The following is a 112,900-nucleotide window of genomic DNA, read 5'->3' as shown; positions in this document are numbered from 1 at the left end:
GTACCGGTGCGACGTGTTGACGATCAGCGCCCGCGCTCGCTGCGCCTCGAAGATGGCGAGCGCGATGGGCAGCGTCCCCTGGTCGAAGAAGGTGTGCGGCGCCTCCACGATGAGCGGCGCTGCTGCTCCTGTGCGCAGCACCACCGCGGCCGCGCCCCGACGGCGCGAGTCGTCCTCGGACAGCACCCAGAGGTCGCGCCCGGGGACCGCCCGCAGCGCGAACCCGGGTGGGGCCGCCGGAGGTGGCTGCCGGCTCTGGGCGGCGACCCCCGCCGCTGCGATCCACATGATGTAAGCGGCCTCTTCCGCGTCGTTGGGGGGCTCTGCGATGAGGTGGCGCCCACCCTTGCGCAACGGGGCAATCTGCTCGTCAACCGCTTCCCTCTCCCCCCCGTCGGCCGCCTGGACCTCAACCACGGTCGGCTCCTCCGTCGGCACCCCCACGGTCCCCACCGCAGAGGCGGCCGGACTCGGCGCCGGGCCCAGAGCGCTCCCGACACTCCGACACACCCCCTGCGAGCACCCGGCGATCGTGAACAGCACCACATAGCCTGCGCTCTTCATGGTCGTCCTCGCCGCCGAAACCTCGACGACGTCTGTACTTTTCTCACGGCACCGCCCGCGAATCCACAATGACGCATTGCGTAGCATCGCTTCGCCTGCTCTTTCGCGGCGGGGGCGGTTTGCGCTAGTAGCACTGCATGCCTCGCCCCTTCGATCCTGTGGAGGCGCCGCCGCTTCCGGAGCAAGCCGGCCGTACGTTTCCGCGCCTCGTCGAGCTGATGCAGCGGCTCCTTGCGCCCGATGGATGCCCGTGGGATCGCGAGCAGAGCTTCGCGACGCTGCGGCGCTACGTGCTCGAGGAGGCCTGCGAGGTCATCGATGCCATCGATGGCGGCGACCGCAAGGAGCTGTGCGCCGAGCTCGGGGATCTCCTGCTCCAGGTCGTCTTCCAGGCCGAGCTCGCCCGGACCGAGGGGGCGTTCGGCCCCGACGATGTGGTCGCCGCGATCTGCGAGAAGCTCGTGCGGCGCCACCCCCACGTGTTCGCGGACGAGAGCGCCGAGAACGCGGACGAGGTGCTTCAGAACTGGGAGCGCATCAAGGCGGCGGAGCGGGCCCGGCAGGGCAAGGATCGCGGGGTGCTCGGCGGCGTTCCCCGCAGCTTGCCGGCGCTGACCCGGGCGCAGCGGGTCGGCGAGAAGGTCGCGCGCGTCGGCTTCGACTGGCCCGACGCGCGGGGCTCGCGCGCGAAGGTCGAGGAGGAGCTCGGAGAGCTGGATCGGGCCTTCGAAAGCGGCGACCCCGCCGCCATCGAGGAGGAGCTCGGCGACGTGCTCTTCGCGCTCGGGAACCTGGCGCGCCACGCCGGCGTCGACGCGGAGGGGGCGCTGCGCCGCACGATCGACAAGTTCACCCGGCGCTTCGAGCACGTCGAGCGGCGGGTCATCGAGCGGCACGGCGGCTGGCCCGCCAAGGCGTCGGACGACACCCTGACGCTGGAAGAGCTCGACGGCTACTGGGACGAGGCCAAGCGCGGCGAGCAGCGGACCTGAGCGCGGCGTCGAGCTCAACCTCGGTCGGGCGGGGGCGAGCTCAACCCCGGTCGGGCGGCAGCGCAACCCCGGTCGGGCGGCGGCCATGGGCGTCGAGCCCAACCCCGGTCGGGCGGCGGCGGCCGCCGCCGGTCGGGCGGCGGCCGTTGGCGTCGAGCTCAACCCCGGTCGGGCGGCGGTCGCGCGCGGTCGGGCGGCGGTCGCGCGGTCGGGCGGCGTTCGCACGGCGGCCGCACAAACACGCTCCCACAAGCCGTCGAGCTCAACCCCGTCGGCGCGGAGCCTGCGCGAGCAGGCTCTCGGGCGCGCCCGGGCTCAGTCACGCACCGCGGTCAGCACGAAGCGCTCCCGCACGCGCGCCTCGTTCGACTCGTGACGGACGTGGATCTCGTAACGGCCCGGCTGGGCGACGGCCACGCTGAGCGGCGCGTCGCCGCGGTAGCGCGTGAGCCGATGCGAGCAGCGCTCCTGCTGGCAGTGCTCCTCCAGCGCCCCGCCCTCGCCGTCGGGCAGCCGCACACGCACGTGCTCCGGGACCTCGAGGTGAACCACCGCCGGCTCCTCGGCGTGGCGGTGCGTCCACAGATCGAGGTGCATCCACGCGTGACCGTCGTCCGGCAACGCGACGGCGCGCTCCTCGGAGCGCTCGATCGCGGGAGAGCTCACGCCGCCCCCGCCGCCCGCCAGAACGACGGCGGCCGCCAGCGCGGCGAGCGCCGGCGCGGCGATGATCGCTCCCCATCGCCAGGGGCTCCGCGCCCGCTGCGATCGCTTGCCGCCCTCCGCCCCCGGGCGCTCCGGCCGCTCGGGGAGCTTGCCGAGCGCGCGCTCGACGAGCGCCTCGGAAGGGCCCATCGCGCGCAGCGCCCGCATGCTCGCCGCGAGATCCTGCGGAATCGGAGGCACATCGTGGTCCTGTCCGCTCACGTCGACCCCTCTCGCGCCGCGACGACGAGTTGCGCCGCCACGCGCTCGTATGCATCGCGCAGCCGCGCGCGCCCTCGGGCGTGGCGGCTCTTCGCCGTCCCCTTGGGGATTCCGAGGAGCTCGGCCACACTGTCATAACCGAGCTCCTCGATGTCGCACAGCACCACCACGGTGCGGAATTCCTCGGGCAGCTCCTGAAGGCACGCGAGGAGCACCTCCGTGTCCTGGCTCAGGATCGCGGCCGCCTCCGGGCTCGAAGCATCGGCGCGAGGCAGGATGCCGAGCGCGTCGGTGCAGACGTCGACGAGCCGCTCGAGCAGGCCGCGGCGCCGCGCCTCGGTCCGGTAGGCCTCCAGGTACTCGTGCCGAGCGATCCCGCAGAGCCACACCCCGAGATCCGCGCGCCCCTCGAACGACGCCGCGTTCAGGTACGCCTTGAGCAACGCATTCTGGAACAGATCGTCCGCCTGATCCCGGGCGCCGCAGAGGGAAATGCAAAATCGGTAGAGGCGCGGGAGCACCGGGCGCACGGCCGACTCGAACTGCGCGCGCGATTCGCCGAGGAGGGGTCGCGATTCGGTCATGAGGGCCGTTCGAGCGCCTGGAGCGTCGAGGCCCGGAACTCTAGCGTGGAATGGACGGCGGGGAAGAGCCCGCCGCTCGCGCCACGGCGGGGCGAGCAGCGGCGCCTCGAGCAGGGGAGCGCTGTACATCGACGCCCCCTAGGACGGAACGGGCCCCCGCGCAGGTTCCTGCACATCGCATGAAATCGTCACCCCCGTCGGGAACCTGGGGGCGAGTGGTCCCGTCCTGGGGCGTGTTCTGACGAACAGCGGGCCCACAGGGTGCCCGCGTCTCCGAGGCCCGACCACCCCATGTCCAACCCGATGATTTCTTCAGGCGCGCCGGCGCAGGCGCCCGCGTCCGCCTCGTGGAAGAACGACCTCGTCTCAGGCTTCCTCGTCTTCCTGATCGCCCTGCCGCTCTGCCTCGGCATCGCCATGGCGAGCGGGTTCCCGCCCATCGCCGGCGTGCTCACCGCCGTCGTCGGCGGGATGGTCGCCACCTGGCTCGGAAGCGCGCCGCTGACCATCAAGGGACCGGCGGCGGGCCTCATCGTCATCGCCCTGGGCGCCGTGCAGGAGCTCGGCGGCGGCGACAACGCGGTCGGCTACCGCCGCGCGCTCGCGTGCATCGCTGTCGCCGCGCTGACACAGATCGCCTTCGCGCTGGCGCGCGCCGGCAAGCTCGGCGACTTCTTCCCCGTCTCGGTGGTGCACGGCATGCTGGCGGCCATCGGGATCATCATCTGCTCGAAACAGATCCACACGCTCGTCGGCGTCACGCCCGCGGCGAAAGAGCCGTTCCACCTGATCCTGGAGATCCCGCGCAGCCTGTCCCGGCTGAACCCCGAGATCGCCCTGATCGGCGTCCTCTCGCTGATCATCCTCTTCGGCTATCCGGCGATCGCCAAGAGCTCGCGCTTTCTGCAGAAGATCCCTGCGCCGATGCTGGTGCTGGCGCTGTCCGTGCCGCTCGCGTACCTCTTCGATCTCGAGCACGAGCACACCTACACGCTCGCGGCGACCCACACGACGTACGCGATCGGGCCGAATTTTCTGGTCAACCTGCCGGGCAACCTCCTCCAGGCGATCGTCTTCCCCGACTTCAGCCACGTCGGCACGCCCGCGTCGATCAAATACATCGTGATGTTCTCGCTGGTGGGCAGCATCGAGTCGCTGCTCTCGGCGAAGGCCGTCGATTCGCTCGATCCCGCGAAGCGCCGCTCCGATCTCGACCGGGACCTGCTCGCCACGGGCGTCGGCAACCTCATCGCGGGCCTGCTCGGCGGGCTGCCGATGATCTCCGAGATCGTCCGCAGCTCCGCCAACATCGGCTACGGCGCGAAGAGCCGCCTGTCGAACTTCTTCCACGGCACCTTCCTCCTGCTCTTCGTCGCCTTCGCGCCGGGGCTGATCCACCGGATCCCCCTCGCCGCGCTCGCCGCCATGCTCACGTTCACGGGCACCCGCCTCGCGTCCCCCAAGGAGTTCGTGAGGACGCTCCGCATCGGCAGGGAGCAGCTCATCATCTTCGGCACCACGGCCGCGTTCTGCATCGCCTCCGATCTGCTCGTCGGGGTCGCGGCCGGCGTCGTCGTGAAGATGCTCATCCACGTGATCAACGGCGCGCCGCTGCGCGTCCTCTTCCGGCCGGACGTGGAGGAGCGCGCCGAGGGAGGGCGCGTCGTGCTGCGCGTCAAGCACGCAGCGGTCTTCAGCAACTATCTCAGCATCCAGCGGAAGCTCGCGAGCCACGCGAGCGCCTCCAGCATCGAGATCGACTTCGCCGAGGCCCGCCTCGTCGATCACACGGTCATGTCCAACCTGCACGAGCTGGAGGCCGTGATGAAGCGAGACGGGCGGACATTGACCCTCTCGGGCCTCGGCGATCACTTTCAGCTGTCGTCCCATCCGCTCTCGGCGAGGAAGAGGACCATCATCAGCCCCGTCGCCCAGCGCTGAGCCGAGGCGATGCACGGCCGCCGCGGCCGCGCATCGCGGGTGACGCCCCAGGAACCACCTTATCTCCGGGATCGCCATGGACAGCGAGCTCTCTCAGGATCTCCGCGCGAGCGCCGCGCGACAGGCGCGCCTCTGCGACGTGGTCGAGCACGCCGGGCACTTCCTGCCAGCGCAGGGGCCCATCGGCGTGTTCGTCCACCACAACACGCTGCACGCCTTCCAGCACCTGCCGTTCCACGACGCGCTCGCCGCGGCGAGCGCCATCTTCGAGGCCGAGCCGTACCTCTCGGAGACGGATTATCGCGCGCACATCGCCTCGGGGCGGATCGACGGCGAGGACCTCGAGGCGGCGCTCGCCGCGCGCTTCGCCGCGCTCCCGGACGAGCGGCGAGGCCCGCTGTCCCGGCACGAGATCGAGCGGATCGCGCTGCGCTATCCGATCGAGGCGGAGACCGCGGCGGGCCTCGCGTGGCGCATCGCCGAGGCGGGAGAGACGCGGCGGCTCCGGGCCGACGTCCCCGCCGAGCGGCGCTGGCGCATCCTGGAGAGCACGGAGCGCTGGCTCGAGGCGCGCTCCGAGGCCGCGGCGCGCCTCCGCGACCAGGGCGGCCTCGATCCGGAGTCGCGCGCCGCGCTCGCGCTCTGGGACGCGTGCCGCGCCGTGCAGCTGCCGCCCGCCCCGCCCGCGGAGCCGCCGCTCGTCGACCGCGTCGGCGAAGGCCGGTCGCACCGCGATCTGCTGCTCGCGCTGGCCGGCGAGGATCCGGCCGAGCTCGTCGATCCGCTCCTGATCCGGCTCCTCGCCGCTTACCTCGACGAGGGCGTCGCGCACTGGGCGATGCCCGATCGAGCGCAGGGGCTGTGGCGCTGCTTCCGCGACATGGCGCTCGAGGGCGCGCGGCTCGCTGCCCCGGCCTTCCGGGGGCTCGACGAGGAGCTCCGCCAGCTCGACGCGGCAGGGCTCCCGCCGCCCGCGATCGCGGTCCGCGCCCTCGACGAGCTCGGGGTGCCCGAGGATCGCTGGGAGGGATACGTGACCCGCGTGCTGCTCGAGCTCCCGGGCTGGGCCGGCATGATCCACCGCCTCGAGCACACCCCGAGCGATCGGCCCGCGGGATCGCCGCCCGCGTCGCTGGTCGAGTACCTCGCCGTCCGCCTGACCCTCGCCCGGTACGCGCTGCGCGACGTCGCGCGCCGGCGGCTCGGGTACGCGGGGCCCCTCGCCGGGCTCGTCGAGCACGCCCGGCGCACCGCGCGGCCGCCGGCGCCGCCGCCCTGCTCGCCCGACCACGATCGGCCGTTCCGCCTGTTTCAGCTCGCGCAGCTCGCCGGCCTGTCGGCCGCCGAGATCGCGCCGCTGCCCGTGGCGGATCGCGTCTGGGCGCTGTCGGCGCTCGAGGCGTTCGACGCGATCGCGCGGCGCCGCGTCCTGCACGAGGCCTACGAGCATCACCACCGGGTCGAGGCGCTGCACGGGATCGCCGTGAGCCTGCGCCGCCCGGAGGAGGAGCGCGCGGTGAAGGAGCCCCGCTTCCAGGTCGCCTTCTGCATCGACGATCGCTGCGAGGGGCTCCGGCGCCATTTCGAGGAGCTCTCTCCGCGGCACGAGACCCTCGGCGTGGCCGGGTTCTTCGGCGTGCCGATCCGCTACCGCGGGCTCGACGACGCCGGCCACGCGAGCCTCTGCCCGGTCGGGGTGGAGCCGGCGCACGAGATCGTCGAGCGGCCGCACGAGGAGGAGGCGGGCCGCCGCCGGCAGGCCCGCCGCAGGCGCTGGGCGCGGCTCCTGCACACGCTCGGGCGCGGCTCGCGCACCCTGGCGCGCGGCGTGCTCCTCACGCCGACCCTCGGCCTGCTCTCCACGATCCCGCTCGTCGGACGCATCCTGTTCCCTCGGGCGACGGCGCGGCTGCGCCGCGCGCTCGAGCGGCGCCTGCTCCCGGCCGTGCCGACGCGGCTCCTCAGCCCGCACGACGAGGGCTCCGCGGCGGCCGGCGCCGCCGCGGCCGGCGCGGGGCGGCCGTTCACCGCCGCCGAGAAGGCGGCCCGGGTGGCCGTCACGCTGGAGAACATGGGGCTCACCCGCGGCTTCGCGCCGATCGTGGCGGTGCTCGGCCACGGATCGACCAGCGTGAACAACCCGCACCAGTCGGCGTACGACTGCGGCGCCTGCGGCGGCCGTCACGGCGGCCCGAACGCGCGGCTGTTCGCGTCCATGGCGAACGACCCCGAGGTCCGCGCCCTGCTCCGCGGCCGGGGGATCGACATCCCGGACGGGACCTTCTTCGTCGGCGGCATGAACAACACGACGACGGACGAGATCGTCCTCTACGACCAGCACCTCGCGCCGGCGTCGCACCGCGCCGAGCTCGCGGCGCTCTCCGGCGCCCTGGACGCGGCGCGCGCGCTGCACGCGCACGAGCGCTGCCGTCGCTTCGCGTCGGCGCCGGCCGAGGGCGGCCCCGCGCGGGCGCTCGCGCACGTCGAGTCGCGCGCCGCCGACCTCAGCGAGGCCCGGCCCGAGCTCGGGCACGTGACCAACGCCGTCTGCGTGGTCGGCCGCCGCGCGCTCACCCGCGGGCTGTTCCTGGATCGCAGGGCGTTCCTCGTCTCGTACGACCCGACCCAGGACCCGAGCGGCGCGATCCTCGAGCGCATCCTGCTCGCGGTCGGCCCGGTCGGAGCGGGGATCAACCTCGAGTACTACTTCTCCTGCGTCGACAACCGCCGTTATGGCGCCGGCACCAAGCTGCCGCACAACCTGGTCTCGCTGCTCGGGGTCATGGAGGGATCGCTGAGCGACCTGCGCACCGGGCTGCCGAAGCAGATGATCGAGATCCACGAGCCGGTGCGCCTGCTCGTCGTCGTGGAGGCGAGCACGGAGACGGCCGCCGCGCTCTGCGCGCGGCAGCCGGCCCTCCGCGAGCTCATCTGCAACGGCTGGATCCAGCTCGCCTGCGTCGATCCGGACACGCGCCGGATCGCCCATTTCACGGGGGACGGCTTCGCGCCGTTCTCGCCCCCGGACGACCCTTTGCCCGAGGTCCAGCGCTCCGCCGACTGGTACGCCGGGCGGTCCGGCTTCGTCCCGCCTGCGCTCATCCGCGCCGCGTCCACGCGGCCACGCGAGGTCGCCCACCATGCTGTCTGACGTGCTGCTCGGCGAGCTCGCCGCGCTCGCTGTGCTCTCCCCGGCGGCGGCCTTCGCCGCGCTCGGGGCCTACCTGCTGCTCCTCCGCACGCCGAGCGAGCGCGTCGTCTCGCGCGCCGTGCTGTCCGCGCTCTCGGTCTCGCTCGCGGCGTCGCTGGCGATCTGGGGCTCGGCCGTCGCGGCGCCCTACGCGTTCGTCCCGGTGAAGCTCGGCCACTGGTTCGCGACCAGGAGCTACGCGTTCGAGCTCGTCCTGCTCGTCGATCGGCTGTCGGCGACGATGATGGTGCTCGTCTCGCTGATCGCGCTCACGGTCGGCCGGTTCTCGGTGGCGTACCTGCACCGCGAGCCGGGGTTCGCGCGGTTCTTCCTGCTCCTTGCGCTGTTCTCGACGGGCATGCTCGGGCTCGTGTCGGCGGGCACCGTCGATCTGCTCTTCGCCGGCTGGGAGCTCGTCGGCGCGACGAGCGTGCTGCTCGTGGCCTTCTTCCACGAGCGCGAGGCGCCGCCGCGGGCCGCGGTGCGCGTCTACATCACCTACCGGCTCTGCGACGTCGGGCTGCTCGGGGGCGCGGTGCTCATGCACGATCTCGCCCACTCCTCGCAGTGGGGCGAGGTGTTCGGCGGCGCCCCCTGGCCCGGGGCCGCGGCGTCGCTCGGCCCCGGCGCGGCCACGGCGCTCGCGCTGTGCTTGTTCCTCGCCGCCATGGGCAAGAGCGCGCAGTTCCCGCTGGGGAGCTGGCTGCCGCGGGCCATGGAGGGGCCGACGCCGTCGAGCGCGCTCTTCTACGGCGCGATCTCGGTGCACGCGGGGGTGTACCTGATGCTGCGCGTGGCCCCGCTGCTCCAGCGCTCGCCGGCCGCGAGCGCGGTGATCGCCTGCGTCGGGGCGGCGACGGCCGTCTACGGCACGACGGTGGGGCGCGTGCAGGCCGACGTGAAGAGCGCCCTGGCGCACGCGACGATGACGCAGGTGGGGCTCATGTTCGTGGAGATCGGGCTCGGGCTCTACTGGCTCGCGCTCGTCCACCTGTTTGCGCACGCGTGCCTGCGCTGCCTCCAGATGCTGCGCGCCCCGTCGGCGCTCCGCGACGCGCAGGAGATCCGGGCCGCGCACGCCGGCGAGCCGCTGCCGCCCCTCGGGCTCGCCGCCCGCGCGCTGCCGGCGGCGCTCGTGCGGCGCGCGTACTGGCTCGCGCTCGATCGCTTCCACCTCGAGGCGCTGCAGGAGCGGCTCGTCGCCGCGCCGCTGATGCGCGTCGGGCGCGTGCTCGACCGGCTCGAGCGGCGGTGGGTGGCGGCGCTGAGCGGCTGGCCCGAGCGCGCCGCCGTCGAGCCGGGGGAGCCGGACGCGCACGCGCCCGACGCGCCCGAGCGCGCGATGGCCTTCGAGCCCGCCGCGAGCGACCGGAAGGGGGCGCGGACGTGAGCGCCTTTCCGCTCCTCGGGGCGCTCGTCCTCACGCCGGCGGTCGCGGCGATCTTCGCCTCCCGGGCGCGCAGCGACGAGGGCGCGCGCCGCGCGGCCGTCGTCGGCGCGGCGCTCACCCTGCTCCTCTCGCTCGCGCCGCTCGCGCTCTCGCGGGCCGGCGTCGCGCTCGCCGCCGGGGGGCCCGCCCTGCCGCTCGTCGGCGCGCGCCTCCGGCTCGGCGTCGACGGCTACACCATCGCCCTGCTCCCGCTGCTCGGCTTCGTCCTGCTCGCCCTGGTCGCCGCGGGCCCGCGCGCCGCGGTCGACCGGCCGGCCGCCACCGCGCTGCTCGCCACCGGGAGCGCCATCCTCGGCGTCTTCTGCGCGCTCGACCTCGCGGTGCTCGCGGCGGCGTGGATCGCCGCGCTCGTGCCGATCGAGCGCCTGATCGCCAGGAAGGGCGGCGCCCTGGACCCGCTCCTCCGGCGCACCTGCCGCATCTTCCTGCTCGGCGGCACGGCGCCGCTCGCCCTCGCGATCGGCGCGATGGCCGCGCTCGCCGCGCGCCGCGGCGCAGCCCTGCCGTTCGACATCGAGGAGATCGCCCTCGCCGGCGTCCCCGAGGCGTGGCAGTCGCCGCTCTTCGCGCTCGTCGGGATCGCCGTGCTGATGCGCATGGCCGCCGTGCCGTTCCACGGCTGGCTGCCCGTGCTGCTCGAGCGCGGGCCGCTCGGCGTCACCGTCCTGCTCGCCGAGATGCAGGTCGGCGTCTGCGTGCTCCTGCGCGTCGGGGCGGCGCTCCTGCCCGCGGGCTGCGCCGAGGGCATGCCCATCCTCGCCGTCCTCGGCCTGGTCAGCGCCCTGCACGGCGCCGTGCTCGCGCTCGTCCAGACCGATCTGCGCCGGATGCTCGGCTACCTCGTGGCGAGCCAGAAGGGGCTCGTGCTCCTCGGGCTCGCCTCGCTGAGCCGGGAGAGCGTGAGCGGCGCGCTCCTCCAGAGCGTCGCCTCGTCGATCGCGCTCACCGGGCTCGGGATGGTCATCGGAGCGCTGGAGGCGCGCGCCGGCACGGCCGACACGCGGGCGCTCGGCGGCCTCGTGGCCCGGACGCCGCGCATGGCCGCCTTCTTCTTCCTGCTCGCGTGCGCGGCGATCGGGATGCCGGGGGCGCTCTCGTTCGTGAGCGAGGACCTGCTGCTGCACGGCATTTTGCACGTCCACCCCGTGCTCTCGGTGCTGGCGCTGACGGCGGCGGCGCTCAACGGGATCACGCTGTTCCGCGCGTTCCAGCGCGCCTTCCTCGGCCCGCTGCGGCGCCACCTGCAGGGCGCCTCGGTGGAGGCGCTCCTGTTCCGCGAGCGGGCGTTCTTGCTGGCGACGGTGGCGCTCACCGTGGTGCTCGGCGTCGCGCCGGGGCGGCTGCTCGCGCTGCACGAGCCGATGGTCGACAAGGTCCTCCACGGCGTCGCCCACGCCGCGGCGGCGCGCGCCTCGGCGGCGGCGAGCCGCCGCGCCGTCGCCGATTCTGGCCTGGGCTCCTCGTCCGCGGGGGCGGGCCTCGCGGGCGCGCAGCGCGCGCCGGCGCCGGGCGTGGCTCAGAGCAGGTAGCGCTCCCCCGAGTCGGGCAGGACGGTCACGATCGTGCCGTGCACCTTGCGCGCGATCTCCACGGCGGCGTGGACGTTGGCGCCCGAGCTCGGCCCGACGAGGAGGCCCTCCTCGCGGGCGAGCCGCCGCCCCATGCGGGACGCGGCCGCCTCGGTCACGGTGAGGATCTCGTCGATCAGCGAGCGCTCGAGGATCGCCGGCACGAAGCCGGGGCCGAGGCCCTGGATGCCGTGGGCGCCGGGGCCTCGGCCCGAGAGCACGGCGCTCTTCGCCGGCTCGACGGCGCAGATGCGGACCGCGCTGCCGAGCCGATCCCGGAGCACGCGCCCGCAGCCGGTCAGGGTGCCGCCGGTGCCCACGCCGGCGACGAACGCCGCGATGTCGCCGCCGGTCTGCTCGAGGATCTCGAGGCCCGTGGCGCGCGCGTGCGCGCCGGGGTTCGCCGGGTTCTGGAACTGCTGGCTCATCCAGGCGCCGGGGGTCGCCTGGCAGATCTCGACCGCGCGGGCGACGGCGCCGGCCATGCCCTGGCCCTCGGGCGTGAGGACGATCTCGGCGCCGTACGCGCGGAGGATGTGCCGGCGCTCGACGCTCATGTCCTCGGGCATGACCACCACGCAGCGGTAGCCGCGCACGGCGGCGATCATCGCGAGGCTGATCCCGGTGTTGCCGCTCGTCGCCTCGACGATGGTCGACCCCTCCCCGAGGACCCCCTCGCGCTCGGCGCAGAGCACCATGCCGAGCGCGGCCCTGTCCTTGACGCTGCCGCCCGGGTTCATCGACTCGAGCTTGCCGTAGATGACGCCGCCCCCCTCGGGCGAGATCCGGGCGAGGCGGACGAGCGGCGTGCCGCCGATGAGCGACAGCGCGTCCGGCACGACCGGGCCGACGCGCACGGGGGCAGCGGGCGAGGGCGCCGAGCGCTCGCCGGGAGCGTCGGGCGGGCTCGGCGGGCCGCCGCCCGGGGCTCGAGGGGACGACATGACGCCAGTGTACACGTGAACAGGGCATCCTCGAGGATGCCCGGGCCCTGACGCGCGCCGTGACCCAGAAATCCCGCCAGGGATCGCTGGCGCACGCGGCGCTAGATCGAGATCTCCGACAGCACCCCGTAGTGATCCGAGGCGGCGACGCCGTCCTCGAGCTCCTCGAAGACGACCCGCGACGCGAGCGGCTTGCCGCGCCCCTGCTCGTCCGGCCCGCGGACGAAGATGTAGTCGATGCGGCGCGGGTACTCGTTGGTGATGGCCGCGAACGGGTTCCGCACGGGATCGAAGGTGAAGCCCGGGCCCTTGCCCGTCTGACCGAAGGTGTCGGCGAAGTACACGCTCTTCTGGTTCAGGCTCTGCAGCCCCTTCATGAACCGGATCTCCGCGGCCTCGGGCTGCGCGTTGAAGTCGCCGACCACGATGGGCGGCAGGCCCGCCATCGGCGCCTCGCGCATGACGATCTCGGCCACGGCCGCGACCTGCGCCTCGCGCACGACGCCGTGGTGGAACTTCCAGTTCAGGTGGGTGACGAAGAACGGGATCACGCCGCGCGGCGACGCGAGCTCGGCGAGCAGGATCGAGCGCTTCTCGTCGGTCTCGCCCGTGGGCAGGGGGAACGCCTGGCTCCGCCCGATCGGCCAGCGCGACAGCACCGCGTTGCCGAAGAGCACGCCGCCGCCGAGGTCGTGCGCCGCGCCGAACGCGATCTCGTAGCCGAGCCCCTCGGCGATGTCGTCGACCAGCGACCGGCCCTCGTACGACATCACCTCCTGGAGCCCGACCACGTCGGCATCGAGCTCGCGAAGCCCCTTCCGGATGAGGGCGAGGCGCGCCTCCCAGGGGTCGTGGCGGTTCCAGATGTTCAGGGTGAGCACCCGCAGGGAGCTCCGGCCAGCCGCGCCGGAGCCGCCGTGCGCCGCGCCGCCGGCCCCGGAGCCTTCTAGAGGACGATCCATGCCGACGGGCTACGCCAGCTGCGCGTCCGAATCCAGCCGTGATACGAAGGGGCCCGGCGCAAGCCGCTCCCCTTCCGGCGCGGAAGGGCGATCTTGACCGGGAGAACCCTGAATGATCGCGTGTGCTTCTCGAAGGGGGCGGCCTGGAACGGCCTCCTCCCGATCTCGAACCCCGCTCCGCCTGGCCGGGGGCCTGCTCCTGCTCGCGCTGCTCGCCGGTTGCGAGAGCAAGATGGACCCGAAGGAGTGCGACAAGCTCCGCGGCGACGCCTTCGAGATGGTGAACAAGGCGCAGCACTGCAACACGGACACCGACTGCCGCCAGAGCGAGTGGCCGGGCTGCGCGAAGCCCATCAGCAATGCGACCTTCGACAAGATCAAGCCCATCGCGGACAGCTACAAGACGGGCAAGTGCGAGGAGCCGAAGGTCGACTGCAAGAGCCCGCCGCAGTCCTACTGCAAGCAGGGGCTCTGCGTGCACCGCGAGCTCGGCACGACCGAGGGGGCGGGCAACACGCCCACCGACCAGATCCAGATCCAGTGATCGCGGCCGCCCCGCCGGGCGGCGAGCCCCGCGCGGCGCGCCGCGGCGGCGCTGCCCGGCGGCGGCGCGCAGGCCGCCGTGCCGCGCCGCCGGGCGCGAACCGGCGCGCCGCCTCGGTACGCGCTTGACGCGCGCACCCGCAGGGGCCACGGACGCGCCGTGAGCGAAGGCTTCTATCGCGGCAAGCGCGTCGTCGTGACCGGCGCCGGCGGGTTCATCGGCAGCCACCTCGTCGAGGCGCTGGTCCGGGAGGGCGCGCGCGTGCGGGCGCTCGTCCGGTACACGTCGGGCTCGCGGCGCGGGCACCTCGACCGGCTCCCCGAGGATGCCCTCGCGCAGGTGGAGGTCGTCCCCGGCAACGTCGAGGACGCGGGCGCGGTCCGGTCGCTCGTGCGCGGCGCCGACGTCGTGTTCCACCTCGCGGCCCTGATCGGGATCCCGTACTCGTACGTGGCCCCGCAGCAGTACGTGGCGACGAACGTGCAGGGCACGCTGAACATCCTCGAGGCGGCGCGCGAGCACGGCGCGCGCGTGGTCCACACCTCGACGAGCGAGACCTACGGCACCGCGCGCTACACGCCCATCGACGAGGCCCACCCCCTGACCGGCCAGTCCCCGTACTCGGCCACAAAGATCGGCGCCGACAAGCTCGCCGAGAGCTACCACCTCTCCTTCGGCCTCGAGGTCGCGACCATCCGGCCGTTCAACACCTACGGCCCGCGGCAGTCGTCGCGCGCGATCATCCCGAGCGTCATGCAGCAGCTCGCCGCCGGGAGCGCCGCGATCCGCATCGGGAGCACCGCGCCCGTGCGGGACCTCAACTTCGTGACCGACACCGTCGCGGGCTTCCTCCTCGTCGGCTCGAGCGCGCGGGCCGTGGGGCAGACGCTCAACGTGGGGAGCGGGCGCGCCATCTCCATCGGCGATCTCGTCCGGCTCATCTTCGAGGTGACCGGCAAGCGCGCGGAGCTCGTGACGGACGAGGCCCGGGTGCGCCCCGACGCGAGCGAGGTCATGGTGCTGCTCGCCGACTTCCGCCGCGCCGCGGAGCTCGTCGGCTACGTGCCCCGCGTGCCGCTCGAGGAGGGGCTCGCGCGCACGTACGCCTATATCGAGCGCCACCTCGCCGATTACCGGCCCCGCGAGTACGCGATCTGACGCACGACGCCGCGCCGGCCGGGCGGGCGCCCCGCGCGCCGGCCGCGCGGCGCCGGCGGGATGGATGGAACGCCATGTGGAAGATACCTCTCAGCGATCTCTCGTTCGGGCCTGAAGAAGCGGAGGCCGCGCGGCAGGTCGTCGCGTCGGGCTGGCTGACGATGGGGGAGCGGACGGCGCAGTTCGAGCAGAAGCTCGGCGAGGCGCTCGGCACCCCGCGGGTGCTCGCCGTGACGAACTGCACCGCCGCGCTGCACCTCGCGTACACGGCGCTCTCCGTGGGCCCCGGCGACGAGGTGATCTGCCCGAGCCTCACGTTCGTGGCGACCGCCAACGCCGCGCTCCTGTGCGGCGCGAACGTCGTGCTCGCCGACATCGTCGGCGACGGCGACCTCGGGGTCGACCCCGCCGACATCGCCCGCAAGATCACCCCGAGGACCCGGGCGATCGCGGTCGTCCACTACGCTGGCTACCCCTGCGACATGGACGCGATCTCCGCGATCGCGGCCGAGCGGGGGATCGCCGTGGTCGAGGACGCGGCGCACGCGCCGCTCGCGAGCTACCGCGGCAGGGCGCTCGGGACGCTGGGCGACGTGGGCTGCCTGAGCTTCTTCTCGAACAAGAACCTCGCGGTCGGCGAGGGGGGCGCCGTGATCGCGAAGGACGACGCGCTCCTCGCGCGCATGCGGCTCCTCCGCGCGCACGGGATGACGACGCTGACCCTCGACCGGCACAAGGGGCACGCCTTCACGTACGACGTCATGGCCGCGGGCATGAACTACCGCATCGACGAGATCCGCAGCGCCATCGGCGTCGTGCAGCTCGGGCGGCTCGCGGCGGGCAACGCGCGGCGGCGGGAGCTCGCGGCGCGCTACCACGAGCGCCTCGCCGGCGTGCCGGGCGTCGGGCTCCCGTACCGTGACTTCTACGCGCGAGGGCTCGGGGAGAGCGCGCACCACCTCATGCCGGTGCTCCTGCCCGAGGGCGCCTCGCGCGAGGCCGTGATGGAGGCGATGAAGGCGCGCGGCGTCCAGACGAGCGTGCACTACACGCCGATCCACCGCTTCTCGCACCACGGCGCCTCGGACCGGGTGCGCAAGGAGGGGCTCGCGCGCACGGACGCGATCGCCGGCCGCGAGCTCACGCTCCCGCTGCACCCGCGCATGCAGGACGCCGACGTCGACGCCGTGTGCGAGGCGCTCGCCGCGTCAGTCCGGTAGGTACCGCTGCCGGTGCTTCTCGAACTCCTCCTGCGCCTCGGCGAAGTCGTCGCTCCTGCCGATGTCGAGCCAGTGGCCCCGGAAGGGGAAGGTGGCCACCTGCTCGCCGGCGTCGAGCAGCGCGTGCATGAGGTTGTCGAACCCGAACGGCCGGCCCTCCGGGATGAAGCGGAGCACGTCCCGGCTCATCGCGTAGATGCCCATGCTGACCCAGAACGTGTACGTGGGCTTCTCGCGGAAGCCGACGACGCGCCCCTCCGGGCCGACGTCGAGCACGCCCAGGTCGATCTTCGAGGCGCGCTCGCAGACCGCGACGGTGAGCGGCGATCCGGCCGACTCGCCCGTGCGGTGGAGCGCCGCGAAGTCGAGATCGCTGAGGATGTCGCCGTTCATCACGAGGAAGCGCTCCGGCAGGTCCCGCTCGATGACCCGGAGCGGGCCCACGGTCCCGAGCGGCGTCTCCTCGCGCTGGTAGGCGATGCGCAGCCCGTACCGGCTCCCCTCGCCGACGACCGCCTCGATGAGGGCGGCCTGGTGGCCGACGCACATCACCACGTCGGTCACCCCGGCGCGCGCGAGCTGCCGGAGGAGGATCTCGACGATGGTGTGATCGCCGATCGGCATCAGCGGCTTCGGGATCAGGGCGGTGTAGGGGCGGAGCCGGGAGCCTTTGCCGCCGGCGAGCACGACTGCCTTCATGCGGTGACGTATACCCACGCGCTGCTCGGACGGGGGACCATTCCGCAGAATTTCGCGCTCATCCGGCCCGCCGCTCCCTCTCCGATTGACTCTCTTCCAGCTGCTCTTTAGTGATGGAGAGCGTCCCGCGGCAGGCCAGCCCCTGCGCGGCGCGGTTCAACCTTCACAGGCGGCTTGGGCAGCAATCATGACGATGATACCCCCGTCCCGTACCCCCGGAAGGAAGCGCCGGAAGCTCGGATATCGCGGCAGCGGCACCTTCGCCATGTGCAGCGCCGGCCCGCACCCGGGCGGCCCGCTGTTCCGGCAGCTCTGCACGCTCGCCGATCGCTTCTCCGCGTGCGAGGACGACCCGGCCGCGGCGCAGATCGGGAGCGTGCTCTCGCTGCTCGCCTTCTACGCGACAAAGCCGAACGACCGGGATTTCCGGCTGTCGTTCGGCTCCTTCGTCATGGATCTCGCCCTCGCCGACGAGGAGCGCGCGCGGGCTCGAGCTCAGGGGGACGGGCCCATCCCTTACCGCCGCCCGCTCCTGGCTCGTTGACCTAGGCCGCCGATGAGCGCTCGAGAGCTACCCACACGCCCAGCGGGGCGCAGCAAGCGGACGGCATCGGCCTCGGTCGTGCTGATCGTGAGCGCGAGCGAGCAGCTCGCGGAGCGCTGCCGCCGCCTGGTCTTCGTCGAGGGCGCCGACCTGCTCGCGTGCGATCTCGTGTCGCTGCGCGGGAGCGCGGCCTGGCTGCACCCGCTGGCCATCGTGATGACCCAGGACGTGCGGGCGTTCGATCCCGAGGGGTTCATGGAGCTGTCGCGGCGCATCGGCGCCGAGCTCGTGGTGCTGCCGTCCGAGACCGTCTCGGACACGCAGCTCACCGCGATGATCACCGCGGCGCTGGACATCGCTCAGCGGCGCCGGACCGACTGAAGGCCTGCCGGCGCGCCGGGCGGGCGCGTCACTCGCGCGGCGGGAGGATGTCGCCGGACTTGCTCGCCAGCAAGCACCCCTCGTCGAGGCCCAGCTTGCACGCCTTCGTGAACAGCTCGACCGCCTTCTGGGCGTCGCGCTCCACGCCCTCGCCCTGCGCGTGGAGGTGCCCGAGCTCGACGCAGGCGAGGGCGTTGCCCCGCTCGCAGACGCGCTGGAACAGCGTGGCCGCGCGCCCGGGATCGGCGCTGGCGCCCTGGCCGCGGAGGTAGGCCCTGCCGGCCGCGAGGCAGCCGAGGTTCGCGCCCGCGTGGCACGCGCGCGCGTGCCAGTAGAGCGCCGCCTCGTCCGCGCCGCTCGCCCCGTCGCCGCCGTCCGCGCGCGCGAGCCGGTCGTGGTACGCGTCGCCGAGCCGCAGGCAGCCGCGCGCGCTCCCCTCCGTGCACGCCTCCCTGAACAGCCCCACGGCCCGCTCCACGTCGATCGAGACGATGTCTCCGCCCAGGTACATCGATCCGAGCGTCACGCAGTCCTCGACCTGGTGGTCGGCGCAGCCGTTCGTACAGCCGACGAGATCGTCCCGCTCGCAGGGCAGCCGGAGCGGCGGCGGGGGCGCTTCGGCCGGCGCGGCGGCGGGCGGCGGCGCCGCGGGGGCAGGCCCGGCGGGCCCCGCGGCGTGGCGCGGCGTGGTCGCGGCCGCGCCGCCGCAGCCGCAGACGAGGAGCGCGCCGAGGAGCGTCAGGGCGAGTTCGCGCACGTGCATGCTCGAACTCATGACACAACGCTCGCCCTCTCCCAACGCTGCCCGCCGACGCGTTCGTCCCGGACGCGCCGACGGGGGCGGGCGCTCCGGGCTGGTCCCCGGCCGGGCCTCGGTGTAGACGGAGCCGATGCCGCTCATGAGCCCTCCTCCGCTGCGAACGCTTGACGAGCCCAACCTCGAGGCGCTTGTGGAGCTGATGTTCCTTGCGGCGTTCGCCGACGGCGAGTTCAGCCAGGAGGAGAAGGTGCATTTCTCCCGGAGCGTCGAGTCGCTCACGGACCGCCGGATCCCCCAGAGCACGATGGACGAGCTCATCCGCACCGTGGTGGAGCAGCTCCAGAAGGAGGGGCGGGCCGCCCGGCTCGCGTCGCTCAAGGAGCGGCTCGCCACCCCGCAGGCGCGGAAGGTCGCCTTCTCCCTGGCCGCCCAGGTCGTGGTCGCCGACGGGATCGTCAGGAACAGCGAGCGCGAGCTCCTCCTCGACGTCGCCGCGGCGCTCGAGCTCGATCAGACCGAGGCGGCGGACGTCGTGCGGAGGCTCGCCGCCTCCTGAGCGCCCGGCCGCCGGCGGCGCCCGCCCCTGGGGTCGGCTCCGCCGGGGGCCGCTGCCGGGGCGAGGCGAGCGCCACGGGGTGAACGGGGGCCGCCGTTTTCGGTTACGATGGCGTCCGCCGTGAACTGGTCCTCCACTGGCAGTTTCCTGATCCCGTTTCCGGTGCCGGGCTCAGCGCTGACCTCCACCCGGGGCACCTACGTGATCGGAGCGCTCATCGGCGACGGTCAGTATGGCTCGGTCTACGAGTGCAGCGGGCCGTTCGACCAGGTCTACGCCCTGAAGATGCTGCGGCCGGCGAACAAGCCCTACCAGGTCGTCAAGGAGGAGTGGTCGCGCGAGATGCTCCGCCTGGAGAGCTTCCGGCACCCGAACATCGTCTACATCCACGATGCGTTCGAGGTGAACTACCTCTTTTACCTGGCGCTCGAGCGGTGCGACACGAGCCTCCGGGCGCTGCTCGGCACCCCGTTCCAGCCGCCGCTGCTCCTGGAGCTCGCGCGCCAGCTCCTCATGACGTTGCAGTACCTGCACGACAACGGCGTCGTGCACGCCGACCTGCACGCGGGCAACGTGCTCATCTCCCAGCTCGACCACAAGCCGCTCGTCAAGCTCACCGACTTCGGCGTGGCCCACCAGCTCGACGGCGTCACCCGCTGGTTCCGCCCGCAGGTCGCGAACCCGAAGATCCTCGTGCCCGAGCTCGTCACGGCGGGCTACACGACGACGCAGAGCGACCTCTACCAGCTCGGGCTGCTCATGTACCAGATGCACACCGGGCAGCCGGCCATCGACGTGAACGCCCCCTACGAGGAGATCACGCGGCAGATCGCCGAGGGCGCCCCGCGGCAGAAGGCCGAGGCGCTCGGCACGCCGCTGAGCCAGGTGATCGCCAAGCTGCTGCGCCGCCGCGACGCTTACCGCTACTTCTCCGCGCGCGACGTCTGGGACGACCTGCGGCAGGTCCGCTGGGCGTAGCGCGATCTCCGCTGCGCCCGCCGCGCGTTCCGGGCTACACCTCGCCGCATGGTCGCCTCCGCCACGCCACGCGTCGTCTCGCTCACGCCCGCGGTGTTCCACCTGCCGGACGCGGTGAACCAGGTCTCGCGCACCTACGGGGAGAGCCCGATCGTCCCGCGCGGACCCCGGCTCCGGCCGCTGCTCGACCGCGCCCGGCGCGGCATCGTCGAGGCCCTCGGCGCGCCCAGCTACGAGGCGATCCTCCTCACGGGCTCGGGCTCCACGTCGATGGCCGCCGTGCTCGGCTCCTGCCTGCGGCGCGACGAGCGGCTCCTCGTCGTCCGGAACGGCGCCTACGGCGACCGGATCTTCGAGTTCGCCGGGACGCTCGGCCAGCCGGTCGTGGACATGTGCCTGCCCTACGGCGAGCGCCCGGATCTGGCGAAGATCGAGGCCGTCCTCGCGGCGGACCAGGCCGACGCGGTGGCCATGGTCTACGGCGGCACGTCGACGTGCACGCTCAACCCCGTGCCCGAGGTCGGTGAGCTCGCCCGGAAATACGGCAAGAAGCTGCTCGTCGACGGCATCAGCGCGCTCTTCGTCGAGCCCTTGGCCCTCGAGGGCTCGGGCATCGCCGCGGTGATGGGCTCCTGCAACAAGGGCCTCCACAGCCACCCGAACCTGACCCTGGCGCTCGTCCGCAAGGACCTGCTCGCCGAGATGGAGCAGATCCCCGCGCGCGTCCCGAGCCTGGAGCTCCACAAGACGTGGCGCGCCCAGCAGGGCGGCGCGCACCCCTACACGATCGATCCGATGAGCCTGTGCCAGGTGATCGCGGCGCTCGATCACCTCGCCGCCACCGGCGGCGTCGCCGGGCGGCACGCCGTCTACCAGGCGCGCTGCGCGATCCTGCGGCCGGGCTACGAGCGGCTCGGGCTGACGATCGCGCGTTGGGAGAACATGCCGCTCCAGTCGATCGGGACGGCGCTGCACCTCCCGGCGCGGAGGACCTACGATGAAATGGCGGGTCGGCTCGCCAGCGAGCCGGTCGACGGCCACGTGTTCGAGATCTACGCGGCCCAGGGGAAGCTCTCGAACCAGCTGTTCAGGATCTTCCACATGGGCGAGTACCCGCTCGAGGTCTACGAGATCTTTCTCAAGGCCCTCGCCCGCGTCCTCTGAGCGCGGCGCCCGCGGCTCGCGTCGCGCCGCGCCGGCGGCTCACGTCGCGCCGCGCCGGCGGCTCACTTCGCCTCTGTCTTCTCGGCTGGCGCGGCGGCGGGCTTGTCGCCCTTGGCCGCGTCCGGCTTGGCCGCCTTGTCGGCCGCCGGCTTGGCCGCGGGCTTCGTCTTTCCGGCCTTGTCGTCGGCGGGGGCGGCCGCGTCGTTGGCGGCGTCGCCGACGCCGAGCAGCTCGATGTCGAAGACCAGCGTCGACTTGCCCGGGATCTTCGGCGGGCTGCCCGACTCGCCATAAGCGAGGTGCGAGGGGATCGTGAGCTTGCGCTTGCCGCCCACCTTCATCCCGACCACGCCCAGGTCCCAGCCCTTGATGACCTCGGTGTTGCCGATCGTGAACTCGAACGGCTCCCGGCCCACGGACGAGTCGAACTCGGCCTTGGTCTTCAGCAGGCGCCCCGTGTAGTGGACGCGGACCCTGTCGCCGTCCTTCGCCTCCTGGCCGGTGCCCACGACGATGTCTTCCTTGATGAGGTCGGCCGGCTCCGGCTCGGAGGGCTGCACCTTCGGCACGGCGCTGCCCGGGGGCAGCTCCGGCTCGGGGACCTTGTCCTCGCAGCCCGCGACCGGGCCGAGGAGGACAGCGCAGGAGAGGGCGAGGACGATTTGGAAAGCCTTCATGGCGCCACGTCTTACGCACCCCGCGCGGCCCGATCAACGGTCTCCCGCGGCGTCCGGGGCGCCGGGCGGGCCGGGTTTCCCGTTGCAGCGCTCGGGCCCGCGCGGTTAGGGTGCGCCCACCTTGGCTCGCGCGTTCTCCGTCGCTGCCCTGGCGATCGCCGAGGGAGGCGCCAACGCCGTCGGCGCCGTGCGCTTCACCTGCGCGGAGGCGGAGCTCGAGGTCGAGCTGGTCCGCGTCGCCGGCTACGCCGAGGGGTTCGCCCTGGGCGCCGTGGCGGCGCCGGTCCGCTTCGGGGTCCCTTACACCGCGATCCGCGGCCTCTTCCGGCGCGGCAAGGCGCTCTGCGTGGCGCTCGATCCGTCCGCGTGCTCGCCGCACAACTGCTTCGTCCTCGCGCGCTTCGAGGGCGATCTCCCCGGCGTGCCCGGGGTGATCTCGCCGACGGCGATGGAGGCCATGGAGAGCGCCTACCGCGCGCGCGTCCACGCCGGCGTCGCGAGCTGGGTCGCGCCGGCGCCGCTCGGCGTGCTCGCGGCCGCCCTGTCGCCCGACTACCTCGCGAGCGGCCCGCTCGGCACCGCGTCGCTCGCGCTCCTCGTGGCGCTCGCGACGTGGCTCGCGCTGCGCTTCGCCGCGCGGCTCGCGACCTGGGGGGGGCCGCCCTCGGACCGCCTGCGCGACGCGCTCGTGGAGGAGCTGTCGCGCCGCATGGGCTTCGCGTCGGAGCGGCTCGCGGCGTCGACCCCGGGCGAGCCGGCTCCGCCGGTGTTCGCGCCCCGACCCACGCCCCTCGCCGCGCGGCCGGGGCGCGAGCGCGGCGGCGAAGACGGGCTCGACGCCCTCCCGCTCCGGGCGCGCGTGCTCGTGCCCGCGGCGCTCGCCGTGGTCGGCATCGTGGCGACGATGGCGTTCGTGCAGCGGTTCGCGGCGCCCCGGGACCTGCCGCCGGCCGAGCGGCAGGCGGCGCGCGGCGTCGGGCCGGCGGCCCGCGGCGCCGCCGCCGCGCTCCTCGCGGGCGAGGCCCGGGAGCGCGCCGAGCCGTCGTTCCCGCACTGCCTCTGCGAGCGCGCCGACTCGCCGCTCTGGCAGCAGGGCGTGCCCATCCTCAGCGTCCTCGGCTCGACCGGGCCCGACGACGGCGCCGGGGTGATCGCGCCGATCCTGAAGCGCGACCGCGCGGAGGACGACGAGCCCGCCGCGGAATCCGGCGAGAGCGGCGCGGAGCCGGGCGCTGCCGCGGAGCCGGGCGAGGCCGCCGCGGACCAGGGCGACGCCGGCGCGGTGGCCAGCGACGCCGGCGGCGGGAGGGCGCGGCGGCCGGCGCGCGGTCGCTACGATTTCGAGCTCGCGGTCGTCAACAACAGCGGCGCTCCCGTGCGCGACTTCCGCGTGCTGCTCACGTTCGCGCGGCGCAACGTCCGCGGCGAGCGCGCCGGGATCACCGAGCGCGGGCTGTTCTGGGAGGGCGCGCTCGCGCCGGGGCGCGCGGTGAAGTGGCACGTCGAGGCGCCCGGGACGGAGGTCAAGATCGAGCCCGGGGTGACGGGCATGCTCGACGGCGAGACCGGGGTTGCGTCGCCGGACGCGTTCTTTCAGCTGACGCGCGCGCGTTATCGGGTGGTGCGCATCCACGCGGCGATGATGCTCGCCTGGCTCCGCGACCCGCGCGCCCGCGACGCGCTCGTGTCGCTCCTGCCCGCCGCGTCCGGAGAGGAGGAGAAGCTCGAGCGGATCCGGCGTGCGACGGCCGACGTGATCCCGTGCTCGGTCGCGGTGAAGGAGGGCCGGCTGCGCGCGTGCCTCTTCAACGGCGGCGTGGCTCCGCTGCGCGGCGTCACGCTGCGCGAGGTCGCGGCGGGCGAGGGCGGGGCGCCGCGCGCGTGGCCCATCGCGGCGACCCTGCCGGTCCACGAGGGGGTGGAGGTGACGCTGCCCCTCGAGGGGAGCGCGGCGCCCGAGGAGCTCGAGGTGGTGCCGCAGGGGCGATGAGACGATGATGGGGGGATGAAGAGAGGCTCCCGGGCCGCGCTCGCCCCGGTCGCGGCGCTCGCCGCCGCGCTGGCGCTGGTCGCCGGGGGCGGCGAGGCGGCCGCGTGGTCGCCGCTCGATCTCGAGGTCGTCCCCCGCTGGAGCGAGCTGCCGGTCCGCTACCACATCAACCACAAGACGATCCCTGCGCCGCTCTCGGGCTTCGCCGCCGCCGGCATCGAGGCCGGGTTCGCGGCCTGGTCGAGCCCTGCGTGCACGGCGTGGGCGACCGAGCTGCTCGGCGACACGGACGCCGGCTACGACTTCGACGACGGCAGGAACGTGTTCCTCTGGATCAGCGACAGCTGGCCTGCCGCGCTCGGCCAGGCCGACTCGGTCATCGCCGTCACGATGCCGGTCTGGGATCCCGACAGCGTCATCGACGACGCCGACATGGTGTTCAACAACGTGGGCTTCTGCTGGGACGACGGCGGCAGGGGCGACTGCGTCGATGTTCAGTCGATCGCCACCCACGAAGAAGGGCACTTCCTCGGGCTCGGGCACTCGAACGTGCGCGGCGCGACGATGCTGGGGACGTACCGGGGCGGCACGTCGGCGCGCACCCTCGAGGGCGACGACATCGAGGGGGTCTGCGCGCTCTACCCGATCGGCGGGACGACCGTCGCGAGCTCGGGCGGTGGCGCGGGCTGGGGCGGTGGCGCTGGCTGGGGCGGCGGCGCGGGCTGGGGCGGCGCGGCGCCGGATGCCGGGGATGGGCCGAAGAGCGGCGGCGCGAACGACGCCGAGGAACGCGACGCCGGCTGCTCGTGCGCGGGTGGCGGCCGGGTGCCGGGCGCTCCGGGAGCGCTGCCGCTCGCCGCGCTCGTCGCGCTGCTGTCGCGCCGGCGCCGGTGCGCGGGGCCGATGCCGCGCGGACGGCAGCTGGGGCCGCGCGAACGGTGGCCGGCGCCGCACGAGCCGCGGCAGGGGCCCGGGCAAGAGAGCGAGCGCCCGGCGTGGTCGCGCGGACGGGCCCGCTTTACAACCCAGCGCAGCCGGGGCAAACGTCCCGCCATGCCCGAGCCGAGCACCGCAGCATTCGACGCGGAGGTCGCGCGTGCCCTCCGCTCCCTCGAGGCCGACAGCGCCGTTCCTGCCCTCGATCCGCTCGGCGATCCGGCCGGCGCGGCGCGCGCGCTCTCGGCGGAGGGCGACGGCGCGCCGCTGCTCCTCCGCGCGGCGCCCGAGCTCGGCGCGCCGCAGCGCGACAAGGACGCGCGCTTCGGCCCGGCGCCGCGCGATCCCGTCTGGCTCCGGATCGAGCGCGGCGCGAGCGCCCTCCGGCTCGCGCCGCTGCGGCTCGCGGGCGCCGGGCGGCCGCGGTCCGGCGCCGCCGGGACAGGGGGGGCGGCCGGGGCAGGGGAGGGCGCGGCCGAGCCGCGCGACGCGGTGCGGGTCGAGGTGACCTCGGCGCAAGGGCCGTGCTGCACCGCCCCCTCGTGCACCCGCGAGCGGACCCACGTCGCCGCCTGGCTCGTGCTCGCCCCGCCCCCGCGCTCGCCGGCGCCCCCGCGCGCCGCGGCGGCGCAGCGCCTGCTCGTGGCCGAGGCGCAGGACCTCGATCCCGGCCGGGCGGAGGCGCTCGTCGAGTCGGTGGCGGCGCCGCTCGCGGCCGCGCTGTGCGTCCCGCTGGTCACGGCGCGCGGGACCGAGCCGCCCGGCGCGATCGAACCGCGACCCCTCCCGGAGCCAGCGCCGGCGCCCGCGCTGACGGCCGCCGCGCTGGCGCGGTTCGCGATCCGGACCGAGGGGGAGCTCCTCGTCCTGCGGGATCACGCGAGCCAGGGGCCGCGCGGGTCCGCGACCCGCAACGCGCTCATCGGCGCCGCGCTGCTCGTCGCCGCGCTCGCCCTGTGGATCCAGGTCATGCGGAGCGCCTCCGCCGGCGACAGCGGCATCGCGATCGGCGTCGGCAGCGCCGCCGCGCTGCTCTCGCTGGCGGGCTACGCCTTCCTCGGCGTCGCCCGGTTCTCGTCCCGGTATGCGGCGCGCTCCGCCCCGGTGGCGTCGTTCGGGCCGGGCCGCTTCGTCGTCGCCCCCTGGGTGAGCCGCACCGGCGCGATCGATCTGCGCCCCGAGGGCAGGCTCGGGGCCGCCATCTCCGCCGGGGAGGTCCACGCCGTCGGCGTGCAGCCCCGCGGCGACCGCTTCGCGGTCGAGATCGACACCGACCACGGCCCCATCGACGCCCTCCTCACCGACCGCGAGGACGTCGCGCGCTACTGGCGCGACGCCATGGATCGCGCCGTCGCCTCGGTCCGCCACCCCGGCGGCCCTTCCGCCAAGCAGCGCCTCCGCGCGCGCTCCCAGGCCCAGCAGCCCGCCGCGGCGAGCTGAGCCCTCACCTCCCCGAAAAAAGTTGTCCGCCGCGGCGCCCCTCGAACGTCGCAGGGGCGAAGTACCCGGGAAGGAGAACGATCATGAACGAATTTATGTACTTGTTCCGCGGTAGCGACGCCTCTGGCTCTCCGGCCGAGATGCAGCAGCACATGCAGCGGTGGACCGCGTGGGCGAAGGAGCTCACCGAGAAGGGGCACCTCAAGCGTCCCGGCAGCCCCCTCGAGCCCACCGGCAAGGTCGTCCAGGGCAAGCAGAAGGCGGTCGTCGACGGGCCCTTCGCCGAGGCGAAGGATGTGGTCGGCGGTTACATGCTCATCGAGGCCGAGGATCTCGCGCACGCGGTCGAGCTCTCGAAGGGCTGCCCGATCCTCGAGCGCGGTGGGAGCGTCGAGGTGCGCCCGATCTGGAAGCTGAGCCATTAGTGGATCCGGTCGACCCCGTCTTCCGGCGCGAGGCTGGGCGCATGCTCGCCACGCTGACGCGCCTCTTCGGGGTCCACAACCTCGCGCTGGCGGAGGACGTCGTGCAGGACGCCCTCTGCCGCGCGCTGGAGGTGTGGAAGTTCCAGGGGGTGCCCGAGAACCCGGCCGCCTGGCTCATGGCGGCGGCGAAGCACCGCGCGCTGGACGTCCTCCGGCGCGAGCGGACCGCGCGCACCTTCGCGCCCGAGATCGGGCGGCTGATCGAGGGGGAGCAGGCGCTCGACCCCGCGGTCGACGAGCTCTTCGGGGCGGCCGCGATCCGGGACGACCAGCTGCGCATGATGTTCTCGTGCTGCCACCCCCGGCTGCCGGAGGAGGCGCAGATCGCGCTCGTGCTCCACGTCCTCTGCGGCTTCGGCGTGAGCGAGGTCGCGGGCGCGTTCCTCGCCACCGAGGCGGCCATCGAGAAGCGCATCTCCCGGGCGAAGAAGGTGCTCGCCGGCTCGACGCGCCTGTTCGAGCTCACGGACGACGCGTTCTCTGCCCGGCTCTCGGCGGTCCGCCGCGCGCTCTACCTCCTGTTCAACGAGGGCTACCACGGCGCCTGCGCGAAGGAGGCCGTCCGGGTCGAGCTCTGCAGGGAGGCGATGCGCCTCACCGCGCTCCTCCTCGATCACCCCCCTTCGTCGGCGCCCGCCACGCACGCGCTCGCTGCGCTGATGTGCCTCCACGCGGCGCGCCTGCCTGCGCGCGTCGACGCCTCCGGCGACCTCACCTCGCTCCTCCACCAGGATCGATCGCGGTGGGATCGGCAGCTCCTGGCCGAAGGGCAACGGCTCCTCGACCTGTCGGCCGAGGGGCCGGAGCTGACCGAGTACCACGTCGAGGCCGGGATCGCGGCGGTCCACGCGCGCGCGGCCCGGCCGGAGGACACGGACTGGGGGGCGATCGTGTCGCTCTACGACACGCTGATGGCGATCCGGCCTTCGCCGGTCGTCGCCCTCAACCGCGCCATCGCCGTCGCGCAGCACGAGGGGCCGGAGCGCGGGCTCGAGGAGATCGGCGCCATCGAGGGCCGCGATCGCCTCGCCGCGTATCCGTTCTATTTCGCGGCGCTCGGCGAGCTGGAGCTCCGCCGCGGCAGGCGCGAGATCGCGAGCCAGCACCTGCGGGAAGCGCTCGCGCTCGCCCGCAACGCCATGGAGCGCCGGTTCTTCGAGCGACGCCTGGGGGCGTGCGGCGACGGGGCTCCCTGACGCATCCCTCCAGCGCGGCGTTCCTCGGCACCGGCCCGTGGCACATGCTGGCGAATGCCAAAATGTGTCAGACGGTCCGATCGGGCGGAGGCTGAATCGGCATCTTTGGGTGAATTCGCAAGGATATGTCGAGATGGCGCGGACGGCGCGCGGATTGCTCGGGGAGGGAGCAAGGCGTTGGCTTCGACATGAAAGGACTTGCCCGTGCCCATCCATTTCCCCTCTCTCGTCCCTTGTAGCTCCTGCGGCTGCCACGCGCGTGCCAGCGAGAGCGAGTGTCCGCACTGCGGCGCAACCATGCGCGAGCCGGACGGCGCTGTCCCGCGCACGAAGATCGCCGTGCTCATGGGCCTGACGGCCGCGTTGTTCCAGCCGCTTGCCTGCGCCGGCGAGGTCGTGGACGAGCGAGATCAAGGCAGCTCCAGCAGCTCGGGCTTCGGCGGCGACATCGCGGTCGCGGGGGCGTACGGCGGCGGCCCCTCGGTCGGCTCCGCCGGGGGCGCGAACCCCACGGGCGGGACAGGGGGCTTCGGCGGCGACATCGCGGTCGCGGGGGCGTACGGCGGCGGCCCCTCGGTCGGCTCCGCCGGGGGCGCGTACCCGACGGGTGGGCCAGGGGGCTTCGGCGGCGACATCGGCGTCGGGGGAGCGGACGGCGGCGGATCCTCGGTCGGCGAGGCCGGGGGCGCGGACCCGACGGGCGGGACAGGAGGCGCCGGCGGCGATGTCGGCGTCGGGGGAGCGGACGGCGGCGGATCCTCGGTCGGCGGGGGCGGATCGGGAGGGTGAACCGATGATCGAGCCGACCGAGATCCCCGTCCGCGCGCTCATGCCTGCGGACTTGATGGAAGCGAAGCCGATCTACGCGGTCTGGGAGCTCACGATGAAGTGCGACCAGCCGTGCCAGCACTGCGGCTCGCGCGCCGGCGCCGCGCGCGACGCGGAGCTCTCGACCGAGGAGGTGCTCGAGGTCGCCGCGAGCCTGGCGCGGATGGGCTGCCGCGAGGTCGCGCTCATCGGAGGCGAGGCGTACCTGCGCGAGGATCTCGCGGAGATCATCTCGTTCCTCGCGCGCAGCGGCATGCGCGTCATCATGCAGACGGGCGGGCGAGCGTTCACGGCCGAGCGGGCGAAGGCGCTCCGCGCCGCAGGGCTCACCGGGCTCGGGGTCTCGGTCGACGGGCCGGCGCACATCCATGACGAGCTGCGCGGCAACGTGGGCAGCCACGCGGCCGCCATCCGCGCGCTCGACAACGCCCGCGCCGCCGGGCTGATCACGACCGCCAACACCCAGATCAACCGCCTCAACGCGCACCTCTTGCGCGAGACGTGCGCCGAGCTGCGCTCGCACGGGATCCAGACGTGGCAGGTGCAGATCACCGTGCCGATGGGGCGCGCGGCGGACCATCCGGAGTGGATCCTGGAGCCGTGGCGCGTCGTCGAGGTCATCGACACCCTCGCCGCCATCCAGCGGGAGGCGCTCGAGACGCACGTGTCGGGCGTGCCGTTCAACGTGTTCGCGAACAACAACATCGGTTACTTCGGCCCGCACGAGCAGCTCCTGCGGTCGAGGCCCGGCGGCGGCGACACGCACTGGCGCGGCTGTCGCGGCGGCATCAACGCGATCGGCATCGAGTCCGACGGCACCGTGAAGGCGTGTCCGTCGGTCCCGACCGTGCCCTATGCCGGGGGCAACGTGCGCGAGCGCGGCCTGGAGCACATCTGGGAGGGCTCGGCGGAGGTCCGGTTCGCGCGCGATCGCGACGCGAGCGAGCTCTGGGGTCACTGCGCGACGTGCTACTACGCGGACGAGTGCCGCGCGGGGTGCTCGTGGACCGCGCACTGCACGCTCGGCAGGCGCGGCAACAATCCGTTCTGCTATCACCGCGTGACGCAGCTCAAGAGGCGGGGCATCCGCGAGCGGCTCGTCATGAAGCAGCGGGCGCCGCACGTGCCGTACGACCACGGCGTCTTCGAGCTGGTCGAGGAGGCCTGGGACGCGCCGCCCCCGCCGCCGCCCGAGTCGGTGGTGCCGAGGAACGCGCGCCGGCGGCTGGCGGTTATTTAAGGCCGTAGAGATTTGTACGGCGTCGTGGGAATGGCGCCGGGCGGGCTCAACCTGGGTCGGCGCCGGGCGCGGCTTCCCGAGCGACCGCAACCCGGGTCGGCTCCGCGGGCCCGCAACCCCGGTCGGCTCCGGGCGGGCTCAACCCCGGTCGGCTCCGAGCGGCCGCAACCCGGGTCGGCTCCGCGGGCCCGCAACCCCGGTCGGCTCCGGGCGGGCTCAACCCCGGTCGGCTCCGGGCGGCCGCAACCCGGGTCGGCTCCGCGCGCCCTCAACCCCGGTCGGCTCCGCGCGCCTAAGGGCGGCTTCCCGGCGCCTTCAATCCGGGTCGGCCCTGGGCGGGTCGACGCCGGACGCCCTCAACCCCGGTCGGCTCCGGACTCATCCATCCCTTGCCAATCTCCCGCTTCCATGCAATGAACACGTTCAGTGAACGAGTTCGCTCAAAAGCCTGGCCGCCGCGAAGCCCAGAAAGACGCCACGCGCGCCCGGATCCTCGAGACCGCGCGCGACCACTTCGAGCGCCACGGCTTCGAGGCGGCGAACGTCCGCGCCATCGCCGCGGACGCGGGCGTTGCCGCGGGCACGGTCCTCCTCCACTTCGCCGACAAGCGCGACCTGCTCCACGCCGCCCTCTTCGACGACCTCGCCGCCACCGCGGCCGAGGCCGTCCGCGACGAGGCGCCCGGCACCCTCGAGCAGCGGCTCCACCGCCTCGGGGCCGCGTTCTTCGCGTACTACGCCCGCCGCCCGGCGCTGTCGAAGACCCTGCTCCGCGAGGCGCTGTTCGCCGACCCGCCGTGGCAAGCGCGCTTCACCGAGCAGATCGCCGCCGTGCACGGCCGCGTCGTCGAGCTCTTCAACGCCGCCCGCGCGCAGGGCGAGGTCGCCGACGACGCCGACCCCGCGCTCTTCGGCGTCGCCTTCTTCTCCTTCTATTACTTCGCGCTGATCGCGTGGGTCCAGGGCGCGCACCCGTCGCCCGTCGCCCTCCTCGATCGGCTCGTCGCTCAGCACCTCTGCGGCCTCCGCCCCGCAGCCAACGTCAGGAGGGCTCGATGACGTCATCCATCATCTTTCGCAGTCCAGAGGCGCGCGCGCGCATCGCCACGTGGTTCGAACGCTTCCGCGAAAAGGCCCCGGTCCCGACCCGCGCGCGCGAGGTCTCGACCCGCTTCGGCGCGACGCACGTCCTCGTCGCCGGCCCCGAGCACGCCCCGCCGCTCGTCTGCGTGCACGGCGCGATGGCGAGCTCCGCGCACCTCTTGCCCGAGCTCGGCCCGCTCCTCACGCGCTTCCGCGTCTACGCTGTCGACGTGATCGGCCAGTCCGTCAAGAGCGCCGACGTCCGCGTGCCGGTCGAAGGCCCCGCCTACGCCGAGTGGCTCACCGACGTCCTCGACGCGCTCGGGCTCCCGCGCGCCCACCTCCTCGGCGTGAGCTGGGGAGGCTTCGTCGCCCTGCGCATGGCCGAGGTCGCGCCCGCCCGCATCGACCGGCTCGTCCTGATCGTGCCCGGCGGCGTCGTGTCCGGCCCGGTGTGGCAGGGCCTCACGCGCGTGGCCATCCCCATGGCCCTCTACCGCGCGTTCCCTTCCGAGGACCGGCTCGCGCGCCTCGTCTCCGGGCTGTTCACCACGCAGGACACCATGTGGGGCCCCTACTTCGGCGACGCGGTGCGGAGCTACCGGCTCGACATGCGGATCCCGCCGCTCGCCACGCCGGAGGCCCTCGCCGGCTTCACGCGGCCCGCGCTCGTGTTCGGCGCCGACGACGACGTGAGCTTCCCCGGCGCGAAGCTGCTCGCGCGCGCGAAGGTGCTCCTGCCGCGCGCCGAGACCGAGCTGCTCGAGGGGTGCCGGCACTCGCCGCCGACCGACGACGCCTTCCGCGCGCGGCTCGGCGGCCGCATCGCGCGCTTCCTCGAGCCCGACGCCGCGGCGCCCCTCGCCTCGCCTGGGCTCGCCTCTCCGGTCGCGTAACCCCTCCGCCGCGCGCCCCTTCCGCCGCGCGCCCCTCGGCGCTCCTCTGCGGCGCCTCAGTGCCCCGACACGTCGTCGACCTGCGCGAAGGCCTCGACGAGGCGCTCGCGGGCCCGCGCCGACAGCGGCGGCGCCTCGATCGACCGCACGTTCTCCAGCAGGTGCTCCACGCTGCTGGTCCCCGACAGGATCACGTGCGCGCCGGGCTCGTCCCTGCAGAAGCGGTACGCCGCGTCCGGGAGCGACGCGACGCCCTCCCCAGCGAGCAGGCGATCCAGCCCTTCATCGGCGAGCGCTCGCGCCACCTTGCCCCGCGCCGCAAGGTCGGCGAGCAGCTCCCTCAGCCGCTCGGGCCGGCTCAGCGCGCGCCGGACCGCGAACATGATCAGCGTCCCGATGTCCTTCGCCCGCGTCAGCGGGAAGACCCGCTCCCGCGCCGACTGGTTCAGGAGGTTGAACCCGACCATCACCACGTCCCAGAGGTCGTCGCGGAGCGCCTGCGCCAGCATCGCGTGCGTCGGATCGGCGGCGAACGCCTCCGTGATGCCGAGGAAGCGGATCTTGCCCTGCTCGCGCAGGCGCAGCAGCACGGGGACGATCCGCTCCCGCAGGTCGGCGTACCGGTCCGGGAGCACGCCGTGCAGGTGGTAGACATCGACGTGATCCGTGCCGAGCCGCTCGAGGCTCGCGTGCAGCGACGACACCACGTCTTCCGGCCGGAGGGGCGCGTCGAGGCGCGTCGTCTTCTTCGTCGAGAGCACCACGCGATCGCGCGGCACCTCGCGGAGCGCCTTGCCGATGAGCTCCTCGGTCCCGTACGCCTCCGCCGTGTCGATGAAGCTCACGCCGCGCTCGATGGCCGCGCGGACGAGCCGGAGCGACTCGGCCTCGGCGACGCGCCCCGACCCGAGCCGGCTGTCGCCGCCCGCGCCCAGGCCGAACACGCCGACCTCCAGGCCGGTCCGCCCCAGGATGATGCGATTCACGTGGTCCTCTCTCTCTGTGCGATGAACGGTGATCTCCCCGGCGCCAGGCGCCCGCCGGCCGGGGCTCACTCCTTCGGGGCGACCTTCCACGACGTGAAGCGCCGCTCGACGCGCATGAGCAGGTGATTGAACGTCAGCCCGAGCGTCGTGATCGTCAGGATGCCGACATACATGCTCGGGATCTGGAAGTTGTATTGCGCGTAGATGATCAGGTATCCGAGCCCCGCCTTGGCCCCGATCATCTCCGCCGCGACGAGCACGAGCAGCGAGTAGGCGCCCGCCAGGCGGATGCCCACGAAGATCGTCGGGATCGCCGCCGGCAGGATGACCTTGCGGAACAGCTGGATCGGAGACAGCCCCATCGTCCGCGCCGATTTGACGAGCAGCGGATCGACCCCGCGCACCCCGCTGATCGTGTTGAGCAAGATCGGCCAGGTGCACGAATAGATGACGAGCGCGATCTTCGAGGCCTCGCCGATCCCGAGCAGCAGGAGGAACACGGGCAACAGCGCGAGCGCCGCGGTGTTGCGCAGCACCTCGAGCAGCGGGTTGATCGCGTCCGCCACGGCCTTGTACCACCCGATCGCGAGCCCGAGCGGCACGCCCACCAGGATCGCCAGCGAGAAGCCGGTGAGGGAGCGCGACAGGCTCGCCTTGATGTGGCTCAGGAGCTGCCCGTTCTGGAGGAGCTGCCAGCCGGTCGCCAGCACCTCGGACAGCGGCGGCAAGAACGCCGCCTCCACGAGCCCGACCCGCGGCGCCGTCTCCCATAGCGCGGCGACGAGGAGCAGGATCCCGGAGCGCGCGACGGCGCGGCCGAGCCACCTCCCCACCTCGGTCACGAGCTGCGCCTGCTGCGGCTCCTCGGGCAGCGCGATCGATTGCGGGACGCTAGCCATTGACCGCCACCACGCCCGCAACGGCGCGCCCCTCCGCCGCGCGCTTCTGCTTCTTGAGCCGCTCGTGCTCCTCGGCCTTGAGCACCTCCTCGCGCAGGAGCGTCCAGATCTCGTGCCGCAGCCTGCCGAACTCCGGCGTCGACCGCGCGTCCTCGTAGCCCCGGACCTCCTCGGGGATCTCGATGATCCGCTTCACGCGGCCGGGCCGGGACGTCATGATCGCGACCCGCTGCCCCAGGTACACCGCCTCGTCGATGCTGTGCGTGATGAAGAGGATCGTCTTGCGCGACCTCTCCCAGATCCGGAGCAGCTCCTCCTGCAGCGACTCGCGCGTCTGCGCGTCCAGCGCCGCGAACGGCTCGTCCATCATCAGCACCTCAGGGTCGTACGCGAGGCTCCTGGCGATGGCCACGCGCTGCTTCATGCCGCCCGACAGCTCGTGCGGATACCGGTCCTCGAAGCCGGAGAGGCTGACGAGCTCCAGGTAGCGCTGGGCGATCTCCTTGCGCTGGCTCTCCGGGACGCCCTTGGCCTCGAGGCCGAACTCGACGTTCCCGCGCGCCGTCCGCCACGGGAAGAGCGCGTATTGCTGGAACACGATGCCCCGGTCGAGGGCCGGGCCCGTGATCGGCTTGCCGTCGAGCAGGAGCTTCCCGCTGGACGGCTTCGACAGCCCGCCGAGGAGATCGATGAGCGTCGATTTGCCGCACCCGCTCGGCCCGACGAGGACCAGGAGCTCGCCCGCCCTCACGTCGAGGCAGAGGTCCTCGATGGCCGTGAACCGCGCGTCCTCCTTCGATCCGGCGGGCCCCTTGACGGCGAACGTCTTGCTCACGCTCTGGAACTGAATCTTGCTCATGGCTCCTCCTGCTGCCCATCCTCGATGAGGGCCCGACGCCTTCACGGACCGCCCTTCCAAAACGGGTTGAAATCGTTCGTGTACACGCCGCCGCCCACCGGCGCCGAGGGCGCCCTGGAGCATCCGATCGCGACGAGCGCGAGGAGCAGCGCTGCGAGCGCACGCCAGGCGCTCTCGAAGGGGGTTCTGCGGCCGCGCGGGGTGGGACGACGGCGTCCAAACGTGATCCGAAAGTCAAGCCCAACCAGCATGGAACGACCGCAACTCCCGCGACGTGGCGCGCCGTCACCCTGGGATGTGCTCCTCCAGGCGTGCCGCTGGGCGCCCTCATCGACCGTGCCGGAGACGCAGAGCACGCGACGTACCAACCGCCCGCCGCCTCACGAGACGCAAATCCGCTATAGCAGAGAGCCGCCTGCTGCTGGCGCAGCAGGCGCTGCGCCAGGGGTGTTGCTGCAGCAGCAGTGCAGCCGCCCGGAGCGGATCGGCCGGCGCGGGGGCGTAGCCCGAGGACGGAAGCGATCTCGACGACCGGCGAGCGTTCAGGGTAATTTTTCCGTGTACATGACCGTCTCCACTGCGTTGCCAGAAGAAGTCGAGGACGAACGTCTTGCACGCGGGCGCGCGCGCCTCCTCCAGCGAGCGCCGCTTGCGATCGTCCAGTACGGCGCGGATCTCACGATCGAGGACTGGAACGGGGCGGCCGAGCGCCTGTTCGGCCCTGCGCGGCGCGACGCGCTCGGCCGGCGCGTCGACGAGCTGCTGCCGGCGTCCGGCGACCCTGAGGCGTGGCGGCGGCTGCTGGCGGAGGACGGCGCGGCGTCGCGGGTCTTTCGGCACGTCACCAGGGATGGCGTCGCGGTGCACGTCGAGTGGCGGCATGAGTGCCTCCTCGATGAGCGCGGGGGGGTCGTCGGCGTCGGGGTGTTCGGGCACGACGTGACGGAGCGGGTCGAGCAGCTCCGCCGCCACGAGCAGAAGGAGGTGGTCCTGCGGACCGTCGCGCAGACGCTGCCGATCATCATCTGGGCGATCGATCGCGAGGGGATCTTCACGTTCCACGAGGGCAGCGGGATCGCGAACGCGGGGCTCCAGGAGGGCGAGCACATCGGCAAGAACGTGTTCGATCTCTACGCCGGCAGCGACGGCATCGACATGCTCCGGCGGGCGCTCGCCGGCGAGGGGAGCCATTCGCTCAACTCGACGCACGGGGTGTTCTGGGAGAACTGGGAGATCCCGGTCCGCGACGAGCGCGGAGAGGTGTACGCGGTCGTCGGCCTCACCCTCGATATCAGCCAAGCGAAGAACACGGAGCAGGAGCTCCGGACCAAGCTGGAGCTCATCGAGCGGCAACAGCAGGTCATCCGCGACCTGTCGACGCCCATCATCCAGGTGTGGGACGGCATCCTGACGCTGCCGATGATCGGGGTGCTCGACAGCCAGCGGACCGCGGAGGTGATGGACACGCTCCTCGAGGCGATCTCGCGGATGGGCGCGCGGTACGCCATCCTCGATCTCACCGGCGTCGACATGGTGGACACGAAGACGGCGAGCTACCTCCTCGACCTGGTCGGCGCGATCCGGCTCCTCGGCGCCGAGGGCATCGTCACGGGCATCCGCTCGAACGTCGCCCAGACCATCGTGAGCCTCGGCCTCGATCTGAAGAACATCACGACCCTCGGGAACCTCCGCGCCGCGCTCCAGCACTGCATCCGCCAGATGAGCAAGGAGCGCGCGGCCGGCGCGACGCAGACCGCGCCCGAGCGCCGATAACTGCGCTCCCAATCGCGGACCGTCTCTCGTCTCTCGTCTCTCGTCTCTCGTCTTCCGTGCGCGTCCTTCGTGCGCGTGCGCGTGCGCGATTCCCCGGATCAGCGCACACGCGCACGAAGAACCGCTCTAGCTAGCGCGCCGTCTTCTCCTTCTTCGCCGCGCCTTCGCCCAGCGCCTTCGCCAGCGTCTCCACGAAGACCCGGACCGCCGCCCGCGCGGGCGCCGCGTACACCGCGAAGATGGCGCGCGTCGACGCGCCGTACTCCGGCAGCACGCGCCGCAGCGCGCCGCTCTCGAGGTGCTCCTCGACGACGTAATCAGGCAGGTTGGCCACCCCGATCCCCGCGACCGCGGCGTCGCGCAGCGTCAGCGTGTCGCTGGAGCGGAGCGTGCCGCTCACCTGGATGACGCGCTCCCCCTCGGGACCCACCAGCGTCCACCGCGGCACCGGATCCATGTTGTGCGTGATGCAGTCGTGATCGGCCAGGTCCTCCAGGCGCCGCGGCGTCCCGTGGCGCCGCAGGTAGCGCGGGCTCGCGCAGAGCACGCGCCGATCGTCGGCGAGCCGCCGCGCGACCAGCGACGCCGGCGAGATCCCCGCAGCCTGGCGCACCGCCACGTCGACGCGCTCGGCCACCAGATCGACGATGCGATCGGTGATGTCGAGATCGATCCGGAGCTCCGGGTACTTCGCGCGGCAGGCCAGCACGGCGGGCGCGACGCGGATCGTGCCCAGGATCGTGGGCGCCGAGATGCGCAGGGTCCCCCGCGGCGTCCCGTCGAGATCCGCGACCGCCCGCTGCGCCTCCTCGACGTCCGCGAGGATCCGGCCGGCGCGCTCGGCGTAGAGGTCCCCCGCCTCCGTGAGGCTCACGCGGCGGGTGGTCCGCCGGAGGAGCTGCACCCGCAGGCGCTCCTCCAGCCGCGCGACCTGCTTGCTGACCGACGACGACGTGAGCCCGAGCGCCCTCGCCGCCGCCGAGAAGCTCTGCAGCCGCGCGACCTCCAGGAACGCCCTCATCTCGCCCAGATCACCGACCGCCGGCTCCATCTGATTCGTTCCTTCCGCGACGCAATCCTCGTCGGCAGACCAGGATTATCACGAGCATGCGCCGGATCTAGCTTTCCTGGAGCGCGAGGCGGCTGCCTCGCCGCGAAGGCGAGGCGGCTGCCTCGCCGCCAAGGAGGATCCCATGCTTACGCAGGCTCGCGGGCACACCGGAGTCGCGCTGCTGCTCTTCATCCTGACCTCGGTCTTGGCCGCGGATCAGCTGGCCGCGCCGCCCCCGGCCCAGGGCGGGCCGACCACGCTGCGGGCGCTGTACGGCCTCGAACCGGTCGACCGGCTCCACCGGGCGCGCACGGCGCTCGTGCTCGTCGACCTCCAGGAAGAGTTCTTCTCGGGCGGCCTCACGCTGCCGGACGCCCGGGCGGCGCTCGAGAAGGCGACACGCCTGCTCGCCTGGGCCCGGGAGAACGGGATCACGGTCGCGCACGTGCGGAACGTCGCCCCGAAGGGCGCACGGCTCTTCGCCGAAGGCAGCCCGCGCGCCGACTTCGTCCCCGCGGCGCGGCCGCGCGCCGGAGAGCTCGTGATCACGAAGTCGATGGCCGGGGGCTTCACGAAGACCGAGCTCGACGCCGAGCTCCGCCGCCGCGGTATCGACACCATCGTCGTGAGCGGCCTCATGACCCACCTCGCCGTCGACTCGACGGCGCGGGACGGGCTCGTGCTCGGCTACCGCGTCCTGCTCCCGAGCGACGCCTCGGCGAGCCGCGATCTACCCGCCGTCCAGGGCGCGCGAGGCGCTCGCCTCGTCGACCACCGCACCTTGCACGAGGTCTCGCTCGCGGCGCTGGCCGATCGCTTCGCCGACGTGCTGCCGACCGAGGCCGTCCTCGCGCTGCCGCTCCACGACGCCACGAGGTGAGCGCGCCGGCCCGCCCCTCGACGCCGGCTCACGCCACGCGATCGATCACCCCCTGAATACCCTCCTGCTTGGAACAGTGCGCGCAGCAGTAGAACGCCCCGCCGGCCTCGACGCCGTGCCCCACGATCCGACAGGCGCAGTGGGCGCACACGGGCGCGAGCTTGTGAATCGCGCACTCGAAGCAATCGAAGGTGTAGGTCGTGCCGCCCACCATGATCTGGAAGGCCTTGTCGTAGCTGTTACCGCAGCAATCACACGTGTTCATGGGGACCTCTCGACGGTTACGGGATGACGTTGCGCCGCGATTCGAGCTCAGCCGGCGGCCGCGATCACGCCGGGCTCCTTCGGCGGCTGCCCCGGCGCCGGCGGGTCCTCGATCTCCGGAGAGGGCTCGCCGGGCGCGGGAGGAGGCGGCGGGGGATCCCGCCGCGCCGGCTCGCCCGGATCGGGGTCGCGCCGCGGAGCCTCGCCCGGCGCGGGATCCTGCACCGGCGGGCCCTGCTCGGGGTCGCCGACCGGCGCGGGGCTGGGTGTTCCTCGAGACGGGGGGGCGTTCACCGACATGCAGGGTCCTTTCCTGGCGCGCGCTTCGTAGGTCGCTGAGCTCGCATCGCCGCAGCGCGGACAAGCTGCATGAACCGCGCCACGCGCGCATCCGAGCGGAGCGCCTCGACGGGCGATGCGCTGCGCTCACCGCGCCTCGCCGTGAGGGGGGAAGGCGCGCATTCCTGTCACACTGAGGCGCGGTTGCGTGGATGAGGCGGGTTGGCGAGCGGCCGCGAGCGATCCGGGGGCCGCCGGGCGGGCGGCCTCACGCAGGCGACCGAGGGCGCTTCACTTCGGGAGGAAGTCGAAGATCTGCCCGAGCGCCTTGGTGAGGCTCGCGGCCTCCAGCACGTCGGGCAGCACGAGCACGCCGAGCACGCTGAGGCCGATGCCCATCAGCGAGCCCCCGGCGATCACGCCCGCGCAGATCGCCTCGGTGTTCTCGGCGGCGAGCGCGTACCAGGGCCGCTTGACCGGCGCGGCGGGCGCCCCGCCGGGCTCGGTCTCGCTCAGCCGCGACTCGCGCTCGCGCGCCCGGTGCCAGCCCGCGGCGCGCCGCTCGATCAGCCAGAAGAGGAACGAGCCGAGGAACATCGACCAGATGTCGGTGAAGTTGAGGATGAACGCGAGCCCGAGGGCGACCGCGGAGAGGGGGAATCGGTTCTTCGTGAGCTGCTTGGTGACCTCGACGAGGATCCCGACGATGGCCCCGACCACCACCGCGGACTTGGCCGTCGGGTGGAGGAAGTCGAGCCCCTTCATCAGCACCTCGGCGACGGCCTTCCACGTGAGCGCGCTCGGGACCGGCAGCTGCTCCGTCCCGTAACGGCCGATGTCCCCCTGGATGAGCACGAGATACCAGATGGGGACCGAGAGCACGAGCCCCGCGACCGTCCCGAGCACGTGCCCCATCGCCTGGTGGCGCGGCTTGCCGCCGAGCATGTAGCCCGGCTTGATATCCATCAAGAGGTTCGCGGTGTTGCTCGCGACCTCGGCCGTGACGCCGGCCGTCATCAGGTTCGTCGTGATGTTCTTCGGCGCGAGGACGCCATAGGTGAGCTGCGTCAGCTTGCCGAGCGCCCCGGTCGGGGTGATCGCCGTGATGCCCGTCGAGTTCACGGCGATGAGCGAGAAGACGAACACGAGCGGGACCGCGATGACCCCGAGCCACCAGGCGATGCCGAACCAGAGCTGCCCGAGCACGACGACGACCACGCCGACGACGGGCACGCCGATGATCGACAGCTTCACCGGCAGCTCGATGTCCGCGAGCACGTCCCTCGCCCCGCCCTTCTTGGAGAGGCCCCGGAACGCGTCGAGGATCACCTTGGGCTTGGAGAAGAAGGCATAAAGCGAGGACGTGGTCATGCACGCGACGCCGCCCCAGAGCGCCCAGATCGTGATCTGCCCGAACCCGTAATGGCCGTTCTTCGGCAGGATAATCCCGTGCTGAATCAAGAGGGGGGCCAGGATCCAGTAGTTGAGGATGCCGCCGAGGAGGAGCGACGCGCCGGTCCGGATCCCCATCAGGCCGCCCGTGGCGACGAAGATGATGCTCGTATCGAAGCGGATCGTGAGCTCGTTCAGGGGAATGCCCCGGATGGCCGGCGAGAGGCCCCATCGCTTGAGCAGGTCGGCGAACCAGCCGTGATAGAAGACCTCGTCGTAATGATGGGGGATGCTCTTCAAGGCGAAGAGCGCGCGCATCACCTTGTCGTCGCGGAGGAGCTCGAGCAGGGCGCTCGCGAGGCCGCCGCCGAGGAGGAGCTTCGCCTTGAAGAGGCCCTCCTCCTCGTCGCTCTCGTGCAGCGCGTCCATGACCACGCCGGCGGCCATGCCCTCGGGGAAGGGGAGCTGCTCGTCGTTGATGAAGCGCTTCTTCATCGGGAACGCGAACAGCACGCCGAGGATGGCGAGGATGAACATCCAGACCATCGCCCGGCCCATGGGGATGATCGTGGTCGTGACCATCGAATAGGCCGCGAGGCTCGTGAAGAGCGGCGCGTTCATGTATCCGGCCGACGTCGCGATGGACTGCATCGCGTTGTTCTCGAGCACGGTCATGTCGCGCGCGAGGCCCAGCCGGGAGAGGACCTTGAAGAGCCCGAAGGCCAGGATCACGCTCGTGATGCCGACGCCGAGAGACCAGCCGGTGCGCGCGCCGATGTACAGGTTCGTGAGCGAGAGGAAGGCGCCGAGGAGCATGCCCGTGATCCCGGAACGCCACGTGAGCTGAGGCATGTCGCCGCGGTAGACGTTCTTCAACCACCATGTGTCCTTCTCTTCGAGCGACATGGTGTGGATCTGCTCGGGCGTGAGCTGCTTGATGGCCATCCGGCGACCTCCGCGCACCTTGTACCATGGTGAGCGACGCGCCGTGCATGCCTTCGGCGAGCGCCGGCGCGCCCGCGCGCCTGGCGTCGAGTCAGGGAAACCCCGAGAGTGACGGAATTGCTGGCCTCGTGTCGCGGCCCGCGCCGCAGAGCGGCGGTCGCCCGCACAGGAGACGGGCCCAGATCGGCGTTTTCGGCGCGCAGGCGTACGAAAGGACGCCGAGCACCGAAAACGTCGAGATGGGCCCGTATCCGAAGCGGGCGCCCGCCGCTCTAGTCGTCTCGGCCGCTGCCGGCGAATCCATCTTCCCGGCGGGCGAAGAGCACGTTGAACGTGGTGAGCGTCCCGTAACAGCCGGTGATGTACGCCTGGAGCTGCACCTTCTCTGCGTCGCTCAGCCCCTCGTGCGCGTTGATCTTCTGCTCCAGCACGCGGAGCTTGTCGCGGAGCATGACGATCTTGTGGAAGAACACGTCGAGCGGGATGCGCTTCTCGGCCGTGCCCTCCTTCCCGGGCCGGAGGACGATCTCCCCGCCTTCCCAGCGGCCGCCCATCTCCGCGCGGCCGACGCCGAGCTCCTCGGACAGCACCTCGCGCAGCACACGACGGAACTCGTCGATATCCATGTCGATGTCGATCTCCCTTGGCAGCGGCGGACGGAAGGGCTGCGGCGCGGCGCCGGCCCGGCGCTCCGGCGATGGCGCCCCGGTCGGCCGGGACCTGCCGCCCGAGCCGCGCGGCTGGCCCGCGGCCCGCGGGGGCGGCGGCGGCGGCGGCGCGCCCTTGGCGCGGTAGCGGGCGCACGTCGCCGTCGCCTTGACCGGCGGCGGGTACACCTCGAGGGCGCACTCGCCGACACGACCGCGCGCTGGATCCTCATGCACCCGGGTGTATGCCGCGCAGCTTCCGCACCGGCCTGCGTAATCGTTCACCGCGGCGCCACTCTACCAGCTTTGCCGGAACCGGGGGGCGCATTGTCGGCGCGAGGCCGAAACGGGCGGCGCGACGACCCGGCCAGCGCGCGCGCCGTCCCGTCCGGCCCGCCGCGCTCCCGCCGCGGGCCCACCTCGCGCCGCCCGCCGGCCCGTCGCGCCGCGCAGCCTCGTCGCCCGCTCGACCGTGCCAGGCGAGCTCATCCACGCTCGCCGGCGAGCCGCTCCCGCCGCCGGGCCAGCCACGCCCGCGCCTCCGGCTCGTGCTCGACGAAGTGGACCGCGACGTCGGCCCCGGTCGCGAGCGCATAGCCGCGGATCACCAGCTCGGTCAGGACCCTGCCCGTGAAGGTCGCGCGGTAATAGACCAGCCCTCGGATGGGGGGCACCCTGCCCGATTCCTTCATGACCGTTCTCCGGGACTCGGCCGGCACCCGGCCGAGCTGGGACACGTCGCCGGTGATCAGCATGTAGCGCTGCCCGGCGAAGTGGAGTGCCATGAAGTCGAAGAACCGCGCTGCCTCGTCCGGCGAGACGTCGCCCCGCATCGTCAACTCCAGGGTGTCCGCATGCTCGCCGATGCGGGCGGTATGCTCCCCTATCCTCAGCACGCGCTCGAACATGTGGACTCCCCCTGATGTGATGTTCCGGCACCCCGGGAAAGCTGCGCCGCCGCGCCGCGGGCGAGCGCGAAGCCAGCCCAGGATACGGTTCTACGCGCGGCACCGGCGGCGCGTCAACGTGGGGGACGCCTGTCGCAGGGAGGGCGAGACCGCCGCCATCGGGCTGCTACCATGGTCGCCCGTGCGTCCCCCGGCCTCGCTCCCCGCCCTCGTCGCGCTCGTCTCCCTCGCCGCCTGCGCCGCCGATCCGCCCCCCCGCGCCGCGGCGCCCGCGGCGCCCCCGCCCGCCGCCGCCGCGGCCGGCAGCCCCGCCGCGGCGCCTCCGCCCGCCGCCGCGGCGGCGCCCGAGGCGGCGCGGCCGCCGCTCGAGTTCATCCGCGACGACGTGCCGCGGGCGCACGCGAAGGCCCGGGCCGAGGGCAAGGCGCTGTTCGTCGATGCGTGGGCGCCGTGGTGCCACACGTGCTTGAGCATGAAGCATTACGTGCTGACCGATCCGTCGCTGCGCCCGTTCGCGGATCGGGTGGTGTTCGCCGACATCGACACGGATCGACCGGAGAACGCGCCGTTCCTGGAGCGGCACGAGGTGACGGTGTGGCCGACGTTCTTCGTCCTCGAGCCGGTGGACGGCCAGGTGGTCGGGCTCTGGCGGGGCGCCGCCTCGGTCGAGGAGCTGCGCGAGCTGCTCCGCGAGGCGCTGCACGCCATGGACTCCAAGGCGGCCTCGGCGCTGCCTCCGGACGACCCGAACCGCTTGCTGGTCGAGGCGAAGCGGGCCCACAGCGCCGGCGACCACGCGGCGGCGGCGGTCGCGTATGTGCGCGCCCTGGCCCGGGGCGGCGAGGCGTGGCCGCGGCGCAGCGAGGCGCTGCTCGGCCTCGTCTCGGCGCTCCGCCGGAGAGACCCCGCGGGGTGCGCCGAGGCCGGCATGAGGCACATCGCCGAGGTGAAGGGCGCGGCGCTGCCCGCCGATTTCGCGAGCGTCCTGCTCTCCTGCGCGTCCGCGCTCTCCGACGCCAAGGCCCAGCGCGCCGCGCGCGAGGCGGCGGTCGGCCGGCTCAGGTCGATCGTCGCGAGCCCGCCCGCGGACTCGAGCGCGGACGACCGGGCCGACGCGTGGGGCCTGCTCGCCGAGGGGCTCCAGGCGCTCGGCGACGCGGCCGGGGCCCGCGCGGCGAACGAGTCGAAGCTCGCCGTGCTGGAGCGGGCCGCGAAGGAGGCGAAGGCGCCCGAGGCGGCCGCCGCGTACGACTACGGGCGGGCCATGGCGTACCTCGCGCTCTCGCGCGGCGACGAGGCGGTCGCGATGCTGAAGGAGCGCGAGGCGCAGATGCCGGAGTCGTACGAGCCGCCCGCGCGGCTCGCGCAGGTGCTCCACGCGATGGGCCGCGAGGCGGAGGCGCTCGCCGCGGTCGAGCGCGCGATCGGCCGCGCCTACGGCCCGCGGCGGCTGCGTTACCTGAAGCTCCGCGCGGAGATCCATCAGAAGCTCGGTCAGGGCGCGGAGCAGGTCGCGACGCTGCGCGAGGAGGTGGCCGGCTACGAGGCGCTCCCCAAGGGCCTCGCGAGCCAGGCGGCGCTGGACGACGCGCGGCGGCGCCTGGCCGAGGCCGAGAAGGCGCAGCGCGGGGCGAAGAAGCGCTGACGGAAGGGCGCGGGCAGGTCGCCGCGATCGGGCGTCGTCCCTGGGATCTGCGCGGCTCCGCGGCGCCGGCCCCCGGTCAGGGACAGTCGTCGCCGATGCTCAGCCCGGTCGCGAAGAGGTGGTGGGCCTCGGGCTCTCCCCGCCCCGTCGCGGTGACGTCGACGGTGATGTTGCACAGCACGTAGTCGCTCGGCCCGGCCTCCCACGAGAGGGTCCCGGTGGCGCCGGTCACGCTCACTTTGCGGCCTCTCGAGGTCCCTGCCGGGCCCTCGCAGTCGGCCGCCCGGTCGGTGATCAGCACATAGGCGGCGCTCCAGCCCTCGGGAGCCTCGATGTCGAGGCCCGTCTGGACGAGGGGCGGCGTGATCGCGCTGAGCTGCACGCACCGGTCGAGCTCCCGATCGGCCTTGCGCACGAGCAGGTGGTCGGGCCCCGGGTAGTACTGCACGCTGTACTCGGCGGCGGGCGGCGCCTCGCCCTGGCCGCCGCCGCCCGTGTCGCCGTGCTCGGCGGCGGGCGGCGCCTCGCCCTGGCCGTCACCGCCGCCCGTGTCGCCGCTCCCGGGCGCGGGCACGACGACGTTTCCGCAGGCGGCGAGGGCGAGACCGAAGAAAAGCGCGAGGGAAAGGGAAGCAGAGCGGTGCATGAAGCCGAGGCTCTCATACGCGGTCGCCGGCGAGGAGCGTCCAGCAGCATTCTGCGCGTGAGCCGGTGTGGGCACCCCGTGTGTCGGGCGCCCGTCTACAGGCACCCGTCGTTCACGGCCACGCCAGTGGCGCGGAGGAGCGCGGTCGCGGGCTCCGTCGGGAAGGTGGCGGTGATGTCCACGTCGAGGGTGCACGGCATGGCTGTTCCCCCCGAGAGATCCATCGACAGGCTCCCGATGGCGCCCATCGCGCGCACGGCCTCTCCAGCGGGCTTCGACGCCCCCGGCGCGCAGCCGGCCGCCCCGCTGGTCCTCTCGATGCGCGTCACGACCCAGGTCTCCGGGAGCGTGGCGACGTCGAAGCCCTCCGGCGCGCTCTCGGCCGGCGCATCGGCGTAGAGCGTCACGCACGCGTCCGTCTCCGGTTCGGCCTTGTAGACGACGAGGTGATCGAGCCCGCCGGCCCAGTAGGTCGCGGCGTAGTCGCCGCCCACGGGCTTGAGGCAGGAGGTGGACTCCGAGACGTCCACCCCGGCCTGCTGCGCGGAGCACGCATTGCAATAGAACTGACCGTCGCAGCCGCAGACGCCCGGGCAATGCGCGGGACATACCTCGGGGCGGGCGGAGCAACGGCCCACGGTGTCGAAGGTCCCGCACGAGTCGTCGGGGAAGTCGCAGAACTCCTCTGCGCTGCAGATGCCGCCGCTGCGCGCCCCGCAGGCGACGGGCGCGCCGCCGCCGCCTGAGGTCGCGCTCGTGGTGGCGCCGTCGCCGCCCGCGCCGTCATCGCCGCCGCCCGCGCCGCCGCTGCCGGGCGGGGTGTCGACGGTGCCGCCGCAGGCGGCGAGGAGAAGGCCGGAGAGCACGGAGCCCAGGAGTCGATGGTTCATGACCGGAGTATGCCACGGTCAGTCGCTCGCTCGCCCCGATGCCCCGAATGCGTGCCGCAGGTGCGGCCCGATGCGCCGGGCGATCACGAGGTCGGCGAGGGGCGGGGCGAGCGCCTGCAGCAGCAGCAGCAGCCGCGTGGAAGCGCCCATCACGGCCTTCGTCTTCCTCGCGAGCAGGGCGGCCAGCACGAAGTCGGCGACCTTCTCCGGCGGCGCGAGCGCGCTCCCCGCGCGGCGCCAGAGGTCCGCGAAGGGGCGCTCGGCCGCCGTGTCCGCCGGCGCCGGGCCGACATAGCAGAGGAGCTCGGCCCGCCCCTCGGCGGCGAGCTCGCGGTTCACCGCGCTGCAGAAGCCGGCCAGCCCGGCCCGCGCGGCCACGTCGACCGAGTAGTACGGCAGCGCGAGGGTTCCGTCGCCGAAGCCGCCGAAGAGGGCGATCACGCCCCCCGGGCGCAAGCAGGGCAGGAAGGCGCGCGCCACGTGGATCGGCCCCGCGAGATCGACGGCCAGCTCCAGCTCGACATCCTGGTCGGTGTGCGCGTCCAGCCCCTTGCGCACGTCGACGCCGGTCGCACACACCACGTGGTCGACGGGCCCCACGCGCGCTGCCACGTCGCGCAGCTGCGGCGCCGCGAGCTCGGCCGTGTGGTGCGCCGCCCCGTGTGCCCCCGCGAGGCGAGCGAGGCGCGCGCCGTCGCGCGCGACGAGGACGACCTCCGCGCCCTCCCTCGCCAAGGCCCGCACGACGGCCTCGCCCAGCCCGCCCGTGGCCCCGACCACCACGACCCGCCTGCCGCGGAAGCTCTCGCCGGTATCGACCTTCGGAGGCCGGAAGCGCGCGAGCGCCTCGGCGCCGAGGACCAGCCCCGCCCCCCAGAACATGACCTCGCCGGCCCCGATGAGCACGGCGGCGAGGACGGCGCGCTCCCCGACCGAAAGCGGGAGGAAGGGCACGACGAGGAACGCCGAGAACCAGACCGGAAACGAGCCGATCACCGAGCCCCAGGCGAGCGCGCGCAGGATGGCCTTGCGGCGAGAGGACGACGTCACGGGCCGCGCCCCTCGCTCAGCTGCCCCAGGCGCCGGATGACCTCGGTCCGTCGCTCGGGCGGCGGCGGGTCCAGCCCGAGCAGCTCCGCCATCCAGAGCCCGTCGACGGCGAGCCGGACGACCAGCGCGTCGACCGGACAGATGCCGTCGCGGTCGAGCCGCTCCGCCCACGCACGGTAGCGCTCGCGCAGCGGCTCGAGGAGGTGGGGCGCGAGCGCGACGGCCGCGAGCAGCGCGGCGCTGGTCCGGTCGGGCACCTCGCCCTCGACGGTGGCGTGCAGATAGGCGCGCGTGAAGGAGCCCGGCCTGCCGTCCTCGCGCTGCGCGAGCCGGCGATCGAAGTTGGCGACGAGCGCCCCCACGAGGCCCTCCACGAGCGCCTCCTTCGAGGCGAAGTGATAGAGCAGCCCGCCCTTGCTCACCCCGGCCTCGGCCGCGACGGCATCGAGGGTCAGCGCATCGCTGCCGTCGCGGCGAACGATGACGGCGGCGGCGGCGAGGATGCGGTCGCGCTGGCTTGGCCTTGGCACCTCGTTTCTATACCGTCCAGACGGTTCAGTTTCAAGGGACAAACATGAGCGCGTTCCATCGAGCGCAGGACCGACGGTCGTGGTCAACTTTGCCCAGAGAGCGTCCACATGAAGGCGGGAAGGCGGGAAGATTATTAAGGTTTTCTTCCCACCTTCCCGCCTTCATGTTCCAATTTGACCACGACTGGACCGACGGGCTCCAGCAGGCCATGCCGTTGCTTCCCTAGGGACGGTCGAAGAAGTCGAAGACGTCGGGCAGCACGAGCGGGACCATTCCTGCGTGGTCCGCGTCGACTTCCTTGTACGTGATCGCGTAGCCGCCAGCCGTCATCCAGTCGCGCAGCTCGTGGCTGCCCGTCAGGGAGGGCGTGCCGCGGGTCCCTTCCGTCACGAAGATGGGCATGTCGCGCAGCCGGTCCCAAGGATAGCCCGACTCCTGGACGAAGGGTCCGGACATGGGCGCCAGAGCCGTCCAGTAGTCGGCGTATTTGCCGCCGATGTACCAGGTGCCGCCGCTCCCCATCGAGTGTCCCGTGAGGAACATCGCGCTGCGATCGATCGGATACTCGTTCAGCACCAGCTCCAGGACGTTGATGACGTCCTTCTCGCTGAGCTCCTGATCGCGCACGCGCTCGGGCGTGACCATGGCCAGGAGCTTCTCCGCCTCTTCGGGCTGCCCGAACACGGCCGGCAGCCGCAGGAAGTTACCGTACGCGCCGTTGTAGCCGAGCGGCGAGACCAGCAGCACGCCATGCTGGTCGGCCAGCGTCACCATCTGCTTGTTGTTCTGATCCAGGTACGAGCTCTCGTCGTTCCCAGCGCCGTGCAAGAACATCACGAGGGGCAGCTCCGACGTGCCGTCCCAGCGATTCGGGACGCAGACGCGGTAAGGAACGTCGGCGCCGGCGGCTTGAAAGCGATAGGTCCTGCGCTGGTCGCCTTTGGCGCGCCACTGCGGCGAGCCTGGATCGGCGACGGACGTGGCGAGCGCTCGCGCCTCGAGCACCACAGCGCGCGGATCGAGCGTGGTCCCGAACGAGATGGTCACCGGCTCGAATTCGTCGTGGCCGCCCGTGCCCGTCGCGCCTCCAGCGCCGGCCTCGCCGCCGGCCGCCGTCGTTCCGCCGCTGGGCGCCCCACCGCCCGTGGCGCCGCCTCCTTCACCTCCCGCGCTCGCCGAAGCGCCTCCCGTGGACGCGCCGGTCGTGGCACCGCCGCCGCTGCCTGAGACGGCGGCCCCGCCCGTCCCGGCTTGAGGCGTGTTGCCCGACGCGCCCGTGCCGTGATCCCCGTCACCGCTGCAACCCGAGAGGGCGTAAGAGCCGACCAGTGCCGCGACAAATGTGATTCGAGCGAACGTGGGTTGGTTGGTCATTGGAATTCCCAGGCGCGATCTCGCCCTCACCGGCAGCGTTCCACGAGGCGCGCCCTCCGCGTGAGGTCGTTTCCGTTGGATGTTTCACCGCGCGCACCCGCGCGCGCTCCGCCGCTGGGCGCTGGCGCGCGATGCCGAGCAGGCTGCTTGATGGCCGGAAAATCCAGCTCCGACATGGCCATCGTCTCGCTGGATCTCCGCTCGCCGCGGTCGCGGTGAGGCACGCATTGTGATCGTTCACATTTTCAATGTCAACTCTCTCTTCTCTTCCGACCCGCCGCCGGCGCGGACTCGAGCCCTCAGAGCGTCGGCAGCACGCCGCGGTCGCGCCCGAGCGGGAACGCCGTCTCCAGGCGGGCGACGTCCTCGCTGGTGAGGCGCAGATCGCCCGCGGCCGCGTTGTCGAGCGCGTGCGCGGCGCTCGCCGCCTTCGGGATCACGAAGACCGGCTGGCGGCGCAGCAGGAAGCGCAGCGCGACCTGCCGCGGGGTCACGCCGTGGGCGGCGGCGATCGACGCGAGCACCCTGCCCGCCGTGCCGTCCGGCGCCGGGAACCGGCCCGAGCCAAAGGGGCTGTAGGCGACGACCGCGATGCCGTGCCGCTCGCAGAGCGGCAGCACCCGGTGCTCGACCGCCCGCTCGAGCAGGTGATAGAGCACCTGATTGCACGCGATCTCGTTCACTCCGGCGATCGCGATGGCCCTCGAGAGCTCCGCCTGGTCGAAGTTGCTGACGCCGAAATACCGGATCTTGCCCTGGGCCCTCAGGTCCTTGAAGGCGCGGAAGGTCTCCTCGAGCGGGTGCGACCCGGGCCAGTGGAGGAGATAGAGGTCGAGCCGGTCGGTGCGGAGCCGCTCCAGGCTGCGCTCGCACGCGGCGATGGTGCCGGAGTAGCTCGCGTTGCTGGGCAATACCTTGGAGACGAGGAACACCTCGTCGCGGCGCCCCTCGATCGCCTTTCCCACGAGCGTCTCGACCTCGCCCGAGCCGTACATCTCGGCCGTGTCGATGTGCGTCATGCCCGCGTCGAGCCCCCGCCGGATGGCGTCGACGCAGCCCGCCTCGTCGTCCGCCTCCATCTGCCAGGTGCCCTGTCCGACGACCGGAATCTTGACGCCCGTAGAACCGAGTGTGCGCTGCTCCATAGAACGATGATCCTCCGCTCCGTCCCGAAAGACAGCATGCGGCTCCCCCCCTCGCCGAGGCGAGCCCCGTCCGAGTGGGATCGCTGAAATCACCGCGGAAGGCAAGCCCGAGCGCGGTCCGATCGGGCCGAGGCCGGCTGTCGGCGATGTCGCCCTGTCGTGAAAAATTCCTCGCTCGAGGACGGCCCGGACAGGCGATGAGCGGCTGTGCCGATTGCCCGCCGCGCGCCCGTCGCGCTCACGTCCCGCCCGAGGTCGGCGGGCCGTCGTAGCGGCGGGTAGGCCCCTCGGAGAATCGAGAGATTTCGATGATTTCCAGGGAACCGTCGCCGTCCGGCGGGGCGAGCCACGGGCCGTCGAACCGCGCGACCAGCGCCGTCACGTTGTCGCGTCCGCCGGCGGCGAGCGCGGCGCCGATCAGGGCGCTTGCCGCCTCTGCCGGATCGGGGTGGGCGTCGAGCGCGGCGGCGATGTGCCGGTCGTCGATGAGGTCGCTCAGACCGTCGGTGCAGAGCAGCAGGGCATCCCCGCGGCGGAGCTCCACGGCGGAGAGCGCGATGCTGAGGCGCTCGCGCAGCCCGAGGGCCTGGAGCATCACGCCCCGGTGCTCGAAGGTGGCGGCCTCGTCGGGCCGGAGCTTGCCGCTCTCGAGCAGCGACTGGACCAGGGTCTGGTCGCGGGTCACCTGCGTGAGGGCGCCGCGGCGGAGGAGGTAAGCGCGGCTGTCGCCGACCTGCGCGAGCAACAGGCGCTCGTCGCAGAGCGCGGCGACGGTGGCGGTGGTGCCGCTGCTCCGGTGCTGCGGGCTCCTCCGGGCGTTGTCGCGGACGGCGCGCCCGGCCTCGCCGAGCGCCGCGAGCAGGCCGCGCTCGAGCGCGTCGCTCGAGCGGGGCGCGGTTCGGGCGAGGGCGGCGTGGACCGTGCGCGCGGCGAGCCGGCTCGCCGCGTCGGGGGACGACGCGCCGCCCGAGCCGTCGTAGACGCCGAGCGCCAGGGCGAGCGGCGGCTCCGCCGACGCCTGGGCCGCCGCGGGCCCGTGGGCGAGCCCGCGCGCGAGGTCGCTGATGAGGAAGGTGTCCTCGTTGTGCTCGCGGCTGAGCCCCACGTCGGTCCGGGCCGCCGCGGCGACCGACGCGGCGTGCTCGATGGCGAACGAGCGGTACACGGGCATGCGCGTAGCGTACTCCGAGGGCGGCGTCCGAGGGAGGGCGCCGGCGCCCGTGAGGCCGCCGCGGCGGGCCGTTGCGCGGGCGTGGAGCGGCCGCCGGCGAGCGCTGCGGGCGCCACGTTCGCGCTGGGCGGCCGGATCGCCGGCGCGCGCTCGACGCGCCGCGCGCTTCGTGCATGAGTGGCGCATGAGGCTCGCCCGCAACCCCGAGCGCGCGTGGGAGCGCGCCGCGCACGTCCAGACCCTGGATCGCGCCGAGATCGAGCGGCGCATCGGGCCGTTCTCCGGCGAGGTGGAGGTGCTCGCCGGCGGGCTCGCCAACGTGAACGTGCGCCTCGGCGCCGACCGTGTGCTGCGCGTGTACCGGCGAGATCCGGGCGCGGCGTCGAAGGAGGCCAGCCTGCTCGCGCGGGGCTGGAGGTCGTTCCGCGTCCCGGCGGTCCTGTCGGCGGGCGATGATTTTCTCCTGCTCGAGCACGTCGCCCACGGGCCCCTCCAGGACACCGCGGCGTGCGGCGCCGCGGCCGGGCGCGCGCTCGCGGAGATCCACGGCGTCGGCTTCGACAGCGCGGGCTTCCTCGGGCCGGATCTCGCCGTCGCCGCGCCGTTCGCCGACTGCGTGGGCGCGCTTCGGAGCTACGTCGCCTCGGTCCTCGACAGGCTGGCTCCAGCCCTGCGCGGCGAGCTCGGCGAGCGCGTGAGCGCCTTTCTCGACGCGCGCGACGGGGCGCTCCGCGAGCGCGCGTCGGCCCCCGTGCTCCTGCATGGAGACTTCAAGGCCTCCAACCTGCACTGGCTCCCGTCGGGCGAGCTCCTCGTGCTCGATTGGGAGTTCGCGTACTCCGGACCGAGGCTGATGGACGTCGGGCAGCTCCTGCGCTGGGGGCCAGGGGCCGAGTTCGTGGCGGCGTTCGCGGGCGCGTACCGCGCGCATGCGCCGCTCGCCGACGACTTCGAGCGCTGGGCCGCGGCCTTCGACCTGTTCAACCTGGTGGGGCTGCTCGATGGGGTGGAGCCGAGCTCGCGCCGGGCCGTGGAAGTCCGCGGCCGGATTCTACAAACGCTTCAAGAGGATCGTTGAGCCGGGCTTGACGCGGGCACGGCTGCCCGCGTCGTACCGCTGCGGCGCCATGCGCGCCCGGCGCCCTACCTGGGCAGCGAGGACGCGGAAACGTCGCTCGGGGTCCGGAACCTCCGAGGGGCGAGGATCACGTCCGCGCGCAGCGGGCATTTAGGGAGGATGGCGACGTGGCGAACGCGGGCATTCAGGGGGCGTTCCTGGTGGCGGCCGGGCGTTTGCGTTCATTGAAGCTGGGAAAATACGACCATGGCAAAGCGCGTGAACCGAAGAATCTTCCTCCGGGGGGTGGGCGGAGCTTGCCTCGCGGCGCCGTTCCTCAGCTCGATCACGGATCGCGCCGTGCAGGCGCAGCCGGCCACGCCGCCGAAGCGGCTGATCGTGATGTACACGCACTATGGCTGCATCACGACGCGGTTCTTCCCGAAGAAGTCGCACGGCCCGCTCACCGCCGCGGACCTCCAGTCGACGACGCTCAAGCACCTTGCGCCTTACGTCGACAAGCTCCTCATGCCCCGAGGCATCCGCGCGATGAACGAGTGGACGGCGACGATGGCGCGGGGGCAGGGGAACGATCGCCACACGCAGGTGAACGGGTCGTACTTCACGTGCCACCCGGTCACGCCCAACAGCGACGACCCGTTCAGCTTCGCCCAAGAGACGAAGTTCAACGCCAAGCCGACCGGTCCCTCGCTGGACCACGTCATCGCACGACAGCTCAGCCCGCAAGGCACTCCGTTGCTCTTGAGCACGGCTGGCCAGCGCGATAACCCTCAGTCGGCGATCTCGTACTCCGCCGCGGAGACCCTCTTCAGGGGCCTCAACGCGTCGCAGGCCTTCAGCACCCTCACGGGCCTCTTCCACGCGGGGGAGCCGACGTCTCCGGACACCTACGCGGCGATGCGCGGCAAGAGCGTCCTCGACCTCGTCAAGGATGATCTGCAGACCCTCGAGCGGCTCGACATGAGCCGCGCCGACAAGCAGAAGCTCGCAGCCTGGAAGGAGCTCCTCCACGCGACAGGGACCGTGGTGGCTTCTCCGAACTGCACCACGTCCCTCGCCACCGCGCTCGGCGCGACGCAAGAGAACGTCGACCTGGTGAGCACGACCTCGAGCACCGACGACATGCTGACGCGGCGAATCTCGGACAGCCTCGACGGCGCGGACCTCTCTTCGAACCTCGCCGTGCTCGCGGCGGCGTGCAACGCGAACCCCGTCATCTTCCTGAAATACCCCGGGAACTACTATTTCAAGGGGCTCGGCCTGACACAAGAGAGCGCCAGTCTCTCGGGTCGCCTGGACAACGCGGGCATGGTGGGCACCTGCGTCCCGGGTGTGATCGACATGCTCCTCAAGATCGACGACTACTATGCGAGGAAGTTCGCCCACCTCGTCGAGCAGCTGAACCGCATCGACGAGGGCGACGGGACGCTCCTCGACAACTGTGCGGCCGTCTGGTTCCAGGACGTGTCGGACGGCTGCGCCCGCAACCTCAACAACCTGCCGATCGTCCAGGTCGGCAGCGCCGGCGGCTATTTCAAGACCGGCTGGGCCGTCAACGTCGAGGACGGCTCGCCCGAGCTCACGACCGGCAACAGCGAGATCACGTGCGTCGACGGCGGTCCGACCGAGGTCGACGGGGTCAGCCAAGCCACGGGGACCGATCCGTCGCTCGCCAACGCGCCGATCAACAAGTACTTCTGCAGCTTGATGAACGCCCTCGGCGTCAAGGCGGGCCCGGATGGTTTCCCGGCGCCGGGCGGTTCCGAGCCGGTGACCCACTTCGGCATGTACGACCGGACGGAAGACTTCATCGGAGGCGGGATCCATCCCCCCACCATCCACGATCCAGGCGAGTTCACCGCGCTCAAGGCGAGCTCCTGAGCGGCCCTGCGCGACGGGAGGCGCCGGCGAGGGGCGTTCGGGAGGAGAGCGCGGCCGGCCGCCGCAGCAGCTTCGGGCCCGCTCCGGCGAGCAGCCCGCGCGGGCATCCCCGGCGCGGGCCACCACGGCGGGCCGCTCGGCGCGCCGGCGCGGAGGGCGGCCCGCCCGTTCAGGGCAGGGCCGCGGCGATCAGGACGAGACCTTCACCCAGGCGGGACGCGTGCTGACGCGCTTCCACCAGGCCGCGACGTTCGGCCGGTCGTTGATGAGGTCGTCGACCTTCGTGAACGCGAGGCACTGCATGTACGGCATCCACGAGATGTCGGCCAGCGAGTAGGTCGAGCCCGCGAGGTACTCCTGGCCGGCCAGCGCCTTGTCGACGATGTCGAGCGCCTTCGCGAGCTCGGCCTTGGCCGACGCGACGAGGGACTCGTCGCCCTGCTGGCCGCGCATCGGGAGCAGGACGCGCTGGTAGAGGATCTTGATGGCGGGCCCGGAGACATAGGACTGCTCCACGCTGAGCCACTGATCCATGAGCGCCTTCGCCCTGAGCTCGGTCGGCGTGAGCGAGGGGCCCGGGAGCTTCTGGTCGAGGTACCGGATGATCGCCCGCGACTCGTAGAGCTTGAAGTCCTCGTCCTCGAGCACCGGGATCACGCCGAAGGGGTGGCGCGCGAGGTGCTCGGGCTGCTTATGCTCGCCCTTCCCGAGGTCGATGACCACGACCTGCGCCTCGTGACCCTTCTCGGCGAGCACCGTCAGCACCTTGCGCGTACACGTGCTCATGGGATGTCCGTAGACCTTCATGGATCCTCCTTGTCCTGTGTCCTGTCGAGAGGCGCCGGCGGACGGCGGCCTCCGCGGCGCGTCAGAGTAGACGGATTCCGTGGCTTGCCAACCGTCCTGGTGGGGTCCGGGACGCGGCGGGGCGCGCGATCACGCCTCGCGCCGGCGGTCCGCCTGCCACTCGGCGTCGCGGGCCGCGGCGAAGACGGGCAGGCGCGCGAGCCACCGCTCGCCGGCGTTCGGGCGCTCGATCGCGATGCGCAGCGCGGCGATGAGCTCCAGCGGCGCGGCGTCGAGGCCCTGCTCCCGCGCGGCCCAGCCCAGGCCGGCGAGCACGGCGTTCGCGACCTCGTAGCTCGGGCGGTGCATCGGGGCCGTGGGGACGGCCGCGGGCGCGGCGAAGTGGCGCTCGCACGCCGCGGCGTCGAGGGAGCTCCAGCCGGCGCACACGATCGGGCGGACGGCGTGGACCGAGCAGGCGCCGCGCTCGTCGAGGAGCGGGCAGGGGACCCGGGCCTCGGCGCGCTCGAGCCGGGAGAGGCCGCGCGTCGCGGCGTCGGCGGCGCGCACGCGCTCGGCGAGCGCGGCGAGCTCCGCCTCGGTCCGGGTGGCGCGCAGGTGGGCCGCGATGCGCAGCACCTCCGGCGCCAGCACGAGCACCTTGCTGACGCAGCAGGTCGAGCAGCCGGCCCGGCAGGCGATGGGCCGGGCGGGCGGCTCGGCGGCCACCGCGGCCTCCTCCAGCGCCTCCGCGCGCGCGAGCGCCGCGGCCGCGGCCGCCACGGCGCCGGCCTCGGTGCGCTCGCCGAGCGAGAGCGCGAGCGCGGCGCGCTCGCCGTCGGCGATGCCCTCGAGGACGGCGGGGGTGTACCGCGTGCCGGGGGCGAGCGGCAGGGGGCGCTTCTGCCGGGGCATCGCGGCGCTACTCGAGCTCCGGGAGGCGCCAGTCGATCTCCCCGGCGCCGCGTGCGCGCAGGGCGGCGTTGATGGTCGAGAACGGCTTGCTGCCGAAGAAGCCGCTCCTCGCCGACAGCGGCGAGGGGTGGGCCGCCTTGATGACGGTGTGGCGGCGCGCGTCGATGAGCTTCGCCTTCTTCTGCGCGTGGCCGCCCCAGAGGACGAACACGACGCCATCGGGCCGGTCGTTGACCTTCCGGATCACGGCGTCGGTGAACGTCTCCCAGCCCTGGTTCTTGTGCGAGTTCGGCGTGTGCGCGCGGACGGTGAGCACGGTGTTCAGCAGCAGCACGCCCTGGCTCGCCCAGGCGGTGAGGCAGCCGTGGCTCGGGACCTTGAAGTCCGGCAGATCGGCGAGCGCCTCCTTGTACATGTTGGCGAGCGACGGCGGCGGCGGGACGCCCGGGCGCACGGAGAAGCAGAGCCCGTGGGCCTGCCCCTCGTCGTGGTACGGGTCCTGGCCGAGGAGCAGCACGCGCACGCGCTCGTACGGCGTGAGCTTGAACGCGGCGAAGACGTCCTCCTCGGCCGGGAAGACCCGGTGGGCCTCGCGCTCGGCCGAAAGGAAGCGCGTCAGCTGCTGGAAATAGGGCTTCTCGAGCTCCTCCGCGAGCACGTTTTGCCACGAGCCGGGCAGATCGATCTTCATCTCTCGCTCAGACCCCTTCCTTCGGGCAGAGATCGCTCATGCGGCACTCCGCGCACTTGGGCTTCCTGGCGACGCAGGTGTACCGGCCGTGCAGGACCATGGCAGGGCCGAAGAAGGTCCATTGATCCTTCGGCACGAGCCGCATGAGGTCCTCCTCGATCTGCTCGGGCTTCTCGCGCTTCGAGAGGCCGATGCGGCCGCTGAGGCGGGCGACGTGGGTGTCGACGATGATCCCGGAGGGGAGGCCGAACGCCGTGTTGAGCACGACGTTCGCCGTCTTCCTGGCCACGCCCGGCAGCGACGTGAGGTCGGCCATGTTCCCGGGCACCTCGCCGCCGAAGCGCGCGACGAGCGCCTGGCACGCGGCCTTCACGGTCTTCGTCTTCTGCCGGTAGAAGCCGGTCGGCTTGAGCTCCTCCTCGAGCACCTCGGTGGGGGCGTCGGCGTACGCCTGCGCCGTCGTGTACTTCTTGAAGAGGGTGGCGGTCACCCGGTTGACGCGTTCGTCCGTGCATTGCGCGGCCAGGATGGTCGCGACGAGCAGGTCGAGCGGCGTCTCCCAGTCGAGCTCGTAGCGCGCGTCGGGGTAAGCCTCGCGCAGGTGTTGGAGGAGGGGGGGGATGCGGTCTCGGGCGTTCATGCGGCTCGCCGCAGGGTAGCCCAGCCCGGCGCCGTCCGTCAGCGTCGCCGGGCGACGGGGCCCGGGCGCTTCCGGCCGAAGTAGATCTCGAGCAGCTCGCGGCCGACGAGGTTCGCCTTGGTGCGCCACGCGATGTCGTTGGCCAGCATCACGGAGACGGCGATCTCCGGGCGGTCGGACGGCGCGAACGACGCGAACCACGAGAACATCCGCGAGGGGCTGCCGCCGACCAGCGTGCCGGTCTTGGCGGCGACGGGCATGGCGCCGAGGGCGCGCGTGCCGTCCGGCTTGCGGAACGCCTTGGCGCAGGTGCCCCGCCGCGTGGTGACCTCGAGCATCGAGCGGAGGGTGCGCGCGACCTCGGGCCGGAGGCCGCGGCCGTCGGTGCTCCGCGGCGCGGCCGCGTCGCCGCCGGCCTGCGCGCCCGGCGGCGCGAGCAGCGAGAGCCGGACGCGCTCGCCGTCGTTCGCGATGGTCTGCATCGCGAACAGGGCGCCGAGCGGGCTGAGGCGGCCGCTCCAGAAGCCCGCGCCGGCGCGGGCCAGCCCGAGCGCGTCGTCCGGGATCTGGGCGGTGCTCGGCGCGCCCGGGACGTCGATGGGGACCTCGCCGTCGAAGCCGAGATCGCGGGCCTTGCGGCGCAGGTCGGCGGCCGTGAGGTGCTGGCCGGCGAGGCGGGCGAAGACGCCGTTGATGCTGCGGCCGAGCGCCTCGCCGAAGACGGTGCAGGTGGCGCCGCGGCCCTGGAGGTCGCGCGCGGTGATCGCGCTCATGCCGCCCGTGTAGCAGACGGGCGTCGCGACGTTCACCTTGCCGGCCTCGAGGAGCGCCGCGGCGGTGACGATCTTGAAGAGGCTCGCGCTCGGGGCGAGCGGGGTCGCGACGTAGTCGCGCTTGCCGCGGCTGGCCCAGACGAGGATGCGGCCGGTGCGGACGTCGGAGGCGACGATGGCGCCCTCGGGCGCGCCGGAGCGGGCGAGGAGGCGCTCGGCGGCGCGCTGGAGATCGGGGTCGAGCGTGAGGCGCACCTGCTTGCTCGACGCGCCGACCGCCGCGTGGACCGCGCCGCCCTCGACGTGGAGCTTGCGAACGCCGGGCGGCGCCGGGGATGCCGTCGCCGGCGCGATCCACAGGGCGGCCGCGGCGGCGAGCGCGAGGTAGAGACGCGATCGCACGTGGAGCAGATGCCAGAGGGGGCGCGCGCGGGCCAAGTTCCGCGCGGCGCCGTCCCCGTCAGGCCGCGCCCGAGGCGCCGCCGAACGCCGCGAGGTTCTCGCGTACCCACGCCTCGAAGCGCCGCGGCTCGCGGCCGAGCACCGCCTCGACATCGTCGCTCAGCGTCGCGGCCCGGCCTTCGCGCAGGAAGCTGACGCCCTCGAAGACGGCGTCCGCGAGCTCGCGCGCGGCGCCCGCGGCCAGCATCTGATCGCGCACCCTGTCCGGCGGAACATCGGTCGTCTCGATGGAGCGCCCGAGCGCCCCCTCCAGGATCGCCACCTGATCGTGCGCATTCAGCAGCTCGGGGCCGGTGAGCGTGTAAATCCTGCCGTCGTGCCGATCCGACGTCAGCGCCGCGACGGCGACGGCCGCCACGTCGCCTGGGTCGATGATCCCTTGCCGGCCGTCTCCGGTCCAGACGGGCACCGCGCCGCCCGCGCGGATGGCCGCCGCCCACTGCAGCACGTTCGACGCGAACCCCACGGGCCGGAGCAAGGTCCACGCGAGCCCCGACGTCCGCACGGCGTGCTCGCCGGCCCGGTGCCAGTCTCCGACCCGCGATCGGAGGTCGGCGCCGAAGGCCGAGAGCTTCACCAGCTTCTTCACGCCGCTCTTCTGCGCCGCATCGACCGTGGCCACGTCATGCGCCGAGATCGACGGCCCGGGCGCGCTGAGCAAGAACAGCGCCTCGACCCCTCGGAGCGCGGCCCGCAGCGAGCCGGGATCGTCGAAGTCGCCGCGGACCAGCTCCACCTCGCGACCGAGCGCCGCGGCGCGCGCTGGATCGCGCGTCATGGCGCGGATCGGCGCGCCCCTCTCGACCAGTTGCCTCACGACCTCTCTGCCGATGGTGCCGGTGGCACCGGTTATCAGGATCATCTGAGCTTCCCTCGTCGTACGGTCCACGCGTCTCGCGTGCCTTCGAGAGGTCAGCTTGCGGCGCGCGCGCGCCGGCATCTTGAAGAAATCGGACAGCGCGGTGGCGTTGCGGCACCCGATCCCGGCGTGTAGGATCTCGCCTCGATGGATGTGCCCTTCGAGCGCGTCTTGCTGCCTCCGGCGCGGCTGCGACCTTATGTGTCGAGCATCGTGGTGGCGGCTCGGCCGGGTGACACCTCGCTGTGGGCGCGCCTTCCGGACACGGGTGCGTCGCTCGTCTTCTGCAGACCGTCCGCCGGTGCGAGCGAGCTGATGGCCGTCGGTCCGAGCACCCGGGCCACGTACAAGGCAGGCTCGTCGAAGCCGCTGTTCGTGCGCGTGGGGCTCCGTGCGGGCTGCGCTCGCCCGCTCCTGGGCGCCGCGCTCCACGAGCTCGCCGACCGCGCCGTCGCCCTGGAGGACCTGTGGGGCGCGCGCGGCGCGCGAGCTCGCGGCGCGCTGGCCGCGGCGGAAGGCGACATCGACCGGGTGCTCCGCGCGCTCGAAGAGCTCGTCCTCGAGGGCGCGCGCGGCGAGCGCGCCGTGGACGACGCCTCGCGCGTGAGGCTCCTGGACCGCGCCACCCGGCTGCTCGATGGCGGGGCTGACCTCCCGCCCGAGCGGGTGCACGCGCTGGCGCGAGGGCTCGGGCTGAGCGAGCGACAGCTGCGGAGGATCTTCCAGGACGAGATCGGCGTCTCTCCCAAGCGCTATGCCCGCATCGCGCGCCTTCGGCGCGTGCTTTCGAGGATCGGCACCTCGAGCTGGGCGCAGCTCGCCGTCGAGCTGGGCTTCTCCGACCAGCCGCATCTGAATGCCGAGTTCCGCGAGCTGCTCGGGGTGACGCCGCGGGGCTTCGTGGAGCGCCGTTTCCCTCGGGCGGGGCAGTGCGGCTCCATCGCGTTGCCCGCGGGCCGTGCGGGCGAGCACCCGCTGCCGTAGCGCCGGGATTGCCCCGTTCACTCGGGACCACGAGCGCGATCTTCCCGGTGCCCGTCCCTGCAGGCATTGGCGTCATGGCGGCTCCTTTGCCCGGTGCATTTTCCGTTCAGAGCGATAAAGCGCCGTGACAATCGACGGACGTCCGGGGACTCCCCGCGTGCGCGTCCTGAACCAGCACGTGTTCACCGCGCGGCGGACGAACCGAGCCCGCCGCCGTCGTCACCGCGAGCGTCGAACGAGGCGAGCGAAACGAAGAACACGCTCACCCACAAAAAAAGGTCTGGACAATCGAAGTGAGTATTTACTAATTTGAAAAATGGTCCTGTGCGCATTCAGCATCAAATCGGGACCAACCTCGCTGTATTCGATCCGGTTCTGGTGAGCTCCGAGCGACGCAGGGCGCTGCCGCACGGAGCGTTTGGTGCTGAGTGCGCCGAGATCCTCCTCGGGTGCAGCGCTCCCTTTTGTGGAGCGTGAAGGCCTGGGGCGAGGTGCCCAAAAACGTCACCGCGTGGCCGCGAATCGTGCGAACCGCGCGAACCGCGCGAACCGCGCGAACCGTGCGAACCGTCAGCAACGCGATGTTCTTTTGAGGGTTGTCCCTCGCAAATGTCTGGACAGTTCGACGATCGTATTGCTAACTTGAACACTGGACCTGTGCGCATCCGCTCTCCGATTTTGCGCTGACGCCTCGCGCGCCTGATCTGATCCTTATCAGCCCGCGGGGCGCGGTCTGACCGGAGCCCACGAAACCGACTTTCGCCTGACCCGTGTGTCATGGCGCATGCGGCTCGGATGACGCTCCATCGTGGTTCGATCCTCGCAAGGACCTCCAAGGAGCTACCCATGAAGCAGATATCCATCGCGTCCTCCGCAGCGCTCGCCACGCTGCTCATCACCGCCTCGAGCCTCGCCACCACCGCCGCGCCGACGCCCACGTGCACCGTGATCCAGCGGGGCGCCCTGGGAGACATCTACAACGCCGAGATTTGGAGCCTCGCCCCGAGCTATCACGTCCCGACCCCGTTCGAGGTGAACACGGGGTACTCCAGCACCGTCGGCGAGAAACGAGCCCTGTTCGGCTTCGAGCTCGGCGCCATCCCCGCGAGCTCGCTCGTCACGTCGGCCAAGTTCTACGTCCTGACCTACAGCAGCACGGCCCAGACCGTCCGCGCTCACCGGGTGCTCGCCCCCTGGAGCGAGGCGGACGTCACCTGGAACAACCTCGGCGGCATCGATCCGACGTTCTTCACGTCGTTCGAGTCCGGCGGCTCGGCGTGGCGCGAGCTCGATCTCACGGAGCTCGTCCAGGAGTGGGTGAGCGGCGTCTCGCCCAACCACGGGATCCTCCTCGAGGAGGACGAGAACGGCAAGACGTCGTACCGGGGCAGCGCGCACACGGACCCGTCCCAGCGCCCATTCCTCGAGATCTGCTACACGACGCCGAAGGGATCCATCGGCGACAAGGTGTGGTTCGACGCGAACGCCGACGGCCTCGAGGACGCCTCCGAGCTCGGCATCTCCGGCGTCGTCGTCGACCTCTTCGCCGACGCGGGCTGCGACGGATCCGCCGACGGCGCCGCCCTCCAGACGACCGCGACCGACGCGGCGGGCGCCTACCGCTTCGGCGAGCTCGACGCAGGCTGTTACGTCGTCAGCGTCGACGACGCGACGCTCCCGCTCGGGCACCAGCTGACCACCGACGACGAGCCGCTCGCCGTGTCGCTCGACGCGGGAGAGAACGTGTCCGACGCCGACTTCGGCTACGTGACGTACTCATCGATCGGCGACACGGTCTGGCTCGACAGCGACGCCGACGGGCTCTACGAGCCGGAGACGGGCGAGCTCGGCGTCAACGGCGTCCGCGTCGAGCTGTTCCAGGGCGACCAGCTGATCGACTTCACCATCACCGGCGACAGCCCCTACACCGGCCAGCCCGGTTTCTACCTCTTCGACACGCTCTCGGCGGGCACCTACTCGGTGGTCGTCACCGCCGACAACTTCATGACGAGCGGCCCGCTCGCCGGGCAGGAGCCGACGGCGGATCCGGACGGCGGGCTCGACAACGTGGGCACGGTCTCGCTCGGCTGGGCGCAGGACCTGCTCGACGCGGACTTCGGCTACCAGCTCTCCTGCGGCAACGGCGTCTGCGGTGGCGACGAGAGCTGCTCTACCTGCGCTGTCGACTGCGGCATCTGCCCGCCCACCTGCGGCAACGGCGCCTGCGAGGCCGGCGAGGACTGCGGCAGCTGCAGCGCCGACTGCGACGTCTGCCCGCCCACCTGCGGCGACGGCGCCTGCGACGCCAGCGAGACCTGTAGCAGCTGCAGCGCCGACTGCGGCGCCTGCCCGCCCGTCTGCGGCAACGGCACGTGCGAGGCCGGCGAGGACTGCGGCACCTGCTCGGACGACTGCGGCGCCTGCCCCGCGGTCTGCGGCAACAACGTCTGCGAGACCGGCGAGGACTGCGCGAACTGCGCCGGCGACTGCGGCGCTTGCCCCGCGGTCTGCGGCAACGACCGCTGCGAGGCGGGCGAGAACTGCCTCGAGTGCCCGAGCGACTGCGGCATCTGCCCGCCGGTGTGCGGCAGCGGCGTCTGCGAGTTCGGCGAGACCTGCTCGAGCTGCGCGGCCGACTGCGGGGCATGCGCGCCGGTCTGCGGCGATGGGGTCTGCAAGGCGGGCGTCGAGGACTGCTCGAGCTGCGCGGCCGACTGCGGCGCCTGCCAGTGCGCGTCGCCCGGCACCGGCACCCCCGGTTACTGGAAGAACCACCCGAACGCATGGAAGGTCTCGAAGCTGACCATCGGCGGCAAGACGTACACGAAGGCCCAGCTCCTCGACATCATCAGCCGCCCGACCAAGGGCGACGTCACGTACATCCTCGCGAAGCACCTCATCGTCGCCAAGCTCAACGTCGGCATCGGCAATCAGTCGAGCTGCATCGAGCGCACCATCGCCGCGGCAGACGCCTGGCTCAAGAAGTACCGTCTCGGCAGCAACGTCAAGGACCGGGGCTGCAACTCGCCGTGGGAGAGCGGCGAGCCGCTCGCCGACAAGCTCGACGCGTACAACAACGGTCGCCTCTGCGCGCCCCACCGCGATGACGTCGATTGTGACGGCAACGGCCACGACCGCGACCACGACCACCACCACGGCCACGGCTGCCGCGGTCGGTAAGAGGCGCGACAGGCGAGCTGGCCTCGGGACGGGCGCGTACCGCGCGCCCGGACATCGAGGTCACGCCGCCCTCGGCGCCCGGTGAGCCTCATTCTCCAGGGATCGCTCATCGGGCGACGCCGAGCTGCCGCATCAGCCCGAGCTCGTCGGTGACGCGCCAGTGCTCGGCGATCTTCCCTCCCCGGAACAGCTCGATATTGATCTGTTCCACGCTCACACGGCGATGGGTCGCGGCGATCCCGAAGAGCGGTCCTTCATGTACGCCCTCCATCCTGACGCGCACCGCCACGCGGTCGTCTCTCACGACGAGGTCCTCGATGGTGAAGTGGAGGTCCGGGAACGCGACACGAAACGCGGCCACGATGGGCTTGAGGCCACCGGGGCCCGGCGGCGGATTGGGCGTGCTCGGCGTGTGGTTGATGTAACCAGCGGCGAGCAGCTCATCGAGGACCTCGAGGCGGCCCTGACTCCAGACCTCGTCGAAGTAGCGGCGCACGACCGTCTCTTGATGCGCCTCGTCAGGCGTAAGACCGCTTGATGACGGGCTGCGCGCCTTCAGGGGCGCACAGCCGGCGACCCCCGTGAGGGCCAAGAAGAGGAGCCGCCGCGAGAGCGCGGCTTGTTTCAGCGTCGATCGGGCCATGCCCGGCACTCTGGCCTTCGGCGGAACGCTCAACAAGCCTGTCGGCGCGAACGAATCGTTCGCGCTGGAGGACAATCGCCGCGTGATTCGCGCGTCTGAGCCGAGGGATTGACGACGGTCGACCCGCCGTGTCGGGCACCGATCGACAGCGCGTGTCGGGTCTGGCGTGCTTCGGTGGCTCGCGGCGCATAGGATCGTGCCCGTCGACCTGGAGGCAGGTGCGCCGGGTCGCCGTCGACGAGCGCTCGGGGGGTACGGCGGCGACGGCGTGGTCATCGCCGGCGCGGGGGCGTGGCACCGCAGCGCCGACGCCAGGGGCGCCGCACCGCTCGCGGGATGGGGCGCCGCTCGGAGGGCCGGGTGAGGGCAGGGGCCTCGGCCCAGCGGCGCCGCGGGCTCCCTGCCGCCGACCCCACCGCGGTCCCGCCGCCGGCCCCGCCGCGGCCTACCGCCGTCGCCGGGCGGACGCGTTCGAGGTCCGCTCTGCTCCGGCGCGCGCTATGGTGTCGGCTCCCGGCCGGGGCCGGGGGTTCCTCGCCGACCATGCCGCCGACCCGCCTGCTCCGCAGCACCGAGATCCCCCAGGCCGACAACCTCGCCAACGTGCGGCGCGTGCTCGAGGCGCTCGCAGGAGGGGCGACCGCGAAGGAAGAGATCGCGCAGCAGACGGGCATCTCCCTGCGCCACGTCGGCTATGCGCTCGCCGCCGCCCGCGTCCTCGGCTGGCTCGGCGACGACGACGCCTCGATCACGCCCGCTGGTCGCGGGCTGCTCGCCGCCCCGCCGAGCACCGCCGACGAGCGGGCACTCCTGCGGCGCGCGATCTTCGCGTGCGACGTCGTGAAGGAGGTCGCGCCCGATCTCTTCGAGCCGGCGGCGCCCACCGCGGTCGCGCTGGCGCGGCGCCTGTACCGCTCCACCGCCGGCATCGCGAAGGAGACGGCGCGCCGGCGCGCGCAGACGCTGCTCGCGTGGCGGAGCCAGGTGCTCGAGCAGCAGCTTCCGCTCTTCCCCAAACGTCCGCGGAAGCGCCGCGCCGCCGCCCCGGCGGGTGCTTCCGCGGAGGCGGCGCCCGGCGCCGGCGACGCGGCAGCGCCTGCCGCCGCCGCGGACGCGGCGCCTTTCGCTGGCGACGAGGGAGCTCCTGCCCCCGGCGAGGCGACCTCGTCGCCCATCGCGCCCGGGGAGAGCGACGCGCCCGCCGCAGACCGCCCCGCGCAAGCGAGGCGGGCGCCGCGGCGCTCTCGGCGATGAGCGGCGAGGTCCGGGGGCGGGGATCCCGGGGAAGCGCTACCGCGCCGCCGGCTGCTTGCGCGCGAGGCGCGCCGCGCGCAGCTCGTCGGCGGTCAGCCGGTTGTCGCGGTTCGCGTCCGCCGCCTTCACCCGCTCCCAGCGCTTGTCGCCCACCTCGTCCCTGGTGAGGAAGCCGTCGCCGTTCTTGTCGCTCCGGGCGAAGCGCGCCTGCTGCTTCGCCGCGCGCGCCTTCTTGTGCTGCTCGGCGTGCGCCTTGAGCTCCTCGGCGGAGAGCGTCCCGTCCTTGTTCGTGTCCGCCTTGCCCAGCCGCTTCTGCGCCTTCTCCGGGAGCTCGGCGACGGTCAGCTTGCCGTCGCCATTCTTGTCCAGGCGCTTGATGAGCCGGGCCGGATCCTTCGGGCGGTGCTCGCGCCGGGCGTCCTTGTCCTGCCGCGGCGCCTGCGTCTCCGCGGCGCCGCTCGCCGCGTACGCCGCTCCGCCGCCGGCGAGCACGGCCGTCGCGAGGAAGCCGCCGAGGATGAAGCGATGGATCGCGCTGCGGGCCGTGTTCGAGAGCTTGGAGAGGGTCATGATGGTCGTGCTCCTTGGTGCAAGGGCCAGCCTGTTCTTGCCGGCTTCTGCTCCTGGGACGCTGCCCGGCCGACCCTCCCTACGCGCGCTCCGAATTTTTTTGGGGGCTACCCCATCGCCGGTTTCGAGCCCATCATGCTCCGGAGCCGCGCGACGTCGCGCGACGGCGGCGCGCCGAACAGCCGGCTGTACTCGCGGCTGAACTGCGACGGGCTCTCGTAGCCGACGCGGTAGCCGGCGGTCGCCGCGTCCACGACCTCGCCGAGCATCAGGCGGCGCGCCTCCTGGAGCCGGAGCTGCTTCTGGTACTGGAGCGGGCTCATGGCCGTGACGGCCTTGAACTGATGGTGCAGCGCCGAGGGGCTCATGTGCACCTCGCGCGCGATGGCCTCGATGCGCAGCGGCCGGGTGTAGTTGCTCTTCACGAGGCTGATCGCCTTGGCGATCCGCTGCGCCTGGCTGCCGGCCAGGGCGATCCGCTGGACCCGCGCTCCCTGCTCGCCCTTCAGCAGGCGATAGTGGATCTCGCGCACGGCGAGCGGCGCGAGGATGGGAATGTCCTGAGGCGTCTCGAGCAGGCGGATGAGCCGCAGCGCCGCGTCGATCAACGGGAGGTCCGTCCGGCTGACGAACAGGCCGCGCTCCTCGCGCTCGCCGCCGGACGCCGCGCTCGGCCTGGGGAGACCGGGCTCGGTGAGGAGCGCGCCGACGTCGCTGGGCTCCAGCTCGAGGGCGAGGCACAGGTAGGGGCGCTCCCGCGACGCCACGAGCACCTGGCCGACGAGCGGCAGGTCGACCGTGACGACCAGGTAGCGCGCGGGGTCGTAGACGACCACCTCGTCCGCCAGCATCACCTGCTTGCGGCCCTGGGCGATGAGGCACACCATCGGCTTGTAGACGGTGTGCAGCGGCTCGGAGGGGCGCGAGGCGCGGATCAGGCTCATGCCCTTCACGGCCGTCGCGCGCATGCCGTCCTCGGCGGTGAACCGCTCGATCAGGGCTGCCAGCTCCGCGAGTCGCCGCTCGATCTCGCGATCCAGCTCCTCTGCCGCCGGGGCGCTTGCCTGCATGGGCCCAGGCTACCTCATCGAGCCGGCTCCGCCCAACCGGCGGGCCCGCGAGGGCGCTCCGGCGTCGGCTGACTGCCCTGCCGCGCGCGGGGGGCCGCCGATCGCGCTGGACGCACGCCGTGCAGGATCGGGCAAGACCCGTCCAGGAACCGACTACCGCGCCCTCGCGGTCGAGGCCTAGGTTCTCCCCGTGACCGGCGCAATCCCGCGCTGGAGAGCGAGCGAATCAAGGAGTCTCTCATGCCTGGTATCGAGGGTAAGGTCGTTGTGATCACCGGCGCGAGCAGCGGTATCGGCGAGGCCGCCGCGCGCCTCCTGGCCCGGCGCGGCGCCCGGGTCGTGGTGGGCGCCCGGCGCACGGACCGGCTGGAGAAGCTCGCGTCCGCCATCCGCGCGGAGGGCGGAACCGTGGAGCATCGAGCCGTGGACGTCACCAAGCGGCAGGACGTGGCCGATTTCGTCGACTTCGCGCGGGCGACGTTCGGCCGCGTCGACGTGATCGTCAACAACGCCGGCGTCATGCCGCTCTCGCCCCTGTCATCGCTGAAGATCGAGGAGTGGGATCGCATGATCGACGTGAACATCCGCGGCGTCCTGCACGGGATCGCCGCCGGGCTGCCGATCATGAAGGCGCAGGGCCACGGGCACTTCGTCAACGTCTCGTCGATCGGCGGACACATGGTGGTCCCGACGGCCGCCGTGTACTGCGCGACGAAATTCGCGGTCTGGGCCATCTCCGACGGCCTCCGGCAGGAGTCCACCGACCTGCGGGTGACCGTGATCTCCCCCGGCGTCACGGAGTCCGAGCTGGCCGAGACCATCACGGACGACAGCGCGCGGCAGGCCATGAAAGAGTTCCGGAAGACCGCGATCTCCGCGGACGCCGTGGCCCGCGCGATCGCGTTCGCGATCGAGCAGCCGGACGACGTCGACGTGAGCGAGATCGTCGTCCGTCCGACGGCGAGCCCGCACTGATAGGAAGAGATCACCCACCCGGGCAGGGCGCGCCCGCGCGGGCCCACGTCTCCCACGCGGCCACGAACTCGGCATAAGGCGTCGGGATGGGCGTGCGGCCAGCGCCCGGGTTCCAGCCCCAGGTCACGAGCGGATCCTCCAGGTGGACGCGCAGCGCCGCCATGTCCTTGCCGCCGTTGCGCGCCGGATCCTTGATTTGCTCGCACAGCGCCCCCGGGGCGACGCCGACGAACACCATCGGCATGTCGGGCGGCGGCATGTGCCAGCCTTTCGCCACGCCGGGCGGCACGTGCGCGCCGTAGCTGCTCGGCGGGTTCGCCGGCCCGTGACACGTCGTGCACTCGGCCCCGGCCATGCCGTGGCCCGTGGGACCGCGGAGCACGAACTGGTTGTGAAGACGGCCCTCGTCGCCCTGCAGCGGCACGTCGCCCGCGGGGTGACAGTTCTGGCAACGAGGATGCTGGAGCACGCTGCGCACGGTCTCGAACGCGGCGAGGCCGGCCGCGCGGTCGACCGGCGCCGGCGCCGGCGCCTGCGAGGCCGCGGACGTCTGCCCCCCGCACCCGGCGAGGAGAAAGGCGAGAACAAGAGAGGAACGGATCATCATTGGCACCTAGGCGAGGCGGAACGGGAGGGAGCGCAGCCGCTGCTTCGTCAACGCGAACACCGCGTTCGCCACGGCAGGCGCGATCGGCGCGGTCGCCGGCTCCCCGATGCCGCCCATCGTGGCCTTGCTCGGGATGATGTGGACGGCGATGCGCGGCATATCGGCCATCCGGAGCATGGGATAGTCGTGGAAGTTGCTCTCCTGGACCTGCCCCTCGACGATGTTGAGCTTGCCAAAGAGCGCCGCCGTGAGGCCGAACGCGACGCTGCCCTGGACCTGCGCCTCGATGCCGAGCGGGTTCACCGCGGTGCCGCAATCCACGCTGCAGGTGACCGAGTGAACGCGGATGCGCCCCTTCTCGATCGAGATCTCGGCGACCTCGGCGACGATGGAGCCGAACGACTCGTGCATCGCCAGCCCGCGCGCCCGCCCCGGCGGCAGCGCCGTGCCCCAGCCGGCCTTCTCGGCGGCGACCTTCAGCGCGTTGGCGTGCCGCGGCTTGTCCTTCAGCAGCTCGAGGCGGTACGCGAGCGGATCCTGCCCGGCGGCGTGCGCCAGCTCGTCGACCATGCTCTCCATCGCGAAGGCGGTGTGCGTGTTGCCGACCGAGCGCCACCACAGCACGGTCACCGGCGTCCTCGGCGAGTGCAGCGACACGCGGAGCGCGGGCATGCCCGCGAGGTACGGCGAGTCGCCGACCCCCTCCACCGAGGTGTGGTCGATGCCGTTCTTGACGACGAGCGACTCGAGCGGCGTACCGGCGACGATCGACTGGCCCACGATCATGTGATCCCACGCCGTGGGCATGCCCCGGCCGTCGACGCCGACCTGCACCCGATGGACGTACGCGGGGCGGTAATAGCCGCCGCGCATGTCGTCCTCGCGCGTCCACACGACCTTGACCGGCACGCCGGCGGCCTTCGCGACCATCACGGCCTCCCCCACGAAATCCGCCACGGGGCTGGCGCGCCGGCCGAAGCCGCCGCCGAGGAACGTCGTGTGGATCTGGACCTTCTCGGGAGTCGTCCCGAGGATCTTCGCCGCGGCCATCTGGTCGCCGGTCTGGAACTGCGTGCCGGTCCAGATCTCGCAGCGATCGCCCTCGATCTTGACCGTGCAGTTGAGCGGCTCCATCGGCGCGTGCGCGAGGTAGGGCACGTCGTACTCCGCCTCGATCCGCGACTTGGCCGCGGCCAGGGCGTCCTCGACCTTGCCGACCTGGTGGGCGACCGGGCCCGGCTTGCGCGCCTGCGCGCGGAACTCGTCGATCAGCCTGGCGCTGTCGGCGCCGCCCCCCTCGGGCTTCGTCCACTCGGCGCGGAGCGCGTCGCGCCCGAGCTTGGCCGCCCAGAAATGCGCGGCGACGACGGCGACGCCGTTCGCGGTGGGGACGACCTTCTCGACGCCGGGCACCTTGAGGGCGTCGGCCGCGTCGTACTTCGCGAGCTTCGCGCCGAACGCCGGCGGGCGGAGCACCACGGCGGTGCGCAGCCCGGGGAACTGCACGTCGATCCCGAACTGCGCCTTGCCCGTGATCTTCTCCGGCGTATCGATGCGGCGCACCAGGGTGCCGATTAGCTTCCAGTCCTTGGGATCCTTCAGCTTCACCTTCGCCGGCGGGGTCAGCTTCATCGCCTCCTCGGCGAGCTGGCCGTAGGTCAGCTGATCCTTGCCGTGGGTGACGACCCCCTTCGCGACGACGCACGCCGCGGGCGCGACCTTCCAGCGGGCGGCCGCCGCGCGCACCAGCATGTCCTTCGCCATCGCGCCGACGGTGCGATACCGATCGAACTCGCCGTTCGTGCTCGTCGACCCGCCGGTCATCTGGAAGTGCATCACCGGGTGGCCGTACACCGGCGCGGCCGGCGCGTGCTCAGACCGCACCTTCGACCAGTCGCACTCGAGCTCCTCGGCGATCAGCATCGCGAGCCCGGTCCAGATGCCCTGGCCCATCTCGGAGTGCGCGAGCACCACGGTCACGGACTCATCCGTTCCGATGCGCACGAACGCGTTCGGCGACAGGGGCTGCGGCTGCGCCGCCTTCGGCGCGGCGCGGACCCCCTGCGGCACGTAGAAGCTGAGCAGGAGCCCCGCCGCAGAGCCCGCGGCCACCTGCAAGAAGTCGCGCCGGGAGACGCTCACTTACCACCTCGCTTGAGGCGCGACGCGAGGATCACCGCCTCGCGCACGCGCACATAGGTCCCGCACCGACACACGTTTCCGGACAGCGCCGCATCGATATCGGCGTCGGTCGGTTCTGGTTTCTGCTCGAGCAACGCGGCCGCGGTCATGATTTGCCCGGACTGACAGTACCCGCACTGGACGACATCGGCCTGCGCCCACGCCTGTTGCACGACGTGCGACCCGTCGGCCGACAGGCCCTCGATCGTCGTCACTTTGCGCGCCCCGACGCTCGACACCGGCAGGACGCAGGAGCGCGCGGGCTTACCGTCGATGTGGACCGTGCACGCGCCGCACTGGGCCATGCCACAGCCATACTTGGTGCCGGTCAATCCCAACAGATCCCGGAGCACCCAGAGCAGAGGCATCTCCGGAGCGGCCTCGACCTCGCGAACAACGCCGTTGATATGGAGTTTCATGGCCGCTTTCGCCTTACTTTTGCGTTCGTGCGGCGTCAAGCGAGCGACCTTGGTTTTATCAGTTCTTCACCGTGGCCGGCGGCGCGCCGTCGCCCCGCGGCGCCCCAGGGGGCGGCGGTCGCGCGCGAAGTTGCGTACGACGTTGCGTCCGGCGGCGAGGAACGCCCTGGCGGGAGCATCGCGAAAGGATGATGATGCCAGGCGCATGAACGAGCTTGAGCGGATCGTGCGGGAAGCGACGAAGTTGGTGGCGGACCGGTCCCCGTTTCTGCTCGCGACCGTCGTGCGGGTGTCGGGGTCGTCGTACCGGCGCCCCGGCGCGCGGATGCTGGTCGCCGGCGATCGCTGGCTGTCGGGGTGCGTGAGCGGCGGTTGCCTGGAGGGCGACGTCATGCTCCGCGGAGAGCACCGGTGCCGCGATGGAGCCGTGGTGGTCACGTACGACTCGACCACCGAAGACGGAGAGCCGTGGGGCGTCGGGCTCGGCTGCAACGGCGTCGTCGACGTGCTGCTCGAGCGCGTCGAGGCCGGGGCGACCCACGACGCGCTCGCCTTCGCCGGCGCGTGCTTCGCCGAGGAGACCACCGGCACGCTGGTCACGGTGATCCGCTCGACGGTCGACGCGGTCCGGGTCGGCGCGCGCCTCGCCTTCGGCCCGCCGTGCGCGCTCGCGCACCCGGTGACCGATCCCGCCGCGCGCGCCGCGATCGAGCGCGCCGCGCGGGGGCCGGCCGGCGTCGTCGAGCTGGACGGGCTGGGGATCACCGCGCTCGTCGAGAAGATCGCGCCGTCGCCGCAGCTCTTCGTGCTCGGGGGCGGCCACGACGCGGCGCCCATCGTCTCGCTCGCGACGTCGGTCGGGTTCCGGGTCACGGTCGCGGTGCCCGTCCTTCGCCAGGGCTCCCGGTTCGCCGCGGCGGACCGCGTCATCGCCACCGGCGGCGCGATGGATCGCCTGCGCGCGCTCATCGACGCGGCCGCCGAGGCGTATGTCGTCATCATGCACCACCAGCGCACGCCGGATCGCGACGCGCTCACGGCCGCCCTCGCGTCGCGCGCCCGCTACATCGGCGTGCTCGGGCCCGCGCGCCGCACGCGCGAGCTCCTCGCGGAGATCGGCCAGGGCCCCGGCGACGATCCGCGGATCCACGCGCCCATCGGGCTCGATCTCGGCGCCGAGACGCCCGAGCAGATCGCGCTCTCGGTCGTGGGCGAGCTCCAGGCCGTCGCGCGGAGGGCGCAGGGGGGGAAGCTCCGCGACCGCGTCCGCCCGCTGCACGCCGGCCTGGCGCTGGCCGTGCTCGCCGCGGGCGGCTCACGTCGCCTCGGGCGCCCCAAGCAGCTCGTCGAGCTCGGCGGGGCGCCGCTCGTCCGGCGCGTGGCGGCGGCGTGCGTCGAGGCGCGATCCGGGCCGGTCGGCGTCGTGCTCGGCGCCCACGCCGGCGCGGTCGCGCGCGCGCTCGGCGACCTCGACGTCGCGCGCATCGCGAACGACGGCTGGGAAGAGGGCATCGCCTCCTCGATCCGCGCCGCGGTCCGGTGGGCGGAGGCCTCGAAGGCCGACGCGCTCCTGATCGCGCTCGCGGATCAGCCGCTGATCACGGTCGAGCACCTCACCGCCCTGCGGAACGCGTGGCTGGCGGGCGCTCCGGTCGCCGCGTCGCGCTTCAGCGGCGTCGTGGGCGCGCCGGCGGTGTTCGACCGATCTCGCTGGGGCGCCCTCGCGCGCCTCGAGGGCGACCAGGGCGCCGGCCGGCTGTTGCGCGCCGAGGGCATCGTGGCGATCGACTGGGCGGGCGGGGCGATCGACGTCGACACGGCCGACGACGTGCGCGCGCTCGGCGGCCACGCGCCGGCGAACCCGCCGGGCTGCTGATCGCCGGGGAGGTCGCTCCGGCCGCCCTTGACTTCGAGCGCACTCTAACTCTTACGGTGGCCTGCGTCGAAGCGCCGCGGCCCACCCCCGCGGCCTACAAGGAGCCCAACCATGCACACACGCAAGCTCGGTCCTCTCAAGGTCTCCGCCCTCGGTCTCGGCTGCATGGGCATGAGCGATTTCTACAGCAACCGCGACGACGCCGAGTCGATCGCCACGATCCATCGCGCCGTCGAGCTCGGCGTCACGCTGCTCGACACCGCGGACATGTACGGGCCGTTCACGAACGAGGAGCTCGTCGGCCGGGCGATCGAGGGCCGGCGCGATCGGATCGTCCTCGCGACCAAGTGCGGCATCGTCCGCGATCCCAACGATGTCACGGTCCGGGGCGTCAACGGCGCGCCGGAGTACATCCGGGCGGCCTGCGACGCGAGCCTGCGGCGCCTCCGCGTCGACGTCATCGATCTCTACCAGCTGCACCGCGTCGATCCGAAGACGCCCATCGAGGACAGCGTGGGCGCGATGGCGGAGCTCGTGAAGGCCGGCAAGGTGCGCGCGATCGGCCTCTCGGAGGCGGGCTCGGCGACGCTCCGGCGCGCCCACGCGGTGCACCCGCTCGCGTCGGTGCAGAGCGAGTACTCGCTCTGGACGCGGGATCCCGAGGACGACGTGCTCGCCACGTGCCGCGAGCTCGGCATCGGCTTCCTCGCGTACAGCCCTCTCGGCCGCGGCTTCCTCACGGGGCAGATCAAGCGCTTCGAGGACCTCGCGTCGGACGACTACCGCCGCATGGCGCCGCGCTTCCAGGGGGAGAACTTCCAGCGGAACCTCGATCTCGTCGCGAAGGTCGAGGACATCGCGCGGGAGAAGGGCGTGAAGGCGTCGCAGCTCGCGCTCGCATGGGTCCTCGCGCAGGGGGATTTCATCGTCCCGATCCCCGGCACGAAGCGCCGCAGCTACCTCGAGGAGAACGTCGCCGCGGAGGGGATCAAGCTCACCGAGGGCGATCTGCGCCGCCTCGACGCCGTGGCGCCGAAGGGCGCGGCGGCCGGTCCGCGCTATCCGGAGGTCGGCATGAGGCTCGTGAACCAGTGAGCGGCGCGGCCGGCAGACCGCGCCTCGGCGCGGCGCGCTCCGGGAAGGCTGGCGCGCCGCGCTCCGGCGCGGACGGCGCGGCGCGCTTCGGGAAGGCCGGCGCGCCGCGCTCCGGCGCGGACGGCGCGCTCACGATCGCCGAGGTCGCCGCGGCGACCGGGACGAGCGCGCACACGCTCCGCTATTACGAGCGGATCGGGCTCATCCGGCCCGTCGCGCGGGCGCGGAGCGGCCACCGCCGCTACGGCCCGGACGACGTGCGGTGGGTCGAGTTCCTCCGCAAGCTGCACGCGACCGGCATGCCGATCCGCCGCATGCTCGCCTACGCGGCGCTCGTGCGTCGCGGCGAGGACACGATCTCCGAGCGGCGCGCGCTGCTCGAGGCGCACCGGGACGACGTGGCCGCGAAGCTCGCCGAGCAGCAGGCGCACCTCGCGATCATCGAGAAGAAGGTGCTCCTGTACCTGGATCTCGAGAAGCAGAGCGCGCGCCGCCGCGCGTCGTGACCAGCGCCGCGGCGCCCGCGTCGAGCGGGCGTCCCGCGGCGCGCGGCGATCACGCCCCCTCCGGCACCCCGGGCTGCCGGAGCACGCGCAAGGGGCCCTCGGACGACACAAGGCCGGCGAGCGCCGGGTCGGTCATCACCTCGAGGAGATCGCGCTCCGCGCCGTCGACCGTGCACCGCCGCCGCACGAGCCGGACGACCTGCGAGTAGTCCACGTGATCCAGGTCGTGCGCGAGCCCGAGCGGCTGCCACAGGGGGTGCCGGCCGTGCCGGTGGGCGGCGCCCGGGTCGTACCAGCCGTAGTTGGCGGCGCGATCGCGGCTCCCGGCGAGGCGGTTGGTGAGCACCCAGTGCTTGCCGACGTTCTCGATGAGCCCGGTCCGCCCCGCGACCCGCTCCTCGACGCGGCGATGGTGCTCCAGCATGCGCGAGGTGTTCGCCATCGTGGGATCCGGCGCGCCGATGCACGGCTTTATCCGCACCGTGGCCTGCTCCCAGACGAGGTCGCAGAGGCGGGTCGTCAGCATCGCGCACTCGAGCAGGTCCGCGATGCGCTGCGTCGTCCTGGCGGACGCGTTGATCCGCACGGAGTCCTGCGCGTCGCCGACGCGGAGCGCGTCGGCGCTCACGAGGAAGGTCGCGCGGTGCTCGCCGTGCTCGCTGTGCACCGGGACCCAGTCGATGGGCGCCAGGTGGCCGGCCTGAACGGCCTCCAGGACGGCGTCCTCGCGCGTGGCGCAGGCGCGCTCGGGCAGGCGTGCGACGAAATCGGTGCCTCGCAGGACGTCGGTCATGGCTCCCCCGGAGCGAGCGCGGGCCCCACCCCGGCCGCGGCGCCGCCCGGCCGGGCCGTCGGGCGCTGGCCGGCTCGCTCGCTTGATTGTGCGGAGCGCGCGAGATCCGCGCAAGCGCGCGCGGGTCCTGCGCTTTGCGCTGCTCGCCCGCTCGCCCTAAGCTCCGCCCCATGTCGCCCCCGGTGAGCCGTCCCTCCGGAGCGTTCCGCGCTTCCCGCCTCCTCCTCCTCGCCTGCGCCGCCGTGCTCGCCGCGCAGTCCGCCGGCTGCGGCTCCAGCGCGTCCCAGGGCCCCGACGCGGCCGCCGCCATCGCGTCGATCGACGCGCGCCTGCGGGGCAGCTTCCGGCTCGTCCGGTTCGAGCCCGAGGTCCCGCTCGAGCCGATGCTCGCGTCGATGCTCGAGTTCCAGTACGCGCACTTGATCGTCCGCTTCGACGGAAAGCGCATCCTCGCGGATTCGCCGGGTCTCCACGTCGACCGCGCTTACGAGATCCGCGACCCCGCGTGGGATCGGTTCAAGCTGATCTCCTACGACGAGGCGGGGATCGGCTACGAGGCGCTGTGCGAGTTCTCGGAGCAGGGAGAGCTCATCGTGTACGCCCAGACGCCGCCCTGGAAGGGCGTGGCCACGCTCCGCCGCGCGCAGTAGCGAGCAGGAGCGACGCGACGTGGACGGGCGGGGAGCGCGGCGGCGCGCCGCGCCTCAGGGCGCCGCCATGGGGAGCTGATCCAGGAGGCGCGCGAGCTGCTCGCAGAGCCGCTCCCTGCTGAACTGCGCGATCTCGACGGCGTTATCGTTCGGGAGCGCGCGCCGCCCGCCCTGCACGCGCTCGCGCAGCCAGCCCGCGATCCCGAGCACGTCGCCCGGATGGATGTGGCTCCCCGCGTGGTGCGCTTTGATGATGTCGGCCGCCTCGCCGTCGGGGGCGATCGCGAGGATCTCCTTTCCGATCGAGAGATACTCGAACATCTTCGCGGGCACGACGCGGCATGCGCTCTCGACGTCGCTCAGGAGCACGCAGAGCGCGTCGGCGGACTTCATCCAGGCGATCGAGCGCGAGTGGTCGCAGTACGGATCGAGGCGCAGGCGACATCGCGTCTTCTTGATGCGGTCGAGCAGCTTCTCCTGCTGCTCTGTCCTCCGGCCCACGACGACGAGCTCGAGCTGCGCGAGCCTTTCCGGCGCGGACGCGTCCAGCACCTCGATCGCCGCGACCAGCGGCTCGACGTTGGTCAGGTTCCAGAGCGTGCCCGTATAGACGAGCCGGAAGACGTCGCGATCTGGCCTGGCGATATCGGTCGCGGCCGGCCCGGGGGCGATGTCGTCCTCGTCGAAGCCGTTGTAGATGCAGGTGGACGCGGCGTGGCTGCCTGCCTCGCGAGCGCGGTCCTGAAGCCGCTGGGCGCTCGACTTCGTCGTGCACACGATGGCGTCGGCCTGCCGCAGGATGTAACGCTGCATCCGCTGCTGGACGGCACAGGAGAAAGCGTCCTGGCGCGCGTTCTCCAGGAAACGCTGGCTGATGTCCCATTCATCTCGGAAATCGAGGACGAGCGGCAGCCCGAAGCGCCTCTTCAACAGGGCTCCGAGGAGGAGGTTCGAGTACGACGGGGCGGTCGCGAGGATGGCGTCGTGATGGATCGTGCGCAGGAGGTGGCCGCCGGCGCGCAGCGCCGAGGGGAGCCAGAGCACCTGCGGATCGGGCTGCAGCGCGAGCGTGGTCGCTCCGCGCAGCGCCCCGACGAGGCGCCGGCGCGGTCCTGGCGCGGTCGCCTTGCTGCCCGCGTCGCGCGCGAGCTTGGCTTTCATGCTGTAGCTCGGCTCCCACGTCCTCGCGCGCGCGATGTGCGTCTCCGCCGGGATGTCGCGCAGCAGGCTCTCGTCCGAGAGCGGCGCGGATGGGTTGGCCGCGACGAGCACGCTGGCCTCCCAGCCGAAGCGACGCAGGTACTTCACGAACTTGACGGGGCGCTGCACCCCAGCCCCGCCGACAGGCGGGAAGTGATAGCTGATGAGCAACAGCCGCCGGGTCCTGGCTGCTCGATGGACAGCGGGCTCGTCCTTGGCATCCGCGCCGCTCGCCGCCCTGTGCTGTCCTATGGCACGAAAATGAACGCTATCGTCGAAGAGCATGAATCCCCCCCCACACTCACACAAGTCGTTTACGCCATGTACTGGGATATTCGCGAGAAACGAACGGCTTGCCGGCTCGTGCGCTCCACGAGCTCGCGAACGAGCGCGCTCGCGACCGTCGACGTGTCGTGAAGGAGGATGATGTCCCCGCTCCGAGGTGTGTATCGTGCACACCACGCGACCGCTGCCTCGGACGATCTCATCGCGTAATCGCGCGGATCGGCGTTCCAGAGGACCACGGTGTGCTCGTCGCTCCAGAGCTGAAGGAGCGCGCGGGCCGAGACCTTCCCCCAAGGCGGACGGAACAGCGGACATGGGTTCCCCGTGAGATCTTCGAGGAGCGCGCGCGTCGTCCCCACCTCCGCGCGCAGCAGCTGAGGCGACGCATGCTCCAGCGAGACATGCGTGTAGGTGTGGTTGCCTATTTCATGTCCGTCCGCCACGATGCGGCGCACGAGATCGGGGTGGCTCCGGGCCATTGTGCCGAGGACGAAGAACGTCGCGAGCACTTTGTGCTCGGCGAGCCAGTCGAGGAGTCGAGGCGTGTGCTCGGGGTGGGGGCCATCATCGAACGTCAGCGCTATCTCGGCGGCGCTCCGGCCGGAATGACCGGCGATGAGCGAGCGCGTCCTGGATGACGGTCCGCGATCCATGAGCATGCGACGGGAAACCGCCATCGTCGCGACCTGCTTTGCTGCCTGCCGTAAAAAGCTCATGCGTCCCCCCTCTTCGCGCCGCGAGCGAGCGTCGGTCCGCCGGCTCCGCATCTCGGGCGCGGAGCGCATCGGCATTACCGCGATTGTCGAATTTGCATATTTAGCAAGATGAGGTGTCTTCGCAACGTCACGGTTGTTGCTGCGCGCTTGCGTCTACGTGCGTCGCAGACGTTGACGCTGGCCAGACGTGGTGTACAAGCGACGGCGTCCTATGGTCGAAGCGAGCGCGCAGCAGAGCAACGATCCGCACGGGTGGCGAAAGGAGGCGCGGGATCTGTCGGCGGCGGTCGCCGGCGGAGCGATCGTGGGGATGCCCCTTCTGTACACGATGGAGATGTGGTTCCGCGGGACCATGCTCTCGGCGTGGCACCTCGGGGCGATCCTGGCGCTGACGCTGATCGTGAGCTTCCTGTCCTCGCTGGAGTCCGGGTTCCGGAGCGACGACACCGTCGTGGGCACCGCCATGGAAGCGGTGACGTCGGTCGGGATCGGGATCGTCCTCTCGGCGGCCATCCTGGCGCTGGTCGGCGAGATCTCCCTCGACAGCGCGCCCAGCGAGGTCGTCGGCGAGATCCTCCTCCAGGCGGCCGCCGTGAGCATCGGGGCGGCGTTCGCGAACGCGCAGGTCCGGGGCAAATCGCGCACGGGGGATGAGCCGCAGGACGGCGAGAAGGCGCCGGAGGGAGAGCCGGAGGCGCTGCAGCTCAGGGCGGACCTGCGGGACTTCTCCGCCGCGATGGCCGGCTCGCTGCTCTTCACGATGAACATCGCCTCGACGGAGGAGATCGTGATGATCGCGTCGCGGCTCTCGCCGTGGCGGCAGCTCGCGATGGTCGGGGTGAGCGTCGCGCTGTGCTATGTCATCCTGTTCGCGTCCGGGTTCGAGCGGCACGACGTGTACGTCAAGAGCTTGTTCCAGAGCCGGGCCTTCGAGACCTTGATGACGTGCGCCGTGTCGCTCCTGATGGCGCTGGTGCTGCTTTGCCTGATCGGAGAGCGCGAGGCGACGAGCGATCCGTCGACGCTGGTGGCCAGCGTGGTAACCCTCGGCCTGCCGGCGATCGTCGGCGGCGCGGCGGGGAGGTTGGTGGTGTGAGCGACGACGGGCGGGAGCGAGAGGAGCGCCCTGGCGGGCGCGGGAAGGGCAGGCGGGTACGCCGTCAGCTGGCCGAGTGGGTCTCGCTCGCGGTCAGCACGGCGTTGATCCTCGCCCTGATCGTGTTCCTGGTGCACTCGGGCTTGACGAGCGCCCGCGGCTCGGTCGTGCCGGAGGTGAAGGCGCTGCCCGAGCGGGCCGAGCAGCACGGCGGCGCGTGGCTCTTGCCGGTCCGGGTGAAGAACGGAGGCAGGCAGATGCTCGGCGATCTCGGGGTCGAGCTCCGGTACACGCCGCCGGGAGCGCCGGGGCCGGAGCGGGTCGAGGCGACGATCGATTACCTCGGCAAGCACTCCGAGCAAGAGCTGTACTTCTATGTGCCGAGCGACCCGAGGGGCATGGCGATCGAGGCGAGGCCGCTGCATTACCAGGTGAAGTGAAGGCGCGCGCCGCCCAGGCGTCGAGCCGCGGACACCGCACCCTGCCCGCCGCCGTCACCCCCGCCGCGGCTTCCGATCCAGCCACGCCCGCTGCCCCCACGGGCACGCGAACTCGAGCGGCTTCGTCAGGATCCACAGCACCGGCAGCGGCGGCGGCGCCGGCGGCGTGGGGCCGGCGCCGTCCGTGAAGTAAATGACGCCGGAGACCCGCCGGGCCGCCAGGAACTCCGGCGCGAACACCGGGCGCAGATCGGTCCCGCCGCGGCCGCCCACGTCGCCGAGCCGCCCGTCGAAGGCGTACACGCGCCCGATCTCCGTGTCGCACTCGGCCACGGTGATGCGCGCGACCTCGCTCATCGCCTGCAGCTGCCGCGCGATCTCCTCGAGCTCGTCGCGCCGCATGCTCATCGACGTGTCGATCGCCACGAGCACCGACGGCTTCGCGATGGCCCGGGGCGCGTACGTCCTGCCGGGCACCTCGCCGACGCGGCCCGGGAAGCGCCGGTTCGGCCGCGCGTACGTGTGCACCGGGGCGCGCTCCCGGGCCACGAACATCCGCAGCGCGGTCTTCCAGTCGAGCGGGGTCGCGCGCGGGCCGAGCACGTCGGTGAGCTCCTCGATGAGCCGGCCGGGCGTCTTGCCCGCGAGCGTCAGGCCAGGCAGGTCCGCCGGGTCGCCGTCGCCCGCGAGCGCGCCCGCCTCCTCGGCGGCGCGCAGCAGGAGCTGCCGCGTCTGCTCCACCGCGCCCGGCTCCCGCGAGGGGCGGCGCAGCACGCGGTGGTCGTCGATGGCCTCGCCGCCCCGCTGCGGGAGCTTGCCCTCGCGCGCCGCCCGCACGAGCAGCTCGTAGCGCTCGAGCGTGCTCTGGCCGCCGCGCAGCCCGAGCGGGGCGTAGGGCTGCCAGCGGATCGGATCGGGCAGCGGCTCCTCGATGTACTCGTTGGCGGACATCTCCAGGGCGAGATCCATGAGCTCGGGCTCGTCCGCGCCCGCGAACTTGGGGTGGCAGAGGTGCCCGAGCGCCACGTGGTGCACCTCGTGCAGGAGCACGCCGCGCAGGAACAGGGGCTCGTTCATGAACGACTCCACGTTGACGTGGAGAAAGAAGCGGCCCTCGAACATCGAGACCGCCATGCGCCTGACCGAGGGGTCCGCGACCGGCGCGAGCCGCCCGAGGATCGCCGCGTAGCAGGGGTATCGCTCCAGGAACCCCGGATCGCGCACGAAGGCGTCGAGCCACGCCGCGAGCTCGTCCTCGGGCACCTCGCGGCGCTCCGTGCCCTCGGGCGCCGGCTTGGCCGCCTCGTTGCCCCGCCTCATTGCGGCCGGATGGGCGTGACGCCGTGCTTCTTCAGCGCCCCCGCCAGCCGGAGGGCCCAGCGCTCCGGCAGCTGCGCGAGCAGCTGGCCCAGGCACGCCCGCGCGACGTTGCTCCGCCGCACCTCCACGAGCTTCGCCTGCTGCGCCAGGTGCGCCGACAGCGCGGTCACGACGAGCCCCACCCGGTGCTGCCGCAGCGCATCGGCGCGCCACGCCAGCACCTTCTGCTCGGCGGCGCTGCCCGCGTAGTTCTGGAGCAGCTCCTCGGGGCGGACGTCGATGAGCTGCGTCGCGGTCGCGTTGCCGCCGAGCGCGTCCTGGAGGCGCTCGCGGTGGTCGCCGGGCAGGTCGGCGAGCAGCGCCTCGAACGCCGCGAGCGACAGCTTCCGCTGCGCCGCGAGCACGCCGACCTCCGGCCCCTCGAGCAGCGGCGCGAGCCGCGTCGTCACCTCGTCGAAGCGGTCGGTCTCCCCGCGCTCGCGCGCGGCGCGCAGCGCCTTGCCCGCGGGCGAGGTCGGCCCGTAGTCGGCGAGCAGCGCGCGCAGGTCGAACGGCAGCCGCGTCGACCAGGTGTCCTTCGACGCGAGCAGGAGCTCCACCCAGCTCGGCGGCAGGTACCCGCCGAGCGCGTCGCGCAGCAGCACGCCGTCCGCGAGCTCCTCGGGGCGGAGCGCGCTCAGCACCTGCGACGCGTACGTCCAGGTGCGCGGCGGGACGTCGTCCAGGATGCGCTCGTGGGCCTGCGCCAGCGCGATCACGCCCGGGTGGATCCCGTTCACCTGCGCCCAGGCGAGCCAGGATGCCCGGTCCGCGCGGACGTTGAGGTTGAGGAAACGCGCCCGGAGCGCGCGATCGAGCGGGGTCACCTGGTAGTCGGCCGACTCGGGGTTCACGGCGGCGAAGCACACCCAGCCCGCGGGCAGCTCGTACTCGTGCAGCCGCCGGGCGCTGAGCAGCTGGAGCGCCGGCTGCTGGATGTACCGCTCCGCCCGGTTGAGCTCCTCGAGCATCAGGATGCCGGCGCCGTCCTGGGGCAACACCGACGGCGCCGCGTAGGCAGTCCGGTTGTCCCGGATGACCGGCAGGCCCACGAGGTCGGGCGGCTCGAGGAGGCTCAGGTCGAGCACGACGGTGGCGATGCCGAGCCGCTCGGCGAGCTGCCGGACGAGCTCGCTCTTGCCGATCCCCGTCGGGCCCTCGAGCAGCACCGCGCGCCGCGCGCGGTACGCGAGCTCGAGCACGGCCTCGAGCCGCGGCCCGATTGGGATGGGCGCGGAGCGCCCCTCGAGGAGGGTGGGTGGCGTCGCCGCGGCCGGCCTGCCCGGCGCGTTTCCATCGGTTCTGGGCTTCGTCACGGAGATAGAGGAGGGTGCGGCGCGCGCGGAGCGAAGAAAGAACCTCCGAGGCCTGGGGCCCAGGATGCTCGGCCTTTCCGTGCCCGGCGGGCGCTCGGCTCTCGTCCTGCCAGGTGGACCCGAGCTCTAGCAGCCGCTGCGCGGCCTGTCATTCGCCACCGCGCGCCACGCGACGCGCCACGCGACGGCTGGCGGCGCGCTCAGGCGCCGAGGAGCAGCCCCAGCGTGGTCGCGAGCGCGGCGTCGTTCCACGAGGACAGCCCGCGTGGCAGGAGGACGGTCACGCGATGAGGCTGGCCTCCGCAGCTGCGCGCACCCTCGTAGGTGCGCCCCGTCCGGGTGAGCTCGTAGCTGCATCGCCCGATGCGACCGGCCAGCTGCCGGTCGTCCAGCCGGTAGTCGGAGAGGGCGCCGGCCACGAGGCCGCGCGCGCGGAGCCCTGCCTCCGCCCGGGTCACCGAGAGCTGAAGCGGCATGGCGCCGACGATGCCGGTCGCGGCCTGCCCGGTCGCGGTGACGCTCACGGGCCGGTTGAACGCGACGCCCCGGACCGCCTGCCCGTCGCGCCCGCCGTCCGCCGCGTACACGCCCAGGCTCACGTCCGGCCCGACGACGCGGCCCGGCTCGACGTCGGCGCTCACGAGCTCGCCCCGGGCGGTGAGCAGGATGAACTCGCTCGGCCCCGCAGCATCGAAGATGTCCTCGCGCGCCGGGTGATCGGCGCCCGGCGCCGCCCCGCACGCTGCGGTGAGCGGCAGGGCGAGCGCGAGCACAGGGAGCAGCCTCATCCGCATCGCAGCACCTCCACGCCTGGTCGGGCACACCGAACGTGAGGCCGGGGGCGCCGGAGCGGTAGACGTCTCTATCGCGAGGATCGGATTCGCCAGGGCCGCATCCGTTCCCGGTGGTCTCGGTCCCATGGCCTAGGGTGCGTCGGGGAGCGCCCGAGGGGCGACCCTTGCACGTCCGGCCCGACGCGGGCTGTGATGCGCTCTGTCGTCCACCGATGCGCAAAGGCGTGCCAGCGCGCCGTGGCGCGCGTGGCAGGCCCTCAGCGCGGCACCTCGAGCGGGGCGCAGGTCGAGACGCCGGCGCCGACGATGCGGAAGCCGATGTTCGTCATGTAGTCGGGGTCGATCGAGCCGTCCGAGGGCCGATAGCGGCTCACGTTGGTGGTCCGCGACGGGGACTGGAAGTCGTCCGGCGCGGTGTAGAAATAGAAGTCGCCGCCCCAGAAGGAGAACGCCCACGCGCTGGGGGTCTCGATGCCCGGCAGATCCGTGGCCTCGAGGATCTCGCCGGTCTCCTTGTCGATCTCGGCGAGCTGGACCGGCGTGGTGGTGAAGAAGCCGAAGAGGCGTCCGTCGCCCGTGCCGGTGAGCTCCGCCGAGGCGCCGCGCAGCGAGCCGCTGAACTCCCCGACCGGCGTCACCGACGCGCCGTCGATCCTCCCGAGCCCGACGCCCGGCGTGCCGGTCGCGCCCGCCACGAACAGCTGCTCCGCGTCCGGGCGGGAGAGATCGCTCGAGAAGCCCATCCCCAGCCGGGACCACCCCTCCGAGAGCGACATGTCCGTGGGCTCGCAGCTTGCGTCCTCGGTGCTGACCTTGAACAGCGTGCCTTCGCTGTCGTCGCCATAGACGTAGTTGACCCACGCCACCGCGTCGCGATCGACCGCCATCGAGTTGGGATGCATGCTGGTTTGGCAACCCAGGACACCAATCTTCGTGAACTCCTTGCGATCGGGCCTGAAGCTGTAGAGCTCGTTGTCCTGCGTGAGCACATACACGAGGGCCGCCCGCTCGATGCACCGGCTGTCGCCGTCCTCACTTTCGCTGCCCCCATGGCTCCCGCCGGTCCCGGCGCCGGCGCCGAACGTCTCGTCCTGGCCGCCCGCGCCGCTGCCGTTGCCTTCGCCGCTGCCGGCGCCGTTGTCACTGCTATCGCCGGCCCCTGTGGTCTGGCTGGTGTCTGCCGGGGACGTACCGTCGCCGGACGCGCTGCAGCCGCTCGCCGCGAGCGCCATCCAGAAGCACCATCGTGCGATTCGCATATCCGCTCTCCCTTCCGCGTGATTCGCTTCTATAGCCGCGAAGCGCGCGCCCGGGTACACGAAGTGGCGTCCCCGGTGAAAAGGGTACCTGCGCTCTGTGAAGGACAGAGGCGCGCGTCCGGGTCGAGCAGGCGTGAGCGGCGAGCGAGGTCATCAGGGGATGGCGACGACCTCGTCGGACTGGCAGCAAAAATACGTGGCTCCCTTGGGTGTCACTTCCCCCGCGGCGACTCCGCCGGTCGGGGCGCAGGTGCCGGGCTCGTTCGTGAGCCACTCCGCGGTCATGCTCCCGAGCTGCAAGTCCGGCCCTGCGACGCACTTCGGCCCGGTCAGCGTCACGGTCTCGGCGCCGAGCAGCCGGCCGCAGCTGCCGTCCCCGTAGATCGATACGAACGCGGAGCACGCGCTGCCCTCGGGCGGGTCGCATTCGCACGGCGAGCAGCTGCGCGTGTCGTCGAAGCCCGTGTAGAGCGCTTGCAGCTCGGGGTAATGCTCCGGGCATTTCGGCTCGCCCTGGCGGAGGTAGCGGATGCATATCGCGAAGCCCTCCGGCCGCTGCGCGGGCGAGGCGACGCACATCTTCGAGGGATCGGCGCATGCGCGCTCGTCGGCCGAGCCCGAGCAGCCGCGCGCCCGCACGCTGAACGGGGCAGGCAGCTCGGGCGGCGGCCCGCCCGGATCGATCGTCGGCGCGCAGGGGCTCACCGTCGGCGCCGGGATGACCAGCGAGCCGAGCTCGCCCGAGGCGATCGTGGCGCACGCGCCGTTCCACCCGTCGGGGGCGTCGAACGACATGGGCGTCGTCCCGTCGCACGTGGCGGAGGCGCGCCCCCGGAGGGCCGGCGGCAGCTCGCAGGCGGGCTGCATGCAGCGGCATGTCGGGCAGCTGTGCGCGTCGGCGAAGCCGCCGTAGCCGTCGAACACGAGCTCTGGCGTCTCCGCGGGGCACTCCGGCGCAGACCCCCCGTCGGCCGGGTCGCCCCTCCAGAGCAGGATGGGATCGTCGAACCCGAGGTAGGGCAGCTCCACGCACGCGCCCTTGCACACGGCGCACGGCTTGTCGCATTCGTAAGCGTCCAGGCCGTAGCACGGGTGGTCGCACGAAAACATCTGGACAGGGCCGCTGTTCCAGCAGCCTGCGAAGCTCCCGGCAGCAGCGAGCGCGAGCGCAAGCGAGATCGGGTACTTCCTTGTCGTCATCGTCGTGGCCCTTTTCTGGCGTGTTTCGGTCTGGCCGTCGGACAGGGATCAATGCGCCGCGCTGACCGCTCGGCGCTGCCTCTCCAACCGCTCCTCGCGCTCACGCCGGTTCACGCCGGCGGGCCCGCGCGGCCAGGGCGCGTGGCGCACGCGTCGATCGAGAGAACGGGGATCGCGCACGCCGAATCCATACTTGGGTCGGTGAGCACAGGAAAGCCCAATCTGCTGTGATCCCTCAATGCATCGATGCCATTCCGGTTTGGCTCACGAAATTATCAATGTTCGTGCGTCGTGCGTCTCGTGCGAGAATCTCGCCCCGGATGGCGGAAGGCGTGTCGCAGGGGAGCGGTCTACGGCCGCGTCGGAACGTGCTGGACGTGAGGGGCAAAGGCGGGAAGGAACGTGGGACCCCAGGGAGGGAGGAGGCCGGGTGGCTCGGCAGCCCCCCCGCACGACCAGCGACGAGCCGCGGCGCCGCGCTCCTATCGCTGCGATCGCTCGAGCGCGTCTATGGCATCGAGCAGGGGCCTCATCTGCGCGCGCTCCTCCTCGGAGAGCGGCGCCTCGTCGAGCTCGGCGCGCAGCGCGCGCGCCCGCGCCTCCTCGCCCAGGGCGACGGCGAGCTCGAGCCGCGCCGCGAGGGCGCGCGCTCGCTCGAGCGGGGCGTCCGCGTCTTCCTTCCGGGCGAGCGCAACGTCGAGCACCTTGGCGGCGGCGGCGTCGTCGTTCTTGAAATCGCGCAGCCGCGCCGCCGCGCCCAGCGCCCGGCCCAGCCTCGAGCTCGAGCGCGACCCCGCCTCGTCGTCGTCCGGCGCGTCCCGCCGGATGAAGATGACCGAGTTGCCCGCGACATCGACCACCGTGAAGCGACTCTGCCCCTTCTTCATGCGCGAGATCCGGGGAAAGCCGGCGACCGGCACCTTGCCATACGCCCGCCGCAGGCCCTCCGAGAAGGTCTCGTGGAGGCGCTCGACCTCGGGGACGAGCACGAGGCACGTGCTGTAGGACTCCCTGGGATCCAGCCTCTTGAGGCCCATGAAGTGCAGGTGGACGTCGCCCCGGCGCGTCGCCGCGTACACGTTCGGCGTCGTTTGCTGGTGGGTGACCTCGAAGCCCAGGGCGCCGTAAAACGCCAGGGTCTCGGGCATCGACGCGCACGGAAGCACGGGAATCGTCGTCACCTCGCTCATGAGATCACCCCTTTCGCGCCGGTCGCGCCCCCGCGGAAGCGGCGGAAGAAGGCGCGCACGTCGCCGATGAACAGGTCGGGCTCTTCCAGGGCCGCGAAGGTGCCGCCGCGGTCGAACTCGGACCAATGCACGATGTTCGTGTTGTCGCGGGCGGCGAACCTGCGGATCGGAGCGATGATGTCGCGCGGGAACACCGCGACGCCGGTGGGCAGGGTCGAGGGCTTCACCTCGGAGAGATCCGCGTCGTCCGGCGTGTCCGGGGTCTCCACGAACGAGCGAGCCGACGAGGCCGCCGTGTTGGTGAGCCAGTACAGCATCGCGTTCGTGAGGATGCGATCGCGGCTGATGGCGTCCTCGGGGGTGTCCTTGCAGTCGGTCCATTCCTTGAGCACGCCGACGATCCAGGCGAGCTGGCCCACCGGCGAATCCGAGAGGGCGTAGGCCAGCGTCTGGGGCCGGGTCGACTGGATCTTCTTGTAGCCGTACAGCTCCCGCAGGTAGTAGTCCGCCGCCTTCAGCCGGGATTGCTCGGCGTCCGTCAGGCCAATGAGCTCCTCGGGATCTCCGGACGGCCACGAGACGAGGCCGTTCGTGTGCACGCCGATCACGTGCTCGGGATCGACGAGGCCGACCTCGCGGGAGATCCACGTGCCCCAGTCGCCGCCCTGGGCACCGTAACGCGGGTAATCGAGCCTTCGCATGAGCTCGGCCCAGGCGCGGGCGATCCGGCGCGCGCCCCACCCGGCCTCGCGGGTCGGCCCGGAGAGCCCGTATCCCGGGAGCGAGGGGATGATCAGGTGGAACGCGTCCGCCGGATCGCCGCCGTGGGCGCGGGGATCGGTCAGCGGACCGATGACGTCGAGGTACTCCACGACGGAGCTCGGCCAGCCGTGCGTCACGATCAGCGGCAGCGCGCCGGGCTCGCGCGAGCGCACGTGGAGGAAGTGGATCCGCTGGCCGCCGATCGTCGTCGTGAACTGCGGGTGTTCGTTCAGCCCCGCCTCGTGCCTGCGCCAGTCGTAGGTGGTGCGCCAGTACGCGGCGAGCTCCTTCAAGTAACCGAGCGGGACGCCGTACGACCAGCCCGCGGAGGGCAGCTCGTCGGGCCAGCGGGTGCGGGCGAGGCGATCGCGCAGATCGTCGAGCGCGGCCTGCGGGATGTCGATGCGGAAAGGTTGGATGTCGCTGTCCACGGGCAAGGGAGAGCTCATGCGTACGATGTAACGTACGATGTACGGTTGGTCAACCCGGGTGCGGTCGCTCGGTCGTGCGCGGTCGTGGCGGAGCTGCCGAGGCGATGCGGGCACAGCTGCCGGCATGCCAGGAGTGAAAGCAGGGTTCGCAGGATCGAAAGGTGTCGGGGGTGTCCTTAGGGGTAACCCCATGAAGTCGTCGGGGACCAACCCTGGCCCGCATCCTGCTAACTACGGAGGCCAGAGCGCCCGTGACGGCTTCCCCCCCCGCCGTCGAATGGGCGCTCTGTTTTTTTGTGCTTCCGGTCCGGCCGGCGCAGCGCTCACCGGCGTGCGGACGGGCGCAGACCCGGTCCCGGTGAGCGCCCCTGCGGAGCAGGCCCCGCAGACCCAACCCGGGTTCGCGGCAGCGCAGACCCAACCCGGGTTCGCAGCGCAGACCCAACCCGGGTGAGCGCTCGCGGCAGCGCAGCGCAGACCCAACCCGGGTGAGCGCTCGCGCCTCCGGGTGGTGGCCCAATTCGCCCCTGAGTGATTCACATGAAGGCGGGAAGGCAGGAAGATCATTGATCTTTTCTTCCCGCCTTCCCGCCTTCATGTTCAAATCCGGCCACCACCCGCCTCCGGGGGCCGGTCGCCGCAACCGAGCACTCCCCCGTCCCGGCGGCGAGCTGCCAGATCTGCAAGCAACGATCTCAGGATCGAAAAGATGTCGGGCAAACCCTTAGGATAACTACCGGGAACATATCGGGACGAGCCCTGGCCCGCATCCTGCTAAGTATGCAGGGCAGAGCGCCTGTGACGGCTTCCCCCCCCGCCGTCGAATAGGCGCTCTGTTTTTTTGTGCTTTGCTCACGGGGCGTGCCGAGGGGCTCCACCCAGCGTCGACGCGAGCAGGCGGACCGCGCCGGGCAGCTCTTCGAAAAGCTTCCCGTGTCTATATCGGCGTACCGCGCGGCGACGTCCGGGTAACCAGGGCGCCCAAGGCGGCCGGGCCGCCCGGAGCGGGGATGTCCCCGGCGGCAGGATCGCGCCGTGCCTCGCTGGCTTCCGCCGCGCGGCCGGAGCTGCTAACTCCCCGGGCGCCAGGAGGCGGCTCTCCCATCTCCCCGGCGGCGCATCGACGACATCCGCGTGAGATCCTCCAGCGCACTCCTCGCCTTCGCGATCGCCGCCGCCGCCAGCGCTCACGCGGGCGAGGCGCACCCCCAGCCCGCCCCGGCGACGGCCGCCGCGCCGCCAGACGATCCGCGGGCGCCCACCGCGCCGGCCGAGGCGGCCGGCACGCCCGCCGCGCCGGCCGACAGGCCCGCCGTGCCTGTCGAGGCGGCCTCCTCGCCCGCCGCGCCCGCCGAGGCGCCCGCCGCGCCCGCCGGGATCGAGGTCACCGTCGAGGGCAGCCGCGCCCCGCCGGGCTCCGTCTCGCTCTCGCGGCGCGACATCCGCGAGCTGCCCGGCGCGCTCGGAGACCCCTACCGCGCCATCGAGATCCAGCCCGGCGTGACCTCCATCGCGAGCGGCATGCCGTACTACTACATCCGCGGCGCGCCGCCCGGGAACATCGGCTACTTCTTCAACGGCATCCAGGTCCCGCTCCTCTTTCACGTGGGCGCCGGCCCCAGCGTCATCCCGGCCTCGATGGTCCAGCGCGTCGAGATGCACCTCGGCCCCTATCCCGCGGACATCGGGCGGCTCGCCGGGGCGGCGATCGAGGCCGAGAGCGCGCCGCCGTCCGACGTCTGGCGCGGGGAGGGGAGCCTCCGGTTCATCGACCTCGGCGGCGTCGTCGAGGGCCCGGTGGACCGGGACACGCACGTCCTCGTGGGAGGCCACTACGCCGCCGGCGCGGCGCTCACCTCGGCGCTCGTGCCGAGCGTCGACGTGGGCTACGCCGACTACCAGGGACGGGTGACCTACCGGCTCGGCCCGGAGGAGCGCTTCACCGTCTTCGCCTTCGGCGCGTACGACTACCTCGCCAGCATCGACGAGGACGGCGGCGCCGAGGCGACCAACGTCCTGCTCGACAGCGACTTCCACCGGCTGGACCTGCGCTACGACCGCGAAGACGCCTCGGGCGCGCGCGTCCGGGCGGCGGTCACCCTCGGGCTCGACCAGTCGCGCGGCGTCGGCGTGGAGAGCGCGCAGGCCTGGAAGCTCAACGCGCGGATGAGCCTGGCGCGGCCCATCCTCGGCGGGCGCGCGCTCCTGCGGGCCGGGGCCGACGCGGCGGTCGACCGCTACCAGGTCACCCCGCGCCCGAGCCCGCCGACGGACGGCGAGCCCGCCGAGGGCGCGGACGACGAGCCCGCCGAAGGCACGGAGCAGCTCGACGAGAGCTTCCCCGAGCTCTTCCGCAGCCGGCTCGATCTCGCGCTGGGCGCGTGGGCCGACGCGCTGCTCGTGCTCGACGAGCGCTCCACCCTCACGCCCGGCGTGCGCGTGGACCACTACACGTCGCTCGGCCGCACCGCCGTCGCCGTGGATCCGAGGATCGTCGGCCGCTTCGGCGTCGGCGAGCACGTGCGGCTCATCCCGGCCTTCGGCATCGCCTCGCAGCTGCCCGGCCTCGCCCCGCTGCCGGCGCTCCAGATCGGCGGCATCCCGGGGGGCCTGCAGCGCAGCCTGCAGTCGAGCTTCGGCGTCGAGGCCAACGTGGGTCCGGTCAATTTCAGCGCCACGGCGTTCCGGCAGGTGACCTTCGGGCTGAGCGACCCGATCGGCACCGGGCGCGGCACGAACCTCAGCACGGAGCGCTTCCTCACGCGGAGCCGCGGCGACACCTACGGCCTGGAGCTCGGCGCGCGCGGGGCGCTGCGGCGCGACATGTTCTTCCTGGCGTCGTACACGCTGTCGCGCTCCACGCGCACGCGCGGCAAGGCGACGATCCCCTCGGCCTACGACCGGACGCACGTCGCGCACGTCGCGCTGCTCTACGACCTCGGCGAGGGGTGGCGCGCCGGGATCCGCCACGTGTTCTACACCGGCTTTCCCGCCGACGAGGCCGCCCCGGGCCGCCCCCCGCGCGAGCACCCGGATCGGATCCAGCCGTTCTACCGGCTCGACATGCGCCTGTCGAAGCGCTGGGCGCTGGGCGCGCGGAGCTATCTCGGCCTCGTGCTCGACGTGCAGAACGCGACGCTCGCCAAGGAGGTGTTCGACGTGAGCTGCGACGACAGCGGGTGCACGCCGCAGACGATCGGGCCGGTCACCATGCCGGGGATCGCGATCGAGGGCGGGTTCTGAGGAGAAGGCGCCTCGGGGGCGCGAGGGCGCGGCGACGCCACGCCGGCTCCGGACCGCGCCGGCGGTCGTCCGGGCCGCGAGCGCCCGGCCCGCGGCTCAGCGGTGGAGCAGCTCGAAGAGCTGCTCCAGCATGAGGTAGGTCAGGCCCCAGACGACCCGCTCGTCCACGCGCAGGCACGGGAGCTGGAGGACGTTCCCCTCATGCGTGTACGCGTAGCTCGAGGTGCGCTCGCCGCGCGCGAGCGGCCCGAGCGGCGTCCAGAGCGCCTCGGCCACCTCGTCGCTCAGGGTGAGATCCGGCGTGGAGCGCAGCGCGAACACGAACGGGGCGATGATCATCCCGACGCGCCGCCCGCGGACGACCGCCGGGATGTCGGGCAGGCGCGCGAGCAGGGTGCCGTGCGCCGCGAGGTCGATCCCCACCTCCTCGCGCGTCTCGCGGATCGCGGTGGCGAGCAGGCTCTCGTCCTGCACCTCGCGCCGCCCGCCCGGGAGCGCCATGTGCCCCGACCAGGGATCGCCCGGGTGCTCGGCGCGGCGGATCAGGAGGAGCTCGGCCTCGCCGGGCTCCGGGCTCCCCACGGGCTCGAGCGCCGTGCCCAGAGGCCCCGCCGGCGCCCGCAGGATCGCGGCGACCGCGGCCTGACGCTCCTGCGTGAGCGCGTCGAGCGTGGCCTCGCGCCCTTCGAGGCGGGCCATGATGGCGGCGAGGTCGTAGGAGGGGAGCACGGCGGCGAGGATAGCATAATGTCTACCGGTACTTAGAGATCGCGCGGCGGCGATCGCCCCGGCGGCGCGCGCGGCGGCGGCCCTCGACGCGAGGCGCGCAAGCCCCGCGCCGGCGCCGGGCCGCAACCACGGCGCCCGCGCCCCGCCCGGCGTGCGACCGCCGTCAGGGGGCCGCCGTGGCGAAGCTGTCCCACATGTCGCAGAGGTCCTTCTTCAGCCCGGCCTCCTGAGAGATGGTCATATCGAGGACGATGTTCTCGTCCGTCTCCGCGTCGTACCTCGGCCATTCGGCCGCATCTTCGCCGTTCGGGTCTCCGGTCTCCGCGTGGCGCGACCAGTACCCCATGATCGCCTGCGAGAGCTCGAGCTCGTCCTCGGTCAGCGGCTCCGACACGAGCAGCCCCGGGTTGCCGAACACGTACCGGATCTCGGCCGAATGGAAGGCGCCGAGGTCGCCGAGCAGCGAGCTCTCGGGCGCGTGGGTGAAGTGATAAAGATACGTCGCCGCGCCGCCGCTCGCGATGGCGCGCGCCGCGCGCCGCGTCGGGCACACGAACATCGAATCGCCCAGCGCCGCGGTCGCCGCCGCCTGCGCCGAGCCGTACGTGTCGCTCGGGTAATTCGCCACCACCTCTTCGCCGTGGCCGGGGGCGAGGCTGTCCGCGAACGTCACGAAATCGGCCTCGTCGGCGATCGTCGCGGTCTCGCCCCAGAGCGTGACGAAGAGCGAGCCCTCGTCGCCGTTGCTGCCGATGATCGTCGGCATCTTCTCGAAGCTCCCGGCCTCGAGGAGCTTGCCTGGCAGGTCGGGGAGGTTCCAGCCGTCGATGACCGGGAACCAGGTCGGGCCGGCGCCCACGAGGAAGGCTTCGCCCGGCGGGAGCGCGCTCATGACCTCCTCGGCCGGCTTGCCGCGCAGGCACTCGAGGACCGAAGGCGCGTCGGCGCAGCCCAGCGCCTCGACGAACTCCTGCCCCTGCGCCGTGGCCGTGGCCTCGTCCGCGGCGGAGTCGCACGGCCCGCTCTCGATGATGGCGCGCTGAAACAGGCCTTTGCTCGGCGGCGACACCAGGTGCATGCAGACGCTGATGCCGCCCGCGGACTCGCCGAACAGGGTGACCTTGCCCGGATCCCCGCCGAAGGCGCCGATGTTGGCCTTGACCCACTCGAGCGCGGCGCGCTGGTCCTCGAGGCCGTACGCGCCCGTCGAGGGGTGATCGGGATCCTCCGACCTGAGCTCCGGGAGGGCCAGGAACCCGAGCGGGCCGAGGCGGTAATTGAGGGTGACCACCACCGAGCCGGTCGTCTCGGAGAGGAGACGGCCGTCGTAATCGGCCTCCGCGCTGCTCCCCATCTCGAAGCCGCCGCCGTGAATCCAGACGAGGACGGGCAAGGACGAGGACGCCGGGCGCTCGGGCGTCCAGACGTTCAAGGTGAGGCAGTCCTCTCCCGAGCTCTCGTTGTAGCCGGGCGTGAGCAGGTTGAGCTGCGAGCAGGGGATGCCCACCTCCAGCGCCTTGCGCGGCTCGGTCCACGGCTCGTGCGGCGCGGGCGACTTCCAGCGCAGCTCGCCGACCGGCGGCGCTGCGTACGGAATGCCGAGGAAGGTGCGCGTCGCGCCGACGACCGCGCCCTCCACCGGACCCGCCTCCGTCTGGATGAGCAGGGAACCCGGCTCGCCGCCAGCGCCGCCGGAGCCGCCAGCGCCGCCGGAGCCGCCAGCGCCGCCGGAGCCGCCAGCGCCACCGGAGCCGCCGGCGCCGCCTGCGCCGCCGAGGCCACCCGGGGCGGGCTCACTCGAGCTGCAGGCAGCAGCGAGCAGGCCTAGGAGAATGGTGTACGACAATGAAAGTCGGAAGGGCATGGTCGTCTCCGTCGAGAGCAAGTCGAGAGTGCGGGACCGTGGGTAAAGCGGAGAGCACAGCGCCGAGGGAGAGCGGCGGACACGGCGACCGCGCTGGAGATGATGGAGCTCTTCGCCCGATTCCGCGAGCTCTACAAGTCGCGATCGTCGTCGGGCGAGCGCCGGGCGAGCGCCCGGCTTCAGCCGCCCTGCCGGCGGGCCGCGGCGACGCGCGCGACGAGCCGCTTCACCTCGGCCGCGTCCACCGGCTTGGTCAGGTGGTGGTCGAACCCCGCCTCGCGGGCCTGCCGCCGGTCGTCCTCCGTGCCCCAGCCGGTGAGCGCCACGAGGAAGAGGCCGCTCCGATCGGGCTCCGCCCGGAGGCGTCGGGCCACCTCGTAGCCGTTCATGCCCGGCAAGCCGATATCCAGGAACACGATGTCGGCGCCGAGCTCGCGGGTCGCGGTCAGCGCGTCAGGGCCGGTGTGGACCGCCCGTGTCTCGTGGCCCGATATCCGGAGGAGCAGGGCCAGGCTCTCCGCCCCGTCGACGCTGTCGTCCACGACGAGGATGCGGAGGGCGGCCGGGGGGGCGACGCTCGCAGGGCCGGCGAACGGTAGCCTCGGGGCGGCCTCCTCGGCGGCGGCGAGGGGGAGGCGGATCGTGAACGTGGAGCCGCGGCCGGCGCCGTCGCTCTCGGCGTGGATCGAGCCGCCGTGCAGCTCGACCAGGCGCTTCACGAGGGTGAGCCCGATCCCGAGGCCGCCCTGGGCCCGGTCGATCGAGCGGCCAACCTGGGTGAACATGTCGAACACGTTCGACAGCATGTCGGCCGGGATCCCAACCCCGTTGTCGGCGACCCGGACGACCACCGCGGCCCCGTCCCGCTGGGCAGCGAGCCGGATGCTGCCGCCAGCCGGGGTGTACTTGGCCGCGTTGTTGAGGAGGTTCGCGAACACCTGGGCGAGCCGGGTCGGGTCGGCGTCGAGCAGGAGAGGGGCCGGCGGGAGCCGGACCGCGAGCTCGTGCGCCGCCGCCTCGAGCAGCGGGCGGCTCGTCTCCAGGGCGCTGTTCAGGACGGCCCGGAGATCGATGCGCTCCTTCCGCAGCTCCACCTTGCCGCGGGTGATCCGGGAGACGTCGAGCAGGTCGTCCACCATGCGGACCATGTGCCCGACCTGCCGGTCCATCATATCCAGGATTTTGCGGGCCTGATCCGCGCTGCCGGCGACCTTGAGGATCTCGAGGCCGGTCCGGAGGGGGGCGAGCGGGTTCCGCAGCTCGTGGGCGAGCGTGGCGAGGAACTCGTCCTTCCGCCGGTCCTGGTCGCGGAGCTGGTCGTAGAGCTGGGCGTTTTCGATGGCGACGGACGCGATGTGCGCGAGCTGGACGAGGATCGCCTCGTCGCTCTCGGTGAACTCCCCGTCGCGCTTGTCGCAGAGGTGGATGAGGCCGAGGTTCTCGCCGCTCCGGCCGATGAACGGCGCGACAAGCCAGCCCCGCGTCGGCGGGCGCCTGCCGGCATCGCCGCTGACGAGCCCCCGGGGCAGGAGCGGCGGGAGGTCAACCTGGGTGGGGGGCGCCGCCGCTGCCGCAACCTGGGTGGGGGGTGCTGCCGCAACCTGGGTGGGGGGTGCTGCCGCAACCTGGGTGGGGGACGCCGCAACCTGGGTGGGGGGTGCTGCCGCGGGCTCAACCTGGTTGAGGTACGGCTGCCCCCGCAGCTCAACCTGGGTGAGCCACGCCGGGGGGGCCTCCAGCTCAACCTGGGTGAGCCGCACGGGACGGTTGGTACGGCAGACCACGGCATAGACGCCGTTTTCCTCGGACGGAACCGCCGGGCCACGCCGGCCGTCGTACCTCCCGGACATCGACACCGTGTTGACCGCCTGCGACCCGTCGATCCCAGCGTTCAGCCGGGTCACCGCCTGGTGCGCCCCGATGATCCGCCGGGCCTCCTCGGTGATCCCCTGGAGCACGCTGCCCAGGGACCCGGACGCATGGATGGTCAGCGCAGCGTCCGCCACCTGCTTGAGGAGCCGGCCCTGCTCCCGCTCCAGCTCGAGCAGCCGCGCCACCCGCTCCTCGTCGAGCTTGCGGGCGGTGACGTCGACCGTCACCCCGTCGAACCGCCGAGGGGTGCCGTCCGGCGCATAGGCGGTCCCGCCCAGCGCCCGGACCCACTTGAACGCCCCCGTGACAGGATCGACCGTCCGATAATCCATGTCATAGGGGATCCGCTCGCGGATCGACGCCTCGATGGCCCGTCGCGTCGGCTCCCGGTCGTCCGGGTGCAGCCGCTCGTAGAACGTGCCGATGGTCACCCGCGCGTCCGGCGGCAGCCAGAAATGCTCCTTCACCCGGTCGTCCCAGATCAGCTCGTCGAACGGCAGATCGCAGTACCAGAACCCGAGACCCGACAGCCGGACCGCATAGTCGAGCCGCTCGTCCCGCTCCCGCACGCTCCGGGCCGCCCGCGCCCGCTCGATGGCCTCCCAGCAGCGGCCGACCACCAGCCGCACGAGCCCGACCTCATCGGGCGTCCAGCGCCGCGGCACCTTCTGGTGGACCGCCATCGCCGCCGTGAACCGGCCGGACTTGTGCAACGGAACACAGATGACCGCCTGGATCTCCGTCGCCCGGTACGCCGCGAGGTCGCCCCCGGCCCTCGGGTCCGCGTCGACGTCGTCGATGACGTACGGCTCGTTCGCGAGCATGAGCCGCACCAGCTCGGGGCCGAAATCGGCGACCGGCCACCGGCCCACGATGCTCCGGACGCCCCGCGTGTGATCGCCCGTGATGACGAACACGCGCTCGTCCTCGACCTCCGCGTAGGCGCACCGGTCCACGCCGAGGTGCTCCGCGAGCAGGCGCGCCGTCACGGCCATGACCTCGCCGGGATCGACGAGCGGCTGGGTGGCCGCGGCCAGCTCGGCCAGGAATCGATGCCGGCCCTCGCTCTCCCGCAGCGCCTCGCTGGCCCGCCTCGCATCCCGCGCCTGGGCCAGGGCATGCACGGCCGTGGCGGCGAACCGCGACAGGCTGGAGACGAGCCGCGCGTCCTCGGCGTCGAACTTCCGCTCCTCGGAGTGCGCCATGACCCAGACCGTGCCGATCGGCGCGCCGCCGGCGTGGAACGGGACGGTCAGCGCCTCGACGATCGCAGGCTCCACGGCGGCGCCGGCCGCGAAGTGGCGGGCAGGGTACGGGCAGAGGAGCGCCGCGTCGCAGTCGACGACGGCGCCGCAGGGGCTCCCGCGCCGGGGCATCGTCCCACCGGCGTTATGCGCGAACGCCCCGGCGATGGCGACCCACCGGAACACCTCGCGGCCGTCCTCCACCTCGAGCACGCTGACGCCCGCCGAGTCGGCCCGGCAGAGCTCGAGGAGCAGCGACGCGAGCTTCGGGAGGACGTCCTCCAGCGACCCGGCCATCGCCGCGGCGATGGCGATCAGCGCCCGGTTCTCGGCCGCGTGATCGGGCAGCCGGGACGGGCGGAGGGCGAGCGCCTCGGCGGCCAGCATCTCGTCGATGCGGACCCCCGGAGGCGAGAGCGCGGCGGCGCCGTCGCAGCGCGGAAGGCTCATCGGCAGGGACGCTCCGCCCGATCCGAGCCGCGCCTGGACAGGGCGGGGACGCCGAGCACCTCGGGCGCCGGATCGGCCGAGATGGCGTCACGAAAATAGAGCAAGCTCGGCTTTGAATGCTGCATGCGTTTGGCGGACCTTGGTAAGGCGAAGGGCAGGCCACCGCAAGCCGTCGGCCGCGCGCGTCAACGAGATGACGCCGGAGGACGGCGCGCCGCGCCGGTGTCCGGAGCGTATCCGGAGGTTCGTTTGCCGGGAGCGCCGGAGAAACCATCCCGACCCGACCGGAACACGTCGGGACCAGCTCGGGGCCGAGCGGCCCAGAGCGACGAACTCAGCAGCTCTCGGCGCTCGGCTCGCTCGGCCTGGCGTTCTGATCCGGCGCTCACTCTGATAAGATGATCGTGGACCATGCTCGAGATCCTGCGCAATGCGCACTACACCGTGACGATCGATCCGGCGGCGCAGCTCGCGCGGGTGACGCGGAGCGCGGCGCCGTCCGAGTCTGCCATCCTGTTCGAGGAGCGGTGGATGGAGGTGAGCCGCGCGCTGGACCGCGCCGGCCGTAGCGGGCTGTGCCTGCTCGTCGACCTGCGCGAGGCGGTGGGGCGGAACGACCCGCTGTTCGAGGCGGCGATGCAGCGGGTGCGGCCAGCCGTGATGAGCGGCTTCCGCCGCGTCGCCGTCCTCGTGCGGACGACCGCGGGGGCGCTGCAGATTCAACGCCATGTCCGGGAAGACGGCATCGACCGGATGATCGGCAGCGACGAGGCCCAGCTGCTCGATTACCTCCGCGAGCGACGGCCGCGCTGCCGCTGACGCGGAGCGCGGCCGACACGGCCCCACGGGCGTGCGCCGCAGCGCCGCTTGTCATCATCATCGACGTGTCCTCCGTTCGGTCGTTTGCATCGCGATGTCCCCCCCTCCGGCGAAGTGGCCGCGATCCGAAGCCGCCGCAGGGCGAACGACGGCCACCCACGCTCCCTCGCAGCCCGGCCCCCCGACCGTGCCGCAGCACGCCCTCTGCAGTGCGCGCGCGTCGCGAGGGCGGCTCACCTTTTTTGACCGGCCGGAGACGATCCTCGTAACCGGTTGAAAACCAACCGCTTTCCCGGGCCAGCCGACGCGACGCCGGGGCGCGCCCTCGGCGGGCGCCCCGCCCGGCGAGGCGCGGCGCTCCGGGGAGGTGGCCAGTCGAAGACTGGGACGGAACTCCTCTGTTCGGCGCCGAGGCCCACGTCCTTATCAGGGTTGTACAACCCTCGTACTTCGGCTTTCCCGTTTGTTGCGCGATTCGCTTGTCAGCTTGCCAATCCGTCGTATAGTCAATTCGAGTCGCGTCCCCGCGGTCTGCCATCGATTCACGCGGGGTGTTGCAGCGCTCGTGTCGATCCGCCGGATCGGGGCACTGACCATCTCAGCTCTGCTCCGCTCCGGCGATGCCCTGGACGGCGTTTGTCGCCCAGGGGGGGGCCGGGCGCGAGGGGATGGGAATGTAGCCGGGTACGGCCGGCGCCGTACGAGCCGTCAACTCGACCGGATCGGCGTTCCACGTGTTTGGAGGGGGAGAGTGGTATGGAGACACAGATCGCTTACGGTATCGAGGATCGCGCTCGCAAGGACGCGCGGGCTCTTCAGCGGCTCGCCATCGCGCACGTGGTGAGCAGCTTCCAGACCGGCGGCGCCGAGCAGGTGGTCGTCGATCTCGCGGCGTCCCAGCGCGCCGCGGGCCATGACGTGCTGGCGGTCGCGGTCGCCGAGGACCCGGACGGGCCGCGCGCGGAGCAGCTCCGGCGGCGCGGGGTCGAGGTGTGCCTCGTGCCGAAGGGCCCCGGGTTCGACAGGACGCTGACCGCCCGCCTCGCCGCGCTGTTCGCGACGAAGGGCGTCATGCTCGTCCACGCGCACAACCAGCTGTCGCTCATCTACGCGGCGCCCGCCGGGTGGCTGCACCGGGTCCCGGTCATCCACACGAAGCACGGCGTGTCCCAGGACATGGAAGGAGGAAGGTGGCTGCGCACCGCCGCGTCCGCGTTCGTCGACGCCCACGTCGCGGTGTCGCAGCCGACCGCCGCGGCCGTCCTCGGCCGGCGTGAGGTCGACCCGCCGAAGCTGCATGTCGTGCCGAACGGCATCGATCTGTCGCGGTTCGCGCCGGATCCGGCGGCGAGGGCCCGGGTGAGGGCCGAGCTCGCGATCCCGCAGGACGCCTTCGTCGTCGGGAGCGTGGGGCGCCTCTCTCCCGTGAAGAACCACGCGCTCCTCGTGCGCGCCGCCGCGCGGGCGCTGCCCCGGAGCGGGCGGCTCCTCCTCGTCGGCGACGGCCCCGAGCGCGGGCGGCTCGTCGCCCTCGCGCGCGAGCTCGGCGTGTCCGATCGCGCGCTGTTCGCCGGGGAGCGCCACGACGTGCCGGCGCTCCTCGCCGCGCTCGACGTGTTCGCGCTGCCGTCCCTGTCCGAGGGCCTGCCGCTCGCGCTCCTCGAGGCCATGGCGGCGGGGCTGCCGGCCGTCGCCACCGACGTGGGCGGCGTGTCCACCGCGCTCGTCGACGGTGAGACGGGCTTCCTCGTGCCCTCCGGCGAGGCCGCGCCCCTCGCCGCGCGGCTCGCGGAGCTCGCGGCCGATCCCGCGCTCGTCGCGCAGATGGGCCGGCGCGGCCGCGCGATCGCCCTCCGGCGCTACTCCGCCGCCCGGATGGCCGAGCGCTACATGGCGCTCTACGAGCTGCTGCTCGCGCGGCACACGCAGCGCCCCGCCGCCGTCCGCCCGAGCTCCGTGCTCGCCTGGGTCTGGGGCGCGAGCCAGAGGGCGCGCCAGATCTCCGCCGCTCCGGGCCACGGCGACGGCCGTCCCTCCGGCGATCCGCCACCGCCGCCGTCGCCGGCCGCGCTGGCGAGCTGAGCGGCCGCCGGCGCGCCGCCGTCATCGATCGTTCTTTTCGTAAGGCTCTCGTGGGGGGAGGACTCATGTCGAACGTGGTGAAATGGCTCTCGGATCTCCTGGCCGCGCCGTGGGCGGCGCGGCCGTTCACGCGGATGATGCGCGGGCGCGTGACCATCATCGTCATGCACCGGCTCGCGGACCCGGCGCGCGGCATCGCGGGCGTCGATCCGCGCGATCTCCGGCGCGCGCTCGAGTTCCTGAGGAAGGAGCGGTATCCGATCGTGTCGCTCGAGCGGGTCTTCCGGAGCCTCGCGGGCGAGGCGGCGCCCGTCGACCGGGCCGTCGCCTTCACGATGGATGACGGCACGAGCGACCAGGCGACGGTCGCCGCGCCGATCTTCGCGGAGTTCGATTGTCCGGCGACCATCTTCGTCGTGACCGGCTATCTGGACGGCGAGCTGTGGTGCTGGTGGCACCGCGTGGAGCACGTGTTCGAGTCGACGCGGCGCCGCGAGCTCAGCGTCATGATCGCCGGCCTCCGCCACGTCATCCGCCTGGACGAGGGCGTGCCGCGAGCGCACCTCGCGCGGCGCTTCATGGAGCAGTGCAAGCGCGTCCCCGAGATCGAGAAGCTCCGCGCCATCGAGCGGCTCGCCGCCGCCGCCGAGGTCGAGCTCCCGGCGCGCCCGCCCGCGCGTTACGCGCCGATGTCGTGGGACGACGTCCGCGCGTGCGAGGCGCGCGGCATCACGTTCGGCCCGCACACGGTCACCCATCCGGTGCTCTCCAGGACGAGCGACGCGCAGTCGAAGCGCGAGATCGTCGTGTCCTGGGCGCGCCTGTGCGCCGAGGCCAGGCGCCCGGTCCCCATCTTCTGTTATCCGAACGGGCATGTAGGGACGGATTTCGGTCCTCGCGAGTGCGCCACGCTGCGCCGCCTCGGCTTCCTGGGGGCCGTGACCAACTCGCCTTGCGACCACGCGACCGTCGCGGGATTCCAGAGCTCGCCGGACGCGCAGTACTCGGTGCCCCGGGTCGACTTCGGCGCGGATCACCGGAGCTTCATCCACTCGGTGTCGGGCGTCCTGCGGACGAAGCAGCTGCTCAAGCGGCACGTCGCCTGGCGGGGCGCGGCCGCGCCGGCCGATCCGGGCCTGTCGCCCGAAGGCCCTCAGGGCGACAACCGCGGCCCGTCGACCTCGCTGTTCGAGTGATCATGGACCGACAGGACATCGACGCCATCCGCTTCTCCCCCGAGCGCCCCCCGGCGCTCGTGCTGGGGGACATCACCCTGGTCCGGCCGCTCGGGATGGCTGGAATCCCGGTCATCGCGGCGACGAAGGATCGGTCGGACGCGGTCCTCTGCTCGCGCCACGTGAGCGCCGCCTGCGTCGTTCCCGGCTTCGACGAGGCGAGCCGGGACGCGTCCGCGGCCGTCTTGCTGGGCCTCGGGGAGCGGCTCCACCGGGCGCTCGGGCGCAAGATCCCGCTCTTCTACGGCACGGACCCGCAGCTCGAGCTCGTCTACCGCCACCGGGCGGCGCTCGCGCGGCACTTCCTCTTTCTCCTCAACGAGGAGGACGTGTGCTGGTCGCTGCTCGACAAGGAGGGGTTTTACGGCCTCTGCGAGGCGAAGGGCGTCCTCGCGCCGCGCACGCTGCGGCCCGGCGGCGATCTGGCGCGGCTGCGCGAGCCGCTGCTCGTGAAGCCGCGCCGCAAGTCCGCCTGGGCCGAGATCCAGCGCGACCTCCTCGGCGGCGCGGGGAAGGCGCGCTGCTTCGGCACGCGCGCCGAGCTGCTCGCGCACCCGCACTTCGAGCGCTTCAAGCGCGACCTCATCGTCCAGGAGCACATCCCGGGCGGCGTCGTCGATCTCGTGTCGTTCCACGGGTTCGCCGACGAGCGGCGGGAGCTGCTCGCGTGGTTCTGCGGGCGCAAGCTCCGCACCTACCCGGCCTTCGCCGGCGAGAGCGCCCTCGTCGAGGTCACGGACGACGGCGGCGTCGCCGCGGCCGGGCGCGAGGTCGCCGGGAAGCTCGGGCTCAAGGGGCCGTTCAAGATCGACCTCGTGCGCGACGCGAGGAGCGGCGCGCTCTACACGCTCGAGGTCAACGCCCGGTACACCCTGTGGAACCACGTGGGCGCCGCGGCGGGCGTCAACCTGCCGCGCGTCGCGTACGATTACCTGGTCGAGGGCCGCCGCCCGGCCGAGGCGCCGCGCGCCGCCGCGGGCTACCGCTGGCTCGACGTCTACCGCGTCTACCGCGCGTTCCGGGAGCAGCGCGGCGGCGCGTCCCTCGCGACCTGGCTCGGCGCGGTCGCGGGGGCGCCCACGGTCTACGACGCCTTCGCTTGGGACGACCCGAGGCCCTTCGCGCGATGGGCCAGCACATTCCTCACACGAAAGGTGGCGCGCCATGCTTTACGGGATCATCGCGGACGTTCACGGTAACCTCGAGGCCCTCTCGGCCGTGCAGGCGTTCCTCGCGGAGCGGGGCGTCGAGCACCTGCTCTGCCTCGGGGACATCGTCGGATACAACGCCGACTCGGACGCGTGCGTGCGCCTGCTCGGGCGGCCGCCGGTCCTCGCGATCGCGGGCAACCACGACCTCGTCGCGATCGGGCGGATCGACGTCGAGCGCTGCGGCGCGAAGGCCGCCTTCGCGCTCCGGCGCACGCGCGCCGCGCTCTCCGTGGACAGCAAGCGGGCGCTCGCCCTCTTGCCCAGGCGGCGCCTCATCGAGGGAGAGATCGTCCTCATTCATGGCGGCGTCGACGATACGTGCGAATACATGACGAGCCCCGCGCACATCGAGGAGAACGCGCGGCTCCTCGGCGAGCGCGAGCCCAGCGGGCGCATCTGCTTCTTCGGGCACACCCACGTCCAGGCGCTCTACGAGGTCGAGGCGGGCGTCGCGACGCTGCGGTCGGCCTGCGAGCGCGTCTCGCTCGACCGCGCGCGGGGCAGGCGCTTCTTCATCAACCCCGGCTCGGTCGACGCGGCCCGGAGGCGCGACAAGCTCGCCGAGTTCGCCATCTTCGACTCGTCGCGACAGGACATCTGGTTTCACCGGGTCCGTTACGATCACGAGCGCGCCGAGCGACGCGCCGCCGAGGAGGGATATCGAATGACGTGGCTGGACAAGCATTTCGGCGCGGCGCGCGGGGCGATCGCCCAGCTGCGGCCGCGATGGCGCTGAGGGGCGGCGATGCCGCCGCGCCGCGCCGCGCGAGGGGGCGGCGCGGCGCGGCGGGCACGGGGGATGGTGGCCGGATTTGAACATGAAGGCGGGAAGGCGGGAAGAAAAGATCAATGATCTTCCTGCCTTCCCGCCTTCATGCGAATCACTCAGGGGGAGGGGAGCTCGATGGGAACGATGCGGAGGGGGAGATGCTGCGGTTTCACCTGGTGACCGAGGTCGCCGAGCTCGCCGCGATGCGGGCGGCGTGGGAAGATCTGATGAGGCGGAGCGACATGGACGAGCCGATGCTCGCGCCGGACTGGATGCTCGCCTGGTGGCGGGTGTTCGGGGCGCAGGGCCGCGCGCTGCGCGCCGCGCTGTTCTTCGACGGGCCCCGCCTGGTCGGCCTCGCGCCGCTGCTCGAGCGCCGCTGCCGGCACAGCAGCGGCATCCCGTTCCGCCGGCTGGAGCTCCTCGCCTCGGGCGAGGACCCGGCCGACGAGATCTGCTCCTGCAATCTCGGGGTCATCGCCGAGCGGGGCGCCGAGGCCGACGTCGCGCACGCGCTCGCCGGCGCGCTCACGGGCGCGGCGCTGGGCGCGTGGGACGAGCTCGTCCTGCCGGCCATGCGCACCGACGGCGCGCTCCCCGTGATGCTCGCGCGTGCGCTCCGGCAGCACGGCATCGACGCGCGGATCGAGGTCACGGACGCCTCTCCCTACATCCCGCTGCCGTCCAGCTGGGAGGTGTACCTGCGCGCGCTCTCCGCGTCGCGCCGTTACCTCGTGCGCCGCTCGATGCGCGACCTCGAGGCGTGGGCGGGCGGCGCGCTGACGTTCGAGCGGGCGACGACGCGGGCGGAGCTCGCCCGGGCGCGGGAGATCCTGCTCCGCCTGCACGCCGAGCGCTGGTCGGCCGACGGGCGCGCGGGCGTCTTCGCCTCGCCGCGCTTCCGCGCGTTCCACGACGAGGTGATGCCCGCGATGCTCGAGCGCGGCGCCCTCGATCTCGCGTGGCTCTCGGCGCGCGGCGAGCCCGTCGCGGCGCTCTACAACCTCGTCTGGAACAACAAGATCTACTTCTACCAGTGCGGGCGCAGGGTCGACCTGCCGAAGGGGCTCCGGCCCGGGATCGTGGTGCACGCGTACGCCATCCGCGCCGCGATCGAGGCGGGGCGGCGCGAGTACGATTTTCTGGACAGCCCCTGCCAGTACAAGCTGGCGCTGTCGCTTTCGGCGCGGCCGCTCGTCGAGCTCCGGGCGGCGCGGCCCTCGGTGAACGACAGCGCCCGCCGCGCCGCGGAGCTCGCCGCGCACGAGCTCCGCGTGATGAAGCGGCGCGTGCTCGCCACGTGGCGCGCCGCCGCCCGGTCGCTCCGCCCCGACCCGGCGGACCCGCCGGCGCCCCCGCGCGCAGCGCCGGCGACCGCCGCGGCCGACGGCGCCGCCGCGGCCGGTGGCGCCGCCGCGGCCGGTGGCGCCGCCGCGGCCGACGGCGCGAGCCCCCGGCCGGCGGCGCGGGAGCGCGCCGCGTCGTCATGAGCCGCTTGTCCGGGCGCGGGGATGCTCGATCTCTGCGGTGCTCCGCGTGGCGCGTGGCGCCCCCCGGCGCGGCTCAGAGGCCGACGGTGGCGCGGAAGAACTGGCCCTCTCCCTCGATGGCGTAGCTCCCCGAGGCGAACGGGACGAAGACCGAGCCGCCCTGGCGGAGGCCCTGTGCGGCGCCGCGCGCGTCGACCAGCGACGCCTGTCCCCGGGTGCACAGCACGATCTCGGGGCCGCGCCGGTCGTCGGTCCGCCACGATGACGCGGCGTCGAGCTCGATGCGCGAGAGCCGGAACTCCGGTGCCGGGGTGTCGTAGATGGACTCCGCGCCGGCCCGGCGCGGCGCGACGGGCTCGACGCGCCACGGGGAGAAGTCGAGGACGCGCAGGAGCTCGCCGACGTCGACGTGCTTCGGCGTGAGCCCGCCGCGCAGCACGTTGTCGGAGCTCGCCATGATCTCGATCCCGACCCCCTGCACGTAGGCGTGCAGCCGGCGCGGCGGCAGGTACAGCGCCTCGCCCGGCTCGAGGTGCACGTCGTTCAGCAGGAGCGCGATCACGACGCCGACGTCGCCCGGGTAGAGCTCGTGCAGGCGCAGCGCCCAGCCCGCGGCGCGCGCGAGCGGCCCGCCCGCCTCGGCGCGGGCCCGGCACGCCTCGACCACGGCGGACACGACCTCCCGCCGCGCCGCCGGCCCGAGCGCGAGCAGGCCCTCGACGAGCCGCGCGACCGCGGCCGCGTCGACGGGCCCGCTGCCGCGCGGGACGAGCGCGTCGCCCGGGCCGCCGGCGAGGAGCGCGAACGCGTCCGCCAGGGCCTCGGCCGGCCGGAAGCCGCAGAGCGCGTCGAACGGGGTGAGCGCGCAGATGAGCTCGGGCTTGTGGTGCGGGTCGCGGTAGGTGCGCTCGGGCGCGTCGACCGGGACGCCGGCCGCGTTCTCCGCGTCGAACCCGCGCCGCGCCTGCGCCTCGTCCGGGTGCGCCTGCAGCGACAGCGGCTGGTCGGCCGCGAGCACCTTGAGCAGAAACGGGAGCCGCGCGCCGAAGCGATCGCGCGTCGGCGCGCCCAGGAAGGCGTCCGCGTGCCTGGGGATGGCGTCGATCAGGCGCTCGCGGCCTCCGTCGAGCTCGACGATCGAGGAGGCCGCCGGGTGGGCGCCCATCCAGAGCTCGGCCTGCGGCTTGTCGGAGGGTCCCTGTCCGAGCAGCGCCGCGATGGCCTCCCGCGAGCCCCAGGCATACTCCTGAACACGGTTCTCGAGCGCAAACATGGATAGCTCCTGCGGCGGCACCCTACCGGATGGCCCCGGGGAAGTCAGCCCTTGAGCGCGTGGGCGATGCCGCTCTCCAGCGTCGACCGCGTGACAAGGCCGCTGAGATCGGCGCCGAGCTCGACGCGCGCGGCTGTCGGGGGCGTCATGCACGGGAAGCGAGAGGTCCTTGGGGGCGTGGGACGCGCTTCGGGCTCGCGCTGCTCGGCGGCTCTCGGCTCAGCGTCTGACGCGGCGCGCGTCTCCGGCTTTACGCGGTCCGGCGTGCGCCCTAGGCTCGGCGAATGATCACGACCAAGAACGACGCGCGGCTCTCACCTATCCTTGCGAGGCTGCGCGACGCTGCGCTGGCCTATCCCGAGGCGGTGGAGGAGTTCCCCTGGGGCGATCGCGTGGCCAAGGTGCGCGGGAAGATCTTCGTCTTCCTCAACCTCCACGAAGGGAAGCTCGTCGTGACCGCGAAGCTGCCGCAGTCGGGCGAGGCCGCGCTCCTGCTGCCGTTCGCGGCGCCGACCGGGTACAACCTCGGCAAGAGCGGGTGGGTGACAGCGCGCTTCGGTCCGAAGGACCGCGTGCCCGAGGCGATGCTGCTCGAGTGGATCGAGGAGAGCTACCGCGCGGTGACGCCGCAGCGAGCGTTGCGGGCGAAGGAGGAGGGGGCGACGGGGAAGGGGTCGAGGGCGAGTGAGCGAGAGGGGAAGGGGAAGAAGGGGGGGGCGGCGAAGAAGGGGGTTGTGAAGGGGGTTGTGGCGAAGAAGGGGGCTGCGGCCGGGGAGAAGGTTGCGGCGAAGAAGGGGGCTGCGGCCGGGGAGAAGGTTGTGGCGAAGAAGGGGCCTGCGGCGAAGAAGGGGCCTGCGGCGAAGAAGGGGGTTGTGGCGAAGAAGGGGCCTGCGGCGAAGAAGGGGGCTGCGGCGAACAAGGCGGCGAGGGGAGAGCCCTCGCCGGGGAAGAAGACGCTTCCGGCGCAGAGAATGCAGCCCACTCGGAAGTAGTCTCAGGGCTTTCTGCGCGCGCGTTGCGAGCCTCCAGGTTGAAAATCAATTCAGCTCGGAGGCTGTCGGCAGCCTCCAGGTTGAAAATCAATTCAGCTCGGAGCCTGTCGGCAGCCTCCAGGTTGAAAATCAATTCAGCCCGGAGCCTGTCGGGAGCTGTTTTGTGTAATATATCATACAATCTTCCGCCCCGACGTGCCTCAGAGGCCCCCGGTGTGGGATGACGGATCCGTCTGGGCTATCTTGGCGCGCCATGGCCGCGACCGCTTCGACCCTCGCCGATGCGCTGCTCCTCGACGCCTCCGCCCGTTGACGGCAGGGTCCACCCACACCCACGGAACCACCTCGATGCCCCAGCGCGCGCCATCCACGGAATCCCCCTCCGCCCCTTCGGGCCCAGCCGCCCTCCGTCCGCCCCCGCGGCGCTGGCGCCGTCTCCGGGCCGTCGTGCTCGCCGCCGCCGTGCTCTACCTCCTCGTGGTCGTCGCGGTCTGGCTCGCCCTGCCCATCCTGGGCGACCGCTTTTGGCCCGCGACGCTCTTCCTCTTCGGCCCGCGCCAGGTCATCGCCCTCCCGCTGCTCATCATCGTCCCCGCCGCGCTCTTGCTCCAGCGCCGCGCCCTCATCCCCGCGGCGCTGGCGGCGGCTATCGTGGTCGGGCCCATCCTCGGGTATTGCCTCTCGCTCCGGGCGCTCACCGGCGGATCGGGCCGCGGGGACTTGCGCGTCGCGTCCTTCAACACGGGGAGCCGCGCCATGAGCATGGAGCGACTCAAGGCCTTCGTGGCCGAGTCCCGGCCCGACGTGCTCGCCCTGCAGGAGTGCTCGATTCCCGAGCCCGATCTGACAGCCGCCTTCCCGGGGTGGTCCGTCCACGTCGACCGCGGCATGTGCCTCGTGAGCCGGTATCCGGTCCTCAAGGCCGAGTCGAGAGATCGTAACGACGTCTGGCGCGCCGGCGGGCACGGCGCCATCCTCCGCTACGCGATCGCGCTGCCGGATCGCGCGACCCCCGGCGCTCCGCACCACGCTCCCGTTCCGGCCGCCGCTACCGCTACCGCTGCCGCTGCCGCGGGCGCGCCCGACGCGCCCGGCGCGCCAGACGCGCCGCGGCCGGGCGCGCAGGCGGCGACCGGGGCGCGCACCTTCAGCCTCTTCAACCTGCACCTGGAGACGCCGCGCGAGGCGATCGAGGCGCTGATGCACGGCCTCTGGAAGCAGGCCGCGGAGCACGACCGCGTCATCGCGCTGCGCGCGTGGGAGTCCGAGCTCGCGCGACAATGGGTCGACGAGGCGCCCTATCCGGCCGTCATCGTCGGCGACCTCAACATGCCGGTCGACAGCGCCATCTACCGGCGCTTCTGGTCGGGCTTCGAGAACGCGTTCTCCCGCGCCGGGCTGGGGTTCGGCGCGACGAAGCGGACGCGCTGGTTCGGCATCCGCATCGACCACGTGCTCGCCGGGCCGGGCTGGACCACCGAGCGCGCCTGGATCGGCCCGGACCTCGGCTCGGACCACCTCCCCATCCTCGCCGACCTGCGCTGGACCGGCAGCCCGCACGAGGGGGCGCCCTGAAGTTCAGCAACTTCGGTCAGGCACGGCCGGCACCCCCTCGTTATCCTGTCGCTCGCCGAGGAGGACACCGCCCTTGACCGAAGCCACCGAGAACGCCTGCTTCGTCAGGTTCCGCAGGGTGCTCGAGCACATCGACGCGCACCTGGACGAGGACCTGACGCTCGATCGGCTGAGCGGCGTCGCCGCGTTCTCGAAATACCACTTTCACCGCCAGTTCTCCGAGCTCTTCGGCATCGGCGTCCACGAGTACGTGAAGCTCCTCCGCCTGCGGCGCGCGTCGCAGCGGCTCGCCCTCCGGGATCAGGCCCGCGTCACCGACATCGCGCTGGCGAGCGGGTACGAGAGCCTCGAAGCGTTCTGCCGCGCCTTCAAGAAGGCGTTCGGCCAGACCCCGTCCGAGTTCCGGGAACAGCCCCGGTGGGACCCGTGGCACGCGATGCACGAGCGCCTGAGCGAGGCGAGGACCCTGCCCCTCCGCCCGCAGGATCGCGCCGGAGACGTGACGATCGCGCGGTTCGAGGAGACCCGCGTCGCCGCCCTCGAGCACCGGGGCGACCCGAAGCGGGTCCTCGAATCGGTGCGGCGCTTCATCGGGTGGCGCAAGGAGAACCGGCTGCCGCCGCGGAGCAGCGCGACCTTCAACGTCCTCTACGACGACCCTGCCGAGACCCCGCCGGAGGCCTTCCGCCTCGACCTCTGCGCGGCGACCGGCCGCCCCGTGCCAGAGAACCTGCTCGGCGTCGTCGCGAAGACGATCCCCGGCGGCCGGTGCGCCGTCCTGCGGCACATCGGGGGCGATGACACGCTCTTCCACGCCGTGAGGCACCTCTACGCGGCCTGGCTCCCGGCGAGCGGCGAGGAGCCGCGGGATTACCCGCTCTTCCTGCAGCGCGTGCGCTTCTTCCCGGAGGTGCCCGATCACGAGGGCGTCACCGACATCTTCCTCCCTCTCCAGTAGACGATCACCTCCAGACCCTCTCCCGTCCTCCAGAGCTCCGCAGGAGAACCCCGCATGAGTCGATTCGTGGGCAGCCGAAGCCTCGTCGTGCGCGACGAGGCGAAGGACCTCTCGTTCCCGGTCCTGCTGATGTACCCGACGCGCGTCCCCGCCGAGATCGTGGCGATGGGGCCTTATTCGCTCGAGGTCGCGCCGAACGCGCCCGTCGACGGCAGCCCGCTGCCGCTCGTGGTCCTCTCGCACGGCGGCGGCAGCTCGCCGCTCGTGTATCGCACGCTCGCGTCCCACCTCGCGCAGAGCGGATACGTCGTCGCGATGCCGGAGCACCCGGGGGACAACCGCAACGATCGGTCGAGTTCCGAGACGCTCGAGAACCTCCGCGATCGACCTCGGCACGTTCGCCTCGCGATCGATGCCGTCGCCTCCGATGCGGAGCTCGGACCGCGCCTGGGGGATGACGGCGTGGCGATCATCGGGCACTCGATGGGGGGCTATACCGCGCTCGCCGTCGCGGGCGGGCAGCCCTTCGCGGGATACGGGCAGACGATCGAGGTCACGAAGGACCCGCGCGTGAAGGCGCTGGTCCTGATGGCCCCCGCGACCGGCTGGTTCGGCCTCAACGACGCCTTGCAGGACGTCACGGCGCCCATCCTCTTGCTCGTCGCGGAGCACGATCGCATGACGCCGAGATGGCAAGGGCAGCTCGTGCTCGACCTCGTCCCCGACCGGGCTCAGGTCACCTTCGAGATCGTCGAGAACGCAGGCCATCATTCCTTCTTGAGCCCGTTCCCTCCCCAGATGAGAACCCCGGGCTTCCTGCCCGCCAGCGATCCCGCCGGGTTCGATCGCGAGGCGTTTCACCGCAAGCTCCCGCACGACGTGCGCGCGTTCCTCGACCGGATCTGGTCTCGACGAGGGTAGGCCGCCTCATCGTCGCCTCTCTGTCGCCTCTTCGTCGATCGTGTCGAGCAGCCCCGGTCCCCCGGAGGGGCCGAGCCGCTCGCCGGTCCCGTCGCGAAAGGCATCCAGGACAGCAGTCTCCCGACCTCGATCCGCCCCATGTAGGCTATCCTGCGCGCCCACGCGCGGCATCTTGTTCGGGAGTCTTCCATGAAGCGATCACGTTCAGAGAATCTTTGCAAGGTCGGCATATTCCTCGGCCTCGGCGTCTCGCTCGCCATCGCCGGCTGCGGCGACGAGGACAACGGCGGTTCCAGCAGCACCAGCAGCAGCGCGAGCGCCGCCGCCAGCAGCAGCAGCGGCGCCAGCAGCAGCAGCAGCGGCGGCACGGGCGGCAGCGGCGGCGGCACGGGCGGCAGCGGCGAGGGCGGCAGCGGCGGCGCGGGCGAAGGCGGCGGGACGGGCGGCAGCGGCGGCAGCGGCGGGCCGTCGCTCAGCTTCTTCGTGTCGAGCACCGGGAGCCCGACCGCGAACCTGGGCGGGCTCGCCGGCGCCGACAAGCGGTGCCAGGACCTGGCCGCCGCGGTCGGCGCCGGAGCGAAGACCTGGCGCGCCTACCTCAGCGTCGAGAAGGGCCCGGGCGATCAGCCGGTGCACGCCAAGGACCGGATCGGCGCCGGCCCCTGGTACAACGCAGAGCTCGTGATGGTGGCCGCGAACATCGAGGAGCTGCACGCGCGGTTCGGCGATCACACTGTGTTCCTCGACGAGAAGGGCGAGATGGTGCCAGGCCAGTGGGAGGGCTCCCCGACGCCGAACCAGCACGACATCCTCACCGGCACGAACCGGGACGGCACCCTGAAGGCCGGCCAGACCTGCGCGGACTGGACCTCCGAGGACGCGAGCCAGACCGCCACGGTCGGGCACTCCGACGGGCTCGGCCCCAGCGGAAGCAACGCCGACATGTACCGGCCGTGGAACTCGGTCCACGCGAGCGGCAGCTGCGCCGACACCGCTCCGGGGGGCGGGAACGGCCGCGTCTACTGCTTCGCCGCGGACTGAGCGGACGAGCGCACGAGCGCGATGTTTGCGGCAGGACATGGCACGAGGTGGTGCCAATCGACCGATCCCCGGGGACACCGATCACGCTGATCGACGGAGAAATGAACCGCCAAGGACTCAAAGAACGCCAAGAAGATAACGAGATCTTGGCGGCTTGGCGGTTCGAATTTCTGCTCTTTCGAGCGGTTTCAACCCGTTTGTCGCTCTAGGCTTCGGCGCCGTCCTCGTCGTCACCGAGCCCGGTGAGGTTGTCCACCACGCGCCGGAGCATCGCCAGGAAGGTCGCGCGCTCTCGGTCGGTGAAGCCCTGCAGCGCCCGCTCGGCCACCTCGCGCAGCGCTTCCTTGGCGAGCGGCAGGCGCGCCTCGGCCTTCGCCGACAGCGAGATGTGGAAAGCGCGCTTGTCGCCCGGGTGCGGCGTGCGCTTGACCAGGCCGTCACGCTCCATGCGGCCGAGGAGGGCGGCCATCGTCGGCTGTTCGACGTGGGCGCGCTCGGCGAGCTCTCGCTGCAAGAGCGCGCCGTTCTCCTCGAGCGCCACGGCCACCGGCATGTAGGCCATGCCGAAGTCGAGCGGGCGCAGCCGCCGCTCGAAGTGGCGCATCAGCAGGCGCGACGCGTGGTTGATCCAGAAAGTCGGGGTGGCCTGCGGCTCCCAGGGGGCCTTCGCCTTGACATTCATAGCATGCTATCTATGTTGGGTGGAGACCGAGCGCGATGCGCGCTCGAGGAGGTATCCGATGGGTGCACCGACGACCAGCGCAACGTTCGACCGTGCCTACCAGGCGCCTGTCACGTGGTGGGGCGACATCCGCATTCCGGGCGAGCTGGAGGCGCTCGTTCGCTCCGAGCGGCCGCGGACGTCGCTCGAGCTCGGGTGCGGGTTGGGGCGGCTCGCGCGGTACATGGCGCAGCGCGGGGTGAGGGCGACGGGCGTCGACTTCTCGCCGGTGGCCGTCGCCAG

100 protein-coding genes (2 of these 100 only partly in view) are annotated in these 112,900 nt (G+C 72.6%); 49 read left to right on the top strand and 51 right to left on the bottom strand.

Translation table 11 applies throughout. The features are described from left to right. On the bottom strand, nucleotides 1-417 hold the 5' portion of the coding sequence (locus WMF26_RS28495; RefSeq protein ID WP_437995244.1) for a hypothetical protein. The gene continues 678 nt to the left of window position 1, outside the view; only the first 417 of its 1,095 coding nucleotides appear in the window; its start codon is at nucleotides 415-417; the stop codon falls past the left edge of the window. Nucleotides 418-701: 284 nt separating this feature from the next. Between WMF26_RS28495 and mazG the strand changes: the two genes are divergently transcribed. Beyond that, entirely contained in the window at nucleotides 702-1,556 is an 855-nt protein-coding gene (mazG, locus tag WMF26_RS28490) for a nucleoside triphosphate pyrophosphohydrolase (RefSeq protein WP_437995243.1), read from the top strand. 315 nt (nucleotides 1,557-1,871) lie between these two features. On the opposite strand, the gene WMF26_RS28485 is transcribed toward mazG, so the two are convergent. Continuing rightward, nucleotides 1,872-2,462, bottom strand: a complete 591-nt coding sequence (locus WMF26_RS28485; RefSeq protein WP_437995242.1) for a hypothetical protein — start codon at nucleotides 2,460-2,462, stop codon at nucleotides 1,872-1,874. 17 nt (nucleotides 2,463-2,479) lie between these two features. Further along, entirely contained in the window at nucleotides 2,480-3,196 is a 717-nt protein-coding gene (locus tag WMF26_RS28480) for an RNA polymerase sigma factor (RefSeq protein WP_437995241.1), read from the bottom strand. A gap of 162 nt (nucleotides 3,197-3,358) precedes the next feature. Between WMF26_RS28480 and WMF26_RS28475 the strand changes: the two genes are divergently transcribed. The 4 genes from WMF26_RS28475 to WMF26_RS28460 all read left to right on the top strand — a co-directional run bounded on the left by WMF26_RS28475 (nucleotide 3,359) and on the right by WMF26_RS28460 (nucleotide 11,177). Beyond that, nucleotides 3,359-5,008, top strand: coding sequence for a SulP family inorganic anion transporter (locus tag WMF26_RS28475; protein ID WP_437995240.1), 1,650 nt, complete (start codon nucleotides 3,359-3,361; stop codon nucleotides 5,006-5,008). A gap of 76 nt (nucleotides 5,009-5,084) precedes the next feature. Next, nucleotides 5,085-8,159 (top strand): YbcC family protein, encoded by a 3,075-nt coding sequence (locus tag WMF26_RS28470; RefSeq protein ID WP_437995239.1) that lies wholly within the window; start codon nucleotides 5,085-5,087, stop codon nucleotides 8,157-8,159. Then, a complete protein-coding gene (locus tag WMF26_RS28465; RefSeq protein WP_437995238.1) occupies nucleotides 8,149-9,588 on the top strand; it encodes a proton-conducting transporter transmembrane domain-containing protein in 1,440 nt (479 codons plus the stop codon). The genes WMF26_RS28470 and WMF26_RS28465 overlap by 11 nt, the downstream gene beginning before the upstream one ends. Continuing rightward, nucleotides 9,585-11,177, top strand: a complete 1,593-nt coding sequence (locus WMF26_RS28460; RefSeq protein ID WP_437995237.1) for a complex I subunit 4 family protein — start codon at nucleotides 9,585-9,587, stop codon at nucleotides 11,175-11,177. The genes WMF26_RS28465 and WMF26_RS28460 overlap by 4 nt, the downstream gene beginning before the upstream one ends. On the opposite strand, the gene cysK is transcribed toward WMF26_RS28460, so the two are convergent. After that, nucleotides 11,165-12,055, bottom strand: a complete 891-nt coding sequence (gene cysK, locus WMF26_RS28455; RefSeq protein WP_438002456.1) for a cysteine synthase A — start codon at nucleotides 12,053-12,055, stop codon at nucleotides 11,165-11,167. The two genes, WMF26_RS28460 and cysK, sit on opposite strands and share 13 nt — an antisense overlap. A gap of 206 nt (nucleotides 12,056-12,261) precedes the next feature. Next, entirely contained in the window at nucleotides 12,262-13,122 is an 861-nt protein-coding gene (locus WMF26_RS28450) for an endonuclease/exonuclease/phosphatase family protein (RefSeq protein ID WP_437995236.1), read from the bottom strand. A gap of 232 nt (nucleotides 13,123-13,354) precedes the next feature. On the opposite strand from WMF26_RS28450, the gene WMF26_RS28445 reads away from it, so the two are divergent. The 3 genes from WMF26_RS28445 to WMF26_RS28435 all read left to right on the top strand — a co-directional run bounded on the left by WMF26_RS28445 (nucleotide 13,355) and on the right by WMF26_RS28435 (nucleotide 16,044). Continuing rightward, entirely contained in the window at nucleotides 13,355-13,666 is a 312-nt protein-coding gene (locus WMF26_RS28445) for a hypothetical protein (RefSeq protein WP_061629256.1), read from the top strand. Between the two features lie 159 nt (nucleotides 13,667-13,825). After that, nucleotides 13,826-14,824, top strand: a complete 999-nt coding sequence (locus tag WMF26_RS28440) for an SDR family NAD(P)-dependent oxidoreductase (protein WP_437995235.1) — start codon at nucleotides 13,826-13,828, stop codon at nucleotides 14,822-14,824. A 74-nt stretch (nucleotides 14,825-14,898) separates the two neighbouring features. Continuing rightward, nucleotides 14,899-16,044 (top strand): DegT/DnrJ/EryC1/StrS family aminotransferase, encoded by a 1,146-nt coding sequence (locus WMF26_RS28435; RefSeq protein WP_061621821.1) that lies wholly within the window; start codon nucleotides 14,899-14,901, stop codon nucleotides 16,042-16,044. On the opposite strand, the gene WMF26_RS28430 is transcribed toward WMF26_RS28435, so the two are convergent. After that, on the bottom strand, nucleotides 16,033-16,743 hold the full coding sequence (locus WMF26_RS28430; RefSeq protein WP_044986240.1) for a nucleotidyltransferase family protein: 711 nt from the start codon (nucleotides 16,741-16,743) through the stop codon (nucleotides 16,033-16,035). The genes WMF26_RS28435 and WMF26_RS28430 overlap by 12 nt on opposite strands. A gap of 187 nt (nucleotides 16,744-16,930) precedes the next feature. Between WMF26_RS28430 and WMF26_RS28425 the strand changes: the two genes are divergently transcribed. Further along, the gene (locus WMF26_RS28425; RefSeq protein ID WP_437331563.1) at nucleotides 16,931-17,287 is read left to right on the top strand and encodes a hypothetical protein; all 357 of its coding nucleotides are present in this window, start codon (nucleotides 16,931-16,933) and stop codon (nucleotides 17,285-17,287) included. Nucleotides 17,288-17,365: 78 nt separating this feature from the next. Further along, nucleotides 17,366-17,668, top strand: coding sequence for a hypothetical protein (locus tag WMF26_RS28420; RefSeq protein ID WP_437995234.1), 303 nt, complete (start codon nucleotides 17,366-17,368; stop codon nucleotides 17,666-17,668). A 28-nt stretch (nucleotides 17,669-17,696) separates the two neighbouring features. Here WMF26_RS28420 and WMF26_RS28415 read toward each other — a convergent pair whose 3' ends face one another. After that, the gene (locus WMF26_RS28415) at nucleotides 17,697-18,431 is read right to left on the bottom strand and encodes a tetratricopeptide repeat protein (RefSeq protein ID WP_437995233.1); all 735 of its coding nucleotides are present in this window, start codon (nucleotides 18,429-18,431) and stop codon (nucleotides 17,697-17,699) included. A gap of 136 nt (nucleotides 18,432-18,567) precedes the next feature. Between WMF26_RS28415 and WMF26_RS28410 the strand changes: the two genes are divergently transcribed. The 3 genes from WMF26_RS28410 (at nucleotide 18,568) to WMF26_RS28400 (ending at nucleotide 21,126) form a co-directional block, all read left to right on the top strand. After that, entirely contained in the window at nucleotides 18,568-18,984 is a 417-nt protein-coding gene (locus WMF26_RS28410; RefSeq protein WP_437331560.1) for a tellurite resistance TerB family protein, read from the top strand. Nucleotides 18,985-19,104: 120 nt separating this feature from the next. Further along, on the top strand, nucleotides 19,105-19,962 hold the full coding sequence (locus WMF26_RS28405; protein WP_437995232.1) for a serine/threonine protein kinase: 858 nt from the start codon (nucleotides 19,105-19,107) through the stop codon (nucleotides 19,960-19,962). Between the two features lie 48 nt (nucleotides 19,963-20,010). Continuing rightward, complete coding sequence (locus WMF26_RS28400) at nucleotides 20,011-21,126, top strand: pyridoxal-phosphate-dependent aminotransferase family protein (protein ID WP_437995231.1); 1,116 nt, start codon at nucleotides 20,011-20,013, stop codon at nucleotides 21,124-21,126. Between the two features lie 62 nt (nucleotides 21,127-21,188). Here WMF26_RS28400 and WMF26_RS28395 read toward each other — a convergent pair whose 3' ends face one another. Continuing rightward, entirely contained in the window at nucleotides 21,189-21,803 is a 615-nt protein-coding gene (locus tag WMF26_RS28395) for an FKBP-type peptidyl-prolyl cis-trans isomerase (protein WP_437995230.1), read from the bottom strand. Nucleotides 21,804-21,924: 121 nt separating this feature from the next. On the opposite strand from WMF26_RS28395, the gene WMF26_RS28390 reads away from it, so the two are divergent. The 8 genes from WMF26_RS28390 (at nucleotide 21,925) to WMF26_RS28355 (ending at nucleotide 31,897) form a co-directional block, all read left to right on the top strand. Beyond that, complete coding sequence (locus WMF26_RS28390) at nucleotides 21,925-23,793, top strand: hypothetical protein (protein ID WP_437995229.1); 1,869 nt, start codon at nucleotides 21,925-21,927, stop codon at nucleotides 23,791-23,793. 15 nt (nucleotides 23,794-23,808) lie between these two features. Next, a complete protein-coding gene (locus WMF26_RS28385) occupies nucleotides 23,809-26,169 on the top strand; it encodes a matrixin family metalloprotease (protein WP_437995228.1) in 2,361 nt (786 codons plus the stop codon). 83 nt (nucleotides 26,170-26,252) lie between these two features. Beyond that, nucleotides 26,253-26,594, top strand: coding sequence for a YciI family protein (locus tag WMF26_RS28380; RefSeq protein WP_061625839.1), 342 nt, complete (start codon nucleotides 26,253-26,255; stop codon nucleotides 26,592-26,594). Beyond that, complete coding sequence (locus WMF26_RS28375) at nucleotides 26,594-27,850, top strand: RNA polymerase sigma factor (protein ID WP_437995227.1); 1,257 nt, start codon at nucleotides 26,594-26,596, stop codon at nucleotides 27,848-27,850. The genes WMF26_RS28380 and WMF26_RS28375 overlap by 1 nt, the downstream gene beginning before the upstream one ends. A 297-nt stretch (nucleotides 27,851-28,147) precedes the next feature. After that, nucleotides 28,148-28,639: a hypothetical protein gene (locus WMF26_RS28370; RefSeq protein ID WP_437995226.1), complete on the top strand. Its 492-nt coding sequence runs from the start codon at nucleotides 28,148-28,150 to the stop codon at nucleotides 28,637-28,639. Between the two features lie 4 nt (nucleotides 28,640-28,643). Beyond that, on the top strand, nucleotides 28,644-29,918 hold the full coding sequence (locus WMF26_RS28365; protein WP_437995225.1) for a radical SAM protein: 1,275 nt from the start codon (nucleotides 28,644-28,646) through the stop codon (nucleotides 29,916-29,918). A 426-nt stretch (nucleotides 29,919-30,344) separates the two neighbouring features. Beyond that, on the top strand, nucleotides 30,345-30,977 hold the full coding sequence (locus WMF26_RS28360; protein WP_437995224.1) for a TetR/AcrR family transcriptional regulator: 633 nt from the start codon (nucleotides 30,345-30,347) through the stop codon (nucleotides 30,975-30,977). Beyond that, nucleotides 30,974-31,897 carry an alpha/beta fold hydrolase gene (locus WMF26_RS28355; protein ID WP_437995223.1) on the top strand — a complete coding sequence of 308 codons (924 nt, stop codon included), beginning with the start codon at nucleotides 30,974-30,976 and terminating at the stop codon, nucleotides 31,895-31,897. Before WMF26_RS28360 ends, WMF26_RS28355 begins: the two co-directional genes overlap by 4 nt. A gap of 56 nt (nucleotides 31,898-31,953) precedes the next feature. Here WMF26_RS28355 and WMF26_RS28350 read toward each other — a convergent pair whose 3' ends face one another. From WMF26_RS28350 to WMF26_RS28340, 3 genes are all read right to left on the bottom strand, one after another. Further along, nucleotides 31,954-32,883: an aldo/keto reductase gene (locus WMF26_RS28350; RefSeq protein WP_437995222.1), complete on the bottom strand. Its 930-nt coding sequence runs from the start codon at nucleotides 32,881-32,883 to the stop codon at nucleotides 31,954-31,956. A gap of 65 nt (nucleotides 32,884-32,948) precedes the next feature. Then, a complete protein-coding gene (locus WMF26_RS28345; RefSeq protein ID WP_061625845.1) occupies nucleotides 32,949-33,782 on the bottom strand; it encodes an ABC transporter permease in 834 nt (277 codons plus the stop codon). Continuing rightward, complete coding sequence (locus WMF26_RS28340) at nucleotides 33,775-34,641, bottom strand: ABC transporter ATP-binding protein (protein ID WP_437995221.1); 867 nt, start codon at nucleotides 34,639-34,641, stop codon at nucleotides 33,775-33,777. The genes WMF26_RS28345 and WMF26_RS28340 overlap by 8 nt, the downstream gene beginning before the upstream one ends. A gap of 564 nt (nucleotides 34,642-35,205) precedes the next feature. Between WMF26_RS28340 and WMF26_RS28335 the strand changes: the two genes are divergently transcribed. Then, complete coding sequence (locus tag WMF26_RS28335; RefSeq protein WP_437995220.1) at nucleotides 35,206-36,414, top strand: PAS domain-containing protein; 1,209 nt, start codon at nucleotides 35,206-35,208, stop codon at nucleotides 36,412-36,414. Nucleotides 36,415-36,544: 130 nt separating this feature from the next. On the opposite strand, the gene WMF26_RS28330 is transcribed toward WMF26_RS28335, so the two are convergent. Continuing rightward, nucleotides 36,545-37,465, bottom strand: a complete 921-nt coding sequence (locus WMF26_RS28330; protein WP_437995219.1) for a LysR substrate-binding domain-containing protein — start codon at nucleotides 37,463-37,465, stop codon at nucleotides 36,545-36,547. A 142-nt stretch (nucleotides 37,466-37,607) separates the two neighbouring features. Between WMF26_RS28330 and WMF26_RS28325 the strand changes: the two genes are divergently transcribed. Beyond that, a complete protein-coding gene (locus WMF26_RS28325) occupies nucleotides 37,608-38,345 on the top strand; it encodes a cysteine hydrolase family protein (protein WP_437995218.1) in 738 nt (245 codons plus the stop codon). A 28-nt stretch (nucleotides 38,346-38,373) separates the two neighbouring features. Here WMF26_RS28325 and WMF26_RS28320 read toward each other — a convergent pair whose 3' ends face one another. The 5 genes from WMF26_RS28320 to WMF26_RS28300 all read right to left on the bottom strand — a co-directional run bounded on the left by WMF26_RS28320 (nucleotide 38,374) and on the right by WMF26_RS28300 (nucleotide 42,780). Beyond that, complete coding sequence (locus tag WMF26_RS28320) at nucleotides 38,374-38,610, bottom strand: hypothetical protein (RefSeq protein WP_437949312.1); 237 nt, start codon at nucleotides 38,608-38,610, stop codon at nucleotides 38,374-38,376. A 47-nt stretch (nucleotides 38,611-38,657) separates the two neighbouring features. Then, nucleotides 38,658-38,909, bottom strand: coding sequence for a hypothetical protein (locus WMF26_RS28315; RefSeq protein WP_437949311.1), 252 nt, complete (start codon nucleotides 38,907-38,909; stop codon nucleotides 38,658-38,660). 270 nt (nucleotides 38,910-39,179) lie between these two features. After that, a complete protein-coding gene (locus tag WMF26_RS28310) occupies nucleotides 39,180-41,225 on the bottom strand; it encodes an OPT family oligopeptide transporter (RefSeq protein ID WP_437995217.1) in 2,046 nt (681 codons plus the stop codon). A 272-nt stretch (nucleotides 41,226-41,497) separates the two neighbouring features. After that, entirely contained in the window at nucleotides 41,498-42,157 is a 660-nt protein-coding gene (locus tag WMF26_RS28305; RefSeq protein WP_437331541.1) for a hypothetical protein, read from the bottom strand. A 200-nt stretch (nucleotides 42,158-42,357) separates the two neighbouring features. Next, nucleotides 42,358-42,780 carry a hypothetical protein gene (locus WMF26_RS28300; protein ID WP_437995216.1) on the bottom strand — a complete coding sequence of 141 codons (423 nt, stop codon included), beginning with the start codon at nucleotides 42,778-42,780 and terminating at the stop codon, nucleotides 42,358-42,360. Between the two features lie 181 nt (nucleotides 42,781-42,961). On the opposite strand from WMF26_RS28300, the gene WMF26_RS28295 reads away from it, so the two are divergent. Continuing rightward, nucleotides 42,962-44,425 (top strand): thioredoxin family protein, encoded by a 1,464-nt coding sequence (locus tag WMF26_RS28295; RefSeq protein ID WP_437995215.1) that lies wholly within the window; start codon nucleotides 42,962-42,964, stop codon nucleotides 44,423-44,425. Nucleotides 44,426-44,501: 76 nt separating this feature from the next. Here the strand turns inward: WMF26_RS28295 and WMF26_RS28290 are convergent, their stop codons facing one another. The 7 genes from WMF26_RS28290 to WMF26_RS28260 form a co-directional block, all read right to left on the bottom strand. Continuing rightward, the gene (locus tag WMF26_RS28290) at nucleotides 44,502-45,071 is read right to left on the bottom strand and encodes a hypothetical protein (RefSeq protein ID WP_437995214.1); all 570 of its coding nucleotides are present in this window, start codon (nucleotides 45,069-45,071) and stop codon (nucleotides 44,502-44,504) included. A gap of 95 nt (nucleotides 45,072-45,166) precedes the next feature. Beyond that, the gene (locus WMF26_RS28285; protein ID WP_437995213.1) at nucleotides 45,167-45,961 is read right to left on the bottom strand and encodes a hypothetical protein; all 795 of its coding nucleotides are present in this window, start codon (nucleotides 45,959-45,961) and stop codon (nucleotides 45,167-45,169) included. 18 nt (nucleotides 45,962-45,979) lie between these two features. Further along, nucleotides 45,980-47,011: an SDR family NAD(P)-dependent oxidoreductase gene (locus WMF26_RS28280; protein ID WP_437995212.1), complete on the bottom strand. Its 1,032-nt coding sequence runs from the start codon at nucleotides 47,009-47,011 to the stop codon at nucleotides 45,980-45,982. Further along, nucleotides 47,008-47,541, bottom strand: coding sequence for a TetR/AcrR family transcriptional regulator (locus WMF26_RS28275; RefSeq protein WP_437995211.1), 534 nt, complete (start codon nucleotides 47,539-47,541; stop codon nucleotides 47,008-47,010). The genes WMF26_RS28280 and WMF26_RS28275 overlap by 4 nt, the downstream gene beginning before the upstream one ends. A gap of 223 nt (nucleotides 47,542-47,764) precedes the next feature. After that, a complete protein-coding gene (locus tag WMF26_RS28270) occupies nucleotides 47,765-48,589 on the bottom strand; it encodes a hypothetical protein (RefSeq protein ID WP_437995210.1) in 825 nt (274 codons plus the stop codon). Nucleotides 48,590-49,215: 626 nt separating this feature from the next. Next, the gene (locus WMF26_RS28265) at nucleotides 49,216-50,061 is read right to left on the bottom strand and encodes an aldo/keto reductase (RefSeq protein WP_437995209.1); all 846 of its coding nucleotides are present in this window, start codon (nucleotides 50,059-50,061) and stop codon (nucleotides 49,216-49,218) included. A 238-nt stretch (nucleotides 50,062-50,299) separates the two neighbouring features. Next, nucleotides 50,300-51,232 carry a PP2C family protein-serine/threonine phosphatase gene (locus tag WMF26_RS28260; protein ID WP_437995208.1) on the bottom strand — a complete coding sequence of 311 codons (933 nt, stop codon included), beginning with the start codon at nucleotides 51,230-51,232 and terminating at the stop codon, nucleotides 50,300-50,302. Between the two features lie 184 nt (nucleotides 51,233-51,416). On the opposite strand from WMF26_RS28260, the gene WMF26_RS28255 reads away from it, so the two are divergent. Then, complete coding sequence (locus WMF26_RS28255; RefSeq protein ID WP_437995207.1) at nucleotides 51,417-52,310, top strand: phosphotransferase family protein; 894 nt, start codon at nucleotides 51,417-51,419, stop codon at nucleotides 52,308-52,310. Between the two features lie 258 nt (nucleotides 52,311-52,568). Beyond that, complete coding sequence (locus WMF26_RS28250; RefSeq protein ID WP_437995206.1) at nucleotides 52,569-54,191, top strand: DUF1552 domain-containing protein; 1,623 nt, start codon at nucleotides 52,569-52,571, stop codon at nucleotides 54,189-54,191. A gap of 189 nt (nucleotides 54,192-54,380) precedes the next feature. Here WMF26_RS28250 and WMF26_RS28245 read toward each other — a convergent pair whose 3' ends face one another. From WMF26_RS28245 to WMF26_RS28220, 6 genes are all read right to left on the bottom strand, one after another. Then, the gene (locus tag WMF26_RS28245) at nucleotides 54,381-54,998 is read right to left on the bottom strand and encodes a glutathione S-transferase family protein (RefSeq protein WP_061628095.1); all 618 of its coding nucleotides are present in this window, start codon (nucleotides 54,996-54,998) and stop codon (nucleotides 54,381-54,383) included. A 129-nt stretch (nucleotides 54,999-55,127) separates the two neighbouring features. Then, on the bottom strand, nucleotides 55,128-55,892 hold the full coding sequence (locus tag WMF26_RS28240; protein ID WP_437995205.1) for a YkgJ family cysteine cluster protein: 765 nt from the start codon (nucleotides 55,890-55,892) through the stop codon (nucleotides 55,128-55,130). Between the two features lie 7 nt (nucleotides 55,893-55,899). After that, nucleotides 55,900-56,583, bottom strand: coding sequence for a uracil-DNA glycosylase (gene ung / locus WMF26_RS28235; protein WP_437949262.1), 684 nt, complete (start codon nucleotides 56,581-56,583; stop codon nucleotides 55,900-55,902). 7 nt (nucleotides 56,584-56,590) lie between these two features. Further along, on the bottom strand, nucleotides 56,591-57,223 hold the full coding sequence (gene nth / locus WMF26_RS28230) for an endonuclease III (RefSeq protein WP_061626106.1): 633 nt from the start codon (nucleotides 57,221-57,223) through the stop codon (nucleotides 56,591-56,593). 38 nt (nucleotides 57,224-57,261) lie between these two features. Continuing rightward, entirely contained in the window at nucleotides 57,262-58,398 is a 1,137-nt protein-coding gene (locus tag WMF26_RS28225; RefSeq protein WP_437995204.1) for a penicillin-binding transpeptidase domain-containing protein, read from the bottom strand. 58 nt (nucleotides 58,399-58,456) lie between these two features. Then, nucleotides 58,457-59,320, bottom strand: coding sequence for an SDR family oxidoreductase (locus tag WMF26_RS28220; RefSeq protein ID WP_437995203.1), 864 nt, complete (start codon nucleotides 59,318-59,320; stop codon nucleotides 58,457-58,459). A gap of 144 nt (nucleotides 59,321-59,464) precedes the next feature. Between WMF26_RS28220 and WMF26_RS28215 the strand changes: the two genes are divergently transcribed. Then, nucleotides 59,465-60,301, top strand: coding sequence for a helix-turn-helix domain-containing protein (locus WMF26_RS28215; protein WP_437949260.1), 837 nt, complete (start codon nucleotides 59,465-59,467; stop codon nucleotides 60,299-60,301). Nucleotides 60,302-61,147: 846 nt separating this feature from the next. Continuing rightward, on the top strand, nucleotides 61,148-63,481 hold the full coding sequence (locus WMF26_RS28210) for an SdrD B-like domain-containing protein (protein ID WP_437995202.1): 2,334 nt from the start codon (nucleotides 61,148-61,150) through the stop codon (nucleotides 63,479-63,481). Nucleotides 63,482-63,587: 106 nt separating this feature from the next. Here the strand turns inward: WMF26_RS28210 and WMF26_RS28205 are convergent, their stop codons facing one another. Beyond that, the gene (locus WMF26_RS28205) at nucleotides 63,588-64,199 is read right to left on the bottom strand and encodes an ester cyclase (RefSeq protein ID WP_437995201.1); all 612 of its coding nucleotides are present in this window, start codon (nucleotides 64,197-64,199) and stop codon (nucleotides 63,588-63,590) included. Nucleotides 64,200-64,667: 468 nt separating this feature from the next. Here WMF26_RS28205 and WMF26_RS28200 point away from each other — a divergent pair, with 468 nt between their 5' ends. Then, nucleotides 64,668-65,378 carry a hypothetical protein gene (locus WMF26_RS28200; protein ID WP_437995200.1) on the top strand — a complete coding sequence of 237 codons (711 nt, stop codon included), beginning with the start codon at nucleotides 64,668-64,670 and terminating at the stop codon, nucleotides 65,376-65,378. Nucleotides 65,379-65,414: 36 nt separating this feature from the next. Here WMF26_RS28200 and WMF26_RS28195 read toward each other — a convergent pair whose 3' ends face one another. Continuing rightward, the gene (locus WMF26_RS28195; protein WP_437995199.1) at nucleotides 65,415-65,948 is read right to left on the bottom strand and encodes an EF-hand domain-containing protein; all 534 of its coding nucleotides are present in this window, start codon (nucleotides 65,946-65,948) and stop codon (nucleotides 65,415-65,417) included. Between the two features lie 107 nt (nucleotides 65,949-66,055). Next, nucleotides 66,056-67,018 carry an AraC family transcriptional regulator gene (locus WMF26_RS28190; protein WP_437995198.1) on the bottom strand — a complete coding sequence of 321 codons (963 nt, stop codon included), beginning with the start codon at nucleotides 67,016-67,018 and terminating at the stop codon, nucleotides 66,056-66,058. Between the two features lie 240 nt (nucleotides 67,019-67,258). On the opposite strand from WMF26_RS28190, the gene WMF26_RS28185 reads away from it, so the two are divergent. Then, nucleotides 67,259-67,993 carry an SDR family oxidoreductase gene (locus WMF26_RS28185; RefSeq protein WP_061622260.1) on the top strand — a complete coding sequence of 245 codons (735 nt, stop codon included), beginning with the start codon at nucleotides 67,259-67,261 and terminating at the stop codon, nucleotides 67,991-67,993. A gap of 10 nt (nucleotides 67,994-68,003) precedes the next feature. On the opposite strand, the gene WMF26_RS28180 is transcribed toward WMF26_RS28185, so the two are convergent. From WMF26_RS28180 to WMF26_RS28170, 3 genes are read right to left on the bottom strand one after another with little or no spacing between them, the layout of a single operon-like run. Beyond that, entirely contained in the window at nucleotides 68,004-68,597 is a 594-nt protein-coding gene (locus WMF26_RS28180) for a hypothetical protein (RefSeq protein WP_437995197.1), read from the bottom strand. Between the two features lie 9 nt (nucleotides 68,598-68,606). Then, nucleotides 68,607-70,742, bottom strand: a complete 2,136-nt coding sequence (locus WMF26_RS28175; protein ID WP_437995196.1) for a molybdopterin cofactor-binding domain-containing protein — start codon at nucleotides 70,740-70,742, stop codon at nucleotides 68,607-68,609. Beyond that, the gene (locus tag WMF26_RS28170; RefSeq protein ID WP_437339525.1) at nucleotides 70,739-71,200 is read right to left on the bottom strand and encodes a (2Fe-2S)-binding protein; all 462 of its coding nucleotides are present in this window, start codon (nucleotides 71,198-71,200) and stop codon (nucleotides 70,739-70,741) included. The genes WMF26_RS28175 and WMF26_RS28170 overlap by 4 nt, the downstream gene beginning before the upstream one ends. Nucleotides 71,201-71,405: 205 nt before the next feature. On the opposite strand from WMF26_RS28170, the gene WMF26_RS28165 reads away from it, so the two are divergent. From WMF26_RS28165 to WMF26_RS28155, 3 genes are all read left to right on the top strand, one after another. Then, nucleotides 71,406-73,076 carry an NTP transferase domain-containing protein gene (locus tag WMF26_RS28165; RefSeq protein WP_437995195.1) on the top strand — a complete coding sequence of 557 codons (1,671 nt, stop codon included), beginning with the start codon at nucleotides 71,406-71,408 and terminating at the stop codon, nucleotides 73,074-73,076. A 111-nt stretch (nucleotides 73,077-73,187) separates the two neighbouring features. Beyond that, complete coding sequence (locus tag WMF26_RS28160) at nucleotides 73,188-74,171, top strand: aldo/keto reductase (protein WP_437995194.1); 984 nt, start codon at nucleotides 73,188-73,190, stop codon at nucleotides 74,169-74,171. Continuing rightward, nucleotides 74,168-74,677, top strand: a complete 510-nt coding sequence (locus WMF26_RS28155; RefSeq protein ID WP_437331513.1) for a MerR family transcriptional regulator — start codon at nucleotides 74,168-74,170, stop codon at nucleotides 74,675-74,677. The genes WMF26_RS28160 and WMF26_RS28155 overlap by 4 nt, the downstream gene beginning before the upstream one ends. A 49-nt stretch (nucleotides 74,678-74,726) precedes the next feature. On the opposite strand, the gene WMF26_RS28150 is transcribed toward WMF26_RS28155, so the two are convergent. After that, nucleotides 74,727-75,470, bottom strand: a complete 744-nt coding sequence (locus WMF26_RS28150; RefSeq protein ID WP_437995193.1) for a hypothetical protein — start codon at nucleotides 75,468-75,470, stop codon at nucleotides 74,727-74,729. A 170-nt stretch (nucleotides 75,471-75,640) separates the two neighbouring features. Here WMF26_RS28150 and WMF26_RS28145 point away from each other — a divergent pair, with 170 nt between their 5' ends. Then, on the top strand, nucleotides 75,641-76,120 hold the full coding sequence (locus WMF26_RS28145; RefSeq protein ID WP_061628431.1) for a hypothetical protein: 480 nt from the start codon (nucleotides 75,641-75,643) through the stop codon (nucleotides 76,118-76,120). A 54-nt stretch (nucleotides 76,121-76,174) separates the two neighbouring features. On the opposite strand, the gene WMF26_RS28140 is transcribed toward WMF26_RS28145, so the two are convergent. Both WMF26_RS28140 and WMF26_RS28135 read right to left on the bottom strand, forming a co-directional pair. Continuing rightward, complete coding sequence (locus tag WMF26_RS28140; RefSeq protein WP_437995192.1) at nucleotides 76,175-77,491, bottom strand: glycosyltransferase; 1,317 nt, start codon at nucleotides 77,489-77,491, stop codon at nucleotides 76,175-76,177. A gap of 143 nt (nucleotides 77,492-77,634) precedes the next feature. Continuing rightward, the gene (locus tag WMF26_RS28135) at nucleotides 77,635-78,321 is read right to left on the bottom strand and encodes a polysaccharide deacetylase family protein (RefSeq protein WP_437995191.1); all 687 of its coding nucleotides are present in this window, start codon (nucleotides 78,319-78,321) and stop codon (nucleotides 77,635-77,637) included. Nucleotides 78,322-78,532: 211 nt separating this feature from the next. Between WMF26_RS28135 and WMF26_RS28130 the strand changes: the two genes are divergently transcribed. Together WMF26_RS28130 and WMF26_RS28125 are read left to right on the top strand one after the other, a co-directional pair. Beyond that, nucleotides 78,533-79,417 carry a DUF2391 family protein gene (locus WMF26_RS28130; RefSeq protein WP_437995190.1) on the top strand — a complete coding sequence of 295 codons (885 nt, stop codon included), beginning with the start codon at nucleotides 78,533-78,535 and terminating at the stop codon, nucleotides 79,415-79,417. Then, entirely contained in the window at nucleotides 79,414-79,857 is a 444-nt protein-coding gene (locus WMF26_RS28125) for a hypothetical protein (RefSeq protein WP_437995189.1), read from the top strand. Before WMF26_RS28130 ends, WMF26_RS28125 begins: the two co-directional genes overlap by 4 nt. Nucleotides 79,858-79,911: 54 nt before the next feature. On the opposite strand, the gene WMF26_RS28120 is transcribed toward WMF26_RS28125, so the two are convergent. The 7 genes from WMF26_RS28120 to WMF26_RS28090 form a co-directional block, all read right to left on the bottom strand. Continuing rightward, nucleotides 79,912-81,177 (bottom strand): vWA domain-containing protein, encoded by a 1,266-nt coding sequence (locus tag WMF26_RS28120; protein WP_437995188.1) that lies wholly within the window; start codon nucleotides 81,175-81,177, stop codon nucleotides 79,912-79,914. Beyond that, complete coding sequence (locus WMF26_RS28115) at nucleotides 81,174-82,418, bottom strand: AAA family ATPase (protein ID WP_437995187.1); 1,245 nt, start codon at nucleotides 82,416-82,418, stop codon at nucleotides 81,174-81,176. Before WMF26_RS28115 ends, WMF26_RS28120 begins: the two co-directional genes overlap by 4 nt. A gap of 314 nt (nucleotides 82,419-82,732) precedes the next feature. Continuing rightward, nucleotides 82,733-83,320 (bottom strand): hypothetical protein, encoded by a 588-nt coding sequence (locus tag WMF26_RS28110; protein ID WP_437995186.1) that lies wholly within the window; start codon nucleotides 83,318-83,320, stop codon nucleotides 82,733-82,735. A 263-nt stretch (nucleotides 83,321-83,583) separates the two neighbouring features. Further along, the gene (locus tag WMF26_RS28105) at nucleotides 83,584-84,585 is read right to left on the bottom strand and encodes a hypothetical protein (RefSeq protein ID WP_437995185.1); all 1,002 of its coding nucleotides are present in this window, start codon (nucleotides 84,583-84,585) and stop codon (nucleotides 83,584-83,586) included. A gap of 153 nt (nucleotides 84,586-84,738) precedes the next feature. After that, a complete protein-coding gene (locus tag WMF26_RS28100; RefSeq protein ID WP_437995184.1) occupies nucleotides 84,739-85,785 on the bottom strand; it encodes a hypothetical protein in 1,047 nt (348 codons plus the stop codon). A gap of 482 nt (nucleotides 85,786-86,267) precedes the next feature. Beyond that, nucleotides 86,268-86,975: a hypothetical protein gene (locus WMF26_RS28095; protein ID WP_437995183.1), complete on the bottom strand. Its 708-nt coding sequence runs from the start codon at nucleotides 86,973-86,975 to the stop codon at nucleotides 86,268-86,270. After that, a complete protein-coding gene (locus tag WMF26_RS28090) occupies nucleotides 86,972-88,186 on the bottom strand; it encodes an epoxide hydrolase family protein (RefSeq protein WP_437995182.1) in 1,215 nt (404 codons plus the stop codon). The genes WMF26_RS28095 and WMF26_RS28090 overlap by 4 nt, the downstream gene beginning before the upstream one ends. A 1,116-nt stretch (nucleotides 88,187-89,302) precedes the next feature. On the opposite strand from WMF26_RS28090, the gene WMF26_RS28085 reads away from it, so the two are divergent. Next, entirely contained in the window at nucleotides 89,303-91,411 is a 2,109-nt protein-coding gene (locus WMF26_RS28085) for a TonB-dependent receptor plug domain-containing protein (RefSeq protein ID WP_437995181.1), read from the top strand. A gap of 96 nt (nucleotides 91,412-91,507) precedes the next feature. Here the strand turns inward: WMF26_RS28085 and WMF26_RS28080 are convergent, their stop codons facing one another. The 3 genes from WMF26_RS28080 to WMF26_RS28070 form a co-directional block, all read right to left on the bottom strand. Next, the gene (locus WMF26_RS28080; protein WP_437995180.1) at nucleotides 91,508-92,140 is read right to left on the bottom strand and encodes an NUDIX hydrolase; all 633 of its coding nucleotides are present in this window, start codon (nucleotides 92,138-92,140) and stop codon (nucleotides 91,508-91,510) included. 163 nt (nucleotides 92,141-92,303) lie between these two features. Further along, entirely contained in the window at nucleotides 92,304-94,004 is a 1,701-nt protein-coding gene (locus WMF26_RS28075; RefSeq protein WP_437995179.1) for a carboxylesterase/lipase family protein, read from the bottom strand. Between the two features lie 179 nt (nucleotides 94,005-94,183). After that, nucleotides 94,184-97,570 (bottom strand): GAF domain-containing protein, encoded by a 3,387-nt coding sequence (locus tag WMF26_RS28070; protein ID WP_437995178.1) that lies wholly within the window; start codon nucleotides 97,568-97,570, stop codon nucleotides 94,184-94,186. 411 nt (nucleotides 97,571-97,981) lie between these two features. Between WMF26_RS28070 and WMF26_RS28065 the strand changes: the two genes are divergently transcribed. The 6 genes from WMF26_RS28065 to WMF26_RS28040 all read left to right on the top strand — a co-directional run bounded on the left by WMF26_RS28065 (nucleotide 97,982) and on the right by WMF26_RS28040 (nucleotide 105,176). Beyond that, on the top strand, nucleotides 97,982-98,389 hold the full coding sequence (locus tag WMF26_RS28065; RefSeq protein WP_437995177.1) for a hypothetical protein: 408 nt from the start codon (nucleotides 97,982-97,984) through the stop codon (nucleotides 98,387-98,389). Nucleotides 98,390-99,145: 756 nt separating this feature from the next. Continuing rightward, complete coding sequence (locus WMF26_RS28060) at nucleotides 99,146-100,471, top strand: glycosyltransferase (protein ID WP_437995176.1); 1,326 nt, start codon at nucleotides 99,146-99,148, stop codon at nucleotides 100,469-100,471. Nucleotides 100,472-100,536: 65 nt separating this feature from the next. After that, nucleotides 100,537-101,667: a polysaccharide deacetylase family protein gene (locus WMF26_RS28055; RefSeq protein ID WP_437995175.1), complete on the top strand. Its 1,131-nt coding sequence runs from the start codon at nucleotides 100,537-100,539 to the stop codon at nucleotides 101,665-101,667. A 2-nt stretch (nucleotides 101,668-101,669) separates the two neighbouring features. Beyond that, the gene (locus WMF26_RS28050) at nucleotides 101,670-102,905 is read left to right on the top strand and encodes a carboxylate--amine ligase (protein WP_437995174.1); all 1,236 of its coding nucleotides are present in this window, start codon (nucleotides 101,670-101,672) and stop codon (nucleotides 102,903-102,905) included. Then, a complete protein-coding gene (locus tag WMF26_RS28045; RefSeq protein WP_437995173.1) occupies nucleotides 102,871-103,653 on the top strand; it encodes a metallophosphoesterase family protein in 783 nt (260 codons plus the stop codon). The genes WMF26_RS28050 and WMF26_RS28045 overlap by 35 nt, the downstream gene beginning before the upstream one ends. A gap of 191 nt (nucleotides 103,654-103,844) precedes the next feature. Then, nucleotides 103,845-105,176, top strand: a complete 1,332-nt coding sequence (locus tag WMF26_RS28040) for a GNAT family N-acetyltransferase (protein WP_437995172.1) — start codon at nucleotides 103,845-103,847, stop codon at nucleotides 105,174-105,176. A gap of 73 nt (nucleotides 105,177-105,249) precedes the next feature. On the opposite strand, the gene manA is transcribed toward WMF26_RS28040, so the two are convergent. Continuing rightward, a complete protein-coding gene (gene manA, locus WMF26_RS28035) occupies nucleotides 105,250-106,449 on the bottom strand; it encodes a mannose-6-phosphate isomerase, class I (RefSeq protein ID WP_437995171.1) in 1,200 nt (399 codons plus the stop codon). Nucleotides 106,450-106,733: 284 nt separating this feature from the next. Here manA and WMF26_RS28030 point away from each other — a divergent pair, with 284 nt between their 5' ends. The 5 genes from WMF26_RS28030 to WMF26_RS28010 all read left to right on the top strand — a co-directional run bounded on the left by WMF26_RS28030 (nucleotide 106,734) and on the right by WMF26_RS28010 (nucleotide 111,936). Continuing rightward, nucleotides 106,734-107,441 (top strand): MmcQ/YjbR family DNA-binding protein, encoded by a 708-nt coding sequence (locus WMF26_RS28030; protein ID WP_437995170.1) that lies wholly within the window; start codon nucleotides 106,734-106,736, stop codon nucleotides 107,439-107,441. A gap of 447 nt (nucleotides 107,442-107,888) precedes the next feature. Further along, a complete protein-coding gene (locus WMF26_RS28025; protein ID WP_437995169.1) occupies nucleotides 107,889-109,016 on the top strand; it encodes an endonuclease/exonuclease/phosphatase family protein in 1,128 nt (375 codons plus the stop codon). Between the two features lie 73 nt (nucleotides 109,017-109,089). Further along, on the top strand, nucleotides 109,090-109,974 hold the full coding sequence (locus WMF26_RS28020; RefSeq protein WP_437995168.1) for an AraC family transcriptional regulator: 885 nt from the start codon (nucleotides 109,090-109,092) through the stop codon (nucleotides 109,972-109,974). A gap of 66 nt (nucleotides 109,975-110,040) precedes the next feature. Continuing rightward, nucleotides 110,041-110,895, top strand: a complete 855-nt coding sequence (locus WMF26_RS28015; protein WP_437995167.1) for an alpha/beta hydrolase family protein — start codon at nucleotides 110,041-110,043, stop codon at nucleotides 110,893-110,895. Between the two features lie 189 nt (nucleotides 110,896-111,084). Continuing rightward, nucleotides 111,085-111,936: a hypothetical protein gene (locus WMF26_RS28010; protein ID WP_437995166.1), complete on the top strand. Its 852-nt coding sequence runs from the start codon at nucleotides 111,085-111,087 to the stop codon at nucleotides 111,934-111,936. Nucleotides 111,937-112,141: 205 nt separating this feature from the next. Here the strand turns inward: WMF26_RS28010 and WMF26_RS28005 are convergent, their stop codons facing one another. Next, complete coding sequence (locus WMF26_RS28005) at nucleotides 112,142-112,618, bottom strand: MarR family winged helix-turn-helix transcriptional regulator (protein WP_437995165.1); 477 nt, start codon at nucleotides 112,616-112,618, stop codon at nucleotides 112,142-112,144. 58 nt (nucleotides 112,619-112,676) lie between these two features. On the opposite strand from WMF26_RS28005, the gene WMF26_RS28000 reads away from it, so the two are divergent. Beyond that, nucleotides 112,677-112,900, top strand: partial view of a class I SAM-dependent methyltransferase gene (locus tag WMF26_RS28000; protein WP_437995164.1) — the 5' end (the start) only. The gene runs 349 nt beyond the window's last position; 224 of the gene's 573 nt are visible here — the first part of the coding sequence; it begins with the start codon at nucleotides 112,677-112,679; its stop codon lies beyond the right edge, outside the window.

Origin of the sequence: Sorangium sp. So ce185 (assembly GCF_051526825.1) — a bacterium.
Classification (GTDB): domain Bacteria; phylum Myxococcota_A; class Polyangia; order Polyangiales; family Polyangiaceae; genus Sorangium; species Sorangium cellulosum_D.
This window is presented reverse-complemented; position numbering and strand designations above follow the sequence as displayed.

Coding starts and splice junctions, on each gene's coding strand:
- WMF26_RS28190 (WP_437995198.1), bottom strand. CDS start 67,018: ATGCAGGCAAGCGCCCCGGCGGCAGAGGAGCTGGATCGCGAGATCGAG.
- WMF26_RS28480 (WP_437995241.1), bottom strand. CDS start 3,196: ATGTACAGCGCTCCCCTGCTCGAGGCGCCGCTGCTCGCCCCGCCGTGG.
- WMF26_RS28330 (WP_437995219.1), bottom strand. CDS start 37,465: ATGGAGCCGGCGGTCGGTGATCTGGGCGAGATGAGGGCGTTCCTGGAG.
- WMF26_RS28370 (WP_437995226.1), top strand. CDS start 28,148: ATGCGCGAGCCGGACGGCGCTGTCCCGCGCACGAAGATCGCCGTGCTC.
- WMF26_RS28365 (WP_437995225.1), top strand. CDS start 28,644: ATGATCGAGCCGACCGAGATCCCCGTCCGCGCGCTCATGCCTGCGGAC.
- WMF26_RS28380 (WP_061625839.1), top strand. CDS start 26,253: ATGAACGAATTTATGTACTTGTTCCGCGGTAGCGACGCCTCTGGCTCT.
- manA (WP_437995171.1), bottom strand. CDS start 106,449: ATGTTTGCGCTCGAGAACCGTGTTCAGGAGTATGCCTGGGGCTCGCGG.
- WMF26_RS28315 (WP_437949311.1), bottom strand. CDS start 38,909: ATGTCGGTGAACGCCCCCCCGTCTCGAGGAACACCCAGCCCCGCGCCG.
- WMF26_RS28030 (WP_437995170.1), top strand. CDS start 106,734: ATGATCACGACCAAGAACGACGCGCGGCTCTCACCTATCCTTGCGAGG.
- WMF26_RS28290 (WP_437995214.1), bottom strand. CDS start 45,071: ATGCACCGCTCTGCTTCCCTTTCCCTCGCGCTTTTCTTCGGTCTCGCC.
- WMF26_RS28240 (WP_437995205.1), bottom strand. CDS start 55,892: ATGCCCCGGCAGAAGCGCCCCCTGCCGCTCGCCCCCGGCACGCGGTAC.
- WMF26_RS28045 (WP_437995173.1), top strand. CDS start 102,871: ATGCTTTACGGGATCATCGCGGACGTTCACGGTAACCTCGAGGCCCTC.
- WMF26_RS28325 (WP_437995218.1), top strand. CDS start 37,608: ATGCTTACGCAGGCTCGCGGGCACACCGGAGTCGCGCTGCTGCTCTTC.
- WMF26_RS28135 (WP_437995191.1), bottom strand. CDS start 78,321: ATGAGCTTTTTACGGCAGGCAGCAAAGCAGGTCGCGACGATGGCGGTT.
- WMF26_RS28400 (WP_437995231.1), top strand. CDS start 20,011: ATGGTCGCCTCCGCCACGCCACGCGTCGTCTCGCTCACGCCCGCGGTG.
- WMF26_RS28430 (WP_044986240.1), bottom strand. CDS start 16,743: ATGAAGGCAGTCGTGCTCGCCGGCGGCAAAGGCTCCCGGCTCCGCCCC.
- WMF26_RS28245 (WP_061628095.1), bottom strand. CDS start 54,998: ATGAAGGTCTACGGACATCCCATGAGCACGTGTACGCGCAAGGTGCTG.
- WMF26_RS28385 (WP_437995228.1), top strand. CDS start 23,809: ATGAAGAGAGGCTCCCGGGCCGCGCTCGCCCCGGTCGCGGCGCTCGCC.
- WMF26_RS28070 (WP_437995178.1), bottom strand. CDS start 97,570: ATGAGCCTTCCGCGCTGCGACGGCGCCGCCGCGCTCTCGCCTCCGGGG.
- WMF26_RS28150 (WP_437995193.1), bottom strand. CDS start 75,470: ATGACCGACGTCCTGCGAGGCACCGATTTCGTCGCACGCCTGCCCGAG.
- WMF26_RS28185 (WP_061622260.1), top strand. CDS start 67,259: ATGCCTGGTATCGAGGGTAAGGTCGTTGTGATCACCGGCGCGAGCAGC.
- WMF26_RS28160 (WP_437995194.1), top strand. CDS start 73,188: ATGCACACACGCAAGCTCGGTCCTCTCAAGGTCTCCGCCCTCGGTCTC.
- WMF26_RS28300 (WP_437995216.1), bottom strand. CDS start 42,780: ATGTTCGAGCGCGTGCTGAGGATAGGGGAGCATACCGCCCGCATCGGC.
- WMF26_RS28075 (WP_437995179.1), bottom strand. CDS start 94,004: ATGCCCTTCCGACTTTCATTGTCGTACACCATTCTCCTAGGCCTGCTC.
- nth (WP_061626106.1), bottom strand. CDS start 57,223: ATGAACGCCCGAGACCGCATCCCCCCCCTCCTCCAACACCTGCGCGAG.
- WMF26_RS28340 (WP_437995221.1), bottom strand. CDS start 34,641: ATGAGCAAGATTCAGTTCCAGAGCGTGAGCAAGACGTTCGCCGTCAAG.
- WMF26_RS28120 (WP_437995188.1), bottom strand. CDS start 81,177: ATGAGGCGGGGCAACGAGGCGGCCAAGCCGGCGCCCGAGGGCACGGAG.
- WMF26_RS28095 (WP_437995183.1), bottom strand. CDS start 86,975: ATGAGCGAGGTGACGACGATTCCCGTGCTTCCGTGCGCGTCGATGCCC.
- WMF26_RS28220 (WP_437995203.1), bottom strand. CDS start 59,320: ATGATCCTGATAACCGGTGCCACCGGCACCATCGGCAGAGAGGTCGTG.
- WMF26_RS28255 (WP_437995207.1), top strand. CDS start 51,417: ATGAGGCTCGCCCGCAACCCCGAGCGCGCGTGGGAGCGCGCCGCGCAC.
- WMF26_RS28435 (WP_061621821.1), top strand. CDS start 14,899: ATGTGGAAGATACCTCTCAGCGATCTCTCGTTCGGGCCTGAAGAAGCG.
- WMF26_RS28215 (WP_437949260.1), top strand. CDS start 59,465: ATGGATGTGCCCTTCGAGCGCGTCTTGCTGCCTCCGGCGCGGCTGCGA.
- WMF26_RS28465 (WP_437995238.1), top strand. CDS start 8,149: ATGCTGTCTGACGTGCTGCTCGGCGAGCTCGCCGCGCTCGCTGTGCTC.
- mazG (WP_437995243.1), top strand. CDS start 702: ATGCCTCGCCCCTTCGATCCTGTGGAGGCGCCGCCGCTTCCGGAGCAA.
- WMF26_RS28200 (WP_437995200.1), top strand. CDS start 64,668: ATGCCGCCGACCCGCCTGCTCCGCAGCACCGAGATCCCCCAGGCCGAC.
- WMF26_RS28055 (WP_437995175.1), top strand. CDS start 100,537: ATGTCGAACGTGGTGAAATGGCTCTCGGATCTCCTGGCCGCGCCGTGG.
- WMF26_RS28345 (WP_061625845.1), bottom strand. CDS start 33,782: ATGGCTAGCGTCCCGCAATCGATCGCGCTGCCCGAGGAGCCGCAGCAG.
- WMF26_RS28410 (WP_437331560.1), top strand. CDS start 18,568: ATGAGCCCTCCTCCGCTGCGAACGCTTGACGAGCCCAACCTCGAGGCG.
- WMF26_RS28395 (WP_437995230.1), bottom strand. CDS start 21,803: ATGAAGGCTTTCCAAATCGTCCTCGCCCTCTCCTGCGCTGTCCTCCTC.
- WMF26_RS28165 (WP_437995195.1), top strand. CDS start 71,406: ATGAACGAGCTTGAGCGGATCGTGCGGGAAGCGACGAAGTTGGTGGCG.
- WMF26_RS28335 (WP_437995220.1), top strand. CDS start 35,206: ATGACCGTCTCCACTGCGTTGCCAGAAGAAGTCGAGGACGAACGTCTT.
- WMF26_RS28320 (WP_437949312.1), bottom strand. CDS start 38,610: ATGAACACGTGTGATTGCTGCGGTAACAGCTACGACAAGGCCTTCCAG.
- WMF26_RS28180 (WP_437995197.1), bottom strand. CDS start 68,597: ATGATCCGTTCCTCTCTTGTTCTCGCCTTTCTCCTCGCCGGGTGCGGG.
- WMF26_RS28475 (WP_437995240.1), top strand. CDS start 3,359: ATGTCCAACCCGATGATTTCTTCAGGCGCGCCGGCGCAGGCGCCCGCG.
- WMF26_RS28425 (WP_437331563.1), top strand. CDS start 16,931: ATGACGATGATACCCCCGTCCCGTACCCCCGGAAGGAAGCGCCGGAAG.
- WMF26_RS28050 (WP_437995174.1), top strand. CDS start 101,670: ATGGACCGACAGGACATCGACGCCATCCGCTTCTCCCCCGAGCGCCCC.
- WMF26_RS28110 (WP_437995186.1), bottom strand. CDS start 83,320: ATGAGGCTGCTCCCTGTGCTCGCGCTCGCCCTGCCGCTCACCGCAGCG.
- WMF26_RS28105 (WP_437995185.1), bottom strand. CDS start 84,585: ATGCGAATCGCACGATGGTGCTTCTGGATGGCGCTCGCGGCGAGCGGC.
- WMF26_RS28010 (WP_437995166.1), top strand. CDS start 111,085: ATGAAGCGATCACGTTCAGAGAATCTTTGCAAGGTCGGCATATTCCTC.
- WMF26_RS28450 (WP_437995236.1), bottom strand. CDS start 13,122: ATGGATCGTCCTCTAGAAGGCTCCGGGGCCGGCGGCGCGGCGCACGGC.
- WMF26_RS28260 (WP_437995208.1), bottom strand. CDS start 51,232: ATGCCCGTGTACCGCTCGTTCGCCATCGAGCACGCCGCGTCGGTCGCC.
- WMF26_RS28310 (WP_437995217.1), bottom strand. CDS start 41,225: ATGGCCATCAAGCAGCTCACGCCCGAGCAGATCCACACCATGTCGCTC.
- WMF26_RS28285 (WP_437995213.1), bottom strand. CDS start 45,961: ATGAACCATCGACTCCTGGGCTCCGTGCTCTCCGGCCTTCTCCTCGCC.
- WMF26_RS28145 (WP_061628431.1), top strand. CDS start 75,641: ATGTCGCCCCCGGTGAGCCGTCCCTCCGGAGCGTTCCGCGCTTCCCGC.
- WMF26_RS28195 (WP_437995199.1), bottom strand. CDS start 65,948: ATGACCCTCTCCAAGCTCTCGAACACGGCCCGCAGCGCGATCCATCGC.
- WMF26_RS28100 (WP_437995184.1), bottom strand. CDS start 85,785: ATGACGACAAGGAAGTACCCGATCTCGCTTGCGCTCGCGCTCGCTGCT.
- WMF26_RS28005 (WP_437995165.1), bottom strand. CDS start 112,618: ATGAATGTCAAGGCGAAGGCCCCCTGGGAGCCGCAGGCCACCCCGACT.
- WMF26_RS28210 (WP_437995202.1), top strand. CDS start 61,148: ATGAAGCAGATATCCATCGCGTCCTCCGCAGCGCTCGCCACGCTGCTC.
- WMF26_RS28170 (WP_437339525.1), bottom strand. CDS start 71,200: ATGAAACTCCATATCAACGGCGTTGTTCGCGAGGTCGAGGCCGCTCCG.
- WMF26_RS28265 (WP_437995209.1), bottom strand. CDS start 50,061: ATGGAGCAGCGCACACTCGGTTCTACGGGCGTCAAGATTCCGGTCGTC.
- WMF26_RS28415 (WP_437995233.1), bottom strand. CDS start 18,431: ATGCACGTGCGCGAACTCGCCCTGACGCTCCTCGGCGCGCTCCTCGTC.
- WMF26_RS28130 (WP_437995190.1), top strand. CDS start 78,533: ATGGTCGAAGCGAGCGCGCAGCAGAGCAACGATCCGCACGGGTGGCGA.
- WMF26_RS28065 (WP_437995177.1), top strand. CDS start 97,982: ATGCTCGAGATCCTGCGCAATGCGCACTACACCGTGACGATCGATCCG.
- WMF26_RS28040 (WP_437995172.1), top strand. CDS start 103,845: ATGCTGCGGTTTCACCTGGTGACCGAGGTCGCCGAGCTCGCCGCGATG.
- WMF26_RS28090 (WP_437995182.1), bottom strand. CDS start 88,186: ATGAGCTCTCCCTTGCCCGTGGACAGCGACATCCAACCTTTCCGCATC.
- WMF26_RS28470 (WP_437995239.1), top strand. CDS start 5,085: ATGGACAGCGAGCTCTCTCAGGATCTCCGCGCGAGCGCCGCGCGACAG.
- ung (WP_437949262.1), bottom strand. CDS start 56,583: ATGAAGATCGATCTGCCCGGCTCGTGGCAAAACGTGCTCGCGGAGGAG.
- WMF26_RS28445 (WP_061629256.1), top strand. CDS start 13,355: ATGGACCCGAAGGAGTGCGACAAGCTCCGCGGCGACGCCTTCGAGATG.
- WMF26_RS28060 (WP_437995176.1), top strand. CDS start 99,146: ATGGAGACACAGATCGCTTACGGTATCGAGGATCGCGCTCGCAAGGAC.
- WMF26_RS28355 (WP_437995223.1), top strand. CDS start 30,974: ATGACGTCATCCATCATCTTTCGCAGTCCAGAGGCGCGCGCGCGCATC.